The 111961-nt window shown below is 50.1% G+C and carries 131 protein-coding genes, 3 tRNA genes, 1 other RNA gene and 4 pseudogenes; 56 read left to right on the forward strand and 83 right to left on the reverse strand.

Annotated elements, in window-relative coordinates:
* Nucleotides 1-126 precede the first annotated feature (126 nt).
* Entirely contained in the window at nt 127-501 is a 375-nt protein-coding gene (locus WMO66_RS10525) for a metal-dependent transcriptional regulator (protein WP_349136443.1), read from the reverse strand.
* Between the two features lie 350 nt (nt 502-851).
* Here WMO66_RS10525 and WMO66_RS10530 point away from each other — a divergent pair.
* Nucleotides 852-939: transfer RNA gene (locus tag WMO66_RS10530), tRNA-Ser, on the forward strand.
* Nucleotides 940-1030: 91 nt separating this feature from the next.
* Here the strand turns inward: WMO66_RS10530 and WMO66_RS10535 are convergent.
* The 14 genes from WMO66_RS10535 to WMO66_RS10600 all read right to left on the reverse strand — a co-directional run bounded on the left by WMO66_RS10535 (nt 1031) and on the right by WMO66_RS10600 (nt 17083).
* Nucleotides 1031-2221, reverse strand: a complete 1191-nt coding sequence (locus WMO66_RS10535; protein ID WP_349136444.1) for a site-specific integrase — start codon at nt 2219-2221, stop codon at nt 1031-1033.
* Nucleotides 2222-2365: 144 nt separating this feature from the next.
* Nucleotides 2366-3277 (reverse strand): ParB/RepB/Spo0J family partition protein, encoded by a 912-nt coding sequence (locus WMO66_RS10540; protein WP_349136446.1) that lies wholly within the window; start codon nt 3275-3277, stop codon nt 2366-2368.
* A 201-nt stretch (nt 3278-3478) separates the two neighbouring features.
* Nucleotides 3479-3739: a plasmid mobilization protein gene (locus WMO66_RS10545; protein ID WP_349136448.1), complete on the reverse strand. Its 261-nt coding sequence runs from the start codon at nt 3737-3739 to the stop codon at nt 3479-3481.
* A gap of 57 nt (nt 3740-3796) precedes the next feature.
* A complete protein-coding gene (locus WMO66_RS10550; protein WP_349136450.1) occupies nt 3797-4813 on the reverse strand; it encodes an AAA family ATPase in 1017 nt (338 codons plus the stop codon).
* Between the two features lie 116 nt (nt 4814-4929).
* Nucleotides 4930-5289 carry a cysteine-rich VLP domain-containing protein gene (locus WMO66_RS10555; RefSeq protein ID WP_349136451.1) on the reverse strand — a complete coding sequence of 120 codons (360 nt, stop codon included), beginning with the start codon at nt 5287-5289 and terminating at the stop codon, nt 4930-4932.
* Nucleotides 5282-5509: a helix-turn-helix domain-containing protein gene (locus tag WMO66_RS10560; RefSeq protein ID WP_249318462.1), complete on the reverse strand. Its 228-nt coding sequence runs from the start codon at nt 5507-5509 to the stop codon at nt 5282-5284. Before WMO66_RS10560 ends, WMO66_RS10555 begins: the two co-directional genes overlap by 8 nt.
* A 923-nt stretch (nt 5510-6432) precedes the next feature.
* Nucleotides 6433-6915 (reverse strand): DUF4411 family protein, encoded by a 483-nt coding sequence (locus WMO66_RS10565; RefSeq protein WP_349136536.1) that lies wholly within the window; start codon nt 6913-6915, stop codon nt 6433-6435.
* Nucleotides 6912-8111, reverse strand: a complete 1200-nt coding sequence (locus WMO66_RS10570; RefSeq protein WP_349136452.1) for an ImmA/IrrE family metallo-endopeptidase — start codon at nt 8109-8111, stop codon at nt 6912-6914. The genes WMO66_RS10565 and WMO66_RS10570 overlap by 4 nt, the downstream gene beginning before the upstream one ends.
* A 30-nt stretch (nt 8112-8141) precedes the next feature.
* Nucleotides 8142-11108, reverse strand: coding sequence for a type I restriction endonuclease subunit R (locus tag WMO66_RS10575; RefSeq protein ID WP_349136453.1), 2967 nt, complete (start codon nt 11106-11108; stop codon nt 8142-8144).
* A 10-nt stretch (nt 11109-11118) separates the two neighbouring features.
* A complete protein-coding gene (locus tag WMO66_RS10580) occupies nt 11119-11634 on the reverse strand; it encodes a hypothetical protein (protein WP_349136454.1) in 516 nt (171 codons plus the stop codon).
* Nucleotides 11618-12928 carry a restriction endonuclease subunit S gene (locus WMO66_RS10585; protein ID WP_349136455.1) on the reverse strand — a complete coding sequence of 437 codons (1311 nt, stop codon included), beginning with the start codon at nt 12926-12928 and terminating at the stop codon, nt 11618-11620. Before WMO66_RS10585 ends, WMO66_RS10580 begins: the two co-directional genes overlap by 17 nt.
* Before the next feature lie 6 nt (nt 12929-12934).
* Nucleotides 12935-14692 (reverse strand): type I restriction-modification system subunit M, encoded by a 1758-nt coding sequence (locus WMO66_RS10590; RefSeq protein WP_349136456.1) that lies wholly within the window; start codon nt 14690-14692, stop codon nt 12935-12937.
* A 12-nt stretch (nt 14693-14704) separates the two neighbouring features.
* Nucleotides 14705-16564 (reverse strand): AAA family ATPase, encoded by a 1860-nt coding sequence (locus tag WMO66_RS10595; RefSeq protein WP_349136457.1) that lies wholly within the window; start codon nt 16562-16564, stop codon nt 14705-14707.
* Between the two features lie 147 nt (nt 16565-16711).
* Nucleotides 16712-17083, reverse strand: a complete 372-nt coding sequence (locus WMO66_RS10600; RefSeq protein ID WP_349136458.1) for a TnpV protein — start codon at nt 17081-17083, stop codon at nt 16712-16714.
* Between the two features lie 516 nt (nt 17084-17599).
* Between WMO66_RS10600 and WMO66_RS10605 the strand changes: the two genes are divergently transcribed.
* Both WMO66_RS10605 and WMO66_RS10610 read left to right on the forward strand, forming a co-directional pair.
* Nucleotides 17600-17941: a hypothetical protein gene (locus WMO66_RS10605; protein ID WP_349136459.1), complete on the forward strand. Its 342-nt coding sequence runs from the start codon at nt 17600-17602 to the stop codon at nt 17939-17941.
* Nucleotides 17942-17953: 12 nt separating this feature from the next.
* On the forward strand, nt 17954-18133 hold the full coding sequence (locus WMO66_RS10610) for a hypothetical protein (RefSeq protein WP_349136460.1): 180 nt from the start codon (nt 17954-17956) through the stop codon (nt 18131-18133).
* Nucleotides 18134-18176: 43 nt separating this feature from the next.
* Here the strand turns inward: WMO66_RS10610 and WMO66_RS10615 are convergent, their stop codons facing one another.
* Nucleotides 18177-18749, reverse strand: coding sequence for a helix-turn-helix domain-containing protein (locus WMO66_RS10615; protein WP_349136461.1), 573 nt, complete (start codon nt 18747-18749; stop codon nt 18177-18179).
* 388 nt (nt 18750-19137) lie between these two features.
* Nucleotides 19138-20595 carry a DUF4368 domain-containing protein gene (locus WMO66_RS10620; RefSeq protein WP_349136462.1) on the reverse strand — a complete coding sequence of 486 codons (1458 nt, stop codon included), beginning with the start codon at nt 20593-20595 and terminating at the stop codon, nt 19138-19140.
* A gap of 194 nt (nt 20596-20789) precedes the next feature.
* Between WMO66_RS10620 and WMO66_RS10625 the strand changes: the two genes are divergently transcribed.
* From WMO66_RS10625 to WMO66_RS10660, 8 genes and pseudogenes are all read left to right on the forward strand, one after another.
* A complete protein-coding gene (locus WMO66_RS10625) occupies nt 20790-21008 on the forward strand; it encodes a hypothetical protein (RefSeq protein ID WP_008979746.1) in 219 nt (72 codons plus the stop codon).
* A gap of 128 nt (nt 21009-21136) precedes the next feature.
* Nucleotides 21137-22081, forward strand: coding sequence for a DUF6017 domain-containing protein (locus WMO66_RS10630; RefSeq protein ID WP_349136463.1), 945 nt, complete (start codon nt 21137-21139; stop codon nt 22079-22081).
* 36 nt (nt 22082-22117) lie between these two features.
* Nucleotides 22118-22591, forward strand: coding sequence for a PcfB family protein (locus WMO66_RS10635; protein ID WP_003505435.1), 474 nt, complete (start codon nt 22118-22120; stop codon nt 22589-22591).
* Entirely contained in the window at nt 22588-24369 is a 1782-nt protein-coding gene (locus tag WMO66_RS10640; protein WP_349136464.1) for a VirD4-like conjugal transfer protein, CD1115 family, read from the forward strand. Before WMO66_RS10635 ends, WMO66_RS10640 begins: the two co-directional genes overlap by 4 nt.
* 65 nt (nt 24370-24434) lie before the next feature.
* Nucleotides 24435-24587: pseudogene (locus tag WMO66_RS10645) on the forward strand (Maff2 family mobile element protein); the annotation flags it as partial.
* 73 nt (nt 24588-24660) lie between these two features.
* Nucleotides 24661-24930: pseudogene (locus tag WMO66_RS10650) on the forward strand (helix-turn-helix domain-containing protein); the annotation flags it as partial.
* 230 nt (nt 24931-25160) lie between these two features.
* On the forward strand, nt 25161-25688 hold the full coding sequence (locus WMO66_RS10655) for a hypothetical protein (RefSeq protein ID WP_007884079.1): 528 nt from the start codon (nt 25161-25163) through the stop codon (nt 25686-25688).
* A gap of 43 nt (nt 25689-25731) precedes the next feature.
* Nucleotides 25732-26157 carry a hypothetical protein gene (locus WMO66_RS10660; RefSeq protein WP_022261510.1) on the forward strand — a complete coding sequence of 142 codons (426 nt, stop codon included), beginning with the start codon at nt 25732-25734 and terminating at the stop codon, nt 26155-26157.
* A gap of 44 nt (nt 26158-26201) precedes the next feature.
* Here WMO66_RS10660 and WMO66_RS10665 read toward each other — a convergent pair whose 3' ends face one another.
* The 63 genes from WMO66_RS10665 to WMO66_RS10970 form a co-directional block, all read right to left on the reverse strand.
* On the reverse strand, nt 26202-27023 hold the full coding sequence (locus WMO66_RS10665; RefSeq protein WP_006859270.1) for a helix-turn-helix domain-containing protein: 822 nt from the start codon (nt 27021-27023) through the stop codon (nt 26202-26204).
* Between the two features lie 203 nt (nt 27024-27226).
* Nucleotides 27227-28030, reverse strand: a complete 804-nt coding sequence (locus tag WMO66_RS10670) for an N-acetylmuramoyl-L-alanine amidase (RefSeq protein WP_349136465.1) — start codon at nt 28028-28030, stop codon at nt 27227-27229.
* Nucleotides 28023-28406, reverse strand: coding sequence for a hypothetical protein (locus WMO66_RS10675; protein ID WP_349136466.1), 384 nt, complete (start codon nt 28404-28406; stop codon nt 28023-28025). Before WMO66_RS10675 ends, WMO66_RS10670 begins: the two co-directional genes overlap by 8 nt.
* Nucleotides 28407-28409: 3 nt before the next feature.
* Nucleotides 28410-28682 carry a hypothetical protein gene (locus tag WMO66_RS10680; RefSeq protein WP_097791540.1) on the reverse strand — a complete coding sequence of 91 codons (273 nt, stop codon included), beginning with the start codon at nt 28680-28682 and terminating at the stop codon, nt 28410-28412.
* On the reverse strand, nt 28679-28975 hold the full coding sequence (locus tag WMO66_RS10685; RefSeq protein WP_097791539.1) for a hypothetical protein: 297 nt from the start codon (nt 28973-28975) through the stop codon (nt 28679-28681). Before WMO66_RS10685 ends, WMO66_RS10680 begins: the two co-directional genes overlap by 4 nt.
* A gap of 12 nt (nt 28976-28987) precedes the next feature.
* Complete coding sequence (locus tag WMO66_RS10690) at nt 28988-29386, reverse strand: isoaspartyl peptidase (RefSeq protein ID WP_349136467.1); 399 nt, start codon at nt 29384-29386, stop codon at nt 28988-28990.
* Complete coding sequence (locus tag WMO66_RS10695) at nt 29376-29993, reverse strand: carbohydrate-binding protein (RefSeq protein WP_349136468.1); 618 nt, start codon at nt 29991-29993, stop codon at nt 29376-29378. The genes WMO66_RS10690 and WMO66_RS10695 overlap by 11 nt, the downstream gene beginning before the upstream one ends.
* Nucleotides 29954-31126: a reverse transcriptase domain-containing protein gene (locus WMO66_RS10700; RefSeq protein ID WP_349136469.1), complete on the reverse strand. Its 1173-nt coding sequence runs from the start codon at nt 31124-31126 to the stop codon at nt 29954-29956. The genes WMO66_RS10695 and WMO66_RS10700 overlap by 40 nt, the downstream gene beginning before the upstream one ends.
* 186 nt (nt 31127-31312) lie before the next feature.
* The gene (locus tag WMO66_RS14495; protein WP_353963853.1) at nt 31313-31501 is read right to left on the reverse strand and encodes a DUF6273 domain-containing protein; all 189 of its coding nucleotides are present in this window, start codon (nt 31499-31501) and stop codon (nt 31313-31315) included.
* Between the two features lie 25 nt (nt 31502-31526).
* Nucleotides 31527-31988 carry a hypothetical protein gene (locus tag WMO66_RS10705; RefSeq protein ID WP_097791535.1) on the reverse strand — a complete coding sequence of 154 codons (462 nt, stop codon included), beginning with the start codon at nt 31986-31988 and terminating at the stop codon, nt 31527-31529.
* A gap of 6 nt (nt 31989-31994) precedes the next feature.
* Nucleotides 31995-32183, reverse strand: a complete 189-nt coding sequence (locus WMO66_RS10710) for a hypothetical protein (RefSeq protein WP_349136470.1) — start codon at nt 32181-32183, stop codon at nt 31995-31997.
* A gap of 219 nt (nt 32184-32402) precedes the next feature.
* Nucleotides 32403-34253, reverse strand: coding sequence for a DUF6273 domain-containing protein (locus tag WMO66_RS10715; RefSeq protein WP_349136471.1), 1851 nt, complete (start codon nt 34251-34253; stop codon nt 32403-32405).
* Entirely contained in the window at nt 34243-34794 is a 552-nt protein-coding gene (locus WMO66_RS10720) for a putative phage tail protein (protein WP_187031862.1), read from the reverse strand. The genes WMO66_RS10715 and WMO66_RS10720 overlap by 11 nt, the downstream gene beginning before the upstream one ends.
* 13 nt (nt 34795-34807) lie before the next feature.
* Entirely contained in the window at nt 34808-36040 is a 1233-nt protein-coding gene (locus WMO66_RS10725; RefSeq protein WP_349136472.1) for a baseplate J/gp47 family protein, read from the reverse strand.
* Nucleotides 36040-36444 (reverse strand): DUF2634 domain-containing protein, encoded by a 405-nt coding sequence (locus WMO66_RS10730; RefSeq protein ID WP_349136473.1) that lies wholly within the window; start codon nt 36442-36444, stop codon nt 36040-36042. The genes WMO66_RS10725 and WMO66_RS10730 overlap by 1 nt, the downstream gene beginning before the upstream one ends.
* Entirely contained in the window at nt 36444-36824 is a 381-nt protein-coding gene (locus tag WMO66_RS10735; RefSeq protein WP_349136474.1) for a DUF2577 domain-containing protein, read from the reverse strand. Before WMO66_RS10735 ends, WMO66_RS10730 begins: the two co-directional genes overlap by 1 nt.
* The gene (locus tag WMO66_RS10740) at nt 36817-37776 is read right to left on the reverse strand and encodes an XkdQ/YqbQ family protein (RefSeq protein ID WP_349136475.1); all 960 of its coding nucleotides are present in this window, start codon (nt 37774-37776) and stop codon (nt 36817-36819) included. Before WMO66_RS10740 ends, WMO66_RS10735 begins: the two co-directional genes overlap by 8 nt.
* 15 nt (nt 37777-37791) lie before the next feature.
* The gene (locus WMO66_RS10745) at nt 37792-38463 is read right to left on the reverse strand and encodes a LysM peptidoglycan-binding domain-containing protein (RefSeq protein ID WP_349136476.1); all 672 of its coding nucleotides are present in this window, start codon (nt 38461-38463) and stop codon (nt 37792-37794) included.
* Nucleotides 38463-40595, reverse strand: a complete 2133-nt coding sequence (locus WMO66_RS10750; protein ID WP_349136477.1) for a tape measure protein — start codon at nt 40593-40595, stop codon at nt 38463-38465. The genes WMO66_RS10745 and WMO66_RS10750 overlap by 1 nt, the downstream gene beginning before the upstream one ends.
* Nucleotides 40596-40825: 230 nt before the next feature.
* Nucleotides 40826-41251, reverse strand: a complete 426-nt coding sequence (locus WMO66_RS10755; protein ID WP_097791524.1) for a phage tail assembly chaperone — start codon at nt 41249-41251, stop codon at nt 40826-40828.
* A gap of 72 nt (nt 41252-41323) precedes the next feature.
* On the reverse strand, nt 41324-41800 hold the full coding sequence (locus WMO66_RS10760) for a phage tail tube protein (protein ID WP_187031852.1): 477 nt from the start codon (nt 41798-41800) through the stop codon (nt 41324-41326).
* Nucleotides 41801-41815: 15 nt separating this feature from the next.
* Nucleotides 41816-43132 (reverse strand): phage tail sheath C-terminal domain-containing protein, encoded by a 1317-nt coding sequence (locus WMO66_RS10765; protein WP_349136478.1) that lies wholly within the window; start codon nt 43130-43132, stop codon nt 41816-41818.
* An 11-nt stretch (nt 43133-43143) separates the two neighbouring features.
* Nucleotides 43144-43338 (reverse strand): hypothetical protein, encoded by a 195-nt coding sequence (locus WMO66_RS10770; RefSeq protein ID WP_349136479.1) that lies wholly within the window; start codon nt 43336-43338, stop codon nt 43144-43146.
* A gap of 4 nt (nt 43339-43342) precedes the next feature.
* Nucleotides 43343-43771: a phage tail terminator family protein gene (locus WMO66_RS10775; RefSeq protein WP_349136480.1), complete on the reverse strand. Its 429-nt coding sequence runs from the start codon at nt 43769-43771 to the stop codon at nt 43343-43345.
* Complete coding sequence (locus WMO66_RS10780; protein ID WP_349136481.1) at nt 43768-44262, reverse strand: HK97 gp10 family phage protein; 495 nt, start codon at nt 44260-44262, stop codon at nt 43768-43770. The genes WMO66_RS10775 and WMO66_RS10780 overlap by 4 nt, the downstream gene beginning before the upstream one ends.
* Nucleotides 44262-44633 carry a hypothetical protein gene (locus WMO66_RS10785; protein ID WP_349136482.1) on the reverse strand — a complete coding sequence of 124 codons (372 nt, stop codon included), beginning with the start codon at nt 44631-44633 and terminating at the stop codon, nt 44262-44264. The genes WMO66_RS10780 and WMO66_RS10785 overlap by 1 nt, the downstream gene beginning before the upstream one ends.
* A complete protein-coding gene (locus WMO66_RS10790) occupies nt 44627-45007 on the reverse strand; it encodes a head-tail connector protein (RefSeq protein ID WP_349136483.1) in 381 nt (126 codons plus the stop codon). The genes WMO66_RS10785 and WMO66_RS10790 overlap by 7 nt, the downstream gene beginning before the upstream one ends.
* Before the next feature lie 18 nt (nt 45008-45025).
* Nucleotides 45026-45946, reverse strand: coding sequence for a hypothetical protein (locus tag WMO66_RS10795; RefSeq protein ID WP_349136484.1), 921 nt, complete (start codon nt 45944-45946; stop codon nt 45026-45028).
* Nucleotides 45946-46572: a phage scaffolding protein gene (locus WMO66_RS10800; protein ID WP_349136485.1), complete on the reverse strand. Its 627-nt coding sequence runs from the start codon at nt 46570-46572 to the stop codon at nt 45946-45948. Before WMO66_RS10800 ends, WMO66_RS10795 begins: the two co-directional genes overlap by 1 nt.
* A gap of 138 nt (nt 46573-46710) precedes the next feature.
* Nucleotides 46711-46875: a hypothetical protein gene (locus WMO66_RS10805; RefSeq protein ID WP_349136486.1), complete on the reverse strand. Its 165-nt coding sequence runs from the start codon at nt 46873-46875 to the stop codon at nt 46711-46713.
* Nucleotides 46876-46889: 14 nt separating this feature from the next.
* On the reverse strand, nt 46890-48779 hold the full coding sequence (locus tag WMO66_RS10810) for a minor capsid protein (protein ID WP_349136487.1): 1890 nt from the start codon (nt 48777-48779) through the stop codon (nt 46890-46892).
* A gap of 25 nt (nt 48780-48804) precedes the next feature.
* Nucleotides 48805-48890, reverse strand: a tRNA-Leu gene (locus WMO66_RS10815).
* 67 nt (nt 48891-48957) lie between these two features.
* Nucleotides 48958-49032: transfer RNA gene (locus tag WMO66_RS10820), tRNA-Glu, on the reverse strand.
* Between the two features lie 102 nt (nt 49033-49134).
* Entirely contained in the window at nt 49135-50619 is a 1485-nt protein-coding gene (locus tag WMO66_RS10825) for a phage portal protein (RefSeq protein WP_349136488.1), read from the reverse strand.
* An 87-nt stretch (nt 50620-50706) separates the two neighbouring features.
* Complete coding sequence (locus WMO66_RS10830) at nt 50707-52038, reverse strand: PBSX family phage terminase large subunit (protein ID WP_178849064.1); 1332 nt, start codon at nt 52036-52038, stop codon at nt 50707-50709.
* Nucleotides 52019-52441: a terminase small subunit gene (locus WMO66_RS10835; RefSeq protein ID WP_097791510.1), complete on the reverse strand. Its 423-nt coding sequence runs from the start codon at nt 52439-52441 to the stop codon at nt 52019-52021. Before WMO66_RS10835 ends, WMO66_RS10830 begins: the two co-directional genes overlap by 20 nt.
* Nucleotides 52442-52510: 69 nt before the next feature.
* On the reverse strand, nt 52511-53008 hold the full coding sequence (locus WMO66_RS10840; RefSeq protein ID WP_179859467.1) for a DUF1492 domain-containing protein: 498 nt from the start codon (nt 53006-53008) through the stop codon (nt 52511-52513).
* Between the two features lie 290 nt (nt 53009-53298).
* Nucleotides 53299-53487, reverse strand: coding sequence for a hypothetical protein (locus tag WMO66_RS10845; protein ID WP_097791508.1), 189 nt, complete (start codon nt 53485-53487; stop codon nt 53299-53301).
* A complete protein-coding gene (locus WMO66_RS10850) occupies nt 53484-53690 on the reverse strand; it encodes a hypothetical protein (RefSeq protein WP_216572464.1) in 207 nt (68 codons plus the stop codon). Before WMO66_RS10850 ends, WMO66_RS10845 begins: the two co-directional genes overlap by 4 nt.
* Nucleotides 53683-54030: a hypothetical protein gene (locus WMO66_RS10855; protein ID WP_349136489.1), complete on the reverse strand. Its 348-nt coding sequence runs from the start codon at nt 54028-54030 to the stop codon at nt 53683-53685. The genes WMO66_RS10850 and WMO66_RS10855 overlap by 8 nt, the downstream gene beginning before the upstream one ends.
* Entirely contained in the window at nt 54017-54658 is a 642-nt protein-coding gene (thyX, locus tag WMO66_RS10860; RefSeq protein WP_349136490.1) for an FAD-dependent thymidylate synthase, read from the reverse strand. The genes WMO66_RS10855 and thyX overlap by 14 nt, the downstream gene beginning before the upstream one ends.
* Before the next feature lie 5 nt (nt 54659-54663).
* Nucleotides 54664-54996: a nucleoside triphosphate pyrophosphohydrolase family protein gene (locus tag WMO66_RS10865; protein ID WP_349136491.1), complete on the reverse strand. Its 333-nt coding sequence runs from the start codon at nt 54994-54996 to the stop codon at nt 54664-54666.
* On the reverse strand, nt 54986-55291 hold the full coding sequence (locus WMO66_RS10870) for a DUF1599 domain-containing protein (protein ID WP_349136492.1): 306 nt from the start codon (nt 55289-55291) through the stop codon (nt 54986-54988). The genes WMO66_RS10865 and WMO66_RS10870 overlap by 11 nt, the downstream gene beginning before the upstream one ends.
* Nucleotides 55281-56063, reverse strand: coding sequence for a DNA-methyltransferase (locus WMO66_RS10875; RefSeq protein WP_349136493.1), 783 nt, complete (start codon nt 56061-56063; stop codon nt 55281-55283). Before WMO66_RS10875 ends, WMO66_RS10870 begins: the two co-directional genes overlap by 11 nt.
* A 3-nt stretch (nt 56064-56066) precedes the next feature.
* Nucleotides 56067-57956, reverse strand: a complete 1890-nt coding sequence (locus WMO66_RS10880; RefSeq protein ID WP_349136494.1) for a phage/plasmid primase, P4 family — start codon at nt 57954-57956, stop codon at nt 56067-56069.
* A 37-nt stretch (nt 57957-57993) separates the two neighbouring features.
* Nucleotides 57994-59796 (reverse strand): hypothetical protein, encoded by a 1803-nt coding sequence (locus tag WMO66_RS10885; RefSeq protein WP_349136495.1) that lies wholly within the window; start codon nt 59794-59796, stop codon nt 57994-57996.
* 172 nt (nt 59797-59968) lie between these two features.
* Nucleotides 59969-60439 (reverse strand): DUF669 domain-containing protein, encoded by a 471-nt coding sequence (locus WMO66_RS10890; RefSeq protein WP_349136496.1) that lies wholly within the window; start codon nt 60437-60439, stop codon nt 59969-59971.
* Nucleotides 60440-60467: 28 nt separating this feature from the next.
* Nucleotides 60468-60854, reverse strand: a complete 387-nt coding sequence (locus tag WMO66_RS10895) for a hypothetical protein (RefSeq protein WP_187031824.1) — start codon at nt 60852-60854, stop codon at nt 60468-60470.
* 13 nt (nt 60855-60867) lie between these two features.
* A complete protein-coding gene (locus WMO66_RS10900; protein WP_187031822.1) occupies nt 60868-61203 on the reverse strand; it encodes a hypothetical protein in 336 nt (111 codons plus the stop codon).
* Entirely contained in the window at nt 61203-63188 is a 1986-nt protein-coding gene (locus tag WMO66_RS10905) for an AAA family ATPase (protein WP_349136497.1), read from the reverse strand. The genes WMO66_RS10900 and WMO66_RS10905 overlap by 1 nt, the downstream gene beginning before the upstream one ends.
* Nucleotides 63110-63526 carry a VRR-NUC domain-containing protein gene (locus WMO66_RS10910; protein ID WP_349136498.1) on the reverse strand — a complete coding sequence of 139 codons (417 nt, stop codon included), beginning with the start codon at nt 63524-63526 and terminating at the stop codon, nt 63110-63112. The genes WMO66_RS10905 and WMO66_RS10910 overlap by 79 nt, the downstream gene beginning before the upstream one ends.
* A gap of 4 nt (nt 63527-63530) precedes the next feature.
* Nucleotides 63531-63806: a hypothetical protein gene (locus WMO66_RS10915; RefSeq protein WP_349136499.1), complete on the reverse strand. Its 276-nt coding sequence runs from the start codon at nt 63804-63806 to the stop codon at nt 63531-63533.
* Nucleotides 63793-64200 (reverse strand): hypothetical protein, encoded by a 408-nt coding sequence (locus WMO66_RS10920; RefSeq protein ID WP_349136500.1) that lies wholly within the window; start codon nt 64198-64200, stop codon nt 63793-63795. The genes WMO66_RS10915 and WMO66_RS10920 overlap by 14 nt, the downstream gene beginning before the upstream one ends.
* A complete protein-coding gene (locus WMO66_RS10925) occupies nt 64197-64643 on the reverse strand; it encodes a siphovirus Gp157 family protein (protein ID WP_349136501.1) in 447 nt (148 codons plus the stop codon). The genes WMO66_RS10920 and WMO66_RS10925 overlap by 4 nt, the downstream gene beginning before the upstream one ends.
* Nucleotides 64640-65221, reverse strand: a complete 582-nt coding sequence (locus WMO66_RS10930) for a 3D domain-containing protein (RefSeq protein WP_349136502.1) — start codon at nt 65219-65221, stop codon at nt 64640-64642. Before WMO66_RS10930 ends, WMO66_RS10925 begins: the two co-directional genes overlap by 4 nt.
* Nucleotides 65169-66527: an SNF2-related protein gene (locus tag WMO66_RS10935; RefSeq protein WP_349136503.1), complete on the reverse strand. Its 1359-nt coding sequence runs from the start codon at nt 66525-66527 to the stop codon at nt 65169-65171. Before WMO66_RS10935 ends, WMO66_RS10930 begins: the two co-directional genes overlap by 53 nt.
* Nucleotides 66524-66892: a hypothetical protein gene (locus WMO66_RS10940; protein ID WP_349136504.1), complete on the reverse strand. Its 369-nt coding sequence runs from the start codon at nt 66890-66892 to the stop codon at nt 66524-66526. The genes WMO66_RS10935 and WMO66_RS10940 overlap by 4 nt, the downstream gene beginning before the upstream one ends.
* A gap of 23 nt (nt 66893-66915) precedes the next feature.
* A complete protein-coding gene (locus tag WMO66_RS10945) occupies nt 66916-67344 on the reverse strand; it encodes a helix-turn-helix domain-containing protein (protein WP_187031804.1) in 429 nt (142 codons plus the stop codon).
* A gap of 14 nt (nt 67345-67358) precedes the next feature.
* Nucleotides 67359-68204, reverse strand: coding sequence for a phosphoadenosine phosphosulfate reductase domain-containing protein (locus tag WMO66_RS10950; protein WP_349136505.1), 846 nt, complete (start codon nt 68202-68204; stop codon nt 67359-67361).
* Nucleotides 68205-68210: 6 nt separating this feature from the next.
* On the reverse strand, nt 68211-68831 hold the full coding sequence (locus WMO66_RS10955) for a SprT-like domain-containing protein (RefSeq protein ID WP_349136506.1): 621 nt from the start codon (nt 68829-68831) through the stop codon (nt 68211-68213).
* A gap of 24 nt (nt 68832-68855) precedes the next feature.
* Complete coding sequence (locus WMO66_RS10960) at nt 68856-69062, reverse strand: helix-turn-helix domain-containing protein (RefSeq protein ID WP_097791491.1); 207 nt, start codon at nt 69060-69062, stop codon at nt 68856-68858.
* 132 nt (nt 69063-69194) lie between these two features.
* Nucleotides 69195-69261, reverse strand: an RNA gene (locus tag WMO66_RS10965) — hammerhead ribozyme type II.
* Nucleotides 69262-69501, reverse strand: coding sequence for a hypothetical protein (locus WMO66_RS10970; protein ID WP_349136507.1), 240 nt, complete (start codon nt 69499-69501; stop codon nt 69262-69264).
* Nucleotides 69502-69697: 196 nt separating this feature from the next.
* Between WMO66_RS10970 and WMO66_RS10975 the strand changes: the two genes are divergently transcribed.
* From WMO66_RS10975 to WMO66_RS11100, 26 genes and pseudogenes are all read left to right on the forward strand, one after another.
* Nucleotides 69698-70327, forward strand: coding sequence for a LexA family protein (locus WMO66_RS10975; protein WP_349136508.1), 630 nt, complete (start codon nt 69698-69700; stop codon nt 70325-70327).
* A 14-nt stretch (nt 70328-70341) separates the two neighbouring features.
* On the forward strand, nt 70342-70914 hold the full coding sequence (locus WMO66_RS10980) for a hypothetical protein (protein ID WP_349136509.1): 573 nt from the start codon (nt 70342-70344) through the stop codon (nt 70912-70914).
* A gap of 318 nt (nt 70915-71232) precedes the next feature.
* Nucleotides 71233-72246 carry a tyrosine-type recombinase/integrase gene (locus WMO66_RS10985; protein WP_349136510.1) on the forward strand — a complete coding sequence of 338 codons (1014 nt, stop codon included), beginning with the start codon at nt 71233-71235 and terminating at the stop codon, nt 72244-72246.
* Nucleotides 72247-72847: 601 nt separating this feature from the next.
* Nucleotides 72848-73033, forward strand: coding sequence for a hypothetical protein (locus WMO66_RS10990; RefSeq protein WP_033118356.1), 186 nt, complete (start codon nt 72848-72850; stop codon nt 73031-73033).
* Complete coding sequence (locus WMO66_RS10995) at nt 73034-73366, forward strand: replication initiator protein A (RefSeq protein ID WP_006859272.1); 333 nt, start codon at nt 73034-73036, stop codon at nt 73364-73366.
* Nucleotides 73363-73665, forward strand: a complete 303-nt coding sequence (locus WMO66_RS11000) for a DUF3847 domain-containing protein (RefSeq protein WP_006859273.1) — start codon at nt 73363-73365, stop codon at nt 73663-73665. The genes WMO66_RS10995 and WMO66_RS11000 overlap by 4 nt, the downstream gene beginning before the upstream one ends.
* A 287-nt stretch (nt 73666-73952) precedes the next feature.
* Complete coding sequence (locus WMO66_RS11005) at nt 73953-74312, forward strand: SdpI family protein (protein ID WP_006859274.1); 360 nt, start codon at nt 73953-73955, stop codon at nt 74310-74312.
* A 152-nt stretch (nt 74313-74464) separates the two neighbouring features.
* The gene (gene mobQ, locus WMO66_RS11010; protein ID WP_006859284.1) at nt 74465-76054 is read left to right on the forward strand and encodes a MobQ family relaxase; all 1590 of its coding nucleotides are present in this window, start codon (nt 74465-74467) and stop codon (nt 76052-76054) included.
* Between the two features lie 64 nt (nt 76055-76118).
* Entirely contained in the window at nt 76119-76760 is a 642-nt protein-coding gene (locus WMO66_RS11015) for a CHC2 zinc finger domain-containing protein (protein WP_014081132.1), read from the forward strand.
* 13 nt (nt 76761-76773) lie between these two features.
* On the forward strand, nt 76774-78066 hold the full coding sequence (locus WMO66_RS11020; protein ID WP_007884071.1) for a virulence-associated E family protein: 1293 nt from the start codon (nt 76774-76776) through the stop codon (nt 78064-78066).
* A gap of 242 nt (nt 78067-78308) precedes the next feature.
* Nucleotides 78309-78506 carry a hypothetical protein gene (locus WMO66_RS11025; protein WP_006858666.1) on the forward strand — a complete coding sequence of 66 codons (198 nt, stop codon included), beginning with the start codon at nt 78309-78311 and terminating at the stop codon, nt 78504-78506.
* Between the two features lie 6 nt (nt 78507-78512).
* Nucleotides 78513-80177 (forward strand): recombinase family protein, encoded by a 1665-nt coding sequence (locus tag WMO66_RS11030; RefSeq protein ID WP_349136511.1) that lies wholly within the window; start codon nt 78513-78515, stop codon nt 80175-80177.
* Between the two features lie 89 nt (nt 80178-80266).
* A pseudogene (locus WMO66_RS11035) lies at nt 80267-80350 on the forward strand (Maff2 family mobile element protein); the annotation flags it as partial.
* 70 nt (nt 80351-80420) lie between these two features.
* Nucleotides 80421-81284, forward strand: coding sequence for a VirB6/TrbL-like conjugal transfer protein, CD1112 family (locus WMO66_RS11040; protein ID WP_349136512.1), 864 nt, complete (start codon nt 80421-80423; stop codon nt 81282-81284).
* A 10-nt stretch (nt 81285-81294) separates the two neighbouring features.
* Complete coding sequence (locus WMO66_RS11045) at nt 81295-81843, forward strand: MT-A70 family methyltransferase (RefSeq protein ID WP_349136513.1); 549 nt, start codon at nt 81295-81297, stop codon at nt 81841-81843.
* A 1-nt stretch (nt 81844) separates the two neighbouring features.
* Nucleotides 81845-82237, forward strand: coding sequence for a PrgI family protein (locus WMO66_RS11050; protein ID WP_257332829.1), 393 nt, complete (start codon nt 81845-81847; stop codon nt 82235-82237).
* Nucleotides 82197-84593, forward strand: a complete 2397-nt coding sequence (locus WMO66_RS11055) for a VirB4-like conjugal transfer ATPase, CD1110 family (RefSeq protein ID WP_349136514.1) — start codon at nt 82197-82199, stop codon at nt 84591-84593. Before WMO66_RS11050 ends, WMO66_RS11055 begins: the two co-directional genes overlap by 41 nt.
* Nucleotides 84590-85546, forward strand: coding sequence for a DNA-methyltransferase (locus tag WMO66_RS11060; protein WP_349136515.1), 957 nt, complete (start codon nt 84590-84592; stop codon nt 85544-85546). The genes WMO66_RS11055 and WMO66_RS11060 overlap by 4 nt, the downstream gene beginning before the upstream one ends.
* A gap of 38 nt (nt 85547-85584) precedes the next feature.
* Nucleotides 85585-87513 carry a C40 family peptidase gene (locus WMO66_RS11065; protein WP_425516017.1) on the forward strand — a complete coding sequence of 643 codons (1929 nt, stop codon included), beginning with the start codon at nt 85585-85587 and terminating at the stop codon, nt 87511-87513.
* Nucleotides 87514-87526: 13 nt separating this feature from the next.
* The gene (locus WMO66_RS11070) at nt 87527-88249 is read left to right on the forward strand and encodes a phosphoadenosine phosphosulfate reductase domain-containing protein (RefSeq protein WP_002604475.1); all 723 of its coding nucleotides are present in this window, start codon (nt 87527-87529) and stop codon (nt 88247-88249) included.
* A 6-nt stretch (nt 88250-88255) separates the two neighbouring features.
* Nucleotides 88256-88522, forward strand: a complete 267-nt coding sequence (locus WMO66_RS11075; RefSeq protein WP_002584965.1) for a DUF4315 family protein — start codon at nt 88256-88258, stop codon at nt 88520-88522.
* Entirely contained in the window at nt 88512-89261 is a 750-nt protein-coding gene (locus WMO66_RS11080; RefSeq protein ID WP_002584964.1) for a DUF4366 domain-containing protein, read from the forward strand. The genes WMO66_RS11075 and WMO66_RS11080 overlap by 11 nt, the downstream gene beginning before the upstream one ends.
* Complete coding sequence (locus WMO66_RS11085; RefSeq protein ID WP_002584963.1) at nt 89258-91333, forward strand: type IA DNA topoisomerase; 2076 nt, start codon at nt 89258-89260, stop codon at nt 91331-91333. The genes WMO66_RS11080 and WMO66_RS11085 overlap by 4 nt, the downstream gene beginning before the upstream one ends.
* Nucleotides 91330-91698 (forward strand): cysteine-rich VLP domain-containing protein, encoded by a 369-nt coding sequence (locus tag WMO66_RS11090; RefSeq protein WP_002584962.1) that lies wholly within the window; start codon nt 91330-91332, stop codon nt 91696-91698. The genes WMO66_RS11085 and WMO66_RS11090 overlap by 4 nt, the downstream gene beginning before the upstream one ends.
* 125 nt (nt 91699-91823) lie before the next feature.
* Nucleotides 91824-95171 (forward strand): YodL domain-containing protein, encoded by a 3348-nt coding sequence (locus WMO66_RS11095; RefSeq protein ID WP_349136516.1) that lies wholly within the window; start codon nt 91824-91826, stop codon nt 95169-95171.
* A 4-nt stretch (nt 95172-95175) separates the two neighbouring features.
* Entirely contained in the window at nt 95176-95385 is a 210-nt protein-coding gene (locus WMO66_RS11100; RefSeq protein ID WP_002584960.1) for a transposon-transfer assisting family protein, read from the forward strand.
* Nucleotides 95386-95586: 201 nt separating this feature from the next.
* Here the strand turns inward: WMO66_RS11100 and WMO66_RS11105 are convergent, their stop codons facing one another.
* From WMO66_RS11105 to WMO66_RS11115, 3 genes are all read right to left on the reverse strand, one after another.
* The gene (locus WMO66_RS11105; protein WP_002584959.1) at nt 95587-96921 is read right to left on the reverse strand and encodes a relaxase/mobilization nuclease domain-containing protein; all 1335 of its coding nucleotides are present in this window, start codon (nt 96919-96921) and stop codon (nt 95587-95589) included.
* On the reverse strand, nt 96882-97211 hold the full coding sequence (locus WMO66_RS11110; protein WP_002584958.1) for a plasmid mobilization protein: 330 nt from the start codon (nt 97209-97211) through the stop codon (nt 96882-96884). Before WMO66_RS11110 ends, WMO66_RS11105 begins: the two co-directional genes overlap by 40 nt.
* A 201-nt stretch (nt 97212-97412) precedes the next feature.
* Complete coding sequence (locus tag WMO66_RS11115; protein WP_002584957.1) at nt 97413-97769, reverse strand: helix-turn-helix transcriptional regulator; 357 nt, start codon at nt 97767-97769, stop codon at nt 97413-97415.
* 398 nt (nt 97770-98167) lie between these two features.
* On the opposite strand from WMO66_RS11115, the gene WMO66_RS11120 reads away from it, so the two are divergent.
* The 19 genes and pseudogenes from WMO66_RS11120 to WMO66_RS11210 all read left to right on the forward strand — a co-directional run bounded on the left by WMO66_RS11120 (nt 98168) and on the right by WMO66_RS11210 (nt 111871).
* Nucleotides 98168-98353, forward strand: a complete 186-nt coding sequence (locus tag WMO66_RS11120) for a cysteine-rich KTR domain-containing protein (protein ID WP_003431289.1) — start codon at nt 98168-98170, stop codon at nt 98351-98353.
* 16 nt (nt 98354-98369) lie between these two features.
* Entirely contained in the window at nt 98370-99353 is a 984-nt protein-coding gene (gene rlmN, locus WMO66_RS11125) for a 23S rRNA (adenine(2503)-C(2))-methyltransferase RlmN (protein ID WP_002584956.1), read from the forward strand.
* 473 nt (nt 99354-99826) lie between these two features.
* Nucleotides 99827-100264, forward strand: coding sequence for a sigma-70 family RNA polymerase sigma factor (locus WMO66_RS11130; RefSeq protein ID WP_002604474.1), 438 nt, complete (start codon nt 99827-99829; stop codon nt 100262-100264).
* Nucleotides 100248-100490, forward strand: coding sequence for a helix-turn-helix domain-containing protein (locus WMO66_RS11135; RefSeq protein ID WP_002604473.1), 243 nt, complete (start codon nt 100248-100250; stop codon nt 100488-100490). Before WMO66_RS11130 ends, WMO66_RS11135 begins: the two co-directional genes overlap by 17 nt.
* A gap of 458 nt (nt 100491-100948) precedes the next feature.
* Complete coding sequence (locus tag WMO66_RS11140; protein ID WP_002604472.1) at nt 100949-101122, forward strand: transposon-encoded TnpW family protein; 174 nt, start codon at nt 100949-100951, stop codon at nt 101120-101122.
* Between the two features lie 77 nt (nt 101123-101199).
* A pseudogene (locus tag WMO66_RS11145) lies at nt 101200-101448 on the forward strand (recombinase family protein); the annotation flags it as partial.
* A 153-nt stretch (nt 101449-101601) separates the two neighbouring features.
* Nucleotides 101602-101910: a DUF6050 family protein gene (locus WMO66_RS11150; protein WP_005934801.1), complete on the forward strand. Its 309-nt coding sequence runs from the start codon at nt 101602-101604 to the stop codon at nt 101908-101910.
* 126 nt (nt 101911-102036) lie between these two features.
* On the forward strand, nt 102037-102285 hold the full coding sequence (locus WMO66_RS11155) for a hypothetical protein (protein ID WP_071699538.1): 249 nt from the start codon (nt 102037-102039) through the stop codon (nt 102283-102285).
* On the forward strand, nt 102278-103039 hold the full coding sequence (locus WMO66_RS11160; protein WP_071699539.1) for a phage antirepressor KilAC domain-containing protein: 762 nt from the start codon (nt 102278-102280) through the stop codon (nt 103037-103039). Before WMO66_RS11155 ends, WMO66_RS11160 begins: the two co-directional genes overlap by 8 nt.
* Before the next feature lie 46 nt (nt 103040-103085).
* The gene (locus WMO66_RS11165) at nt 103086-103940 is read left to right on the forward strand and encodes a DUF6017 domain-containing protein (protein ID WP_071699624.1); all 855 of its coding nucleotides are present in this window, start codon (nt 103086-103088) and stop codon (nt 103938-103940) included.
* Between the two features lie 128 nt (nt 103941-104068).
* On the forward strand, nt 104069-104560 hold the full coding sequence (locus WMO66_RS11170; RefSeq protein ID WP_110442450.1) for a PcfB family protein: 492 nt from the start codon (nt 104069-104071) through the stop codon (nt 104558-104560).
* A complete protein-coding gene (locus WMO66_RS11175) occupies nt 104557-106326 on the forward strand; it encodes a VirD4-like conjugal transfer protein, CD1115 family (RefSeq protein ID WP_349136517.1) in 1770 nt (589 codons plus the stop codon). The genes WMO66_RS11170 and WMO66_RS11175 overlap by 4 nt, the downstream gene beginning before the upstream one ends.
* 145 nt (nt 106327-106471) lie before the next feature.
* A complete protein-coding gene (locus tag WMO66_RS11180; protein WP_005934794.1) occupies nt 106472-106687 on the forward strand; it encodes a Maff2 family mobile element protein in 216 nt (71 codons plus the stop codon).
* Between the two features lie 94 nt (nt 106688-106781).
* The gene (locus WMO66_RS11185) at nt 106782-106997 is read left to right on the forward strand and encodes a Maff2 family mobile element protein (protein ID WP_005934794.1); all 216 of its coding nucleotides are present in this window, start codon (nt 106782-106784) and stop codon (nt 106995-106997) included.
* Nucleotides 106998-107036: 39 nt separating this feature from the next.
* Nucleotides 107037-107906, forward strand: a complete 870-nt coding sequence (locus WMO66_RS11190) for a VirB6/TrbL-like conjugal transfer protein, CD1112 family (protein ID WP_349136518.1) — start codon at nt 107037-107039, stop codon at nt 107904-107906.
* Nucleotides 107896-108510 (forward strand): MT-A70 family methyltransferase, encoded by a 615-nt coding sequence (locus tag WMO66_RS11195; RefSeq protein ID WP_435387798.1) that lies wholly within the window; start codon nt 107896-107898, stop codon nt 108508-108510. The genes WMO66_RS11190 and WMO66_RS11195 overlap by 11 nt, the downstream gene beginning before the upstream one ends.
* Nucleotides 108479-108859, forward strand: coding sequence for a PrgI family protein (locus WMO66_RS11200; protein WP_005934790.1), 381 nt, complete (start codon nt 108479-108481; stop codon nt 108857-108859). Before WMO66_RS11195 ends, WMO66_RS11200 begins: the two co-directional genes overlap by 32 nt.
* Before the next feature lies 1 nt (nt 108860).
* The gene (locus WMO66_RS11205) at nt 108861-111260 is read left to right on the forward strand and encodes a VirB4-like conjugal transfer ATPase, CD1110 family (protein ID WP_349136537.1); all 2400 of its coding nucleotides are present in this window, start codon (nt 108861-108863) and stop codon (nt 111258-111260) included.
* Between the two features lie 17 nt (nt 111261-111277).
* The gene (locus WMO66_RS11210; RefSeq protein ID WP_349136520.1) at nt 111278-111871 is read left to right on the forward strand and encodes a nitrogen fixation protein; all 594 of its coding nucleotides are present in this window, start codon (nt 111278-111280) and stop codon (nt 111869-111871) included.
* The last annotated feature ends 90 nt before the right edge of the window (nt 111872-111961 follow it).

A 111961-nucleotide genomic window follows, 5' to 3' on the forward strand; every position in this document is an offset into this window, starting at 1 on the left:
CGCCGCCTGCGGGCGGCGAACTCTGCGGGGCTCTTTGAAATCATACCCACCGGCCGGACCGGTGGGGCGTTCTGCAAAAACAGGGACCGGAGAAAGCCTCCGATCCCTGCTTTTAGTATTTCCGAATTATTCTGCGTCGTGTTTCTGGACATGCGCCTTGATGGCGGCAAAGCTCTCCGCGCTGATCACATGCTCGATGCGGCAGGCGTCCTCCGAGGCGATCGCGGGATCGACCCCGAGGCCGGTCAGCCACTTCGTCAGCAGGCGGTGGCGCTCGTAAATGCGCTCGGCGATCTCCTGTCCGGCCGGGAGTAGCGTGATAAAGCCGCCCGCGTCCATGGAGACATAGCCGTTTTCGCGCAGGTTGCGCATGGCGATGCTGACGCTCGGCTTGGAGAACTCCAGCTCATTTGCAATGTCGATGGAACGCACAAGGCCCTTACGCTCCTTGAGCACCAGAATGGTCTCCAGATAATTCTCGGCGGATTCCTGAATCTTCATAGGTCCTGAACATTCCTTTCGTATGAATAGAATTATTATAACACGAAAAACGGAGTTAGGCAAGCCAGAGATTTGTGCAGGAGAAAAATCCGGGCTTGATTTTTGCCCTGCCTGCTGTTATAATATCTGCGAAGCTTTGCTGCGTCTGCAATACGGAGCGGTATCGAAGTGGTCATAACGGGACTGACTCGAAATTTCGGCAGAAGCTGGGAATTTCGTCCCCCCGCATCTCCTTGATGTTCCTCAACACAGAAAATCTCAAAATCGAATATTTTTTGCTTTCTCTCCTGTTTTCTCCCCAACGAATTTTCGAGCAATTTTTTGGAAGAAAACCGGACGAAAATAGACACGGAGAGTTGTCCGAGTGGTCGAAGGTGCAGCACTCGAAATGCTGTAGACCGAAAGGTCTCTAGGGTTCGAATCCCTAACTCTCCGCCACAAAAAGCCTGTAAACAAGCCCGTTTACAGGCTTTTTAATTTTTGCCTAAAGGGCAAAGCCCGCACGATTTTCAGTTTTCAAGGGAGAAAATCAGCTGTTCTCCCCGGCACTGATCGAACTCCAGCGGCTGCTGAAGTCGCCGCCCTCCGGCAGAGCAAGCCCTGTCTCCATCGCCTGCGCCGAAGTGATCTTGGACTTGTAATCCAAGTGGGCGTAGATGTTCGCCGTGGTGGTAAAGTCGCTGTGCCCCAACCACTCCTGAATGTGTTTGAGGGGGACGCCGTTGGCCAGCAGCAAGCTGGCACAGCTGTGACGCAGATCGTGAAAGCGCATCCGGCGCAAACCGTGACTCTCCAGAAATTTCGGAAATGCGTTGGTCAGGTATTCCACCCGCATCCGCTCGCCCAACTCATCCACGAATACAAAGCCATCGTATTCATAGTTGTAGCAGTTGCCGCAGACCTGCTTGTTCAGCTCCTGCGCCTCTTTCACCTGCATAAAGTATTCCCGGAAGCTGCCGATGAGCGGCAGGGTGCGCAGACTGGACTTGGTCTTGGCGGATTGCTGCTCGAACTCCTGATACTTGCCGTCGATGATCGTTGAGGTCACGGTGCGCTTTACGGAAATGGTGCCCTGCTCAAAGTCGATGGCATCCCATTTCAAGCCCACCACCTCGCCACGGCGAAGTCCGTAAAAGGCAGCCACCAGCACCGGAAGCTCCAGCTTGGTTCCCCGAAGGGCTTCAAACATCTTCTGCATCTCGTCCGCCGAGAGAAAGACCGGCTGAAAGCTGTTCTTTCTGGGCCGGTCCACCTTGTCCGCCACATTCTGGATCAGCATATCGGTCTTGACTGCATATTTCAGTGCCGAGTGAATGACGGCGTGATAATGGATAACGGTATTGGGCGTGACCCGCCTGAGCATTTCGGAATAAAACATCTGCAAATGCCGGGCTTCCAGTTCCCGCAGTGTCAATTTCTTCTTGCGAAAATAAGGGACGATGGTGCTTTTCAGCAGTCCTTGATAGGCACCGTAGGTTGCGTGGGCCAGCCTTCCCTTGGCGATCTCCAGCCATTCCAGCAGATAGTCGGCGAACAGCATATCACTGCTCAGGTCGCCCACTTCTTTGGGCGGCTCAAATTCCGCTCGGAGCCTTGCCAGTTCTGACTCGGCTTTGCGCTTATTTCCCTTTTCGGAAAGCCCCAGCGAGATCCATTTCGTTTTTCGCTGCCCTCCGGCGTTTTTATAGTTCAACACGGCATAATACTTGCCGTTTTTCAATGTCAGATGTCCTGCTACCAATTTCATTTCCTCCTGTCCTTTGTATTTGCAGAACAGAACTTCAAACCGACAGCATCAGTATACCATCGGTTTGGAGTTCTCTCTATTCTGCGATTTGTTTGATTACAGCCGCATCAATACGAATCAGCGGGCATCCCGGTTCCGTTCTCTCTGCCGCTTCAGCAGTTCCAACCCCTTGATGATGTCCCGGCGCATCTGCTCCTCGGTGTAGCCGGAGGGGAAGTATTTCCGCAGCTCCTCCCGCTTGAATTTCAGCTGCTCCTGCTGGTTGGGCTTCGTCTCCGCCAGCACGGCGTAGATTATCTGGTCATCCAGTAAGCCCTCCTGCGCCAGCTTTTTAAGCCGTATGCTTTGGGCGTGGGACGGCGTGCAGTCGTTCAGCGCCATCGCGTCCAGTACCGCCCGCTGCTGATACGAGTCTAAGTAGGAAAGCTCCACCGCCGGGTTGAAGGCGATCTTGCCGTCGTCCACCATTGAAAGCAGTTCGGGGATCAGGTAGGTCAGGCGGATATATCTTCGCACTTGGTCTTTACTCTCACCTGCATCGTCTGCCACTTTTTCTACGCTAAGCAACTTCTCTGCAACTTGCACAGAAGCGATGCCTTGATGCTTGATGGCATCCAGCTTCATTTTGTAGGCAAACGCCTTTTCGCTGGGCAGGATGGTCTCTCGCTGCAAGTTGGCATCCACCATTGCGATCACCGCTTCATCGTCAGACAGCTCCCGGACGATGACAGGCATCGTCTCGACGCCCAGCACCTGACACGCCGCCAGTCGCCGGTGACCGGAGATCAGCTCGTAACCGCCGTCCGGCAGCGGCCTTGCCAGCGCTGGGGTAATAGCGCCCACCTTGCGGATGCTCTCGATCATCCGCTGCATCTCCTCGTTGTTCTGCACCTTGAAGGGGTGACCTTTGAACGGGTGCAGCTCGGCCAGTGGAATATTCCGCACCCGCTCCAGTTTGGCATCGTCCCGCTCCGCCTGCGTGGAAAACAGATCGTCCAGCGTGGGTAAAGTAAAATCCGATTTTCTCATTGTGTTGTCCTCACTTTCATAGTTTTTTCTTTCAGGGGTTTTAGGGCACGCCCTAACGAGTGTTTTTGCGCTCCGGCTCTGCCGGGAGTAAAAACGCACTGCTCGCTCAGATGACGCAGGCATCGCAAGCGGATACACTGTTTGGCTCCGACAGGAGTAAAAACAGTCTGCTCGCTTAGACTGCGCAGGCGTGATACCTGCTTACTTTAATTCATTCAAAATTGCTTCTAGCCTGCTCAGAATTTCCTCTTTCTGAAGCTGTGAGAGCTCCGCTTTCAGGCCGTTCAGCATCCGAAACAGGCGGTAATCCCGCTCTGTGATGGCCGCTTTGACCTCTTTTCCAAGCCCCAGCCGCCGCAGATATTCCGACAGCGACAGAGAACAGAACCGAGCATTTTCCAGTAGTTTCTGCTTCTCCTGCTCGGTCACACGGACATTGATCCCGTAGTTTTTGCTGCGCATTTGTTCACCCCCTTTCTTCGGTTTGTGACGGCAATGACGGTTGTGACGGGGATTTCCTTATATAGCGATCCCGGCGTCATTTGCGTCATCGCCGTCACGGCGCAGAAATTTGATGAGCCGGCTTTTTCCCGTTCGCTTGGTGCGATACTCGATACCCAGCGGCTCCAGCACCTCATAGGTGAACTGACCGAGATACTTTGTGACCATATTGGGCGTGACCTCCTGCTCCTTCATTTCGGTCAGCAGCTCCGTGGCCGTGCCTACCCATTCGGTGCGGCACTCCATAAAGTCCACCACCCGAAACAGAAATTTCGGCAGTTCCGCCTTATGAATGTCCTCGCTGTTCTTGCGCTCCACCAGCTCCCAGACCAAGTCGTTAAACTGCAAGGTCAGTTCCTGATATTCCACATCCCGCCCGCTGACCAGCAGCGTAGCGGCGTTTCCGCTACGCTTACGGCGCAGGATGAAGTTGGTGTCCGCAGCGCCGATGATGCCAGTGGAGCCACTGACATCGTTAAAGGGATCGTCGCTGTCTTGCAGCTTTCGCAGGTGATGCACCAGCAAAATGGCGATGTTGAAGCCGTCGGCAATGCGCTTGATGGAGGAAATGTCGTCGTAGTCGTTGCCGTACATTCCCGCTTTTCCGGCGCTGCCCTTGGAGTCCCGCACCTTTTGCAGCGTGTCAATGATGACCAGCTTGGTAGCGGAATGCTCGGTCAGAAAGTCCGTGATCTGCTCCTCCAGCCCGCCGCCGATCAGCCCGGAGGTCACGGCAAAATACAGGTTGTCCGGGGCGCTGTCGGTGAGGTTGTAGAGTCGGTCTTTGATGCGGCGCTGGGTGTCCTCAAGGCTCAGATAGAGCACATCGCATTGCAGTGTAGGCAGCCCCCAAATAGAGTTTCCCTGCGCCACTTGCAGCCCCAGCCACAGCATCAGCCAGCTTTTGCCGATCTTGCTGGCACCGCTGATGACATTGACACCCTGCGAAATAAGGCCGTCTACGATGAACATTGTCTTGCTCATCGGCGTGGACAGCAGGGTCTCTGCGTCCACGGTTTTCAGTTTGTTGTTCATAGATTTTTCTCCTTTGTAGAATGTTAGAAATGGATTTTGACAGGTGCAGATGGAAACGGCCACCCGCCCCCGCTTTGCTATCCCAAAAGCCTTGGAATTCAAGGCTTTCCCGGTGCTTAATGTTCTACGCTGCGCCGCCGTCTGGCGGAGTCTGCCTTCTGCTTGCGCCGGATGGAGCGGCCGCATTCCGGGCAGTACTTCTGCCGGTTGCTGCCGGGTGCAAAGGGCTTTCCGCATCGGTCGCAGAGCCGTGTGCGCTGCCGGTAAATATCGGCGCAGAGTACCTTGTCGGCGGGTAGAACCGCCCGCCGGAAGTACTTGCACAGCAGCGAATAGGAAATCGTCTGCACGCACACACAGCCCTCGCCGTCGTCCAGCGGCATGCAATTGCCGCCATCATAGTTGGCGCACAGCCTCCGGATCAGCCGGTTGCAGCGTGCCCTTTGGGCGGGCGTCAGGCGCTTGATCTCATCCAACTTTCTTCACCTCCTTCTCCATCACATAGTTGATGACGCTGATTTTCGGGATCTTCAGCGTCGTGCCGATCTTCACGGCGTGGATGTACCCATAGTCGATCAGCTTGTAGGCCAGCTTGCGGCTGATGCCCAGCATCTCCCGAAGCTCTTTGACGGTCACAATGTCCGGGTATTCCGGAAACATCATCTGATAAAGCTCTCTGAGCTCTCCTTTCTTCATAGGTTTGAACCTCCTTTGCTTGTTCTGAAACCGCATTTCTGCGGTAATTTTTGCTTGCTGCCGCTCATCCGCATCGTTCCTACCCCGGAATCTCACCACGGCGTATCGCTTCTTTGGTGCGCTCTCGTCGCAGCAAGTTCCATATCATTCGCTTCCGCACTCGTGCGAACGCTCATTCGTTTCACTGCTGCTCCTCTTCCCACAAAATCTTCGATTTTGCGGGAGCCCTGAATTATCGGGAAGTCGTGGCGTCACTTGCCGGAAGCATATCCTTTGGAGGCGGCGATTCAATTTTCAAGGTACACAGAGAGAATCCCCTCAACAGGTAGGCAGCGAGAAGGCCTGTTTTTTAACCCCCTCACTAATCAACTGGGAAAATTTTTTTGATTTGTACGAAGGAACTTTGAAAATTTCTTTGAAATCCTCTCTACTAACCAACTGGGAAATTTTTTCGGATTTGAACGAGAAAACTTTTGAGAATTTTTCTGCGAACCCCTCTACTACTTAATTGGGAATTTTTCCGGCAACAATAAAAAGAATTTTGAAGAAAATTTATAAGCGCCCCTCCCACTAATCAACTGGGAACTTTTCTGGCAAATAACAAATAGAATTTTGAAGGAAATTTTTCAGGGCCTTCCTACTAACCAATTGGGAACTTTTTCGAGATTTTGGCAAAGTAATTTGAAAAGTCCCCTCAATTTTTCAAAAGGACCCTTCTACTTACTCTGAATAAGGGGTGCCGTTTGGCAGGGTGTTTCGAGAAATTTCTCAATCTTTCTATCAAGACGCAAAAAAGCCGCCCTCCCGATGATGGGAGGACGGCTGATAATCACTATTGACTTATAGATGGCTCATATAGAAATAGGGCACCGGCTAAGCGGTCGGTGCCCTATTTCTACATACATTACTGAATAATATGCTGTTTAGAATTTCCATTGTTCCATTTCACACAAAGAAGTAATGTTTACGGATGTAATCCCATACTTCTTACTAATCTGTGGAATCTTCATTTGTTTGTCTTTGTTTTCTTCGGTGATAATTATTAATCCGTATTTCATAGCCGTTGCAATTAGAAATGCGTCGCCAGAAGATGTACCGCTTTTTCCTGTAAATTCAATCATCTTCGGATTTTCAGTGACGATTTTTCTAACATTGTTTTGGATGTCGTCGTCAATTTCAAGGACAGTACATTGTTGGGAAAAAATCCACTCTTTAATTTCTTTATCCTTTATTTCTTCGAATATCTCAGAGCAAGTTACTATCGAATGGGAACGCATATATTCTTCGATTCGTTCCCACTGACTTTTATAAACAAGCCGTGTATGAGTTTCCCCTGGTTTCTGAGACAGTATAGACGATGTGTCCATTATGTACTTATAAGGTCTTTCGCTATCGAATAGTGTCATCTGTTCCACTTGGATACCTCCCGCAAAAACTTGTCTATATGGTTTTGGCCTACATTCAAATGGCGGGCAATATCAAGTTTGCTATACACATCGTTCACATATCCCTGATATAAAATCTTGCTTACAGAAGGACTTGTACGGTCGATTGCTTCTCTACTCATATTCCGCGGAATAGAGGATTTTATTCCATTTTCCCTCTGAATTTTTCTCTTTTCCCGATCTTCTTCAATTTCTCTCCTAAACAAATCTGCATAAGTTTCATATTCGCTTTGGTCAATCTTACGAAGTTCAAGTAATCTGCGCACTATTACTTCTCGACTTACAGAAAAGCGATCCGCAACTCGCTTAATATCATCAATTGAATATGGCGCAAAATAGTGACCGTGTTCAAGTACAATTCTAAGAGCTCTCTTGGGAACAAGTAATTCGCCCGCTACAGCATTGCAAAACACTTCTTCTGACAAAGTCGATGCGGAACTGCTCATATCATTGCACAAGGAGGATTCCCTTTTGAATAGGTGAACTAGTTCGTGAATAATTGTAAATGTCTTTGCCGGCGGACGATCTTCATCATTAATGCCGATAATAGGCAATAGCGTATTATAAATTGAAAAGCCTCGAGCTGTATCAATCGTTACATCCGTGAAGCAATGCACAAAAACGCCTTTTGTCTCGATTTTATCACGAACATATAGGTAAAATTGGCGTGTAGAACTACACTTATACTGTTCACCAAGATCGATAGCGAATTGTTTACGGATCGCATTTGCCCATTCATCAACAGAATCGCTGTCAGGAATAAGCGGCTCAAAATCTGGTGGAGTCATTCCAAATTCATCGTCGGCACTTAACAGAAAATCGCGTTCAAGAAGAACATCTATCATAGCGATATTTAATGAGCTGTCATCAATACTAACTGCCCCAGACATCGTTCGCATATTCCGAATATTTGGAATACGCTTCAATGGTATATCGCAAGGATTCATATAGAGACCTGCAAAGGGTATATGCAAACAGGCTGCAATTTTCTTCGCTTGGTTGATAGTTGGCAAGTTTATATCAGTAGGAGTAAGCCACTGATTTAGCCTAGACATATTTAATTTTGTCTTACTGGCGAGGAATTCACTAGATACGCCCTTTTCTTTGCAGATATGAGCCAAAGTATCTTTATTAATAGTCGCATATACATAGCCCACTATATTTCACCTCCACATAAGCAATCAATTTTAGCCCATCCTCATCTCCCGATACACCACATCGGCCAATGCGCTCATTATGGCATTGTACTTGTGCTGATCCTCAAAGAGCGAGGTATAGGTATCCTGCGATTCCAGATAGCTGTCCTGAGCCGCTGCTCCGAAGGCCTTGGGGAAAATGCTCTCCACAAAAATCTGCGGATCTGAGGTCTGCGCCATCTTGGTCAGCTTCTTGTCGGCCATCAGACGGCTGCGCAGAGCCGTCAGCAGCACTTTGTCTCCCTCGGTGAATTCACCCTTGTACTTTTCGTTGATCTTGGCGATGATCTCATCCAGCGGCGACTTTGTGTCCAGTCCCATTGCACCCTTTTGCTTGGCCGGTTCGTACACGCCCTTCACCTGTTCCAGCTCAATGCTTCCGGCAAAGGTCTTTTGCAGCTTGTAGTATTCCAGCTTCAACTTACCCTCAAGGTCCACCATATCCGTGGTTTCCGCAGGCAGCAAATTGATCAGATAACAACAGAACGCATATTCCTTATGCAGCTCCTTATCGAACATCCGCAGGATCTGCGAAATATAGCCGTACCACTTAATGAGATTGCGCACCTGACGGCGGAACTGATACCGCTCGTTGGGCGTTTTTTGATTATAACGGTCTGCCACAGGCTTCAATACGCTGGTCATTCGCCCCATCGCCCGGGCATCCTGCCGGCCTGTGCTGAAATACTCCTTGGCAAAAGCCTCAATATCTGCATCGTTATAGACCGCAAATCCCCGCAGCTCCTTCTGCGTCTGATAGATCAGGTCAGCGTTGACCTCCTGTGAAAGTGAGGTTTCTTGATAGAACGGCTGAAACGCCTCCAGAATGTCCTCTTTCTTGTTGGCAAAATCGAGAACGAAAGTGTCCACCTTGCCGGTGCAGGTGCGATTCAATCTGGACAGCGTCTGCACCGCTTTGACGCCCTTCAGCTTTTTGTCCACGATCATCGTGTGCAGCAGCGGCTCGTCAAACCCGGTCTGGTACTTCTCGGCAACGATCAGCACATTGAAATGGTCGTGGAATTCCGCCTTAGTCTGCGTTTCGGCGATGTGCGTCCCATCCGCACGAACATTCAGTTTCGGCTCGGTATACTCCTCATCACCGTCCTGCACAGCACCCGAAAAGGCCACCAGCACCTGCACATCGTTGTACTTCTGCTCCTCTATGTAGCGCTTGACCTCGTGGTAGTAGCGCACTGCTGCAAGGCGGGAGGAGGTAATGACCATCATTTTACCCCTGCCGCCGATCTTGTTTCGGGTGGTTTCCCGGAAGGTCTCCACGATGATCTGTGCCTTCTGCGAGATGTTATACGGATGCAGCTCCTGATATTTGCGGATCACCTTAGCTGCACGGCTGGCGGGCACATCCGGGTTATCTTCCGAGGTTTTGACGATTTTGAAGCAGGTGTCATAGGTCATATAGTTCTGGAGCACATCCAGAATAAAGCCTTCCTCAATGGCCTGCCGCATACTGTAAATGTGGAACGGATGAAAGCTGCCGTCCTCATATTCCGTGCCGAACAATTCCAGCGTCTTGTCCTTGGGCGTTGCGGTAAAGGCAAAGAAGGACAGATTCTTATGCCGCCCCTGAACGGTCATTTCCCGCATCAGGCGGTCGTCCGGGTCCAGCTCTTCTTCGGCCTTGCCCTCGATCTCGGCGTATTCCCGCAGAGCGTCCTCGGTATCCGCAAGGGCGGCTTTCAGTTTCAGAGCCGAGCTGCCGGTCTGGGAGGAATGGGCCTCGTCCACGATAATCGCAAAGTTCCGTCCCGCCACCTTGTCCACTTCCTGATAGATGACCGGGAACTTCTGCAAGGTGGTGACGATAATGCGCACGCCGCCGTTGATGGCGTCCCGCAGGTCCTTGGAGGTCTTATCTTCCCCGATGGTCTCAATAGCGCCGAGGGTATGGTCAAAGCCGGAAATGGTCTCTTGCAGCTGCGCATCCAGCACGGTGCGGTCAGTAACGACGACCACGCTGGAGAACACCGGCTTGTTCTCCTCATTGAACAGCGAGGCCAGCCGGTAAGCCGTCCACGCAATGGAGTTGGACTTGCCGCTTCCGGCGCTGTGCTGGATCAGGTAATTATGCCCCGCTCCGTTCTGCCTGACATCGGCCAGCAGCTTGCGCACCACATCCAGTTGATGATAGCGCGGAAAAATCAGCGTTTTGCCGTCCTTCAGGTTCATAAACTTCTGGACAATGTCCATCATACTGTCCTTCTGAAAGACATTCTCCCACAGATACGCCGTCGGGTAGCCGTTTGGGTTTGCCGGATTGCCCTTGCCGCCGTCGTTTCCGGCTCCGTTGGAGCCCTGGTTAAAGGGCAGGAAATAGGTGTTCTTTCCGGCGAGCTTTGTGGTCATCCACACCTCGGTGTGATCTACGCAGAAATAGGCCAGAATGCGCTTGTTGAACTGGAAGCAAAGCTCCCGCGGGTCACGGTCATACATCCACTGCCGCTTGGCGTCGTCCACCGTTTGTCCGGTGTACTGGTTTTTTAATTCAAAAGCGAATACCGGAATGCCGTTGAGCACCAGCACCATATCCACGCTCTTTTTTGTATCGGCGGAGAAGTACCACTGGCGATAGCACTCGATGGTGTTTGCCGCCCACTGGGCAGCCGCCGCCTGATTCAGGGCTGACTCCGGCTTAAAATAGCACACCCGAAAACGCAGTCCACGGTGCTTGAAGCCGTGGCGCAGGACAGAGAGCAGCCCCTCCGTCTCGCAGGCGGTGTTGAACGCCGTGCAGAACTTCCGCACCGGGTCCACCTGATTGGCGTTTTCAAAACGCGCCCATTCCTTAGGCTGGGTGCGCTGGACAAAGTCAATCAGGGTATTCACATAGAGCCCCTGTTTGGCGTCATAGGTGTCTGCGCCCTTGGTATATCCGCCCGCCGGGGAGAGAAAGAAGGATTCTATATCCGCTTCAAAGCGCTTTTCGGTGGTAATCATTTGGATTTCCTCACTTTACCTTTTGTGACATCTCGGGTTCTATGCATGCGCCAATATTCAACATTTTCCCATCTAATATCATCAGATAGCAATACTCATTCCCATAAATGTCCTCAACGAACAATTTCCAGCCGTGCATAGTTTCATTTTTGCTTGACAAGAAGATGCTCAAACCTGTGACGCAGTTTTTATCGACAATATTGCCCCATATTGGGATGTATGTATGATTGTCTGTAGTCACTTTCTTGACAACAGCGATGCCGTTGTCGCTGTTTTTAACATAACACTGTAGCGAATAATCACATCTGTCGCCTTCTGCCGATTTTAATGCCACATGCGGAATGCTGTCCCACACAGGTGCCTGCATAGGATGCTCCATAAATAAATAGGGCTTTGCCTCTTGAATTCGGATGCGGTCACTTTCAATTCTCTGAGCTTTCAATGTCCGTTGCACGCCCAACATTGTTAGACCGCCGCCAATGAGTGCGCATATAATCGGGATTATCACATCAGTCAGCCAGCACACTTATTTTGACCTCCTTTTTGCCCGTCACATACTCGTAAATCAGAGATTTCTTGTAGTTTTCGATTTCGGTGAGGTATTGCTGCTTTTTGGCAATCAAAGCATCAATGCCCGCGCATTTCGTATTCAATGCTTCAACAATCTCTGCTTGTTCCTCAACAGATGGAAGCGGAATTGTAAATGCTAACACCTTGCTTGAACTGGTACAAGCCAAGTTTGTTGTTTTGATTGCTGTCACATCAAAATACGAGCGCCCGACATCAGACACGGTTAAATATTCCAAGAACTCTGGAAGTAATGTATCCTTGCTTGTCTGAACCGCAAAAATATGATTTTGGTGTAGGCAAGGCTCAATCTCACCATGCCAAACACAGCCACGGCCCAATTTATCCCGATCTCCGCCTTCAGTCATAAGCACATCGCCAGCATGCAACCTGTATTTTAAATCTTCATCTTGCGTTACCTTGATCGTTGTTAACACAGACAAGTCAACATATCCATCTTGTACATTCGCAACTCTTAAATAAGGCCGTTCAACAAGGCTGTCAGTTTTTTCGTACTTTTTCCCGAGCGTTATTCCAGACTTAATCGCTGCACAATGGCGCAGCTGCGTTTTCCGCCACTCCGCTGGAATGTCCCCAATCCATTCAATGCCGCTGTCCTTCATCGGCCTGTCCCCACGGATGCCCTTGGTGACTGCCTGCGTAATGACCGCCTGTTTCAGCTTTTTGTATTCTTCAATGGACGCACGGGTCTTTTCCAATACAGCGTCAATTTTGGCGCACTCTGCATCCAAAAAGGCCGCAATGCGCTCTTGCTCGGCGATAGGAGGAACTGGAATTTGAGAATTTGCGAAATCAATATACTGGATATTTTTCCCTTCTCGAATACCCACTGTTAGATTATTCATCTTGCTAATAAAGCTCTGTGATTTAAACAGGTAACGATAATATGTGTCACAAATGGGTGATGTCGGATAAAAGACTTGATATGCAGGAGAACATACTCCCTCATACAAAGAATACTCGAATCCCCCCTGAAAGCTTCTTAGACTGATAACAAAATCGCCTTTATGTATTGTTTTGAACATTTGTAGATCTGTATCTTCCTTAACTTGGACAACGCCCTCAAGTTGGCTTTGCGGAACAACTCCGTATTTTTGTGTTGGAGAAAGCAAAACTTCAATTTTATTTCCTTTACTATTGCTTTGTGTAAATAGTGTCTTTGCTCTGCGCAATTCCCATCCCTTTGGTATTTGTCCAACCCACTCAATCCCGCTATCTCTCATTTCACGCATCTGCCGTCAGACCTCCTTATGGAACAGCGTGTTCAGGCTGTCGGCAATTTCACGCTCCAGCTTTTGAATCCGCTCCACAATGTCGTCCACCGGCTCCGGCGGCTGATATTCGTAGAAATAGCGGGTCATCGGAATTTCATAGCCCACCTTGGTCTTGCTCTTGTCGATCCACGCATCCGGGGCGTAGGGAAGAACTTCCCGGGCAAAATAGGCGTCAAGGTCCTGCACCAGCGGCACATTTTCGGTGTCCCGCAGGGCGGTGTCCGCCACCGGCTTGCCCCGCTTCATCACGATCTCGCCGTTTTCGTCCCGCTGCGGACGCTCCACTACAATTTTGTTGTAGCCGAACTCCTCACTGCCAAAAATCTTGCTCTCGCAGTACACGCCGGACTTGTCCCCATACAAGGCGTTGTTCCGGTATTCGCCGTAGGCCTGCACGATCAGCTCCCGGCAATGATCGCTGATGTCGTTGCGCTTGGTGCCGATGGCTTTGCGGCGCTGTTCATAGCAGTGGGACGCGTCAATGAGCTGCACCTTGCCGCAGCGGTAGGCGGGCTTGTCCTTGCACAGCACCCAGATATAGGTGGAAATGCCGGTGTTCATAAACTGGTCGGTGGAAAGCTGAACAATGGCGTCCAGCCAATCGTTTTCCAGGATATACTGGCGGATATTGCTGGGGCCGCTCCCGGCATCACCGGCAAACAGCGGCGAGCCGTTCTGAATGATCGCCATTTTGCCGCCCGGCGCCAGCTTGGACAGGCCGTTGAGCACAAAAAGCTGCTGGCCGTCGCTGATTTTCGGCAGACCGGGTGCAAAGCGCCCCAGCTCGCCCTTGGCGGCTTCGGCCTCCACCGCCTTTTGTTCCCGCTTCCAGTCGATGCCGAAGGGCGGATTGGAAATGCAGTACCGGAAGGTGAAGCCCGGGAACTGATCGTCGGAGAGCGTATCACCGAACCGCATATTATTGGGATCGCCGCCCCGGATCATCATATCCGCCTTTGCAATGGCGAAGGTGGAGGGGTTAAACTCCTGCCCGAAGCAGGTCACCTCCACATCGCTGTTCAGCTCGTGGATGCGCTCCTCCATACAGGAAAGCATCTGCGAGGTACCCATTGTCATGTCGTACACGGTCACATTGCCGTCATCCAGTTTGGCGTCGCACAGCAGCAGGTCGGTCATCAGATAGATGATGTCCCGGCTGGTGAAGTGCGCTCCGGCCTCCTCGCCGAAGGACTCGGAAAAGCGCTTGACGAGATCCTCAAAGATATAGCCGCAGTCCACGGCGCTGATTTTATCCGGGCCGAGGTAGCCTTTGGGGGAGTTGAACTCCTTGATGACCAGATACAGGCTGTTGCACTCCACCATACGGCGAATGATGTTGTCAAAATCGAACTTGGCCAGCACATCCTGCACATTGCCGGAGAACCCGGCCAGATAGTCCCGGAAATTTGCTTCAATGTTGTCCGGGTCGGCCAGCAGGCTCTCAAAAGTAAACCGGCTGGTGTTATAGAACTGATAGCCGGAAGCACGGGTCAGAAAGCCGTCGATAACCGCCAGCTTCTTAACCTTTTCATATTGCTCGATCACCGCATCGTGGGTAGGCAGCAGGCAGTCGTGAAACCGCTTGACCACCGTCATCGGCAGGATCACAAGGCCATATTCGTGGGGCTTGAACGGCCCACGAAGCACATCCGCCACATTCCAGATCATCGTGGCCTTTTCCTGTATATTTACGCCCACGGCGCTGCTTTTTTCGTTAACCATTGCTTTCTCTCCTCATCCAACTGCCACTTCGACTTTTTTGCCGCTGAAGGCCACGCCGTATTTATAAATCGTCCTGACCCCGGCTGTCGTCAGCTCGGTTTCGTATTTCTTGTCGTTGATCTGCTGCAAGGCCGTCTCGGACAGCTTTTTCAGCTTTTCGTCGCTGCAATTTTTCTCCGCTTTCAGCTCGATCAGGATGCCCGGAAGACCCTTTTGCGTGGGCTTCAGCTGAATGTCATAGCGCCCGTCGCCGGATTCCCGGTTGGAGGTCACGAAAGCGCCGCCCAGCAGGGCGCACAGGCCCAGCATAAAGCCGTGGTAGAAGTTCTCCCCGGCAGTATCGAAGGAGCTGACCGACTGGGTCAGCAGCGTCTGTATCTGCGCTTTCAGCCGTGCGTTATCGCCGGAGAAGATGGCCTCCTGAACGGAAATCGCCGTGGACGGCGGGATCAGATCCTCTAACCTCTGCAAAATCTCCTTGTTATACACCAGAGAGATCTCCCGGTTGGGCAGGGAGACCTCGCACATAAAATCGCCGCTGAAGGAGGGCGTGGTTTTCAGTGCCTTCAGATAGCCGGTCACCAGCAGGAAGCTGTAAATGGTGGAGGGATTGCTTTTGATCTGCGGATAGATCACGCCGGTGTCGATGAAGGTAGTAAAGGTCTCGCCGTTGACCAGGGAGGTCAGACGGTTATAAATCCCCTCGTCCGCCTGGGCAAGCACTTCCCCGATAATATCGTTGCTGCCGGTGGAGACCCAGAAGGGCCTCGGCTCACACTCGTTGCTGAAGTAGTTGACCACCGACCACGGGTTGAAAATCTCTGTCTTGCCGAAGCGGTAGCCGTCGTACCACTGGCAAATCTCGTCGTACTTATCGACAGTGCCGTAGTATTCCGCCATCTCCATCACCTCGTCGGCGGTGAAGCCGAAGTAGGCGCTGTATTTGTTGTCCAGCACGGAGTTGATGGACAGGTTGTTCATCCCGCTGAAGATGCTCTCCTTTGCCACCCGCAGAATGCCGGTAAGGAAGCCGAAGGACAGGTGCTGATTATCCTTGAAACCGCCGGAAAACAGGTTCCGCATAAACCGGATGACCTTGTCGTAATAGTCCTTCTGATAGCCCTGCTGGATGGGGGTGTCGTACTCGTCGATGATGATAATAGGCGCAACGGCATAGTGCTTGTGCAGCATAGCGGAGAGATCCAGCAGCGCCGACGCCAGCTCAACCTCGCTGACTTTGCCGTCTGCCAGCTTTTCATAGGTCTTTTTGCTGTACTCGTCGCACTTATCGCTGTTCAGCAGCTCTTTGTGCCGCCGGGTCTCCTTTGCGAAAATATCCCGGATGGCTGCAAAGGTCTCCTCCCAAGTATCAAACTTCACATCCTTGAAGGTCAGGAAGATTACGGGGTACTTGCCCTGATAATCCCGGTACTTCTGGCCGCAGGCCCAGATCTTCTTATCCCGGAAATAACCAGAGGTATCCTTGTCGCTCTTTTCAAAGTAAGTGCGCAGCATATCCATATTCAGCGTCTTGCCGAAGCGGCGGGGACGAGTGAACAGCGTCACCATCGGACGCTCGTCGATAAAGTCCTTGATCATCATCGTCTTGTCGATATAATAGTATTCCGACGAGGCAAGGCAGTAGTTGGACACGCCGATGGGCAGGGGCAGCTTCGGTGCGCGCTCCGTCTTGCGGAAAGCGCCCGTCTTGAGCCGCTGATCCGCCGGCTTCTGCGTATCAGCGGGGATCAGCCAACGATTGCCCTGCTTCTTCGCACCGGCGATTCTCCCGTTCTTGCAGAGCGTCGCAACTCTCCGCTCCGTTATATTCCAGCGCACTGCTGCCTCTCTTACCGAGATCATTTCAGCCATAGGGGATACCTCCACGCATAAAATCACAAGTACATTATACCCGAATAAAAGAACAATGTCAACAAAGTCCAGAACAATGTCGCTTCAAAACAGCATTGTTCTTTTTGCGCACAAAACAAGCGGAGACCATAGGCCCCCGCTTGCTCGTTACCCGTATACAATTTCCTGCATCACGATTTCGTTCGCTCGGTTTCGGATGCCGTTCATCTTCCGCACCCACGCCATCGGGTCATCGGCTTTCAAGGCCTCCGTCACACCCTCGGCATCTGCGTATTGTTCTACCAGCCGAAGAAAGAGTTCCTGCGCTTGCTCCTCGATGTCTGCGAGGTGCCCATCCAGCACCCCGGCGGTCAGCAGGTTATAATACAACACACGGTGGTGCTCCCTCAGAAAGGTGCGCCGCCGCTGGCCGTAAATGCCGATAGGCCGTTCTTCTTCGGGCGGTAAGCAAACATCCGGCAAGCAGTAGTCGCCCTGCCTTGTGTAAGTGCCGCCCAGCTGCTCAAATAGCGATTTCATATGTGATCCTCCCATTCAAAATTTCCACCGCAGGTCTGCAATGCAAAATGCACCTGCCTTTCGGTTACAGTCTACCAAAACCGAAAGGCAGGTGCGAGTGTGCGAATTTTTAAATCGCAGATTTTCTAATTGACATTATTTACTTTCCAAGATATAATTTATAGTGTAGGTTATGTTAAATTTGAGTAACTTATATGACGGAGCGACGAGAAATCCGAAAAGAACAACGGACTCAAAACTTCTACAAGCTTAAAATATGTAATTCCTAGATACTATCAATGTCGATTAAAATTCTCGTTACGCCATTGAGAACCCACAAGATAGGCTCCGGGAGATTCTCCTCTCCTTTGAGGTGGGCCCAGTTGCTGTATCAAAGCTTTACACCATACTTCTTAGACAGTCATTTAGGTGACCGTCTTGGTTGTTGTGCGTGTAAAGTTCCAATTCGGATAGATTGAGACCATACACGCATAATGTGTATGGTTTTACTTTTTGTCCGGATTGGAGGTGAAAGTAATGAAAATCAATAAATACAACGCTCTGCGATTTTGGGAAGAGTGCTACGGCAGCAAACAGTATGCAGAGGATTTTCACGGGAATTTAATGTGTAAAGACGGCTATGGTAACAATAACTTCTCTGTAAACTATTATGGGCAAGAAATATATTGTGGGTGGAACATTCATCATATATTGCCGTTAGCTTGCGGAGGAACAAACGCAAAAAGCAATTTGCTCTGTACTAATATTGCAACGAATGAAGAAGCTGGAGACAGAATCACATTTTGGATTGGTGAATCCCTGTATCAAGTTAAACGGATATACGGAACAAGAGATCACGAAATCATTAGAATTGGGTAAGGAGTTTTATTTATGGGAAAACACTTTTTTGACTACGATGACGGAAATTTTGCTCATACAATCTCAGACAATATGGCAATTGACTCTGACGGCGATTTGCTGATGCGTATGGGAGATAATATGGCAATGGATATGGATTCAGGTGAATTACATATCATATCCGGTTGGCCGGATGACGAAGATGATGACTAATTGATAAGCAGCCGCCTCTACGGAAATGCAGAGGCGGTTACTTTTACTTCTTCCGCCTCATCTTCCTGCTGAATTCATTCAGCGTCTGGATATGCCAGAGGCTTTTGCGGGTGATGGAGCGGAAGGTCAGGGAGCAGAAGAAATCTACAAGAAAGATTTTCGGGATACAAAACTTCAGTCCCTTTTGAAAGGCTTTCAGCGACCCGCGGCTGCACCAATTGTGGACGGTGGTCAGGGTGTAGCCGGTCAGAGTTACCACATCTTTTACCGTGACCACATCCGGGTATTTGCGCAGCAGCTTTTCATAGTAGCCGTGCATCTGCCGCAGAGTGTCCTCCGGCAGCTCCTTGGAGAGCCTCGCCACATAGTGGGTACCGTACCATCCCTTCGGCGCAGAATAGAGTTCGGGAAAAATCGCCCGCTCCTCCAAGTATGCTTTCACATCCTCTTTTCGGATTTTATAGCACCGGGTTTTCTTGCCCGACCACTCGCAGGGCACCTTGCCGCTTTTGAGCAGGTGCAGTGCCGTGGACTTGCTGATGTGGCAGATTCGGAAAAATTGCTCCTTGTTCATCACCTCGGGAACGCTGTCCCAGTTAACGGGGAATATATCCATTTGTAACACCTCAAAAATAGATTTTCGTCGGTTGGAAGCTCTATTCTGCGGTGTATGGCCGTCTCCTATTTTTTCTCTCCTATCTTCCCGCATTTCTCTCCAAAATCGGGGAAAATGCCGATTTGAACCCACTTTCAAAAAAGCCTGTCCCGCAAGGCTTTCCGGGCGAAAAAGCCTGATTTCAAGCGGCTTTCGGCGGGTACGGGGCTTACAGAAACGACCCCAAAACGGGCACCCCCGTCACAGTTGCATAAAAGACTCGAAATCAGTTTGCGAGCAATCGCACATGGGTTCGAATCCCATCCTCTCCGCCAAAAAAGTCCAGTAAACTCAAGGCTTAATAGTGACAAGTAACTATTTTGTCGCAGAGAACGGTGTGACCCGAAGGTCACGCCGTTTTTCTGTGTTCATAGGTTGTTTGCGTGATGATAGGCTCGGAAATAACGGGAATATCTACATCGTCCACGAAGTTGAAGAAAATCTTCACTTTCTGCTTGCGCTTGCCGCTGGATTTGTCCGGGGCATAGACGATGATTTTCTTGATATACTCGTTCACGATGGTCTGTGTCAGCTCCTCCACATCCACATATTTCTGTGTCAGGGCGATAAAGGCATCCAGACCGTCGTTCATTTCTTCCCGCTGTTCCACCCATTCTTCGATAACTTCAATTTCGAGCTTTAACCGTTCCTGCTCCGCTTCATAGTCCGCAGACATCTTTCTGTATCTGTCCTGATTGAGATTTCCAAGAACATAGTCCTCGTACAGCCGGGCGATGATGACATCCAGATCGGCAAGGCGTTTCTTTGCCTGTTCCAGCTTCTTTTTGTCATCCCGGATGCTGCGCTCCTGGTCAGTCCTGCGGCATTGCAGCCATTCCTCCTGAAAACCGTCCACATCGCTTCGGATATACTCATTGACTGCCCGGATGCGTTCCAGAACGATTTCACGAAGCACATCTTCCCGGATATAGTGGGCAGTACAAGTACCACGGTTGCTCTTGTAGTTGTTGCAGACGTAGTGATCCTGCTTGCCCTCAAAGTTTTTGCTTGTGGCAAAGTGGAGCTTGCCGCCGCAATCGGCACAAAACAGAAGCCCGGAGAACAATCCCTGCCGTTCCGCTTTTGCAGGGCGGCGTTTGTTTTTCCTCAGTTCCTGCACCCTGTCAAACTGTGCCTGAGATACAATCGCTTCCTGTGTGTCCGGCAGATAAAACATATTCTCCGGCTCATTGGGAATCCGCTTTTTCAGCTTGTAGGACTTGGAATAAGTCTTGAAGTTGCAGGTACAGCCTGTGTACTCCTGCCGTTCCAAAATCCCTACAATGGACTGGTTGCCCCAGTGGTACGGTCTTTCCGGCATCGGCTTTTTCTTTCGCTTGGCATAGAGTGCCTTTGCAGTCAGAATCTGCTTTTCTTCCAGAATCCTTGCAATCTGCTCCGGGCCTTTGCCGTCAATGCAAAGGTCGAAGATGAGCTTGACTACCGGAGCCGCTTCTTCATCCAGAATCCAGTGATCCTTGTCCTCCGGGTCACAGCGGTATCCGTAGGGCGGTTTGCCCATGTGCTTCCCACTGGTTCCTCTCTGCCGCAAACTGACACGGACTTTCTTGCTGGTATCACGGGGATACCACTCGTTGAACAGATTACGGATTGCGGCGAAGCCCTCGCTGTCTCCCCGGTTGCTGTCTACGCCATCATTTATAGCGATAAAGCGGACATCATAACTCGGAAAGATAATATCCGTATATTGTCCAACAGTCAGATAGTCACGACCAAAGCGGCTGAGGTCTTTGACCAGCCAGCAGCCCACAAGCCCCTGCTTGACAAGCTCAAAGCCTTCCTGCACACCGGGACGATTGAATAATGAGGTGTGATAGCGATAGCGGCAAAAAGCTAATAAAATCAATGGTTTTGCGGACAGCGGATAGACAGGGAATGTGTTAAAAACTGAATACGCACACAAACGGCGTTACCTTAACCCCTTTGGGGGAGAAAGTAACGCCGTTTTTTTATGCCCGCAGGAAAGGAGGTGCAGCCGGAATGTATTTCACAAAGGGCAAGCAGCGGGCGTTTGAATTGCTCATGCAGCAGAAGCCGGGATTTGACCGCTATCAATCCGGTTGTGCCGGAGATGATGAAGATTGCGGCACTTGCCGTTTCTACCGCCCCGGGTGGAAATATGAGTTTTGCGTTTTCAAAGAGTGTCCCTATTGCCCCGGCAAGAGGACGCGGAAAACGCCCGCCAGCATGGACAAATAGACGGGTAAAAACCCTTGTGTTATGCGGCTTTGCAGACGCGAAAACGGCAGAGGGCATATTGCAATACCAAAATCGCCGAAAGCGGCTTTCTAATTGTCCACGCAGACCAAGAGAGGAAGTGATGAAACATGGCAGTTTTCCGAGTTGAGAGAAATACGGGATATACCGTTATGAGCAACCACCACTTGCGAAACAAGGAACTCACCATAAAGGCAAAGGGCTTGCTTTCGCAAATGCTGTCCTTGCCGGAGGATTGGGATTATACCCTTGCGGGATTATCCCATATCAACCGGGAAAAGATCGACGCAATCCGCGAAGCGGTAAAGGAACTTGAAAAGGCCGGGTACATCGTCCGCAGCCGGGAGCGCGACGAGAAAGGACGCTTGCGGGGTGCGGATTATGTCATATACGAGCAGCCACAGCCGCGAGAGCCGGAAGCAGCTACCAGCGGCGAACAGCCGCCTATATTGGATTACCCTACGTTGGAAAATCCAACATTGGATAATCCAACGTTGGAAAAACCTATGCAGGAAAAACCTACGTTGGAAAATCCAACGCAATTAAATAAAGATATATCAAGTAAAGAACAATCAATTACTGATTTATCAAGTACCCATTCCATTCCTTTCCATTCCCCAAACCCCTTGCCCTTTGCACAGGGCAAAGCGGCTACGCCGCCGGAAAGGAAAAGAACGGAAGCGAAAAGCAATAGCGCAGTAGAGATTTACAGGGAGATTATCAAGGACAATATCGAATACGACCATCTCATTCAAAACTGCAAAATCGACAAAGACCGTTTGGACGAGATTGTTGACCTCATGCTGGAAACCGTCTGCACAGCCCGAAAGACAATCCGTATCGCCGGGGACGACTACCCCGCCGAACTTGTCAAATCAAAGTTTTTGAAGCTGAACAGCAGCCATATTGAGTTTGTTTTGGACTGTATGAGGGAAAACACAACCAAAGTGCGCAATATCAAGCAGTATCTAAAAGCGGTGCTGTTCAACGCGCCGAGTACCATTGACAGCTACTATACCGCCCTTGTCAATCACGATTTTTACGGCGGCGAATGAGCATAGCCGCACTTTACCGGGAAAGGAGTTGATACCTTGCAGGAGGAAGTAACCCAAAAAACGATTGCCCTATACGTCAAAGTGGGAAAAGGCGCGGCGCGGCTTACCGAACAGGCGTTACAGAAAGCAATCCGAAAGTTTTTGGAGCAGAAAAGCAAGCCCGCGCATGGGAAACAGACCATGCGCCAGCTTATGAAGCAGAACGCGGGCGTTTCCAACATCGAGATCACCGACGCGAATATCAAAGCCTTTGAGAGTACGGCGAAGAAATACAACATAGATTTTTCGCTGAAAAAGGTTAAGGGCGAGCAGACCCGTTACCTTGTGTTTTTCAAAGGCCGGGACGCGGACGTTATGACCGCAGCGTTTCAAGAGTTTTCCGCAAAGAAGCTGAACCGGGAGAAAAAGCCCTCTATCCGCAAAGCCCTTGCCGCTGCAAAGGATAAGGCGAAGCAGCTTAACGCCGCCCGCGACAAGGTAAAGAAAATAGACAGGGGGCGCGAGATATGAAGCAGATAAACTACAAAAAGCTGATACTTCCGAATATCCCCTATGTGTTCTTTGTCTATCTCTTTGATAAAGTCGGACAGGCGGTGCGCCTTGCCCCCGGCGCGGATATTTCCGAAAAGATACTGAATATCACAAAAGGATTTTCCGAAGCGTTTTCAAACGCCTTGCCGAGCGTGTACCCGCTGGATTTGCTTGTTGGCATTGTCGGCGCGGTGGTTATCCGCTTGATTGTCTATGTCAAAGGGAAAAACGCAAAGAAATACCGCAAGGGCGCGGAGTACGGCAGCGCACGTTGGGGCAACGCCGAAGATATTAAGCCCTACATAGACCCGGAGTTTCAAAACAACATCATTTTGACACAGACGGAACGGCTTACCATGAACAGCCGCCCGAAGCAGCCGAAGTACGCGAGAAATAAGAACGTCGTCGTAATCGGCGGCAGCGGCAGCGGAAAAACAAGGTTTTTCGTCAAGCCTAATTTAATGCAGCTTCATTCCTCTTACGTCTTGACAGACCCGAAAGGCACCGTCCTAATCGAGTGCGGGAAGCTGCTGCAACGGGCGGGCTACCGCATTAAGGTACTGAATACGATTAACTTCAAAAAATCCATGCACTATAACCCTTTTACCTATATCCGCAGCGAAAAGGACATTTTGAAGCTGGTAAACACGCTGATAGCGAATACCAAAGGCGAGGGCGAAAAAAGCGCGGAGGATTTTTGGGTAAAGGCAGAACGGCTTTTGTATTGCGCATTGGTGGGCTACATCTGGTACGAAGCCCCCGCAGAGGAAATGAACTTTATTACCCTGTTGGAACTTATCAACGCCAGCGAAGCACGCGAGGACGACGAGGAATATCAAAGCCCCGTCGATTTGCTCTTTGCCGACTTGGAGGAACGCGACCCCGACCATTTCGCGGTGAAGCAGTACCGAAAATATAAATTGGCGGCGGGCAAGACAGCAAAATCAATCCTCATTTCTTGCGGTGCGCGGCTTGCCCCCTTTGACATTAAGGAACTCCGCGATCTCATGTCCTACGACGAATTAGAACTTGATACGTTAGGCGACAGAAAAACAGCTTTGTTCCTCATAATGAGCGATACGGACAGCACGTTTAATTTTGTTATCGCTATGCTGCAATCGCAGCTTTTCAATTTGCTTTGCGACAAGGCCGATGATGAATACGGCGGCAAGCTGCCCGTCCATGTGCGGTGTCTGTTAGACGAGTTCGCCAACATCGGTCAAATCCCACAGTTTGAAAAGCTGATTGCCACAATCCGCAGCCGGGAAATCTCGGCTTCTATCATTCTGCAATCGCAGAGCCAGCTAAAAGCCATTTACAAGGACGCGGCAGAAATCATACTGGACAATGCCGACAGCACCTTGTTTTTGGGAGGGCGCGGGAAAAACGCAAAGGATATTTCGGAAAACTTGGGACGGGAAACAATCGACAGTTTCAACACTTCCGAAAATCGCGGTACGCAGGTTTCTCATGGCCTCAATTATCAAAAATTGGGAAAGGAGTTGATGACACAGGACGAAATCGCAGTTATGGATGGAGGAAAATGTATTTTGCAGTTGCGCGGTGTGCGCCCCTTTTTCAGCGACAAATACGATATAACGCAGCACCCGAACTACAAATATCTTTCCGACTTCGACAAGAAAAACGCTTTTGACGTTGAACGGTATATGTCTACCCGTCCGGCAATCGTAAAGCCGGACGAACCCTTTGACATATACGAAATAGATTTGTCCGACGAGGACGCAGCCGCCGAATGACAGGCGGCATTTTTATTTACAACAACATTTTTTGAGCCGTTTTAGCGGCAGAAAGCGAGGTTTCTATGGAGTTTTTCAACAGCGCAGTTGACGTATTGCAGACTTTGGTAATCGCCCTTGGCGCAGGACTTGGCATTTGGGGCGGCATTAACCTCATGGAGGGGTACGGCAACGATAACCCCGGCGCGAAGTCGCAGGGCATGAAACAGCTCATGGCTAATTAGATGTAATAAAAGCGGAGAAAGGAAAAGCACAATCCAGACGGAACCGGCGGTGTAGTCAAGAAATATTGTGGAAACGCAAGATTTCTGCTATAATGGGTATAAAACACTTGACGATGGAAAGAAAGGCGGGAAGCCTATGCACATTAGTTATCAGCCACTATGGAACACACTGAAAGAGCGTGGCATGAGGAAAGAGGATTTGCGGCTTGCCGCCGGTCTTACCACAAATATGATTGCCAACATGGGCAAGGGAAAGAATATCAGCATGGAAACGCTGGTTCGCATTTGTGAAGCCTTGAATTGTGGTATTATGAATGTGATTAAATTAGAACAGGACAATATCTAAAGCGATATAATTTTATATTTGATTCGATTTGCACAAAAAATTAAATTTTAATTGTGTATATTTTCTATTGTACCCAATGTAAATAAGTGCTATCATAAAATAAAACAAGTACATTTGAAACATTTTATGATTTGAGAGTGTGCTTGCAGGTTAGTAGCATATTGCCAATAACTGAATACAAAAAATGTAGATTCTGGTCATTTTAGAAAGGAGCATTGTTTATGAAAAAATTTAGTAAAAGATTGTTTACCTCGTTGGTAGCGTTTTGTATGCTTTTTTCTGTGAGTGCGGTTCCTGCTTTTGCAGCGGAAACAACAACGGAAATAACGGATACTCAACAGCCGGTAGTCATTGGAGAATATGACGGATACTTAACCGATGTTATGATTTCCGATGGTGTCACCAAAAGAGCAGTCGCTAATGTTCGTATTAACTCTTATGCAACTTATGATGAGGATGATGGGATTCAAGTTCATGTGAAGTTGTATGTACCGTGGTATGAATCTCCAAAACCGGAGTTCACTGGTATGACTGGTACAGTTAATGTGCTTATGAACAAAAAATCCACCAATACGGCATTTGCAGAATTAGCCGACGGTGAAGAAACAATCGAAACTGATGTGGATACTGGAAGAACAGGTAATAGCGGAGATAAGGGAACGGTTTCTGTTTCTGGTGTTGCTACCGCTAATAATGCCTTGGCAGGCGGTGGAGCTTTCGCTATTTCTTACCCTGTGACACTTCCCTAATTAAATGCAAAACAGTTGTGAATTAAGGTTGGTAATAGGTAAAATGAAACGGTTATTGGCAATATGCGTATGTTTTTTTATGTGTGTAGGCTTATGTTCGTGTGATTCTTCCCAAACTCGGTCGGTATCATCATATAACTGGTCTTTAGAATTTATTACTGATTTAGATGGTAATATGTTATTCTCAGGTTCAGTGCATGATGACATACCAGTATTGGATTTGACATTGAGTTTTGAAGAAAAAAGTTTTATCTTAACAGATAACACTCATAAACAAGAATGGACAGGTACATATTCGCTTGAAAAGATTGACAATTCTTCTTCGAAACTCGGATTAACTTTTGAAAATTTAGAGGAGCCTGTTACAGGCGTATATGGAACAAGAGTTTATTCTGATGATTCAGAAAGCGCAACAATTACATTACAAACTGATGAAAATATCCTGTCTTTTGTTGGAGAAGATTCATAAATAAAAACAGCCGCTGTAGGAACAAAATCCTACAACGGCTGTTTTTATTTCCACGGCCTGCGCCGGAAGTTCATACCAGACTGTTTTATCAGCGGGGATTTCTTGAACAGCTTTTTCAAAAGGCTTCGTTCCTCTTGTGAGAGCCGCTTGTATTTGAGCCGGAACGCCTTGCAGAATATCTCCGTGAATTGCTGAACCCTGTCCCCCGGAGATTGCATGGCCTTTTGTACTTCCCGTATAAGTTCATCGGCAGGCGTGGTATCCGGCGCACTTTCGCTGTCATTTTCGTGCGCCTTGCGTATATCATGGAGAATGACGTCCCATGTTTTGTGCGTCACATGGCAGAAAAAATCTTCTTCCTCTATCTGACAGGCTTCCAACACTTTGATTGCCCGGTCTGCCGCAGCTTCGGGGTGTTCTTCCAGTACCATAGCCCGTAAAGCAGCCAGTGAGCTGTTTGTGTCATGGAAGTGCATGGTTGCTATCCCGTCCACATAGATTTCTGCGTCTGCCAGCAATTCCTTAAATTTTTCATGGGAGATAATCTCACACAGCAGCCGGTTATTGAAGCGTTCACTTTTCAGCAGTTCCACGACTTCATCACTCAAATGTAATTCTTCTATCGGGGTGTTTTCATATCTCCGATTATTGGTAAGGCCGAGCAGATAGTCAACCGACACCTGATAGAAGTCTGCCAGCTTCAACAGGCTGCCGTGGTTAATTTCCTTGTATTCGTCGTTGTCGTTTTCATAACTGCCGAGGGCTGATTTTGAAATGCCGGTTTCCTGTGCCAGTTCTTCCAGATTCAAGCCCCGTTCCACCCGTAAATCTTTCAGGCGTTCCTGTACGGAAATGCGGGTTTTCATAAACACATCGCTCCTTCCTGCGGCTGGCTGCCGCTGTTATTCCTTATTTTACCATAAATATTTCTACTCTGCAACGCTCTGAAGCACCCAAATACTGAACATTTCAGCCCTTTGAAGTTCGGTGAAATCGGGGTTATTAGTAACATAGTAGAAACACGCAAAAAAGGCCCTTCCAGCTTGAACCGGAAGGGCCTTTGTCATGGTTAGGTTTTGGCGGCGTAGTCAAGGGAAATCCAGCCAGCACCGCTTTTCAGTTTGCCCCACTTGGCCGCACCTTTGCCGGTGCTTTCAGCCACGATGGTATAAATACCGGGCTGGATGTAGCCGGTTGCACCGTAGTTTGTGCCGGGGCCTTTACGGATATTCAGGTTGGTGATCTTCACCCGCACAAGATAAGGGGTCACGGTGGCCCCTGTGGTGCCGCCTGTGGGCTTTTCTGCGGTTGGGGGTGTAACTACTACCCCACCACCATTGGAAGCGCCCTGAAGCCTTCTGTTGACTTCTGCGGCAATCTCCCCGTGTCTGGAATAAAGATATTCCCCCGGACAGGCTTTGTTGGCGAAGTCACGATGAACGGTCATGTTGCATCCGTTCCGATGGTTCACACGGTCATTCTTGTTCGTACTCCATACCAACTTCTTGATCCCGTTCCGCTTGCAAATATCCGTTACCAAATCCAACAGGGCCGCATAAGCCTTGGCGGTGACGGCGTAAGGGTGGGTGGTGTCGGAAGCAACTTCAATGGTGATTGCCCGGTTGTCATTGGTGCCGTTGCTGGAACACCAAGAACGATCCTTTTCATCCACGGAAAGGCCAATGGAACCATCCTTACCAACAACATAGTTGGCGGAACATTGCCGGTCTGTGGTGGCGAAATAATCACACCCCTGTTTTGCTGTCCATTGCCCAACGATACAATGAATCGTGATGGTGTCAATGGCGTGGTTCCGGGGGCTGGTTTTGTTTTTCGTGATCCGGGTATAGGTTGCAAGGCTGGAATTACTCATTTTCGGTATCTCCTTTCACTTGAAGAATGGCTTTGAACTTGGTGAAGGCTTCACCAATGTATTTGCAAGAAACCATCAGGACAGCGCCCACAATAACCAAGTCTGCAAAAATTTCTGTGTATTCCTCCGGGATTGCCCACCCAAGCTGATCAGCATAAATGGGAAGGGTGGTGATTGCCACACACAGCAAGGTCAGGCCCACAACGAAGGTGGCAACCTTCAGCCCGGAATTGATCATCTTCTGTTTGTCGAAAGGCTGAAGCAAAACCTTGATGTTGTAGTAAAGGGAAAAGGCCACATTGGACAGGTACGCACACAGGAAGATCAGCATGGCCCACCCAATATTGATCAGGTTGTTCAAAACAGCGTTCAGCATGGTTCAAATCTCCTTTGCATCGTTATAAATTTCAGGGCCGTACAGTTTCCGAAGTTTAATCCGGTTTTCGGCCTTGGCTTTGGAATAGTAAAACCCGGTTGCGGTTGCCAATTCAGCAAATATGGCGGGGATCAAATAGGCCAGCGGTTCAAGGTTTTCAGTTTTCCAAACCATGATAAGGGTGAAGGCCGTAACCCCAACGGTTACGGCCCCCACCACATACAGGATCAGCTTGGAAAACTCAATCTTTTGCTTTCGGGATGTTCGGCGGCTCACGCATCAACACCACCTGCAAGCCCATCAAGGCGGTGGTGGGCGGATTTGGCGGACTGTTCCACGGCCACAAGGCGTTCCCGCAATTCCTGAACTTCACCCTTGACATTCTTCATGTCAGATTTGATTTCGGACACTCCATCCCCGATGTTTTCCAGCTTCACAATCACGGTGGTAAGCTGGGCGGTTTCCTCGGCGGTGTCTTTCTTATCGTTGCGCTTCAGGTTGGAAATACCGGAATACAAGGCAAAGGAAACCGAAAGAACAGAAATTACAATAGACAATTCAAGCGTCATGTTTACCTCCTATCAGGCCCCGATCAGGGCGGCAATATAGCGCAAATCCTCAACAGGGCCGTTGTAGAAGTCATGATTCCAAATCCAATGATCTTCCTGTTCCGGGCGCTTGTACTTCTGACAAAGGGCATCTTCCCAAATCTTCCCCCACCGGGCCTGATACCCGGCATCACGCTTTTCCAGCTTGGGAATGATCCGGTTCAACAGTTCGCCCCGTTCCTGCCCCATGCCATCATCATTCTGTGTGAAGAAGTCATAGGCGTTTTGGCTGGTGGCCGAACACACCGGAAGATCATTCAGGATCAAAAAACCACCCTGACCATTCAGGGTGGTTCCATACGGAATGTTCACTTGTCCGCAAATCGCCTTGAACCTTGCCCGTTTACGGCAAACATAGGTTTTATACTCCATCCGTGCTTTCCTCCCACCCGTACACACCGGGTTCCCACACATTGGAATCCACCGTGGAAATCCAATGCTTTTCCTTATGGCTCACCTTTGCCCCCTTGGAATAAGCGTCATGCGCTCCCACCGGTTGGCTCCATTCGGGCCATTCTTCAGCGGGATCACTCGTTTTGCTCCACAGGCTGGAAGCCGTGTCCGGTGTCCAATCCGCTTGGGAAGTATGGGCCTGAACGCACTTGTAAAGGGTTCCGTTATACCGGCGAATCTGCCCCACCGTGTAGCCAACAGGGAAAGCCCATTCAGCGAACAAATCAGCGTGTTCCGCCGCCGTTTCAGCGTCAATGCTCCCGGCTTCCGCCAAGGTTACAAAGACGATTCCACCGGCTTCCGTGGCCTTGGTGATCTCGCTTCCTGCGTCCGTCTGTTCCAAACTCACCGTTTCCAGTTCATCCATAGCGGCACGGCCCAACAAATGGTAAGCTACACCCTCAAAAACAATGCCCGAAGCGTCAGGCTCCGGGCAAAGGACATAGCAACCATTTTCGGCTTTTTTGATGTAGTTCAGGTTCTCGGTCAGGCCGATACCGGCCCCGGCTTTGATGATTCTAAACATTGTCCACCTCCGAAAAAGATTGCATGGTAAAGCCGCCGCAACCTTAACAACCGTCCATGATCGTTGAAGTTCCGGTAATAGGCGCTTTGGCACTCCATGTATTGTTCTATGTCAAAGAAGGATCGTTTTCCCTCTTTGAACTCTTTGTGAAACAGCTTCAGCTTTCGCCTTGCCCGTTTCACTCCATCCCGGCTTCCATTCACCTTGATCTTGCCGGTTTCGGTAAGGGTGAACCGTGCTTTACAGAACCGGAATGGCTTTGTAAGCGGGATCACCTTACACTTACGCTTGTTCACTCGGATTCCAGCGGCTTCAAATCGCCTTACAATTTCATGGCCCATCAGCTTTGCTTCATCCACCGTGGGAAAGAAAGCATAGTAATCATCCATGTAATGACCGGCGCAATGAACACGGGCCTGACACTTGATCCATTGGTCAATTTTACTTGGTAACGCCACCATTTCCTGTTGGGAAGGCTCCACGCCCAAAGGCATCCCCCGGCCCGGTGTCGGGCATGGGGAATACTGGATTACAGTATCAGCCAAGTTTTGAAGTTCAGGATTCAAAATCAATTCCCGGTGCCGCTGATATAATAGGGCGTGGGAAGCGTTTGGAAAGAACCCTTTCAAATCCAACAGCAACACAGCACCTTCCCGGCCATAGCGCCGGTAATGCCATCCAAGCTGTTGTTTGATCCGTTTGAACTGCCAATGAAGGCCCTTTCCTTTTTGGCTTGCTCCGTTGTCATAGATCATGGAAGGTGAATATAGCGGGATCAGAACTTCATTGCAAAGGGTTTTGTGGATTTGTCGATCCGTAATATGTGGGGCATCTATCGGGCGGATTTTGCCCCGTTCCCGAAGGATGAAATGGGAACAGGCTTTGGGTTTCCATTGCTGTTCCAATACCGTTCGCCGCCGTGTTGCCGTACCAGAAAACAGGTGGCCTTCAAAGTTTTGAACACTTTGCTTCCACCGCACCCCGTTACAGCACTTTTTCCCATAGAAGAACATCTTCCGGTAGGAAAAGACTTTATTCATCGGCCCAAGGCTATTACACCGGGCCTGTTTCCGTTCCAACCGCTTTGCTTTGCGGCGCTGGAACCTTGCTTCATGCCGTTCTTGGCTTGTCATAATAAAAGTATTCGCCCCTCGTACAAATATCTTGTAGGGTGCCGTCTAAATTGCTTTGCCCTCACACATGAAATGGGATAAGGCACATTCACCCACCATGCAAGAAGCGTCCGTGTAAGGGCATCAAAGGGCAGTTTTAGGGATTGAAACCCAAGGAAGTACAACTCCTTTTACATCGGTCGTCTTTCACCTGAAAAGCCGTTTGCCTTCTGTTACTACATTTGACCGTGTATATTTGCAAAATCCGGGCCGCACACCAGCACAGTAATTGGCATTGTTATTGTTGTTGTTGCCATCCGTGTTGACATTCTGGAAATTATTGTTGTTGTTGTAATTAGGGGAACGAAGCCACCACCACACCGCCAACAGGCTCATTATCAGTTGCACACCTAATGGGAAATTATTTCTGTTTTGCTGTTACATTTTTGATCGCCCCTTTCAGAAGTTCGTTTTCTTTGTCGATCAGTTCACCCAAGTTTTGGGCCATCTTATCCAGTTTTTCCATTGCATCCTGTGACTTCACCGGGTTCCCCTTGGAAGTGGTAAAGGCCCCTTCCGGGTTCTGGTTCAGAATCAGGTAAACATGGGTCAAGCGAACATCCAGCGCCATCAGGGAAGCCCGTGCTTCAAGAAGATGGGCCTTCCTCATTTCAATGCGCTGGTTGTCCGAAGGAAAGATACTATTGGCCTTCTCCGCATGGTCGATGATCTCACCGGCCAGCTTTGCCACCGGCTCCGCAATCAACCGGGAATACCGGGCTGAAAGACGGGTCAGGAAGTTCAGGGTTTCAACATAAATCTGATTGGCCGTGTTGATGAACTCGGCCTTGCTTGTGGTTCTCTTTTGCTTCAGGACAGACATTTTCAGTTATACCCCTTTGGGTGAATTATCGACACTGATCGTTCCTTCCGCCTTTTCCACTTCTTCCAAGTGTTTCAGAAGAACAAATTCAATGTAATTGGTAATGGATCGGTGTTCACGGGTTGCAAGCGCCCCGATCTTGTCAAAGACTTCATCAGATAGGCGCAAGGTGAAAACACGCTTGTTTGTTGCCATACAATACCCCCTTCAAACAGGCTTATGGATATTGTATGGCTGATTTTGTCCGGTGTATGCACTCAAAAGACAGTCAAATGATAGCACTTTGCCGGAAAACCCCCATTTTCAAAAAATCGTCGGGCGGCTTACGCCGCCATTATTATTTTTATTTGGGGTTCCCTCCCGGAACCGCCGCCTTGCGGCGGCGGGATGAGGGCGGGATCATCCTGCGGGGGATTAGGCGGCAAAGCCGGGCCGCACACCAGCACAGTAATTGGCATAGTCACTGTTGCCGGTGCCATCCGCGACGACATACTGGAAATTACCGCTGCTGTTGTAATTAGGGGATCGAAGCCACCACCACACCGCCGTGGACACGGCGGAATGATTATAGGCTACTCTACTATTACCGGCTTTGTAGTAATCGTATTGTGCCTGATAATTCTGTTCATAGCTATTTGCATAGCTTCTTGTTCCGAACACTTCAAATTCAGCAAGCAAGAACAAGTAATCGGTGGTGGCCGTTACATAAGTCTGAACATTGCCGCCACCGTTGGCGGTATTATCGGTGTACTTGGTCACGGGTTGCATAACCGCCCTCAAATCGGCGGGAAGCGCCGCCATCAAGCTATTCGCCAACGGGCTTGTGGGGGTGTTACTGTTGCCCAATACAGTTTTTCTCATGTGTGAAGCGTTCCAACCGCCGCTGTTCGTCTGACTGGTATTCATGCGGAAACCATCACCGGTGTTGTTATAATTGCTATCACACAAAGCAACTGCCGTGGAACCGATCTTCCCGATCTGGAAGTGAATCTTGTTCGCACCTTCCTTGGCGGAATTGTGGTTGAAGCCCAAAATAAAGGCGTTCACGGTCAAGTTGCTGAAAGTGTAATTCCTCACGGTGCCATTCAGAACGATGGATTTCACATCACCAACGGCCCAATAGTTGGCCCCCAAACCTGCGGAACTGACTTCCCGGATGGTTGCCCAACTGTTATCGTTCAGAACCTTGGTGGGCAATGTCACTTCAACGGAACAGGTCTTATTGGCCGGGGCCGTGTGGTTGGTGCCAGCGGCCACGCTGACGGTGATTGTGGCGCTTCCTTTGGCCTTTGCGGTAACAGTTACCACCGAACCGGAAACACTCACAGAAGCCACCGTGGGGGCGCTGGAAGTGGCCGTAATCTTACCATCACCCGCCCTTGTCACGGTGATGGTGTCCGTGGTCTTTGCGGCGGTCAGTTTGATGGAAGTCTTATTCAAAGACAAACTACCAGCGGCCTTGGCAATGCTCCAAGCAACCGTTTTGGCCCCGGTGCTTCCATCAGCCCACTTGTAGTTCGTTTTCGGCGTGAAGGTGGCATTGTAGGAACCAGCGTTCGTGCCGCTGGTAGTTCCTCCAAGCGTCATTTTCCCGCTGTCATAGTTGTTCCAAGCGGGGCTTTGGGCCGAACCGGTATAAGTAAGGCTGTTGCTCTGCGTGGGGATCGTCATGGTGGCGGCGTTGATCGTCCAAGTCACTTCCTTGGCGGTCTGCGTACCGTCTGCCCACTTATACTTCCCTTTAGGGGTGAAAGTGGCCGTGTAGGTTCCAGCATTGGTGCCGGTAGTCACGCCGCCCAAGGTCAGCGCATCGGGGTTATAAGCGTTCCAAGAAGGGCTTTGGGCCTGTCCGTTATAGGTCAGGGTGCCATTCTGCGAAGGAAGAACATTGATGGTATAGACGATACCGGACACAGCATCCAAGGCCGCATTTGCGGCATCCTGTGCGTTCTGTGCGGCTTCCACACAGGTTCCGATCTGGTTCAACAGATACGGGTGGGCGGTCTGATCAAGGTTGTGTTCGCTCACCTTGTTTTGGGCCGTACCTTTGGGATCATAGTTCATGCTGGGAAGCTGTTCGGCGGGAACCTTACCATCCACCAGATCAGCCTTCCCGGATTGACCTTTCTGAAGGGCTTCAACGGCATCCGCATTGGCCTTCATTTGGGTATCAATCTTATCCATGTTTTCATTCTGAACCCCTACATCATAAAATTCAGATTCAAGGGGTTTAGTCAGCTTGTAGTTGGTTGTTTTATTCGCCATTCTTCAAAACCTCGTTTCTCAACTGATTATGGGTATAGGCGGCAAGCTGGGCATGGGTGAACCGCCCAAGTTCCGCATGGGTGTTATAAAGCTGAAGCAAGGTCACAACCATGTTTTGGGGAACAACCCGGTTCAGCAAAGATTCAACATCATTGAAGTTGTTCTTTGCGGCCAACCCGATTTTCACAAGAAGCTGATAGGTGCCTTCTTCCACATCAGCGGAATAGTTACCCTTCCCGCACAGCGTTTCAAGGATGTTCCGAAGCTGGGGCAAGGTGTACGGAAGTTCTTCATTGATCCGGGTCAGAATACGGAACCGGCGATCTTCAAGGCTGTCTGTTCCTTTGGGCGTAATTCCCAAAATCTTTTCCCATCGGGAAAGGCCCATGTTTCCAGCGGTGGGAATGAACTGGTTATCAAGAAGATCATCCGTGGTGTTCCACGCCTTTTCAATTTCCGGCTGTTCGCTCCCCATGATCCCCTGAAACTCCGCATAATCACGAATGACATAGGGAAGATAATCAATCAGTTTGCGTTCCATGCTCCCGCCCCCCTTATCCGTTGATCACGATGGTTCCCGGCTCAATGGTTCCCAAAACCGGGATGTGGTCAAGGGTCAGGGTACAGTTCGCCGCTTCACCGTTGATCTTGGTGTTGGCAATATCCAGAATACCGGTGATTCCCAACAGGCGGCTTTCCACCTGACTGATACGAACCACAAGGGCTTCATTCTGGTCTGCCCAACTTTGGGCCAGTTCCAAGAAGTAACCGTTGATTGCTTCCGTGACATAGGCGGAAACATCATCCCAACTCCATTCCCGCTGATAGTACAAATCGAAGGAAAGGTTGATGGTATCTTCACCCACGCCTTCAACCCTCACCACATGGCCGATGGGGGCAATGCCCACACCTTCACCGGCGTTCTGAAGTGGGTCAACTGCGGTCTGCACCTGATCCACAAGGGCTTCCGAAGGCTTCTTGAAGGAACTGTTGATGATCACCAGCTTCACGGTTCCGCCCACGGTTAGCTTGCTATTGGCTCCCGCCGCATACACGGCATTCAACCACGCCTTGATTTCCTCGGACACACCAGAAAGGCCGCTGATCCAAGTGTCGGTTCCCGTGGGCGGGATCAGCTTGGCCGGGTTCAAATCGCTGTTCCAAACCCGATATACCTTCACACCGCCCACGCCGGGAATGGCGTTCACCTTTTCCAGATAATCCGCACGGTTGCCGCCGAAGGCTTGGGCGTTCAGGCTATCCATGTAACGCTGTCTGAAAATCTCGGTATCTTCTTCATCCTCACCGGGGATCACCACGGCGGAAATGGAACAGGTTTCAAGCCCGTCCACATACTCAATGGGAATCACCGTTCCGGTGTAGTCATTACCGGCTTCACCAGCGGTTTCACAGGTGATTTCATACTTACCACTTCCACGGTCAGCCGAAACATAATAGTTCAGTTCTCCAATGGAAAAGCGGGTGTTCATGGGAAGGTGCAAGGTGGTTGGTGTAATGCTCAACTGCAACACGGCGGAGCTTGCCGGTTGCGGTTTCAGCCCCCTTTCTGCCGCCCTCAAAATGAGATAAGGGCGGGTTGCGGTGTCTGCAAAGGTTTCATTCAGCACCGTATCAAGGGCAATATAAAGATTCTGCAATTCCACGGCGGCGGGGGCATCACCGCACCAAACCAACGAACCTTCACGGGTGTCCAAATTGCCATTGATAGAAAGCGTCTTCTGAAGCATCCGGGAAAGGATTGCTTCATAGGTCTGTGCTTCATACATCAGATTTCAACCCCCAATTCTGCATTGATTTCGCCAAAAATGCTGACCACCGTGAAGGTAGTCAGCACTTTCTTTTTGTTCACCGTAAATTCAAAGTTCTGAACCGCCGTGATCCTATCATCCTGAAGCAAGGCTTCACGAACCCGGCGTTCAATTTCGGGAATACAGTATTCCACATCTTTCCCGATCAGATTATGAAGTTCAACCCCATAATCCCAAGAATGGATCAACCATTCATAGCGTTCTGTGTTCAGGATCAGAAAAACCGCCTGTTCCACAGCTTGGATTTCATCAATGGTGCCGATGATGGTCAGGTTGTTGTGGTTCATCCTGAAAGTACGGCTTGGAAGGGTTTCAATGGTGAAATCCTGTTTAATATCATCCTGCACTTGCGGAATCATCATCAAGCCCCCTTTACTCGGTCAATAACCACGAATTTCTTTCCTTGCTGAACCCGGATCAGAAGCACCTTTTCACCGACCTTCAAAGCGTTGTGAACCTTGAAGGTTTTCTTGCCAACATAGGCGTGTTTGTGGGCTTCATAAGCCGCCGCACCGGAACCACCGCCTTTGTCCTCGGTGCTGTGGTTCACCGTCATATCAACTTCAAAATCAGTCACATTCCGGGTCAGGATCAGCATTTTGGAAGTGTAGATGGATTTCTGATCCACCTGAATTTTCAAGGGTGAAGCGGAAAGGACAGTTCCAAACAGGATGTTCACCGGTTTCCCGGCTTCCACAGCTTCCACCGCCGCCCGTTTTACCACTTCAACAGGATTAGGCAATAAATTCACCCCCGATCAGGTCAAGTTCCATCATGTGTTCATCACCCCTGAAGGTATGGGTGACTTTGTTCACCACCATGTAATTGTTGGTGACAATATCGCCAAGGTTCAGGGCCACCACCACGGCGCTTCCAGCACGAACCCGCACATCACCGAAAGCGTTCTGAATGGTCAGCTTGCGGGTTTTCTGATCGTACAGCTTCAACAGGGCATCCGCCTTGGCGGAAGCGCCCGTTTTGGTCTGAACTTCTTCAAAATACTGAAGAACACCCCATTGGTTCATTTTCGCCCCGTCCTGTGCAATGAACAATTCCCGCTTACCGGTTTTTTCATCGTTATAGGCCAGCTTGATCTTGTTATAGGTCTGTTCATCAATGCTGGATTCATAGCTGAAGTTTTCCCCGGTTTCTTCATCAATCAGAAGGTTCAGCTTCATGGTATTGATGTTCTTCAGGGTCAGCTTCCCGGCATCGTCATACAGAACATAAAGCTGTTTGGTATTCATCAGGGTTTCATCAAGGGCGCTCTGGATCATATCAAACAGGGTTTGGTTTTCTTCCACGATGGTTTCAAGGGTATAACCGGTATCTTCCACCGTGCCAAGGTTCAACCGGAAATCTGTTGCAATGCGCTTCAGAAGGTCGGAAGCCTTCAGCCCTTCTTCCGTGATGGTGTCCTTGTTCTTCAGATAGCGCAACTGATCATAGGCCACAACATCAATGGTGCCGCCCTTGTCACGCTTTTTCTTGAACACAAACCCATAGAACATGGCGGTTCCGTTCACAGTCAGCTTCACCGGATCACCTTCAGCAAAGTTCAGCCCCGGCCCCTTGACAACGGTGAACTCTAACTTGCCGGGGGTTCCCTTGCGTTCCAAGGTCAACTTTGCGCCTTCCTCGACAACGGGGAATTGAATGGTGCTGTTATGCTGGATGAACAATTCAACTGCCAAACGGAATCACCCCTTTCAGGAAGGCAAAGTAAGAACCTGACCGGGATAGATCAGGTTCGGGTTCTTGATTTTGTCCTTGTTCAGATTATAGATTTTCGTGTAATCGGCCCCGTTGCCCAACTGCTTCTTGGCAATGTTCCAAAGGCAATCACCAGATTTCACCGTATAGGTGGCGGCTTTCGGGGCCGTTGTGGTGGGCCGGGGTGCCGCCTTAACCGTTGCGGTGGCGGTTCCCCCGGAAGTTTTGGCCGGTTGCACGGCCACGGTCTTGGTGCCATAGGCTCTGTACTGTTTCAGGTTGATCTTCACCTTCACATCAAAGCCTTCACCGGCATCATCGGTGATTTCATAGGTTTCAAGGCCAACGGTCAAATTGGTGTAATGGAACATCCCGCCACCGGGCTTCTGCCGGTTCAGGATGAATTGGAACGGGGTCTTGCTCACCTTCAGCCGTTCAAACAAGGATAGGTAATAGGCGGCGCTTTGCGCCCCACCGTTGCTGAAGGGATAGGACACTTGGGGAAGAACCAATTCAAAGGACACATCCGAAAGGCCAGCGGCCTTCAGAATGTTGATTTCTTCCCCGTTGATCAGGGTCATGGTCTTGTTCTGGTTATTGATCTTCACCGTCACCTTGGAAGGGGTGATGGGCATAAGCGTTCCCGCCATATACAGTTTATACGCCATTACTCATGCACCCCTTCTTCAGAAACTTCCAGCTTTTCAGCAAAGTCATTGGCCCAAGCATCCATGATCCCATCCAAATCAGCATCTTTGGAAATGTGGTTTTCATTGTGCTGTTCAACCTTGATTTCAGCGGTAGTGAACCGGTTGATTGCTTCACGCTCCGCAATGTCACGAAGATAGGCCAAATCTTCTTCAGCAATATCCAAGGCATCAGCGGTGGCCGCTGTGTTGTTTGCAATATCGCCGGTGTTCCCGTAAATGCTATCAAGATCATTGCCAAGGTTGAAGGCATCCAAAGAATCAGCCCCCATAGAATCCAAGGCGGAAAAATCAAACATACCGGAAACCTTATCGGCCACACCATCACCCCAAGCGGCACCGGAAGCAAAAGCATCAGCGGCCCAACCATCTTGGAAGGTGTCAAAGGTAGACATTCCTTCATTGAAGGCATCGGCAACGCTTTTATATTCCTCAACATTCCCATAGGCTTCAGCGGACTTGGCCGCATATTCGCTTGCTTTGCTGGTGATCCCGGAATAGTCGAACTCAACGAAGGGCAACTTGTTCAGGGCTTCACAAATACCGGCCACAACTGTAAGGGCCGTAGAAAGAAGGTTATAAAACCATCCCTGAACATTGGAAATGACATTATGGAAGGCGGTTCCGATATTGGAAGCACAAGCCCCCAAAGCGTTCCAGATACCCAAGGCAATATTCGCCACGGACAGGCCAAGGTTTTTGAAGAAGGAAATCACAACCATGATTCCCCCGCAAATCACACCGAAGCCGCTATTTGCAATTCCGGTGAACTTGGCAACTGCCGCACACGCCGCATAGATAGCCGCAATGACGGCGATAATCAGAAGGATGATCCATGTAAGGGGGCAAGCCAAAAGCGCCGCATTTAGACCCTGCTGGGCTACCGTAGCGGTGAAAGTGGCTCCCGCTTCCATAGCAGTTGCCGCCGCATGAACGGCCTTGGCCGTTGCCTGAATACCCATAATGGCATTTGTCACCAGCGCCACACCGTTATAAATCAGCATAGCGGCCACAATACCCATGATGATAGGCTGAATCCAACTCCAATTATCAACAATCACCGAAGCAACGGAAATCAGAATATCCAATAGCGAAGAAGCCACATTTGCAACCCCCGCAAGCCCATTGATCAGGGCCGTGGTAACTTGCTGGAACTTGGTGCTATTGGCAATCTGGTTGATCTTGGTCAGGATCGGGGCGAACATGGAAAGGGCTTTATTTTTCATCCCGGCCCAAATCTGCGCCCAAGTCTTGGGCATGGAATCGAACTTTGCGTTGGTTTCATCCGCCATAGCAAACATGGCGTTCTTCACCACTTCAGCCGTTACCTTGCCTTCCTGTGCAACCGTCTTGATGGAACCTTCTGCAATCCCCATATACTTTTCAATAGCTCTTGCGATACCCGGCGCACCGTCCAGAATGGAGTTCAGTTCTTCACCACGAAGCGCACCCGCCGCCATTGCCTGTGTAAGCTGGATCATGGCGTTGCTTTGCTCTTGGGCCGTAGCGCCGCCAATAACAAACTGCTTGTTCACCTGCTCCATGAAGGCAATGACCTGATCCATATTACCACCGAAGGCGTTACCAGCGTTCAGGCCAAGTTTCGCAACGGCGGAAGCGGTATCAAAGTAAACGGATCGGGAACGCTGGGCGGAAGCCATGATCTTCTGTTCCAACACATCCACGGAACCGCCATCATCCACCAGCAGATTCAACCGGGCCTTGGTGCTTGCCAATTTATCCGAAATGTTCTGCACCTTATTGATCCCGACGATACCACCAGCGGCAACGGCAATTTTCTTGATGGTGGACAGAAGTCCATTGGCGGAATTGTTACCCCCACGAATGGAATTATTGAACTTTTGCTGTTCATTATTGGCGTTCCTGATATTTTCTTCAATGGCATCAAAGGCGGTTCCCGCTTTCGCCCATTCTTCACGGGCTTCCCGGATTGCCGCCGTGTCAACGGCTCTACCGGAAGCCTGTTGCATGGATTCAAAGGTGTTCAGCACAACACCCATAGCCTTGTGCATACTCTGAAGGGGGCTGGTAACACCATCATAAAGGGCAATAGCGGTTCGGATAGTTCCCACAGGGATCACCACCTTTCTTGGAGAATGGCCGGGGCCTTAATGGTGTCGGCCCCGGCGCTGTTTGCGTTCAATTTCCTTCTGCTTCTTCTTTTCAGCTTCCACCCGAACATCAATGGCCGCAATGATGAAGGCCCGTTCACGGCGGGGCAAAGCATAAAAGGCGGAAGGTGTCAAATGAAGTTCGTGAAGGCAATAGTAAGCAATGTTCGCTTCACCATCACCTTCACAGATTAGTTTTTTGCTTCATCAACCTCATCCTGCATGGTGGTATCAAAACCACACACTTCCTGAATCTTGGTCAGGTATTCGGCATATTCGCCGGGGGTCAGCATGGTTTTCAGAAGGGCATCAGCGCCCATGACCTTGTAGCTGTCCTGAAGTTCCTTATCATTCAGATTGGGGAACACGGTACAAGCCACGGCCAGCTTGCCAAGGTAAAGATCATAGTCGGTTTCCTTCTGATACTGGTTCTTCTTGCCGGGAACCGGAACACGCTTGGCACAGGACTTCCGAAGGGCTTCATCCTCAGTGCCGGTGATGGTCTTGATCTCCCAAGGAATGGGGTTGCCATCCTCACCCAAGAAGCGTTTGGAAGCAACAAACTTGATGTTCTCAACGGGAACGGCGTTTTCAGCCAAAAAAGCGGACAGGCTCATTGTTTTTTCCTCCTATATTTTGATACGAAAAAAGGCCCCGGCCCCTACCGAAGTAAGGCCGGGGCGCTCTGCTTACTGCATACCGGCCAAAAGGCTGAAGGTTTCGGGCATCTCGAAATCTTCAAAGGTGAAGTCCATATCTTCATCCAAGTATTCCGCATCAGCATCAAACTTGGCAAGCAAGCCGCCATCCATATTGCAATCCTTCAGGATCACGGTCTGACGGCCCACGGAAGAAGTGGGATCTTCATTTGTCACCTGAATGTCAAAATAGACATCCTCGCCGGTGTCCTTATAACGCTTCATCAGCTCACGGAAGATGGAAGTGTTATAGTGGAAGGTGGCGGAACCCGTACCCTTCCAGCCGGTGGCCTTATTGCCCTTGCCGGTCTTGCCCAAAATGGGAACTTCCGTTTTGTTCTTCTCAAAGTTGGCTTCAAGGTTGATAGCCTGCATGAAGTTGTAACGGTTATCCCCGATGGTCACGAAACATTCAGCCAAGGAAGCGGAAACAGCATCCTTGGCGTTCATGATGGTTCTATCTGCCATGATGGTTGTACCTCCTTACTGAACATAGACGGTCATATAAAGCTGTTCCATAGCGTTCACGGGGGTCACATAATCAGTAACCACCACGGATTTCTTGGTATCGCCCTTTTCAACCGTCACATTTTCGCCGCTGAAGTTCTCAATGGCCCGAATATCCTGAAGTTCCGTGTGGTGCTTCACAATATCGTTCCAAAGGGAAATCCGGCCAGCGGCATCATTGGGAACCTTGCCAAGATACTTCTTGCCGAACAGAACGGCAATATCATTGGCGATCTGATCCAAAACTCGGATCGTCTGGTTGCTGGAAAAATCGCTGGACTTTTCATCCGTGATGGAAATGAAGCTGTTAATGTCAGTCAGGACACACACCGCTTCATCCACACGATGGAACATGAAGGAACCTTCCTTGATCCCGTTTTCAAGCTGGGTCTGCGTGAAATCGGTGTCCACATCGTATTCACCATCATAGGTCATGTTGGTGGCGCTCTTATTGACCGCCGTGCCGCCGATCACACCCGTAACCCAAGGGATCAGGGCGGTGGAAGTCTTGTCGGAAGTCAGGCCGTTCTTGACGCTCACAACGCCTTCATAGTCGGCCAGCTTGCGGAAAAGAACCACCTGAAACTTCTTGCCCACATCATCACGCATACGCTTTGCGAAAGCCGCAAACAGGGCGGTGATGGTGGCCTTGCTCTCGGTGCAACCCATAGCGTTGAAGGTGTACGCTTCCGCCTGATCAAGATAGGTCTGATAGTCGGAATCGGCCACGGTGCCATTGGTGCCGCCCGTCAGGGGCAAGGAAGCGGTCAAGGAAAGGGTTCCGCTGGACTTCCAATCCAGATAGTCATTGGCCTTCAGGCCGGTGATAGCGGCCACACCTTCCTGAAGATCAACCTGAACGGTTCCCAAGAAGGTTTCCACATCGAACAGGGGCTTCTGTTCGGTGCTGTTTTCATTGGCCGTGATCACAACCCGAAGATCATTGCCACGGGTGCCGGGGTATTTGGCCGTTGCGTAGGTGTTGGACGCTTTCACGCCGCTGGAACCAAGGCGGAAGAAATGAACGGTCTTGGCGTGAAGGAAGATTTCACGCATGGGCTTCAGTTCATCCGCCGTGTACGCATAGCCGAAAATCTTCTGACTGTTCTTGATGAAGTCAGCCTGTTCCACCGTGAAAATCTTGCCTTCAGGCCCCCAATTCATGGCAAGGGGGATGGTGACAATGCCACGGTCAGAAAGGGTGGCGCTTGCCTGCGCCACAGAAATGAAGTTGATATATGCACCGGGCAGAACCTTGTTCTGCACCAAGAAGGTGCCGCCGCCAAGGGCCATATTAGTTCACCTTACCTTTCATAAAAATCTTTGATCAGCCCATCAATCTGATCATGGGTGTATTCCTTCCCATCTTCCAAAAGGATAGACAGCAGATCACGCCGGTTGGCGTAACGCCTGAAGGTCAACACTTTTTCTTTGGGGAATACCACCGGGGCCGTGATGGGCGGTTCCTGTGCGGTGGTGGCTTTCTTTCTGGTAGCCATTCAATCACCCTTTCTTTGGCTCCACATCCACATCCAAGGTTTCCATTGGGGTTTCCTCGGACGGGCGGGATAGTGTCAGATTGAAGTTGACGAAGAAGTGAAGAACCCCATCTTCAACTTCATAACTCATGGAAGTTCCGTGAAGCACATCCCCATTGGGAAGGGTGATGAACTCCAAACATTCCATCAAATTCCCGGCCATAGTGAACAATTCAGCGTTGTTTCTCCCGCTGGTGGGAAAATAGTGAACATCCAGCGGATTCCGGTTCATGAACCGGTTCTTTTGCAACGGGGAAATGTCAGGCTTCAGAACGGCAATGAAAAAACAGGGTTCTTTGAAGCCCTGTTCCACATCATTCTGATAGATTTTGTACCCGGCCCCAAAGGTGGCGTTCAGCTTCATGGAAACACCTTTGATGATTTCATTGATCAACTGAACACCCCCTTCAAGGCTTCATACAACATATCATTCAGGATGGACGGGGCCAAGGTTTTCACTTCCTGTTCGGAAATCGTCAGCATGAACCGCCCCTTCACCCAACTTGCCTTCAGGGTCTTACCCAAGGCGGGAACATAGCGCCCCGGCGTTTGCCGGTGGCCGTATTCCACATAGGACGCATATTCCAAGTTGTTGATGATGGTCACGGTGTACTGATCCCCATGTTTTTCAATGGGAAGGATCGTCCACGCATCACGCAAGGAACCCCCGCTGTAACCGGCCCAATATTCCTGCTTGGCTTCATCCGTGGCATAGGACGGAACCACGCCAACCGGGGTTCTTTTCTTCACCTTGTTCAGAAGAATTTGGGCAACCTTCTTGGCGGCATCCCGGCAAAGCCGATCCATGTCAACTTCCGAAAGCTGTTGAAGGCGTTCATCCAGCTTCTTCAGTTCCCGGTAATCACACCGGCCCCATCTTGCCATCAAGCCCACCCCCTGAAGGGTTCAAGCATGATTTCTTGATGGTTGGAGAAAACGCCCGGTTCACCGGAACGGGAATAGGTGAAGGTTCGTTCCACATCATTTGGCCGGGTGACAATGATCTTGCATCCTGCGGGAACCTTCACATCCGGGGAAAGGAACAGCTTCACCACCTGTTGGGCGGTTGCCACTTCATCCCCATTGGTTGAAGTTAATGTTTCAAAAGACAACTTGCACGGCTGATCCTGAAGAAGCGGCTTTTCTTCAGAATCCGTCAGGTGGGTGACAGGATCGGTGACTTCCTCACGAATGAAGATAGAACACCGATCCTTCCACAACCGTTCCAAGGCGGTTCGCACGGCCTTATTCACCATACCAACCGCCTATAACGGTAGATTTCACCAATGCGCCCGTTGATCAGATAATCAATCAGGCTGTTCAACCTCTGTTCAGGGGTTGAACTACCTTCACCAAGGGCAAAGGTAATGTTGGTGTCACCTTCCTGAATGGATTTCACCGCCGCATCCAAATCAAACCCTTCAAGCTGTCCAGAACACTTCTTCATGTTCAGGTATTCGCCCACGGCCATAGAAACGGCCAGACTTTCCAACCCCTCCGGGATTTCGGAAAGGTTGGAAAGATTTTTGATCCGCCATTGAACATTGGTCAAAACCATATCCAACAACGGATCATCAGCGGCCCCCGCCACGCCAAGGGCCGTTAGCATTGCAACCGCTTTATCACGCAACGGGGTTCACCGCCTTTCTTACGCCGCCGTGATTTCGTACCAACCCTTGGTCTTGGGGTTGTCACCGGAACCGGGCGTGACCTTCACATAGCCGATACCGGAAGCGGCGTAATAGGTCTTGTCGCTGGAAACCGTGGTGTCAGCGGTGACAGCGGCGGAACCGGTGATGATCTTCACCGCCTTGGCTTCATTGGTCATAGCCGCAAGGTAATACTTGCGGGAATAAACCGTGTTGCGGCGGATGTTGCCTTCACGCTCCTGTTCCACTTCCGTACCCTTCTTATTGAACAGGGTAACAGCTTCCTTGGTGGCAATGACCACCTTGCCGGTTTCGGCGTTCTTCTTGGTGTAGATGTTGATACCGCCCACGGTGCCAACATAGCCCTGCTTGGCGTATGCTTCCACATACTTCAGATCGTCCTTCAGGGCCTTACGAAGTTTCGCCATATCAGCGGGGTTGACGAAGCCGAAGATGGTCACACCTTCAAGGTTTTCCAGATTCAGCATGGCCGCACCATCCACAAAGGCATCAAAGCCAAGGGCGGTGGTCACGATGGTCATGGTGGCCTCGTTGAAAGCGCCGAAAATGTCAGCGTTCACGGTGTTGAACATATCCGTACCAGCGTGACGGGTGCCGGTGGTGATCACCATGGGATCGGTCATGGCTTCCTCGTCATAATACTGGAAGCGGTTCTGTGCCATCTGAATCCGGTATTCCTTTTCGGTGTAACCGGCTTCAATGGTCTTGGTGTTGCCAACACCCATAGCCAGCTTTTCGGTGCCATCGGTGGCCTTGTACTTGTGAATCTTGCGAACCATACCAGCAACGCCGGTCAGGTTGTTGTCCACGGTGCAAAACTGCTGAAGATCAAGGTGGCTCTGGTACTGATCTTCAATTTCGTTGGACAGGAAAAAGTTATCGTAGCAAGTGTTTGCCATTACTCATTACCTCCATAAAGTTCTTTGTATTCGTCAGGATGGTTGACGGAATAATTGTAGCGGTCAATAGGGGTCATGGCCTTCAGCTTTTCAAGGGTCATGCCGCCTTCAGCGCCATCACCCTTTTCAGCGGATTTGGCCCCCTTGAACTTGGTGCCGGTGGACTTCTCAAAAAGAAAAGCCGTGTCCTTGCCTTCCACCAGCTTCTTGACTTCATCATCAAGGCCCTTGACGGTTCCATCCTCCGCCAATTCAGCCTTACCGATGAAATCAACCAACAGCGCCTTAACAGCGGTGTTGTTCTTGGCCTTGGCTCCGGTCAATGCCATATCAACGGCGTTGCCAATCTTCAATGCCTTCATTTCGGCTTCATGGGCCTTCTTCTGGTTGGCGTTATCGGTCTGAAGCTGGGTAATCTGATCCTGAAGCGCCTTGGTGTCGCCTGTGGACTTCTTCAGCGTTTCAAGCTGGGTGTCACGCTCTTTGATCGTGTTCTTTGCGTTGGTCAGTTCGGTGTTGACCTCATTGAAGCGGCTTTTGGTGACGAAGGAACCGTTTAGGCCCTCCATGACCTTGTTGGCCTGTTCCTCGGTCAAGCCCCATTCCAGCAGTTTTTCCTTTGTCATAGTGATAACCTCCAAATCCTTTTTTACCGTGGGTTAGGAACCACGATTTCATTTAGATTTCTGTTTACCGCCCACAAATCCAAAACGGCGATGGTATGAAAAAACCACCACCGGCCAAAGGCCGGGGTGGTCAGATCATCAATATAGGGATTTTTCATCCAGTTCAGGTGGTCGGTAAGGGGTTCCCTTATCCAAACAATCTTGAATAATGGCTTCCACTTCCGCTTCCTCGACACCCATCAGGGCGAACAGGGGGAAGTTCTCATGAAATCGTTCAAGATATTGTTCAATCAGTTCAGCCATTTTCAACACCCCTTTCACGGCTGATTTGCAATCACCTTCAACATATCTTCATACATGGCATAGGACTTGGGAAGATATTTCTTGATTGTTGCCAAACTTTCCGGGGAAGTCATGGTTGCGGAAGTCATTTCCGCAAAGGCTTCAGTTCCAAGGCCCCAATCAATCCCGTTGTAAGTTCGGGTTGTCCAGTAGGAACCACCACCATGACCAATGCCACAGCGGATTTTTCCACGGGTGGCCCCTTCCAATATATCAGAAAGATCACCGTACTGCAATGGGGTCAATGCCTTCACTTCCGCTTGAACGGCGGCATAGGCATAAGATTTTTTTGCCTTGAACCCACCATACTTGATGTAATAATCAGCGGTAGTTTGCGACATCCAGCCTTTTTGTACCCAATACGGGAAATCATCTTTATGGGCCTTCATGTCAGCAAGAACCCGATCCACCCAATCATTCACTTCATCCTTGATGGTTTGGGGAAAAGCCCCGCCCTTGTAAGTAGAAGAAAAATGCCATTGACCATTCGGGGTTCCAAGCTGTGCCGCAAGCCCATCAATAGCATGGCCGCTTTCATGGAAGGTGGTTGCGTAAGGGGCGCTCCAAGAACGGCCTTTAGAATCGGCATCAATATTCACATAAATATTTTTGCCTTGGCAATATGCGCCGCCTTGATGGTCAGCCTTTGCAACCTTGATTTGGTTTTCATACTTATCCCAAGCGGCCTGAAGGTCAGAACTTTGGCAAGCGTCCACACGATCACGAATCTGATCATAATGGTCTTTGCCGAACTTCTTTCCAAACTCGGTGTTGTAGTCACGAAGCGTTTTGGCAACACCGGCCCCGGTTGCAACGGTCAAGCCAGCCTTGGAACCGCCGTTCACGAAGGTCTGAACCCAATCAGCATATTTCATGTTGGCGGGAACATAGTACACATCCCCATCAGCGTTCCGGGCGGCTCTTTCTCCGGCATACTTGGGATCAATGGCCGGGGCCGTAGTTCCTCGACAGTTGGGATGGAACGGCGGCACGGTCACACCGGGTTCATATTGGGAAATGGGGATCACCTTACCATCAAGCCCACCACAAATGGAACAGGTATGGGAATCCAGCGTTTCAATGATTTCCACCATTTCAACATCCAAATCCTTGTAACATTCCTTGGTGGCAACGGCGTTGAAATAGGTGGTTTCAGTATTAACCAACCGCCCCGCCTTATACCGATGAACCCCGAACTGCTTCTGAATGGCTGTGGTGATCTTGGATGGGGAATCACCCCGAAGAAGCCCTTGCGTCAGGCTCTTACTGACCGAACCCACCAGATCATTCTTGTTCAGCCAACAGCGATCCCGGAAGGTTCGCCCGTCCGTTGTCCAAGGCTTTGAAAGCAAGGTTTCAAGTTTCTTCTGATCCAGCCCGGTAATATCCCAACCAAGGCCCACACCCTTCTGAACCTCAAAAGCCGTGTGGGTATAGCCATTGCCCACAACCTTCTTCAATAGGGCATCCAGACTATCAACCTGATTGCCGTACAGCAATTCAAGCTGTTGCTGAATACCTGTCTGAACAGCTTCAAGGCGGGAAATGTGGAACCGGGCAGACGCATTTTCCAGCTTCTTCAGCCATGCCGCATCCAACCCGGCCTGTTCACCGATCTTGATATACTGTTCAACGCTCCAATGAAATTCTTCAAGCTGTCCAGCGGTCAGCCATTTCCGGGCATCGGTCAGGCTGATTTGGTTGTTCACCGCAAAACGGGCATACCAGCTTTCAATTTCCTTCTGAACGGAACGCTGTGCATCCAAATACAATTCTTCCATGCCCTGAATAGTCTTTTGGGCTTCTCTGTGGGCGCTGTCCTCCAAGATGGAAAACCGCCCACGCCAATAATCCGCATTTCTCATGGGCCGTTCCTCCAATCCTGAAAAATGGTGCTGAAGGTGGGATTTGAACCCACACGCCTTGCGGCAACGGATTTTGAATCCGCCGTGTCTGCCTATTCCATCCACTTCAGCAAATAAGACTTCCCCATCAGGGCTGAAGGCCCCGCAAGCATTTTCAGCCAAGTCCAACAGGGAAGCATGGTAGCCCGTGCCGGGATCGAACCGGCGTTACCGCCGTGAAAGGGCGGTGTCTTAACCGCTTGACTAACGGGCCATGATGGGCCGGGGAAGGGAATTTCACCCTTTGGCGGGTAGGAGTAATAGCACCCCGCCACACTCAAGGTCTGCCCCGGCATATATTGTGAAACGGCGGGGGTTATTCACCCTCGCCATTGTCACCTTTGTTCTGGTTGTCGGTCTGGAAGGCCCCGGCGTATTCCTGTGCCTGTTCCATTGCTTCATCCTTTTCCTTACGCAACCGGGCCAGCTCCACTTCAACATCCGTAACCCACGGGTGCTGTTCCACAATGGTTTCCGTGGACAGAATACCAACGGACTTGGAACAGTTTTCAATGGATTCCGTTTCATTGATTAGAATGTCACGGTTGAACACGATCTGAAGTTCAGCGCCTTCATAATCGCCCAAGCCCCTGTTGCTGAAATCCTGATTGATGAACCACAACAGTTCTTCAAAGGCCGCTTGGAACTCGGTTTCCATGCCGTTTGCGTCAAGGTCAATGTCAGAATACATGGATTGAATGTTCATTTGATTGGGGTTGCCACTCAAACGATCATCCTTGGCATCGTAACCACGGGCATTTTCAATCAAGGACTTCTTCAGAAGTTCCAAAATGCCCTTGTAGTTCTCTGCATTGATTTCAACCTGAAGGGTTTCAACCCCGCCATCCTCACGAACCTTCACGGCTCCATAGGTGGAAAGGTTGTGGCGGAACTCACCAAGATTTTCACCATCATAGTTCTTCAGAACCAGAATGGTGTTCCGTGCGTCCTCTTGCATATTGTTTTCAAAGTCGGAAATCATGGTGTTGATTCCGTCCTGAAGGGTTTTCACACGGCGGATCAGGGGGATTTCCTGTTTGTTATACTTGAAGGGAACCAGCGGAATCCTTGTCCAGTTGAACCCCTTGGGTTCTTGGCCTTCTTCCTCAACCATGAAATAGTTTTCGTGTTCACCGGCTTCCACATCGGCAATCAGCATATCATTTTGATAGATATACCGGTAAATGCCATCGGCTTTGAAGATTTCCACCTTCTCCACCTTTTCCTTCTGGTAGCCGTTCCACACTTCTTGGGTGTAGTAACGAATCGCACAATCAAGGATGGTGTGATCATCGTCAGCCCAAAAAGGAAGAATGTCATAGGCCGGGAAATGCTTGAAGGACAATTCACCAGCTTCATTGTAGTAAGGATAAAGCCAACCAAGGCCACCGTTCAGGGCATCTTCACAAACATATTTCAGAAGCCGGTAAAACCGTTTGTTGAAAACCTTGCCCAAAGCATCCGTGTAACCCTTATCCTGACAGTTCAGGGTGAAGGGCTTGCCCACAAGGTAGTTGGTTTTCTGATCCACCATCAGGGCATATTGGTTATCAATCAGGCGGTTGTTCGGAAGGTTCGTCACCACCTGAAGTTGACCGTTTTCACCAATGATTGTGCGCTGACGCTGAAGAATGTCATGCTGTCCTTCATAGTACAGATCACCTATAACCTGATCCTTGCGGCGCTGACTATTCTTCCATTCCTTGATTTCAGCGGCGAAGAACTGATTTTCAGTCATGCCGGTTCGCCCACCCTGAAGGATCAGGCGGTTGATACGCTCCATAGCGTTATCCAGAAACATATTCACTTACCGCCTTTCTTCATTGCTTAATAAACGCAAACACACGGAAACCGTGCGTTTTTCGTGTGTTTTGTTACTATCATGTTATTAGTCGAAGCTGAAGGCGGGGCCAACCAACATATCTTCCAGCCCGTAACGCATAGCGTCCATAAGGTGGTTGAAATCATCAATGGGAACATTGATCTTGGCCCCGAACTTATCTTCTGCCCATGTGTAGTTTGAAATCTCTGTGATGAAGTTCACGCATCGGGGATGAACAATGATGGTGTAACCCTGAATGTACTGGATTCCGTTGTTCACGCTGTCCTTGCCCTTCCGGGCGGCTCTGATACGATGAAGGCCAGCATCCCGCAATTCATCAATGCTCTTGGGTTCGGCACAATCGGCCTTGATCCGTTCCTTGCCGTAGCCCATGCCGGTGATCCGGTCACAGATTGCCCGGTTTGTCAGAGCCTTTTCATACAGTTCATCAAAAACCCAAATGGTTCTTTCCTTCTCACTCACCAGCCCACAGAACAGGGCCGTGGGATCGTTGGTATAACCGAAGTCAAGGCCGAAGGCGCTTTTCACATCAGGCTTCTTGGAAATAGCCAGATAATCAAAGGCTTCTTCCCGCCAATTATCGAAAATCAGGCCATCCACAATGCCCCAACCCCCAAGGCCAGCCACCTTGTAACGGCGGGGGTTGTTTTCCTTCATGGTGTTGAACACCTTCAAATCCGCCGTGTCCAGCCATTCATTACACAGGTAATTGGTGGTTGTGGCGTAAATCTGCCCATCCGGGCTGATCCAGCTATCATGAAACTTGTATGTGGGGTTCCCTTGGGCATCCTTGCCGGTGATCTCCCCGAAGAAGCGTTTCCTGATCCAATGCTTTTCGTTCCACGGGTTGAATGTCAGCGTGATTTGCTTGAACAGGCCGGTTTCTTCCGGGATAGCACCACGAATGGATTCATCCAGCATATCAAAATCAGCTTCATTCATGATTTCGTATGCTTCTTCAATCCAGCACCAGCACAAAAACCCTATTTCAACCGTAATTGAAGTAACCTTCAGGGGATCATCAAGGCCCCGAAAGTAAATCTTCTGACCGGTGGGAAGGTAGGTCATTTCAAGGGGGCTTTCTTTGATTTCCCAATAGGCTGAAACCCCAAGGCGGTTGATTGCCCATTTCAGTTCGGTGAAACAGGAATCTTTCAAGGTTCTGAACACCTTGCGAACCACAAGGGTATTGGCTTCCGGGTATTGCATCATCCGTTTGATGATGTTCAGGGCCGTTGTCTTGGATTTCTTGGAAGCACGGCTTCCCTTACACACCCGGTAACGGCCTTTGAAGTTCCAGAAGGTTCCGTAACCCTTACCAACCACTTCAGGAAGGTGAACCCGCTTGGCCTGTGGGCTAATCTTCAAGTTGATCATCCCCCGTGATAATCACCGGAACGGCCCTTTCCACACCTACCTTGTCCGTGAACATACCATAACGCTTGCCAATCAGTTCAGCGGCCTTCAGCCTTTCCTTGGCTCCAACCTCTTTCTGTGTCAACTCTTGGCAACCGTCACCGCAAAGAATCGGGATTTCTTCAGTATGTTCACCCCGCATCACCGAAGTCAGGTATTTCATGACTTCTTCAGCGTCAGCGATCTTGGCCGAATGAAGTTTTTCAAGTTCAGTTTCGATGTACGCTTTCAAGTCAGGTTTTGCAAGGTTTTCAGAACCCGTTTGCTTTGCGGTCTTGGGCGAATACCCCGCCTTGATTGCCGCATCCGTAGCATTGCCGCTGATCAGGTATTCATCACAGAACTTCCGCTGTCTTGGTGTCACAGGTATTCACCCCTTTCATCAGGCATAGAAAAAGCGCCCCGGTTTCCCGTAGGCGCAATTTCTTATTTACTATTCTACCGATTCTTTACTCTGTTTGGAACCGGTGGCACTCTGGTTTTCTCGGTTGTTTAGAAAGTCGCTGTTTGCCTTGGCAAAAGCAAGTAAACCCTTTCCGTGAAGTTCAAAAACCCATTGCATAGAATAATTCAGTTCTTCAGAAATATCTTCCCATTTTTTCAACTGAATATAGCGCCCGATCAGAATATTTTGCTGATCAAGGTCAGGAATCCGGTTGATCATGGTGAACGCTTCCTGTTTCATGCTCACAAGTTCATCAATCCGGGCATTGATCTTGGCTTCAAGATCAATAATCTTGGTGATGGTTTCTTCAAGGGTATTCTTGGGGCCTGAAGTCTGAACCTTGTCCTGTTTCAGTTGGCTTCCGGTAGAAGTCAAGCTGGAACGCAAGGTTGCAATGGTACTATCAAGCCGATGGATCAAACGATCCGTTTTCCTGATTTGGGCAAAGTATTCTTTGGCCTGTTGGGAAAGGTCTTTGTCATTCACTATGTAACACATCCTTTCTGGAATAAATGTTGAAGGGCATCAAACGCCGGTATTTCAAGGGCTTTCGGAAAATCCTTCAACATTCAAGATCAGAAATGCCTTCTTCACTATTATTACATTCTTCATATACTATATATTTTTTCTTCTAAATAATTGAAGTAATCTGTTGAATGTTGAATGTTGAAGGATTTCACAGAAAATCAAGGTATTGCAAGGGTTTCAGGGCCTTCAACATCATTCCACATATTATTGAAGGCCGCTATTCCAACCCCTACTGAAGAAGCACCTGTTCAGGCGTTCCGGTTGTTCCACTTCTCCAACTGCTCACCCCTCAACGCCAACGCTTCCAAGAAGCAACCGTTCTTAGGGTGAACATAGAAAGTTCTGAACGGAATATCCGCATATTTCTTTGCAAGCGGGTTCAGCCGGTTTTCCTGAACCAAATCAGCCCCGCAAAAAGGACACGGCTTATTTTTCATCGGTATTCCCTCCCGGTCTTACGGTCTTTGATTTCAATGCGGTTCAGAAGTTCAAACCCCGCCAAACGGGTGATGTACTTCAGGACGAAGATCAGGGTGTTCACCCGCTTCTGCTGTTCATCCTCGTCACGGATGATATTCTTTGTGCCGTGGTAGGCTGTCGGATCGTGATACCCTTCAGCATTTTCCCAAGGTTTAGGCATCGGTTTTCCCTCCTTCTTCTCTGTACCATTCTTCAATGTCACACCCAATGTCCTTCAGCTTTTTACGGGCCAACCACCCATCATCGGCTTGTTCCATCAGGTAATGTTCCCGTAGCTTCAAGGTTTCGGCATAGAACAGCTTCCACGCCAGCTTCAGGCGCTTTGGGCCAAAGCCAAATTGGGTGTGAAGCATCCACAGGATGGATGATTCTTTGTCCATGTCAAAGGCCCGATCATTTTCCACAATCTGTTTCTTGATTTCCTGATCCAAGGCCCGTTCTTCAGCTTTGTTGAACTGAACGGCGAAGATTTTACCACCGGACTTCTTAAACATCGGCATGGTATTCACTCCAAATATCATCGAAGCAAACCGGAATCAGGGCGTGAACCTTGTCCAACAGGATCAGGGCCACTTCCCGCATCTGCGGGTGTGCGGCGGGTGAACAGCGCAACTTCAGGAAATGCCGCCATTCACGAATGTTGGCCGTCATGACCACTTCCGTTTTCAGGCTGTTGGGCAGAACGGAACGGGCTTCTTGCGGGGTGGCTCCTGATTTCAACAAAGAAAAATAGCATTGTTCAGAGATCAGACAAGCGTTTTTCCATGCCCAATACAAATCAGAACCTTCAGGCCAGAAGCAAGGTTCAATCACCGTGATTTCCTCACCGAACTTGCCCTTGCCGTAGTTGCAATAGCGGGTGGATTCCTGACAGTAAGAAGCCATCCGGTGGCGGACGATCTCATGAGAAACCCCACGATCACAAATGAACTTCACCGTGAAGGAACAATGTTCCAAAACCGCTTCATGCCCACGCTTGATGATCCCGGCAACGAACTTTTCAGCGGAACCTTCCGTGATTTTGTCCTCGGACTTGTAGCAGACACGGCCACATTGTTCCAGCCGCTTCAGAATAGTGGCCCCATCAATCGGGGTGATGAACTGCACATCAGGCTTGATAATTTTCATTTTCTTCAACCTCCCAATTCATTCCGGTGCTGTGACCGGTAAGGATCGAACCCTTCAGGGTAACGCTGTTCCAGCTTTTTCAAGTTTTCTTCCATGACCGTATCAAGGTCAGAACCAATAGCATCACACAGAACGGCCAAATACCAAGCCACATCACCAAGTTCTTCAATCATGTGGCGCTTATCCAGTTCATGGCCGTGGAAGAAATGCTTCTTCACCTGTTCGGCCACTTCACCGGCTTCACCGCAAAGGCCCAAGGCACATTCCAGCTTCAGCCGATCCATGTTGGAACGGTCAGCGGTTCGCAAGGAATCCCGCATATAACGGTTAGCGTTCATCGGCGTGTTCCTCCGCTTTCTGATCGTCCAATTCAAGAACGGTCATAATGGCGTAATTGGCAAGGTCAATCAGGGTATCACGGATAGATTCATCCTTTACTTCCTGAACCCCGGATTTGGTCAGGCTCTTAAACCGGGCCAGCTTATCCCCAAGTCTGATCCGGGGCATTGCCATTCCTTCTTCCGTGAAGGTCTGGTGAAAGCTATCGCCATAGTCATGATTTTTCATGGCATACAAGGCATTGATTTCCTTGCAAATATCGGCATGGCGTTCCGTTTTGGTTTTAGGTAACATTGAAATCATCCTTTCTGTTCGGAATCATTTTTTCCTTGGCGGCTATGTAGAAGTTTTTATCCACTTCAAACCCATAGGCGTTTCGGCCTAATTCATAAGCGGCACGAAGGGTTGTTCCGCTTCCGGCAACAGGATCAATAACCACATCCCCCGGATCGGTAAACACTTCAATCAACCGCTTCAGCACACCAACCGGCTTTTGGGTGGGGTGGATTTTGGGATACTCCTTCCGGTTGTCCCGTTCCCAAGTGAACCAGTTGAAAACCATGTGCTTGTTTCCGTCAGGGCCAATGTTTCGGAACTTGGGAAGTTTATCCCGATACAGCACCACCGCAAATTCTGTGGCACCAACAATCTTCATGTTGGCCTTCAGAACTTGGGCGGAATAGTTCTTTGTAAAGAACAGCGGGTAAGACTTTTCAAACCCATATTTCTTCCCGTAGTCAATGACGGTTTGCATCTGCTCAAAGGCACAGAACACAATCATAGCCGGGGCCTGTCCTTTCTCCTTTGGTTCCTTCCGAAGAAGGCGGTTGCAGAAGTGCATATATTCCGCAATCTTGAAGGTGCCATCCGTATGAAAGAAGCTGGATTTTGCCAACTTACTTTCCCCGTTCTTGTTGTCGCCGCCCTGATACCACATAGGATTACTTGCGTAAGCATCAACCCCGATATTATAGGGAATATCAGCAATGACAAGTTGGGCTTTGGGAATATTGTACCTTTTGAAATTTTGAAAATTATCATGGTACAGTTCAATTTTAGTATCCATTGGTTATTCCTCACTTTCTTCTACAAACACCCGGCATTTCCCAAGGCGGCTGATCCACTTATCCACAATCACCAACCCACAACGCTTGGTGATCTGTCTGGAAAACTCGATGTTGGAAAGGGCTTGGAAGTTGTTTGCAATGCAATATTCCTTATACTTCCGGTAAACCGTCTTGGTAGGCTCATTCACAATGCAATCCAGCCCAATTTCTTTGATGAACCCAATAATGGGATTGTTGTTTTCCTCGTATTCGTCCAACTGCCCCTGAACTCTGCTGGATGTGGTGAACTGTGCGTTCCCAAGAACCCGCTTCAACCCCTGAAGGCCAAGCAAGGCCAGATATTCCATTGAACCCTGTTCACACAGTTCATCCTTGATGAACGGGCGGAAGTCAGCATCGTTGGGGGTAAACTTGGCATCGAAGGGAACAATCACCAAACGCCGCTGAACGGCTCCGGTTTTGTCCTTGATACGGGGAATATTGTTGGCGCTGAACAGGAACTTGGAATAATTGTTGAACTCAAAGGGGTCTTGGCCCTTGCGCTCCACATTCACCCGATCACCTGTGACCAGTTTTTTGAACACAGAAGCATTGGCAATAAATTCATCACCAATATCATCACCGATGTTCGCCAGCTTGCCGAACAGTTCAGCGGTTTTGAACCTATCACCCAATTCCTTCAGGTCAAGGGAAGCAATGTTCTGATCTCCAAGAAGGTTCTTCACCACATGAAGGAAGGTGGATTTGCCGTTGCTCTTATCGCCAATCAGGATGAAGGCTTTGCCAAGTTCGTTGCGGCGGTACATACAATAGCCCACCATTTCTTCCAGCAAGGCCCGAACTTCAGGATCATCACAGGCCAGCCGGTTCAGGGTATGATCCAACAGATCATCATGGGCGGCGGGGTTGTACGGCCACGGGATTTTGTTTGTAATGACCACATCCGGGGTGAACTCTTTGAAGGAACCATCCCGGATATTGTAAAGGCCGTTGCTGAAAGCAATGATATTCGGGTTGGTGGCCTTGGTGTTTTCCTCAATCATGATTTCCAGATAGGACAGGACTTCCGAACGCCATGCCCGTTTCAGGTTGCTGATCAACTTGATCATGGCCCCTTCAATCTCACCGGCACCGGAAACATAGATACCATCCTTGTAAATGTGAAGCTGGTTATTGATCTTCACAATATGGTTGTTGTTCTTCAGGTAGGTGGCGAACTTATCAAACAGGAAGGTTTTATCCCGGAAGAAGGATGTTTTCTTGAAAGCATCATCCCGAAGGATCACATCAAGTTCCTTGTCGGAAAGGGGCTTCTTCAGCACATAACGGTTAATCAGCCTGATACATTCACGGGCTTCTTCCTTGGTGAAATCGTCACTCTGAAGGGTCAGAATGTAGTTGAACAGGGTTTGGTTCCGCCCATCACCTTCCCCAAGGTTCGGGAAATCATAGTTGCTTTTCACTGGGGTCAGCCACTTGGGAAGTTCCTGAATCTCCCCTTCAGGGAAGTCATACAGAATGGGCCGTTCCACGCCACCGGACTTCAAGATTTCATAGCTGTTATTGGCTCCAACCTTTCCATCCGTGGTGATACCCACGGCCAAGGTGCATTTCGTCCAGCTTTTTTTAACACCACAGTTCTTGAACAAGAAGTGTTTTCCCCGTGTGGTGGCGTACACTCTGCACTTCAGTTCTAAATCCTGAACAATTCTGAACAAAAGTTCAGATGTTTCCGCATCGTCCACATCAATCAGGATGGTTTCTTCCCCAAGAATACCGGCGTATTCATCAAGGTTTTGGACTTCAGAACGGGTTTTCAGTTTTTCAACGCCTTTGAACTTTTCAAGGCATTGTTTGTTTCTGGTAGGCACATAGCCCCTAAACAGTTCCATGCTTCAACGCTCCCCCCCCCCTGAAAGGTTTTATTGTTCATCGCTCCACCCCGAAATCTTTCAACCGATCCCAAGCAACATCAATGTAATATTGCTTGTCCAGTTCATCCGGGATAGGAAGGTTGGTCACATCATCATTGATGAAGAAACAATGATCCGGGGTGTTGCCGAACTTTTCAGGGTTCTTTTCCCGGCCCTTGACGATTTTCCCGGAAACCTTGAAGATTCCGCCCTTGCTCTGATCTTTGGAAGCGAACACCCGGAAGGTTTTATCCGTCTGAACCTCACCGCCGCTGAAGCGGGTAATTTTCTTGGAACGGCCTTTTTCATCCCTGATCTTGGCTTCCGTAATCACCGGGGAATAAAGGGCATATTTGTACTTGCTGGACACCTTCACAACCTTCTGAAAATCTCGAAGATCGGAACATTCCATGATGGTTGTTTCCGGGCTGATCCCCTGAAGGAAATAGTTCACAATGGCCCGGTTGACAATGGGAAGGTCATAATCCAGATCAGACAGCTTTTTGACATAGGCACCCTTGCACTTCCAGCGGGGTTTCCCTTTTTCGTCACGAAGCGGCCCGGAAGGAACAATGATGTAATTGTTCACATCCTTCTGATACACCTTTTGAAATTCATCAAATTCAAGGCGCATCCCGGTTCTTTGCTCCCACTCCCAACACAGATCGTCCAGCATTTCAAAATCTTCATACCGGCGAAGTTTGACCAAAATACCATCCGTGTTGCTCTGGATGATTTCACAATGATCTTCCAGCCGTTCAATCAAATCCAGAAGAAGAAGCTGACCGCCCACACAAACATTGTTGGCTTGCCGGGGGTCATACATGGCATTGTGCTTATCCTTCATAGCTCCATAGGTGCTGTTCAGAACAATCTTGTAAGGCTGTTGCATGGGGTTCTTTTCCGCCTTCAGCTTCAGGCGGGTGTGGTAGATTTCCGCATACTTGGAAGGATCGTGAACATTGCGGGAAAGCCACTTATAAACCAGCATCAAAGACGGGTAATAGGAAGCCACATCCACATTGACAAACCAACCTTCCCCGTGATATTTGGGAATGGCCCCGTGAAGGCCACCCCAAGCGAACACATGGGGAACCCCGGCCACATCCAGTTCAAGGGTTTTGGAATAATCACGGTTCAAGGGGTTCTTGTACCAATTCAAAACTTCCGTGTATTTTTCGATCCGCAAGCTGGGCGGGAACTCAATTTCAAATTCATCATTGTGTTCCCGTTGAACGGCCCCAAGGATTTTGGCGGAAAGCTGTGCTTTGGTGCGGCCAATGTCAGAAATGGGAAGGTGGAACGCCTTCACAAGTGACATTTGGGCATCAAATTCATCTTCCTTCCGCCGTAACCACACTTCCACCGTCTGTTCCACATCATGGCGGCAATATTTGACCGTTTCGGCCAACTCTGCTTCAGTCAAAGGCCGGTCAATGTCGAAGGGAACAGAAGTTTCTTTAATGGAATGGCCCATGAACGCTTCCAGCGCCTTTAGGCTGATTGGCGGGTTCGGCATCACATCATAATTGATCAGCGGGTATTCCCTGAACAGGCTTGAATATCTGTAACCGGGTTTATCCTCTGCAATGATCCAATCATTCACAGGCTTTGGATCAAACCCACACAGAATGGCCTTCAGGATGTACTGATCATAGTTCCGGGAATTGTAACCGGCCCAAATCACACCCTTGTGTTCCTCATAGAAGCGTTTCAGCTTGTCGGGATCGTTGATAATCACGGTTTCTTTTCGGGCGTTCAGGTCGATCAGGACAACCAGCCAGTCATACCGGAAAACCTCAAAATCATAGAAGATCATCAACTCACATCCTTTCAGCTTTTGTGAAATCGGTCAGCGTTTCCGCCTTATCAGCCCCGCCACGGGAAGGCTTTCACTTGGGGCCACTCCGGGGCTTTCGCCCCGGCTTGAAAGTGAACTTTCAAAAATGGTTGGTGTCCTAAAAGACACTTCCATTGTAAAAAATTTTGGGTCAGTTTTCAACCTCGAAAACTTCTTCAACGGTGATGGAATTGAAGCGGGAATCATCGTAGTCCACCGCATATTCCAAGTTTCCATCAATGGCTTCCGCCACATCAAGAACAAGCTGGGAAAACTGCTTGTAGCTGGTGAAGCTGACAGGAACACCGGAATCCAGCTTTTCAAGGAAGCCCATAGCGGAAGCGATCATGTTTTTGTCATTCTTGGTGCCGTAAAGGACACGGTTCATGAAAAGGCGCTGGTTCTTGAACTCACCGGACAGGATTTTGAAGGACACGGCCAGCATGGGACGGTTGGGATCGGCCTTGGTGCCTTTGATCTCCATGCTTTCCAGCTTCACTTCATACTTGCCAGCGGGGATGGTGGGGAAATCACCGCCGCCATTCTTCTTGGCATCCTCCACATCAGCCTGAAGGCCCTTCAGATCAACAGAACGATCAATCTTGTCAAAATCAATAGCCATAGTTTTTTACCTCCAAAAAATGTATTTATTAAATGGTTTTCAGAAGATCAGCCAACCCACCAAACAGGGTATCAAGCACCTTGGCCGCTTTGTCAGCCGTTTCCTTGGCCCTGTTCATGTTGTCAACTTCTTCTTTCGTAGGGGAAAAACCACCATCAGGAATGAACAGATCATCAGGAAGAACGGTGTTCAGCAGATGATCAAGGGCCGCATCCGCCATCACATCACAAAAATCTTCATGATGTTCAGCGTAATTCCGAATGGCGATCTTGGCGGCGGAACGATGAAGTTCGATCAGGGCTTCACCATCAGCACCGGGCGGGGGGGGGATCAGGTTGGCGCACACCTGAATCTTGCGGAACAGGCCACGCTTGTTCATTTCCTCTTTGAAATGGTTCAGGGCATCGTTTTTCATTTTGGGTTCCTCCTTATATTTGGTTGGAAATTATCTTTCCAATTTCCCTGACTGCATGGGCGATCTTCTCACGGTTTATCCGTTTTTCTTGAAGAACACCCGTGATAACTGCGGCTTCCGTCTGAATGTCCTGAAAGGCTCTGTGATTGCTTTCAAGGTCAGCTTCATAGGAAGCAAGGTCTGTGTTCTCACCGGCCTTGGCCGATCTGACTTCTTCATCAGCCTTTTCAGCGTATTCCCGGAAATACTTGGCCGCTTCATAACCCATGTATTTTTCAACCAGATATTCAAAATCACGGGCCTTGAAGATGGTTTCAGGCTTCCCGGCAATCATCAGCACATCAGCCATTATTCTTCACGCTTCTTCCGGGTACGGCGGGGCGGGTTAGCATCCGTCTTGGGTGCGGGTTCCTCTGCCTGTGCCTTGGGGCGATCCCACAGGGGGCAACCATCGGGGCCGCCTTCCTTGTGGCAACGGTGGCCAGCGTCAATGGACGGACAAAGGGGGATTTCCGGGTTCTGATCGTGCTGTCTGAAAATGCGTTCACCGTCCGGGCATTTGGGAAGATCGTTCCAAGGCGGGGTGTCACCGGTGGCCGGTTCATCAACAGGAACAGAATCATCCTTTTCACCGCCGCCCGGTGTCCAAGTTCCATCAGGATCACCACAAGCCGCCTTTGCCGCATCTTCAGCCGGATCATAGTTACCAGCCGGAGGCGGGGTTACAGTCTTGACCTTTCTGCCCCTTCTGCTGGGCGCTGTGGTGGGCGTGTCGGTGATTTCAGGTGCGGGGGTAGCCGGGGTATTGCCGCCACGCTTCACGGCTCCTGCGGCCTTCTGGTTGGCTTCCTCGTAGACTTCACAGAAAGCGTCATAGGTCAGCGGGATTTCCTTATCACGGACAGTCAAACGGCCACCGCCGAAGATCACTTCAGAAGTCTTGAAAGACAGCACCCGTTCATCATCGTCCGCCACGATACGGGCCACCAGATCAACCATACCGGCCACCTTGTTTGCCACCTTATCCTGAAGGTTCGGCTTGATGGAACTGATCTTATCGCCGCCCTTGCGGGTCAGGTCACGGCTTCTGTCCTCATGGCTGATCAGGATGATGTTTTCATAGTCCAGATTCACAAGCCGCTTCAGGGTGTTCAGGAACTCACTTCTGACCATATCCCACGCACGGAAGGAATCATCAGATTCATGCTTCCAGCCCTGACGGTCACAGATGTAAACCCGGCACGATTCATAAACATCTTCCAGAAGGTCAACCACGATGGTTCGGAAATCGTTCTGTTTCTTTTCCAGTTCGGCCACGGCATCCATGAACACTTCATAGGCCAACTTGCGCTTGGTGATACGGCCTTCCACCGTAACGGTGTCACGAATGGCGATATAGGGGGCATCCACAAACTTGATGTTGCCATCCGTGTTCAACATCAGGGGATCGGGGAACTGATTGGCAAAGAAGGTTTTGCCGCTGAAGGGTGCGCCGTAAAGCCACACAACCTTCTTCTTGGTGGCGTTCAGATCACGGCGTTCATTCTTGGGAAGTAACATATAATCCCATCCTTTCTGACAATATTCTTCATACTCACACCATCCACAAAAATGGTTTGGGTTCTTGGGAAAGTCTGTGGCTTCAACCATGTGCTTCACATCGGTCAGGAAGTCCACAATCTTCATGGGGTTGTACTGAACCGGCATCAGCGTTGGTTCAGCATCTTTCAAGGCCGCTTGCAAGCGGTCACGGAATTGGGAAAGGGTTTCGGTGCTTTTCTGCCTGATCTTGGGCTTTGGAACAATCAGGAAATACATATTTCTGATCCGGTGGCCGGGATGGGTCAGTTCATACCAATACTTGTATTCGTGAAGCTGACCGGAAACGGCGTAGTTCTTGGCGTTGTTAGAATACTTGAAATCGTACAAATCAAACGCTTCAAATTCATCCAAATCTTCACCGGTGATCAGCCCATCCAGCTTCAGGCCCTTCCCCACGGGAACCAGATAATCCATGAAGCCGATGAAATCAGCGTTCCCAATAGGCAATTCAAAGGTTCCGCCCGGTGGCAACATGGCCTTTGCCTTGGGGATCATTGCTTCCAGCTTCATCATTTCATGAATGTGATCATCCGTCAGAACCGGGAAGCTGTTCTTGTAGAAGTCAAGGGCTTGTTCAACCCCTTCTTCAATGCCGGTGTGAAGGGCGGTGCCAAGGATCAGGGCGTTGTCTGCATCCGTGTTCGGGATCGTGTCTATCCCTTCCACATATCGCAAGCGGTATTTGTATGGGCATCTATCAAAGACTTCAACCCGGCTGTGGGAAACTCGCATTGTTTCACCCCTTTCACAATAGTCTTGAAGGCTTCAAAGCCTTCCGGGTAAAGGATGAACCCGAACCCCTGTGAACCGTTGATTTGGGCCAAATTACGCTTCTGAAGCACAGATGGGGTTCCATCGGTGGCCTTCAGCTCCACTTCAAGGGCAATGCCCTTCACGGTGATCCGCATATCGGGAAGGCCGCTTTTCACATACCGGCTTCCACCCCAACGCTTTTCATAGAAGCCACAGGGCGGGGCGCTCATGCGGTCAACAGGTTCACCCAAGGGATATATCCCTTCAGCTTCCAGCCATTTCTTCAGGCGATTTTCAAAGTTTTTTTCACCGGCCATCGGCTCACCCCTCCAACATCTGAATCAGGCTGTGAATACCTCTGACTTGGGTGAAGCCCTGAATTTTACCCGTTCCAGCGTAGAATTGGAACAGTTTATCATCAGACTTCCGCCAACAATGGAAATGTCCGGTTTGCTCATTCTTCAGTTGATATTCAATGCCGTGGGCTTCAAACTGCTGAATGGCATAGGCGATCCGGTCGGGGTTCTTTGCAACCCGTTCTGAATGAACCTGTTTGGCATGATTTTTTAGGGCATCCCACACTTCATCCCTTGCCATCGGCCCCACCACCTTCCGCCAAATAGTCACACCATGCAAGGAAGGCACGGCGCAACGGGTTAGTGTTGCCATCATCGGCCCATCCTGCAAAGCCAATCCACCCATCCCGGTTGAAGCTGATACATTCACGCCGGGTGAAATAGTGGGCGTTCATGTAGATGTAACACTCGGTAATGTGGCCGTTGGTGGCCTTCTTCATGTCAACCCGTTTGCTCAAAGTCATGGTGACGGAAGTTTCACCGGCCTTATTGGATTTCTTCAATTCCTTCTGAAGCATCATACAAAGGATCAAAATATCACCTTCATCAATGCCGTCATAGGTCAGGCCCTTGGCGCTGAAATACTCCCGAAGTTCATTATTGGTGCAAACAGGTTCAAAGCCCCGGCAACTCATGACTTATCCCCTTTCAGGGTGATCTTCACATAACCGGCCTTGGCGGTGGTCTTGGAACACTCGGAAGCAATGTCCGGGTATTTCTTCTTCAGCTTGGCGGAATCAATGCTGGTGGCATTGGTGGGCTTCACAAGGGTAAGGTTCAGAACATCGGATTCAAACTTATCCACGCCGAACTTCACCATTGCTTCATACAGCTTGGCCTTCATTTCCTTTTCCTGATCCTCAATGGCCTTCTTGTGGGCGGTCAAGGAAGCAATGGCGTTCAGGGTGGCAAGCTGGGTGTTCTTGAACTCCTGAAGGGCCGTTTCTTCATCGAAGGTGGCCGAACCACAGGCGTTCGGGTTTTCCTGACAGGAATCAGGGCAAGTGTGGAACTCCGGGCATTTGTGGCAACACCCATCAAATTTTCCACGGGGGCAAGCATTTTCACATTTGATCATTTTTCGGGTTCTCCTTTCAGATAAACATTCAACTGCTTCAGGCCGAAAGCGGAAGCGGCTTCATGGTTGTCAAAATAAATGTCGATCTGGTTTTCACCGTATTTGTCAATCACCCATTGGGCGGGGCGATCCTGAACGATGTATTCACCCAAGCCTTCCACTTCCACCACGGTTCCCAAAGGAAGCGGGGAAGCACAGGAAACACCAGCCTTCAGTTCCACACCAGCGGCACCATACACAATGCCGTTGGGCCGGTTCTTGGCCCATTCGCCGCAACACTTTTCACAGGAACAATAGGCGGTAATTCTGAAACTGCCCAACAGCACCGGTTCAGGTTCGGCGGGTTCTTCCACCAGCGGGGTTTCCACCGGCTCCAAGGTCACATCCGGGATCACGGCGGTAAGCTGATCCGGTTCAATGGGGGCATCCGGGGCCTTGCTGTTGACAGCAGAACAGCGCCCAAATACAAACCCCATTGCAAGGCCCATCAGAAGGGCCACAAGGAACATCCGCCTGAACCGCTGGTTAAGGGCTTTGCGGCGCTGTTGCCGCTTGCTCATACTTTCTGAATAGTTCATCGGTATAGTCCTTTCTCATTTCCAAAGTAGAAAGAATATCTTCTTCAACCGTTCCCGGACAGATCATCAGGTAATAGAAGCAGGGCCGTTCTTGCCCAAGGCGGTGAATACGCTTTTGGGATTGCTCCCACAGTTCCGAACCTTGGGGAAGGCTGAAATAAATGATTTTGTTGGCAAGCTGGAAGTTGCCGCCCATTGCACCGGCCTGATACTGAATGAAGGTAATGCTGTTGTGCTGGTAGCGGTAAGCATCCAAGTTCTTTTCTTCACCGGAAAGAACAGACACAGGCCGGTTCAGGCCCTTGGCAATCCCCTTCAGGCGTTCCATTTCTTCCGTGAAGTTATAGAACACAATCAAGCGATCTTCCGTGCTGTTCACCAAATCCCGGAAGGCTTCATAACGGGCCGGGTTATATAGGCCGCAAAGCTGACGGGCGTAAAGGCGGCGGGTCAAACTGGTATCACCGATCAATTCCCGTTCACAATGGGCATTGGAACCGTAGAAATCCGCATCCAGTTCAAATTCACCAAGGTTGGCGCTGTCAATCGCAATATAGCGATCATTCCAGAACTTCCAATAAAGGGGTGAAGGGCGGGTTTTGACCTTGATCCAGTTCCGTTTTGGAAGGCTGATCCCGGCCTGTTCGGTAGTCATGAAAACGGCCCCATGTTCGGCCAGCTTCATCTTCAGCCGGTCAACATTCTTATAGCCGGTAATCTGTTGCCGCCAAAATCCATCGGTTTCAACCCATTCCGTTTGAATGTACTGCTTCCAGAACAGTTCCTTTGAAATCTTCCACCCCAACAGTTGGCATTGGCTCCACAGGTTTTCATACTTGCCGCCCGTGGGGGTGCCTGACAGAAGGATCACATTATCCGGTTTCAGCCCAAGAATGAACTTTGACCGTTTGGCGTTCTCGTTCTGGATCAGGGAACTTTCATCCAACATCAGCGTGAAGCCGGTCAGGGTTTTCAGCACATTCCGCCTGAAAGTCAGTTCGTAGTTGATCACGCCAATCATCAGGGTTGGAACTTCATGCTGAACCTGTTCAAAGAACCATTTGAAGGTTTTGGGGTTGGTCAGATCGAATACACAATTCCGGGTGTAGTAATCTTGAAAATGTTCAATCCAGTCTTGAACCTTTGAACATTGACACACCACCAGATTGATCCGCTTGTTCAGCTTCATCATTTTTTCGGAACCAACAAAGGTTTTCCCAAGGCCCATATCAAGGTAATAGGCCACCCGGTTCTTCCCCTCGGTTTCGTCAAGGGCCTGTTGTTGGTGCTGGAACAGCGTGATCATAGGGTTTCAGGGCCTTCAATCATGGAAAGGTAATTTTCCACATTCACACCACGGGAAAGAAGTTCGGCCTTCATAGCCATTCCCAAGGGGCTGTTCAGGGCGTAATCACTCACCTGCTCCGGGGAAAGGGAAGTGATGTTAAACAAGGACTGTTTCACCAACTCGGAATGACCGCCACCGAAGGGGTCAAAAGGGCAACAGTCAGGGGTGGCTTCAATGTCACGAACCACCATAGCCACCACCACGCCGGGGCGGTTCTTCAGCATCTTCACCGTGTTCAACAGGTGATCGGTTCCCATTTCTGCGGGGCGGAAAGCCTGTCCACCGGCTCCAATCCACAAGGTTCCATCAAATCTGGTTTTCATTGCTTTTACTCCTTTTCTAAAAATCAGGCCGTAAGGCCGAAGAAAGAATTGAACTGATCAGCACCCACATAATCACGGAACTTGGTGGGGTTGATGTAGTAATTCCAGCAAGCGCCGGTTCCGGGAACAGCGTTCCCGAAGGGAAGAAGGCCACGCTGAAGGCCGATTCTGACAAACTGATCAGATTTGCCCATGCACCGGGCGGCTTCCTTCACGCTGATCTTCTTGATGGGCGGTTCCGCAACCGGGGCGGCTCCATAACCCATCAGGTAATCAAAGGAAACGCCGGTTGCATCGGCAAGGGCCTTGATACGGTCAGGGCCGGGGGTGTTCTTCCCGGAAAGGTATTGGCTGATAGCGGCCTTGGAAGCCCCGGCCTGTTCAGACAGGGCGGATTGGCTCATATTGGCCTGTTCCATGGCGTTCTTCAAACGCTCTGCAAAGGTGGTCATTGTGCGTACTCCTTTCATTTTTGTGGTTCGGCTTCTGCAAGCCGCTTCCGAAGTTCGGTCATAAATTCACGGGTTCGGTTGATCGGAAGGCCAGCGGCAAGGCGTTCATCTTCAAAAGCAAAACGGATTTCCAGTTGATCAACTGAATAATCAGCCCGGAAGGTTCGCCAAGTCCGGTGTTCCATGTCCAACAGCTTTGCCCACAGATCGGGAAAATGTTTTCGCAAGTTCCGTAATTCTTCAAGGCTCTGCAACGGACAGCACCAACAGGAAACCCGGTGGAAAATCTCATACAAGCCACCCCAATCAAAACCGTGGGAATAGCAGTATTTCAAACAATCGGCTTCCGTCCAACCCCATTCCGCCAATGGGTGACGGTGTTCGGGGTTCTGATTGTGTTCCCGTTCCAACCGGTATTCTTCATCAGCCGCAAGGCCAATCAACTGAATAACGGTGTATTCTTCACGAAGATGGGCGAGATACCTATTGATGATTCTGGTTTTCAATTCAGCAGTACACCAACGGGCTTGCGGCCCCGGCCAGCTTTGACCTTTTTTATCTTGCAATTCAGGGTTGTGGCGCTTGGGTTGGTATTCAAACATAAACCAATCAAAAGATTTTGGATTTTGAACCCGTGTGAACTTGATTCCCGCATCCATGAAGATTTTTTCAAGCTGGTTGATATGCTCCATCATGGCCGGGAACTCCATCCATGTGTCACAGTACACCACTTCATGAAGGGGATATGTGACAGGATCGGTCTTGTGTCGGGCCAGCCATTCAAGGCCAAGGGCGGTGGAATCCTTACCACCCGAAAGGGATAGAACCCAATATTCGGGTTTCGGGTTTATTTCATTCATTGGTTATCACTCCTGTTCTTCAAAGGCCACTTCACATTCTCCACAGAGAACATGAACTTCCTTGGTGGCCCGGATGATGGTTCCGCAACAGGGGCAAACATACTTACGGGAACTTGATCCCCCCCCCTTTCGGGAACCCTTCAGCGGATTGGTACGGGGCCGAACCAGACAGAACCCGGACTTACCAAGGGATTTCACAAAGGCTTCAGCTTGCGGGTTTAGGGTGGTTTTGTGCCATCCATACTTTTCGCCTTTCTCCACGGTCAGCCCGTGGGCTTCAGCAGTTTCCTTGAACTTCCGGTTGTGGTAAGAACCAGAACGGGAAGTGTCTTGAACTTTGTCCTGAAGGTTCTGAAGGTGAACCATTTCGTGAAGCAAGGTTCCACAGGTTTCTTCAAAGGGGCGGTTCAGGTATTCGGCACACAGGTTGATTTCGTAATAGCCGCCTTCCTTGGTGCCGTCTTGCCACGCCTTCCAACCGGTACACCACCCATAGGTCCCACGGGTATGATCCGGGGAAACGGTGATCACAGGCTTTTCCAGTTTCCCTTCAAAGAAGGCTTTGTTGAACTTTGAAAACAAGGTTTCAAGTTCATCAATGACCGGTTTCAAACTGACTTCATTCATGATTCTTACTCCTTGCGGTGTCCTTTAGGACACTTTCGCATCAAAAAAAATTCCCACCGGGGTTTCAAGGTTCAGAAAATCCACGATCTTCTGAATCTCGCCTTGGGTGAACTCCGAACCCCCATTACACTTTCGGTAAAAGGCGGATCGGGAAATCCCAAGGACTTCACACAGCTTGGCACGGGTGACACCCCGAACAGACATTTCATATTCCAAGCGGGCCTTGTTCATTCGCTCACATCCTTTCTTCAAAAATAGAACAGCCAAAGCCCCAACAAGCAATTTCCGGGCGGTCATATCTTTTACATGGGGATTGATACCCAATACCCGAACCCATAAACCGGGGGCGCTCATGTTGTCGCTGTTGCCCTGCCATCATCAGCACCGGTGGGGCGGTTCCGGTGGACGGGCCATCAGGCCCGTTTCGGCTTTAAGAATTGAAACATCCTTCTCCGATCACTGCGAAGTAATGCCAACGAAATTCTTCATCAGCTTTAAGAAGGCGAACCTTGATCCCAAATTGGTGCATACCGCTGAAGCGCCTATCGCAAGCCCATTTATGAATTGCAATTTCTTTGGCTTCTTTGGCGGTTTTCGCTTCAACATGGATGATCCAACTTTGTTCCCCGCCTTTCTTTGTATAAAAACGAACTTCATAATACTTACTCATATCTCATATACCCCTTTCGGTGTCTTATTCGCTTTTACCGTGTCCTTTAGGACACCATCATAGTATCACACCCCTTGTCGCTTGTCAACCCCATTTGTGGATTAAAAGAAACTTTTTTTGTTTTTTCGCTTTAGGGGTTGCAAAAAAGACACATTGCGGTTATACTGTTGTTACTAACCGTGAAAGGGGTGTTGATGTGGCTGATTTGACTATGGGCCAAAAAATCAAGACTTTGCGTGAAGAAAATAATCTTACTCTTGAACAGGTGGGCAATGCTGTTGGCGTAGGTAAAAGCACCGTTCGGAAATGGGAAAATGGGATTATTGCCAATATGCGCCGTGATAAAATAGCAGACTTGGCGAAAGTTCTTCACACCACACCGGCCTATTTAATGGGCTGGAAAGAAGAAGTTGAATTGGATAACCTATTTAGAATTGAAAAGCGAAAGTTCCCATTACTTGGGAACATTGCTTGTGGAACCCCTATCTTTGCCAACGAAGAAAAGGAACTGTATGTGGAAGCTGGTGCAAACATTCATGCTGATTTCTGCTTGAAGGCCAAGGGTGATTCCATGATCGGGGCCAGAATCTATGACGGGGATATTGTGTTCATCAGAAAACAGGAAATGGTGGATGATGGTGAAATTGCCGCTGTCCTGATTGGTGATGAAGCCACATTGAAGCGTGTTCAATATAATCCTGAAGAAAACGAACTGTTGTTGTTCGCTGAAAATCCAAAGTATAAAACCATGCGTTACACAGGCGAAGAACTGAATCATATCAGGATTCTTGGAAAAGCCGTAGCCTTCCAAAGTGATATTCGTTGAAAGGGGGAAACCTCATGTTTGGAAAAAAAGAACGCTGTGCGATATGCGGTGAAAAACTTTCCTTTACGGCAATTCAAATCAATGGTGGTTCCATTTGTCCTGCTTGCAACCGTCTTTCCACTGGCTCCCCCTTGGCATCTGTGGAACAGGTGAAAAAGGCATGGGAAGAAAACCACAATCGTTTCCGTAACTTCAAACCCGGAATGGTCATTTCAGATTTCGCAAGCGGCTTTTTGTTCATTGATCCTGAACAGAAAATGTTTTACCTGTCCAACAGTAAAAAAACAAAGCTGGAACCTGTTGTTTTCAGGTTCTCTGAAATCAATGCCTTCAAGATTGAACAGGTTGGACAGAAAACCATTACTAAGACAAAAGGCGGGATTGGTAGGGCCGTTGTTGGCGGGGCCTTATTCGGAACAGCCGGGGCCATCGTTGGTGCCGCAACTGCCAAACAGGAAACGAAGGAAGTTGGTGGCGTTCCAATTTTATATGTTGATTTGTCCATCAACGGGATGAACACTACCGTTTCCATCTCCAACCCACCCCTGAAAGCCGCTGATTATCTTGAAAACGCTATGAACGAATAATCCTTCAACATTCAAGATCAAATCCCTTCTGGTTATATTTTTCATACTTCTTATATACTCTTTTTTTTCTTTCATGTTTGAAGTATCTGCACTATCTTGAATGTTGAAGGATTATCCCAAACCGCTTGCCTTACCGGGCTTTTAGTTCATTCAACATCCATTCAAAATGCAAAAAAAAATGACCGCCCCCGGTCTTGCACACCGGAAGCGGTCAGGCGAAACAAACCCTTTTGAAGTTAATGTTTCAAACGCCTTTGAACATTATATCACATGGGGTTTAGCTTTGCCATACCCAATTTTGAAAGTTCAGGTGATATAATGCGAAATCCAAACGGGTATGGAACGGTTGCAAAGCTATCAGGCCAACGCCGCCGCCCATACATTGTGAAGAAAACCATAGGTTGGAATGACAAAGGCCATCCCATCTATGACATTATTGGCTATGCTGAAACCCGTGAGGCCGGGAACATCATGCTTGCTGAATACAACCGTGATCCTTGGGATGTTGACCGGGCCAAGATCACCCTTCAACAGCTTTTTGACCTCTGGAAAGAAAAGAAGGCCCCGAAGCTGGGTGAATCCAATCGTTCTTCCCTCTGTTCAGCGTTCAAGCATTGTTCAGCGTATGTGAACAAACCTTACAAGCAACTGCGATCCTACCAAATGCAAGAAACCATTGATGGTTGTGGGAAAGGGTATAGCACCCAAGCGGCCATTAAGAACCTGTGGGGCCACCTTGACCGGTTCGCCCTTGAAATGGATATAATAAACCGGTGCTTCTCCGAACTTCTGACTTCTGATCCAATACCGCCCACCAGCCGCCTTCCGTTCACCAACGATGAAATCAAAACGGTATGGGAACATCAGTCTGATCCTTGGGTTGATACTGTTTTGATCTTGCTATATTCCGGGTGGCGTATCTCTGAATTTTTGAACCTGAAACCTGAAGATATAGACTTGAAGGAAGGCACGATGAAGGGCGGCACCAAAACGAAAGCCGGTAAGAACCGCATTGTTCCCATCCATCCAAAGATCAGGCCCTTGATTGAACGGCGGCTTGCCGAAGGTGGCCCCCGGCTGATCAGCTACAATGGGAAGATTTGCAATCAAACCCAATACCGGATATTTTGGGCGGATATTATGAAGGCCCTGAAGCTGAACCATACCCCGCACGAATGCCGCCACACCTTTGAAACCAAATTGGATAGCGCCGGGGCCAACCGGAAATGTATTGATTTGCTCATGGGTCATGTGTCCAAGGACACGGGAAACCGGGTCTATAATCACAAGACTTTGGACGAACTGAAGGCCACCGTGGAACTGATTCCATAGGGTTCAAACCGGTGAACATTTTAGGCCGCTGAACGCTGAACTATGCACACATTAGTAACAAGAAAACCCCGAACCCCTGAAAAATCAAGGGTTCTGGGTTCGTCTGTTTTTATTTTACCATATACCGTTCCGAAATCGTGGAATTTTTCGATTTTGGGGCGGTTTTCCTATTTTATGGACATACGGGAAAGGGTTCAAAAATGAGCTATGATTAAGTCAGTTCATCGATGGATTATTTCCAATCGAATGACCGGCCTGATGGGATATGCTCCCCGGCGATGTAGCGCAACGACCTGCGGCAAGGAAATGGAGGAACCTTGACCGCAGCGAGCGTACCAACGGGAACGAAACGCCGCTGTGAGATTCAGGGGCAGGAACGACAGCAGGACAACCCGGCAGAACTGATACCAAAACGCTACCCAAACACGACAAATCGGCGGGGTGTAGTCTGCCCCGTCCGTAATACTATGGGGCATTTCAAAGCGGCTCTATGGCCGTATTTTCCTTGAAAATCGCCCCGAAACATGACACCAAAAACCTTTATCCGCCTGTTCCCGTTGTTACGGCTGAAATGGGCGGATTTTCTATGATAGGAGGCACTATGCCGAGAATGAGCAAGAAACGGAAGTTGGAGCTTTCCTTCTTCCTCAATGACCGGGGGCGTGTGGCCTACAACGACCTGTGCCGGAAGTGCCAGCATAAGTGCAAGCAGAGTTTCCGGGCTGTCGTGATAGACTGCCCCCATTACCTGTCAAAACGAGCCAAGCGAAAGGAGAAAATCAGTTAAATGGAATTTGAATTTATGAGCGCAGACACGGTTCTGCCGCCTTGTATGCCGCTACCCGCCGCAATGCTTCGGCTGCCGATCAGCAGCACAGCAAAAGTCATGTATGCCCGTCTGCTGAACACCACCCTTACGGCAGGGATAGAGGATAGCAACGGCATTTTGTTTGTCCGTTTTCCTATCATGGAATTAGCGGCAGCCCTCTCCCGCAGCCCCGTCACTGTGAAGCGTTCCCTGAAAGAATTGGAGGACATCGGGCTTATCCTGCGGGTGCGCCGGGGTGTGGGAGAACCAAACCGCATTTACACGCTGCTTCCCAAAGGAGGGCTGCCATGATAAATGAGAAGCTGGAAAAGCTGAATCAGGAGATTGCCAAAGGCGAAGCCAGACTGCGGCGGGCGCAGCATGAAGAAAAAATACTGGAACACCAGGTGAAGCAGCTTACCCGGAAGGAACGGACGCACCGGCTCTGTACCAGAGGAGCTATGCTGGAAAGTTTCCTTTTAAGGCCGGAAGTGCTGACAGACGAGGATGTGATGGACATTCTGAAACAGGCATTTTCTCAAAGTGGCATGAAGGAAATAGTTGCAGAAAGCGTGAAAGGGCGGGTAGCCGGGGAATCCCTTACGGAGTAAGGGCGCAACTATACACCGGTCAAGCCGGTGCGTTGCGCCCTGCCGGGGGCTTCCTGCGGAAAGCGGATGATTTTCAGCACCGTTGCGGCTGCTTCCAATCATCACAGGGGACGCTACACTTCCCCTGCGCTGGCTGCGCCAGCTACCCCTTTGTGGACTTGCCGCCCGGGAACACCTTGCGCTGCAAGCTGTTCCCGTCCAGCAAGTTTACAATTTATCTATTCCAAAACAGGACTGCCCGTAGTATAATAAAGCTAATGACGAACACTATCTAAGGAGATGGTTTTATGTATGGATTGATTGCTTTGAATTTCATCATACCCTTTGTTATGGTTTTTGTAGGATATATCTTAAAGAAGCACCCGGTAAAAGATATGACATCCGGTAACGGATACAATACGCCTACATCTCGGAAGTCACAAGAGCATTGGGATTATGCACAAAGCATAGCACCTAATATTTTTATTGGTATTGGCAAAACATTAGGTTTGGTAGAAATCGTTTTGTGTATATCCTTACTTCTTCTTAATATTTCTACACAGACTACCGTATTTGCAGGAGTAGTTGTTGGAATTATTTTTCTGATTTTTGGATTTTATAAAACAGAAACTGGAATTACAAGTAAATTTGCGAACAAAAACTTTTAAGCTATTAGACAGCTTTCCATCATCGAGCCAACCTGACCCGAATCTTCAAAACTGAATACTAATCGCCTACCAGCGACACCACTAAGCAGGAAATCAGAAACGGTTTCCTGCTTTTCTTTTGCCCAAAATCAACCACAGGAAGGAGGAACGCTATGCCCTGTCCACACCATGATATAAAAATAATCCAGCGCAGCAACCACCAGTCAGCCGTTGCGTCTGCCGCCTACCAGAGTGGGGAACGGCTGTTTTCCGAGTACGACCAGAAGCAGAAATACTATTCCCATAAAAGCGAGATTGTCCATACAGAAATCATGCTGCCGCCCCACGCCCCACCAGCGTATGCAGACCGCAATACTTTGTGGAACGCCGCCGAAGCTATCGAGAAGCAATGGAACTCCCAGCTTGCCCGGAGAATCGTGCTTGCCATACCGAGGGAAATCCCCCCGGAACAGCACGCCGACCTTATCCGGGACTACTGCCGGGAGTTTTTTGTTTCTAAAGGCATGATTGCCGATTTTGCCATCCACGACAAAGGGAATGGGAATCCCCACGCCCACATCCTGCTGACCATGCGGGCAATGGACGAAAACGGGAAATGGCTTCCCAAGAGCCGGAAGGTTTATGACCTTGACGAGAACGGCGAGCGTATCCGGCTCCCGTCCGGGAGCTGGAAAAGCCACAAGGAGGATACCGTGGACTGGAACGACCAGAAGTACGGAGAGATCTGGCGGCAGGGCTGGGCGGCTACCGCTAACCGCTATCTGGAAGCCAACGGACGCCCGGAGCGCCTTGACCTTCGTTCCTATGAACGGCAGGGGCTTGATAAAATCCCCACCGTCCATATGGGGCCAGCAGTCAGCCAGATGGAGAAACGAGGGATACAGACCAACATCGGCAACTTGAACCGGGACATCAAAGCCGCCAATTCCCTTATGCAATCTATCCGGCAGATGGTACGCCACCTGAAAGGCTGGATTGCAGACCTGAAGGAGAAAAAAGCCGCCCTGCTGGAAGCCTTGCAGGAATCGAAGGAACCCACCCTGCCGGAGCTGCTGGGGAAATATCTGGATTTGCGCCGGGAGGAACGTACAGGCTGGACAAGCAAAGGCCAGCTTACAGGCAGCGTTGCCGATTTCAACAAGGTTATGGAAGCTATCCGCTATCTGCGGGAAAAGGAGCTGTCCACTGTGCAGAGTTTGGACGCTTATCTGGATACCGTCAGCGGGCAGGCCGTTTCCATCCGGGCAGAGATGAAGCCGAAAGAACAGCGTATGAAAGAAATCAACACCCTGCTTTCCCATATCGCCAACTTTGAAGCCCATAAGCCGGTTCATGTGGAGTATGCTGCCATCCGGTTTAAGAAGCCACGGGAACAGTTTGCCGCCGCCCATCGGGACGAGCTGGACGCCTATAATGCCGCTATCCGTTATTTCAAGGTGCATTTGAAGGAGAAGAAGTACAGCATTAAAAAGCTGAATGAGGAACAGACACAGCTTGCCGGAGAAGTTGCCGGATATAAGGAACGGTTGTCCGCATTACAGGAGGATGTGAAGATTCTCCGGGATGTGCGTCACTGGCTCAATCAGGTTCTTCCGTCTGAACAGTACCGCCAGACCGCCGAGCCGGGAAAGAAACCGTCCATCCAGCAGGCAGTCAAAGGCCGGACGCAGCGTATCCGGGAAGAACAGGCCGAGAAACGGAAGCAGCCCCGCACAGAGAAAAAACAGGATATGGAACTTTAATAGGCGCTTGCTATTTTCTTTTTCGAGAATGACAGGCGCTTTTCTTATTTTCAGGAGGATTTATTTGAATGTATTTAAAGCTGTCAAGCAGTCTGTTACCACCCGGCAGGCTGCGGAGCATTTTGGAATCCGGGTGGGACGAAACGGGATGTGTGTCTGCCCCTTCCATGCTGATAAAAACCCCAGCATGAAGGTTGACCGGCGCTTTCACTGTTTCGGCTGTCAGGCAGACGGGGATGTGATTGACTTTGTTTCCCGTCTGGAAGCTGTCAGTCCGAAGGAAGCCGCCCTCATGCTGGCGCAGGAGTTCTCCATCCCCTATGAGGACAGGGAACCACCCGGCAGGAGAAAACCCAAACCCCGGCAGGAAACCCCGGAACAGCGGTTTTGCCGCATGGAGCGTTACTGCTTCCGGGTGCTGTCCGATTATTACCATCTTCTGCGCCGCTGGAAACGGGACTATGCCCCTAAGATGCCGGAAGAAGCATGGCACCCGCTTTTTGTGGAAGCCTTGCAGAAGCAATCCCATGTGGAATATCTGCTGGATGTGCTGCTCTCCCCGGATATGGAGGAACGGGCAGTCCTTATCGTTGACTATGGAAAGGAAGTGAGCAATCTTGAAAGACGAATGGCAGAGCTTGCCGCCCAAGATACGGCAGGCCGCAGAACAGACCATACAAGAAGCAGCCCCGCCCCGGAGCATTGAGGAAGTAAAGGCCATGCTGGAAAGCACCGAGAAAGGCAGCGTCCGCAACAGTATCCGCAACTGCCTGACCGTCTTTCAGAATGACCCGCTGCTTTCCGGGGCAATCGCAAAAAATCTGCTGACCGAGCGAGTGGACATTGTAAAGCCCATCGGCTACCACCGCATCGGCACCGCCATCACGGACACGGATATGAACTATCTGCTCCTGTATCTGGAAGAAACCTATGGGCTTACCAGTGAGAAAAAGATTACCGCCGCCATCGGGATTGTTGCCAATGAAAACGGCTACCACCCCGTCCGGGACTACCTGAACGGCCTTTCATGGGATGGGCAGGAGCGTATCCGCTATTGCCTGCGCCACTTTCTGGGAGCCGACACCGACCAGTACACCTATGAAGCCCTGCGGCTGTTCCTGCTGGGAGCCATCCACCGGGCATTTTGCCCCGGCTGTAAATTTGAAGTCATGCTCTGTCTGGTGGGCGGTCAGGGAGCCGGGAAATCCACCTTTTTCCGGCTGCTGGCAGTAAAAGACGAGTGGTTTTCCGATGATTTGCGGAAGCTGGATGATGATAACGTGTACCGCAAGCTGCAAGGCCACTGGATTATCGAGATGTCGGAGATGATTGCCACCGCCAATGCCAAGAGCATTGAGGAAATCAAGTCATTTTTAAGCCGACAGAAGGAGGTCTATAAAATCCCATACGAAACCCACCCGGAGGACAGGCTGCGGCAATGTGTGTTCGGCGGCACTTCCAATGCCCTTGACTTCCTGCCCCTTGACCGTTCCGGCAACCGGCGCTTCCTGCCGGTCATGGTGTACCCGGAACAGGCCGAGGTTCACATTTTGGAGGACGAAGCCGCTTCCAGAGCCTATCTTGCACAGGTCTGGGCAGAAGCCATGACGGTTTACCGCAGCGGGGATTTTAAGCTGTCTTTCAGCCCGGAAATGGTGCGCTATCTCAAAGAACACCAGCGGGATTTCATGCCGGAGGACACCAAGGCCGGGATGATACAGGCATACCTTGACCGCTATACCGGCGGCATGGTGTGTTCCAAGCAGCTTTTCAAGGAAGCCCTGAACCACCCCTTTGACGAGCCGAAGCAATGGGAAATCCGGGAAGTCAACGACATCATGAACCATTGCGTGACGGGCTGGAATTACTTTTCCAACCCCCGTGTGTTCCCGGAATACGGCAGGCAAAAGGGCTGGGAGCGTGAAACGAAAGCAACGGACATCAGCAACGGAGCTGAAAAAATCCCGGAAGGATTTGAGGAAGTCACGGAACAGATGGAGCTTCCCTTCTGAAAAATGCAGCCGGTTGCCGACCCTGTTGCACTCCCGTTGCCGAGCCGGTTGCCGGGAAACCCCCCGTAACTGCGGGCTTTTCCCCTTATCAGCAACCAAAACAACAGAAAAATAAAAGAAAATAAAAATAAGAGCCAAACTGCCAGACAGAGATAGTTTTCAGGTTTTTTGAAGCCCGTTGCCGGACTTCGTTGCCGACCTTCTCCTTGTCTGGCTTATTCTATTATGGAGGATAACTGCCTATGGCAAAAACGAAAACAGAGATTCATGTTACCACAGTTTTTGACGGCGAACTGGACGCCACAGACGTCTTTGTGAGCCTGATTGCCCAAAAATATGGGCAGAATACCAGCAAAGAAAATCTTGCGAAAACACAAGATTTAGAGTATAATAAGGATGAGGTTCAGAAGAACCGTGTTCCGTCTGGATTGTGCGGGTAAACGGTTATGATGAACGGATATGAATATACAGACATGGACGCAATACTGGCAGGCAGCTTCCGGGCAGCCATCTATTGCAGGCTTTCCAAAGACGATGACCTTGACGGGGAGAGCGCCAGTATTGCCAACCAGCGGGATATGCTGGAAAAATACTGCGAAAAGCAGGGATGGGAGGTTGTGGCAGTCTATCAGGACGATGGCTACACGGGGCTGAACATGGAGCGCCCCGACCTGAAACGGATGCTCAAAGCCATCGAGCGCAGGCAGATAAACCTTGTCATAACGAAAGATTTATCGAGGTTGGGCAGAAATTATTTGCAGACCGGCACACTCATTGAGGACTTCTTTCCCCGCCACGGCGTCCGCTATATCGCCATGAATGACGGTATCGACACCATGCGGGAGAATAACGACATTGCGCCGTTCAAGAACATCCTCAACGAGATGTACAGCAAGGATATTTCCAAGAAGGTACATTCCTCTTACCTTCTGAAAGCCCAGCAAGGCCAGTTTACCGGCTGTATCGCCCCTTTCGGGTATCAGAAAGACCCGGAGGACAAAAACCATCTGCTGGTGGACGAGGAAACCGCCCCCATTGTCCGGCAAATCTTCCGCTGGGCGCTGGAAGGACACGGCCCGAACTTTATCCGGCGCAGGCTGGAAGAACAGAAGGTGCCTTGCCCTACATGGTGGAACCGGGAACGGGGCTTCCGCAATGTCCGCACTAAATGGGAAAAGAAAGACCCGGTAAACGGGCGGTATATGTGGGATTTTTCGGTAATCAAGGACATCCTGATGAATCCCGTCTATACCGGGGCTATCGCTTCCCAGAAGAAGGACTACCGCTTCAAAATCGGCACCATCGGGGAAAAAAAGCCGCAGGACTGGATTGTGGTGGAGGAACGGCATGAGCCGATTGTTGACCGCAAGAGCTTTGACATCGTGCAGGACAAGCTGAAATCCCGGCAGCGTTCCCGCCAGACCGGGGAAATCAGCCTGTTTGCGGGGCTTCTCAAATGTGGCGAGTGTGGGAAATCACTGACTATCCGCTACACCAACGACAAGCACCCGAAGCAGATTTATTCCTGTAAGACCTATAATGCCTATGGGAAACAGCACTGTACCCAGCACCGTGTGGAGTACGAAACCCTTTACCGCCTTGTGCTGAACAAAATCCGGGAATGTGCGAAGGCCGCCCTGATGGACGGGGAAGCTGTTGCCGGACGGCTTACCAACACCTGTGAAGCCGAGCAGAAAGGCCAGCGGGAAGCGTTGGAGCGTTCCCTGACGAAGCACGAGGAACGGATTGAGGTACTGGAAAAAATGGTGCTGCGGCTCTATGAGGACATGGTTGCCGGACGTATCAGCGAAGCAAACTTCAATCTCATTCTGGATAAGACGCAGAAGGAACAGGCTGAACTAAAGGAACGGGTTGAACAGGGGCGCAGGAAGCTGGCTGATGAAATCCGCCTTGCCGTGGACGCCAAGCAATGGGTGGACGCCATTCAGGAATACGCCGACATCACGGAGCTGGACGCTGCCACCCTCAACCGTCTGATTAAAGAAATCGTTGTCCATGAACACATCGACAGCGATAAGACACGACACATTTCTATTGAAATTCATTTTAATCTCAAACCCATCCCGGAGGTGGAACAGGTCACGGCCTGACCTGTTCCCGCCGGGGCGGTTCTAAAAAAATTCCATAAATTTCTTGACACGCCGCCGCCCGCCATCGAGCAGAGTTTTACACCTATTTTGGTATGAAACAGCTCATGGCGGGCGGCGGCGTCGCTTTGATCGGCGGCACCCTTGTTCCCCTGCTTTCTCAACTTTTTGGATAATGCCTAAAACAAATACCACCCGCCGCGCCCTCTCGGAAACGGGAGGGCGCGGGAAAGGAGGGATTAACTTTTGATATGGCAGATGATTGAAGATTGGTTTCGCGGCATTTTGACAGACGGGATTTTATCGAACCTTTCCGGCTTGTTTGACAGCGTAAATACAGAGGTTGGAGAAATCGCAACACAAGTCGGCACGACCCCCGCCGGGTGGAACGCGGGCATATTCAACATGATACGCAGCCTTTCGGAAAACGTCATTGTACCGATTGCGGGCGTTATCATTACCTTTGTCATGTGCTACGAACTAATCCAGCTTGTAATTGAAAAAAACAATCTGCACGATCTCGACACTTGGATATTTTTCAAGTGGATTTTCAAAACCTTTGTCGCGGTGCTGCTGGTAACAAATACTTGGAACATCGTCATGGGTGTTTTCGATATTACGCAGAGCGTCGTCAACGACAGCGCGGGCGTTATCATATCCGACACCAGCATAGATATTGCAACCGTTATCACCGACATAGAAGCAAAGCTGGACGCTATGAGCGTCGGCGGGCTTTTGGGGCTATGGTTTCAATCCCTCTTTGTAGGGCTTACCATGAAAGCCCTCTCTATCTGCATTATGCTTGTGGTGTACGGGCGCATGATTGAAATATACCTTGTAACGAGTATCGCCCCTATCCCCGTTGCGACAATGGTAAATCACGAATGGGGCGGCATGGGACAGAACTATTTGAAATCCTTGCTTGCCCTCGGTTTCCAAGCGTTTTTAATCCTTGTGTGCGTCGGCATTTACGCGGTTTTGATACAGACAATCGCAGCAACCGACGATATATCCGGCGCGATCTGGTCTTGCATGGGCTATACCGTCCTCTTGTGCTTTACGCTTTTCAAGACGGGAAGCCTTGCAAAGAGCGTCTTTTCGGCGCATTAAGGGGGCGGGAATGAAAAAATATAAAATCATTTACGCAGATCCCCCGTGGCGGTATGAACGAAGCAAGGTACAGGGAGCAGCGGAAAAGCACTATCCCACTATGAGCATTGAGGAACTATGCGCTTTACCTATCAAGGAAATTGCGGACAAGGACTGTATTTTATTCCTATGGGCGACGTTCCCGCAGCTTAAAGAAGCGTTGCAGTTAATCAAGGCTTGGGGCTTTATCTATAAATCCGTTGCCTTTGTATGGTTAAAGCAAAATCGGAAATCGCCCACTTGGTTTTATGGCTTGGGCTTTTGGACGCGAGGAAATGCGGAAATCTGCTTGCTTGCTACCAAAGGACACCCGAAGCGGCAATCAAACAAGGTACATCAATTTATTATTTCCCCCGTCGAGCAGCACAGCAAAAAGCCGGATATAACGCGGGAAAAGATACTTGCCCTTATGGGCGACCTACCGCGTATTGAACTGTTCGCAAGGCAGCATACCCCCGGTTGGGACGTATGGGGAAATGAAATCGCAAGCGACATACGGTTTGCCGGAAAGGAGGTTTGAAATGGCGTATGTAACCGTCCCAAAGGATTTAACCAAAATCAAGAGCAAGGTAATGTTTAACCTTACCAAACGGCAGTTAATTTGTTTCGGCGCGGCGGTGGCTATCGGCTTACCGCTTTTCTTTTTGACAAAGGACAGCGCGGGAACGACAACGGCGGCTTTGTGCATGGTGCTTGCCATGCTGCCTATGTTTCTACTCGCCATGTATGAGAAGAACGGGCAACCGCTGGAAGTGATTATACGGCAATTTGTGGAAGTGAAGTTTCTTCGCCCCAAAGAGCGACCTTATCAGACCAACAATTTTTATGCCGCCCTTGCGCGGCAGGAGCGATTAGATAAGGAGGTACGGGCGATTGTCAAAGGAAAAGGGAAAGACCCAAAACGAAAAGCGTAAACTTACGCGACAGGAAAAGAAACAGATCGACGCGCTTATCCGGCAGGCAAAGGGCGACGGGAAGCCCCATACGGCGCAGGACAGCATACCGTTTGAGCGAATGTATAAGGACGGGATTTGCCGCCTTGCAAACGGGCGGTATTCCAAGTGCATAGAGTTTGAGGACATCAACTATCAGCTTGCGCAGCCGGACGACAAGACCGCCATTTTTGAAGCCCTTTGCGATATGTATAATTCCTTTGACGCTTCTATTGGCGTGCAGCTTTCCCTAATCAGCCGCCATGCGAACAAGGACGATTTTAAAAGCAGTATCACGATTGCCCCGCAGAATGACGACTTTGACAGTATCAGAGCCGAATACACCGAAATGCTTAGGACGCAGCTTGAACGGGGCAACAACGGGCTTATCAAGACAAAGTTCCTCACCTTTACCATTGAAGCAAAGGATATTAAATCGGCGCGGGCGCGGCTTGCCCGTATCGAAACGGACACCCTCAACCATTTTAAGGTAATGGGCGCGGCGGCGCGGGTGCTGGACGGGAAGCAGCGTCTTGAAGTGCTGCATGGGCTGTTCCACCCGGACGGGGAACGCTTTAATTTTGCGTGGGAATGGCTACCCGCAAGCGGCCTTTCCGTCAAAGACTTTATTGCCCCGTCCTCTTTCCGCTTTGGCGACGGGCGAATGTTCCAAATGGGCGAGAAGTACGGCGCAGTTTCCTTTTTGCAGATTGCCGCGCCGGAACTTTCCGACCGTATGCTTGCCGACTTTATGGAAGCGGAAAACGGGATTGTCGTCAATCTGCACATTCAGAGTATCGACCACAACGAAGCGATCAAGACCATTAAGCGCAAGATAACCGACCTTGACCGCATGAAAATCGAGGAACAGAAAAAAGCAATCCGCAGCGGCTACGATATGGATATAATCCCGTCCGACCTTGCCACATACGGCGGCGAAGCGAAAAACCTTTTGCGGGATTTGCAGAGCCGGAACGAGCGAATGTTTTTACTTACCTTGCTTGTGCTGAATATCGCGGACACCAAGCAGAAATTGGATAACGACGTATTTCAGGCTGCAAGTATCGCGCAGAAATACAACTGTATGCTCACCCGCCTTGACTACCGGCAGGAACAGGGGCTTATGTCCTCTATCCCGTTGGGGGAAAACCTAATCCATATCCAGCGGGGCTTGACGACTTCCAGCACCGCTATTTTCGTCCCCTTTACGGTACAAGAGCTGTTCCAAAGCGGCGAAGCGTTGTATTACGGCTTAAACGCCCTTTCCAACAACATGATTTTGTGCGACCGGAAGCGGCTGAAAAACCCTAACGGCCTTATTCTCGGCACACCGGGAAGCGGCAAGAGTTTTTCGGCTAAACGCGAGATCACCAATGCTTTCCTTATTACCGCAGACGATATTATCATTTGCGACCCCGAAGCCGAATATTACCCCCTTGTGGAACGGCTGAAAGGACAGGTTATCAAGGTTTCGCAGAACAGCACGCAGTACATCAACCCGATGGATATTAACCTCAATTACAGCGAGGGCGACACGCCCATAGCGTTAAAGAGTGATTTTATCCTTTCCTTTTGTGAGTTGATTATGGGCGGCAAAAACGGGCTGGAAGCGGTTGAAAAGACCTTGATTGACCGCGCCGTTATCAGCGTGTACCGCAGCTACCTTGCAGACCCGAAGCCGGAAAATATGCCGATATTGGGCGACCTCTACAACGAGATTAGGAAGCAGCCGGAAAAGGAAGCGCAGCGTATCGCGTCGGCATTGGAACTGTATGTAAACGGCAGCTTGAACCTGTTTAACCACCGCACAAACGTTGACATTCACAACCGCCTTGTCTGCTTTGACATTAAGGAACTCGGCACCCAGCTTAAAAAAGTCGGTATGCTCATTATCCAAGACCAAGTGTGGAACCGCGTAACGCTCAACCGCAGCGAGGGCAAGGCGACGCGGTACTACATCGACGAGTTTCATTTGCTCTTGAAAGAGGAACAGACCGCCGCCTATTCCGTTGAAATATGGAAAAGATTTAGAAAATGGGGCGGTATTCCGACAGGTATCACGCAGAACGTCAAAGACCTTTTGACGAGCAGAGAAGTTTCAAACGTTTTTGAAAACAGCGATTTTGTCTATATGCTCAACCAAGCGCAGGGCGACCGGGAAATCCTTGCAAAGCAGCTTAACATTTCGCAGCAGCAAATGACCTATGTAACCCATTCCGACGCGGGCGAGGGGCTTATTTTCTATGGCAACGTCATTTTGCCGTTTATTGACCGTTTCCCGCAGGACACAGAACTCTACCGCGTGATGACGACCAAACCCGGCGAGGTGTCGGCATGAGGATAGAAACGGATAAAATCTATTGCGGCGACAGCTTGCAGGTGCTTCAAGCCTTGCCGGAAAACTGTATTGACTGTTGCGTAACGTCCCCGCCCTACTACGGCTTGCGGGACTACGGCGCAGACGGGCAGATAGGGCGGGAAGCAACGCCGGAGGAATACGTTTCCCGCATTACGGCGGTTTTCCATGAGGTAAAGCGGGTGCTTACGCCGGAGGGCACTTGTTGGCTGAATATCGCGGACACTTATTGCGGCACAGGCAGCAAAGCCGGACACCAAGACCCGAAATATCCCAAAGGCAGGAACGGGCAGCAAGTGGCGGTAAACCACCGCGCCCCCGGCTGCAAGCCGAAAGATTTAATCGGTATTCCGTGGCTTGTAGCCCTTGCCTTGCGGGGCGACGGTTGGTATTTGCGCAGTTCTATCATTTGGCACAAAACAAACCCCATGCCGGAAAGCACGCGGGACAGGCCGACCCGCTGCTATGAATATGTGTTTCTGCTTACCAAGTCAAAGAAGTATTATTACGATTGGCAAGCAGTAGCCGAGCCGATAGCCCCCACAACGGCGGGGCGGCTGAAAAGCGGAGTTAGCAAAGGAAATAAGTATAACGTTACTGTTCCGGGGCAAAACCAACCGCAGAAAATCAACCGCCCCCGCGAAAAGGGCGCATACGCCGACGAGTTGATTTCTCCCGTCCGCAGCCGCCGCAACGTTTGGCAGATTAACAATGTCGGCTATCATGGCGGGCATTTCGCAGCGTTCCCGCCGAAACTTGCGGAAACGTGCATTTTGGCGGGCTGTCCCATCGGCGGGATTGTCCTTGACCCCTTTTTCGGCAGCGGCACGACGGGCATGGTAGCAAAACGGCTTAACCGCCGCTATATCGGCATTGAGTTAAACCCCGACTATTGCGAACTTGCAAAACAGCGGATTGGAGGTGATGAAGATTGAGCAAGGAACTGAAAGCCCCCGACAAGGTAACGCAAAAAATGACCCGCGACGGTGCGGTTGCGGAAAACCTCACGACGGGCGAAACGTCCAGTATCAGCGAAAGGCCGCAGGAAGAAAACTATTCAGCCCCCGCAGGGGTGGCAGCGGAAAAGGTTGTGCAGCATATCGGCGCAGAGATTGAGCGACACGCAGCAAAAGGCGCGGAGAAAAAAGCCCTTGACGCGACGCAGCCTAAAACCCATTCTTCCCGCTTGCAGTTTTCCGAAGCGGAACGGGCAACGCCGGAACTTCAAAAAGCGATCAAGAAATCGGATAAGGCGGCAGACTGTTTAGACGCAGCGCGGGCGGCTATCCCCAAGCAGACCAAAATCAAGAAAGAGCGCGTTTTTGACGAAGCGAAAGGCAAGGCAAAGACGCGCCTTTCCTTTGAAAAGACGGATAAGCCCCCAAACGGCAAGTTGCGGCATAACCCCTTATCCCGTCCGGCACAGGAGTTAAACAGTACCGTACATGGGAAAATCTACGAGGTAGAGAAAGAAAACGTCGGTGTGGAAAGCGGGCACCGGGTAGAACTTGCCGGAGAGAAAGCGGGCGGCATGGCGGCGCGGGCAGTTAAGGGCGGCATACGCCGCCATAAGCTGAAACCCTACCGGGCAGCGGCGGCAGCGGAAAAACAAGCGGTAAAGGCAAACGCAGATTTTCTCTATCAAAAGGCGTTGCACGATAACCCCGCGCTTGCGCACTCCAACCCCATTTCCCGTTTTTGGCAGAAGCAGCGCATTAAAAAGCAGTATGCAAAAACGCTGAAAGCGGGCGGCAAAGCGAAAAAAACCGCTGAAGCCACCGCAAAGGCGGCGAAGAAAACCGCGCAGGAAACCAAACGGGCGACGTTCTTTGTTGTCCGGCATTGGAAAGGCTGCTTGATTGTGGGCGGGATTGCCTTTATCGTGCTGCTGCTTTTCGGCGGGCTGTCCTCTTGCTCCCTCTTTGGCGGCAACAGCGGCAGCGGCTTGATTGCGTCGTCCTATCTCTCCGAGGACGCGGATATAACGGGCGCGGAAAGCGCGTATGCCGCTATGGAAGCCGAGTTACAAGATATGCTGGACAATATCGAAAGCGAATACCCCGGCTATGACGAATACCGGGTAAACGCGGACGAGATCGAGCATGACCCCTATGTGCTAATTTCTATCCTTTCCGCGTGGCATGAGGGCGTGTTTACACTCGATGAAGTGCAAAGCACCCTTGAAATGCTCTTTGAGAAACAGTATATCTTGACGGTCGAGGAAGAAGTACAGGTACGCTACCGCACCGAAACAAGGACGGACAGCGAGGGCAACCCCTATACGGTTGAAGTCCCCTATAACTATTACATTCTTCATGTGGATTTGGAAAACTTCAACCTCTCCCATGTCCCCGTTTACATCATGGGCGAAGAACAGCTATCCATGTACGCTATGTATATGTCGTCGCTGGGAAACAGACCCGACCTTTTCCCGCAATCCGGCTATGTGTCTAAATACTATGAAAACCCGCCCGCCGATTATGAAGTACCCGCCGCGCTGCTGGGTTCCGATGAAAAGTTTGCGCGGCTCATGGAGGAAGCAGATAAATACGTCGGTTTTCCCTATGTGTGGGGCGGCAGCACCCCGGAAACCTCTTTTGATTGCAGCGGCTTTGTGAGTTATGTGTTGACGAACAGCGGCCTATACAATACGGGCAGACTTGGGGCGCAAGGGCTTTACAACATCTCAACCCCTGTTTCTAACCCGCAGCCGGGGGATTTGGTGTTCTTTACGGGTACATACGACACCCCCGGCGTTTCCCATGTGGGGATTTATGTGGGCGAGGACGGGGACGGAAGCCCCGTCATGCTGCATTGTGGCGACCCTATCCAGTATTCAAAGCTGGACACCAGCTATTGGCAATCCCACTTTTACGCCTACGGGCGGTTAAATTACAATTAAAAGGAGTTGAAAAATGAATATTGTATCTTTTGGCGGCGGCACGAATAGTGCCGCCTTACTTATTGGCCTATACAAGCACAAAATCCCGATTGACCTTATCACCTTTGCCGATACGGGCGCGGAACACCCGCATACCTATCAATTTATCGAGATAATCAATCAATGGCTTGCGGAACACGGTATGCCGCAGATTACCGTTGTGCAGTATGTTGACCGCTACGGCAACCGCCTATCTCTTGAAACCGAGTGCTTGCGCTCTCATACGCTCCCGTCGATTGCCTACGGGCATAAGCGTTGTTCGCAGAAACACAAAATCGCACCGCAGGAAAAGTTTTGCAACCACTATGCGCCTTGCCGCGAAGTATGGCAGCGCGGCGAGAAAGTCAACCGCTATATCGGCTATGACGCGGGAGAAGTGAAACGGTATGAACATTCCCGCAAGTACAACGAAGCCGACAAAAAATATCATAACCGCTACCCCCTCATTGAAGAATGGGGCTGGAACAGGGACGATTGTATCCGGGAAATCAAAGCGGCAGGATTGCCGCAGCCGGGTAAATCGTCCTGTTTCTTTTGTCCGAGCATGAAGAAACAAGAGATTTTATATCTCAAAGAACACTATCCCGATCTATTTAACCGGGCGGCGACTTTGGAAGAAAACGCTATGCCCTATCTTAAAACCGTTAAGGGATTGGGGCGCAGCTATTCATGGAAAGAACAGTTTGGAAAGGAGTAAATGACTATGGCGAACACGAAACTTGACCGTATCGAAAGGGATATTGAGAAAACGAGGGCAAAAATCCTTGAACAGCAAAAGAAGCTGAAAGACCTTGAAGCGCAGAAAGTCGAGGAAGAAAACGCGCAGATCGTGCAAATGGTAAAGGCGGTACACCTTGACGGGACGCAGCTTGCCGCGTTCCTCTCCGCTTACGCCAGCGGCGAAATCACCTTGCCGCAGCCGGAAGCCACTTACCCCGCCGAACAGGAGGACAACGACAATGAAGAATAAAAAGATAATCCGAAAGTTTACCGTATTGCTTGCCGCACTGGTTATCATGTGCGGCTTTTCTGTTACCGCTTATGCGGGCGGTGGCGATGAAAGCGACGACACGCCTACCCCCGTAACCGAGGAAACCCCCGCGCCGGAAACCGAGCCGGAAGAAACGACGGGCGGCTATGAGCCGCAGCCCCTTACCCCGGACGGGAATATGTCCCTTGTGGACGATATAACGGGTGAAGCGTCCGGCGACAAGCAGTTTATCACCGTCGTTACCAAAAGTGGCAACTATTTTTACATCATCATTGACCGCGCCGAGGACGGGGAAAATACCGTCCATTTCCTTAACCAAGTGGACGAAGCGGATTTAACCGCCCTTATGGAGGACGGGCAGACCGAAGCCCCCGTTTGTAGCTGCACCGATAAATGCGTTGCCGGAAGCGTCAACACCGCTTGCCCGGTTTGCAGCGTCAACATGAGCGAGTGCGCGGGTGTGGAAGCCGAGCCGGAGCCGGAAGAAACCGAGCAGCCGCCGGAAGAAGAAAAAGGCGGCGGCATGGGTATTCTGCTTGTCGTGCTGCTTGTTGCCGCAGCGGGCGGCGGCGCGTTCTACTACTTTAAGATTTTGAAGCCCAAAAAGGACGCGGCGAAAGGCAGCAGCAGCCTTGACGACCTTGATTTTGACGAGGACGACGAGGAAACGGAAGTAGTCGAAACCGAACAGACCGAGCAGGAGGACGATAATCTATGAAACTTGTAATTGCAGAAAAACCGAGCGTCGGGGCGGCGATTGCCGCCGTTATGGGCGCGAATGAAAAGCGCAGCGGATATTTTGAGGGCGGCGGCTACCTTGTGTCGTGGTGTATCGGGCATTTGATTAGCCTTGCAGACGCGGCGACCTACAATGAACAATTCCGTAAATGGAAGTACGACGATCTTCCCATTGTCCCGCAGGAGTGGCAGTTTATTGTTGCCAGCGGCAAGGAGCAGCAGTTTTCCATTCTCAAAGACCTTATGCACCGCAGCGACGTTACCGAGATTATCAATGCTTGCGACAGCGGGCGCGAGGGGGAACTCATTTTCCGCTTTGTCTATGAACAGGCGAATTGCAAAAAGCCCTTTTCCCGCCTTTGGATTAGCAGCATGGAAGCAAGTGCAATCCGCGAGGGCTTTTCAAATCTCAAAGACGGGCGCGGCTATGACAACCTCTATCAATCCGCGCTTTGCAGAGCAAAGGCCGATTGGCTCATTGGCATTAACGCGACCCGCCTTTTCTCTATCCTCTACCATAAAACATTGAATGTCGGCAGAGTGCAAACGCCCACCCTTGCTATGCTGGTAAACCGCGACTATGCAATCAGCAGCTTTAAGAAAGAGAAATATCATGTCGTCCGGCTGGACGTTGGCGGCGTTGCCGCCCTTTCCGAAAGGCAGGACGACGAAGCGGCGGCGCGGCAGATGAAAGCGGCTTGCGAGAAATCGCAGGCCGTTTGTACTTCCCTTAAAAAAGAGAAAAAGACCGCAGCCCCGCCGAAACTGTTTGACCTCACCGCCTTGCAGCGGGAAGCAAACCGTTTGTATGGGTTTACGGCGAAACAGACCCTTGACTATGCGCAAGCCCTTTATGAAAAACGGCTTTTGACCTATCCCCGCACCGACAGCAAATATATCACTTCCGATATGGAGGGCAGCACAAAGGAACTTATCACCGGCCTTTGCGCTGCTCTCCCCTTTATGCAGGGCGTGAAGCTGCAAGCCGACCTTGCGAGGATTTGCGACAACAGCAAAGTAACCGACCATCACGCCATTTTGCCGACAGCGGAGTTTGTGAAAACGGGCTTTTCTTCCCTTGCCGAAAGTGAGAAAAAGCTAATGACCCTTGTGTGCGCAAAACTGCTTTGCGCCGTTGCCGCGCCCTATGAGTATGAAGCGGTTACGGCGGTTTTCACTTGCGGCGGCTATACCTTTACCGCAAAGGGCAGGACGACGCTTTGCGAGGGTTGGCGCGAGATTGAAAGACTATCCCGCGCCGCGTCCGGGGAACAGGACGAGGACGCAGAGCCGGAAGCGGTTTTACCCCCGCTTGCCGAGGGGCAGACCTTTGACAATCCGGCAGCGGAGATCTCCGAACGTTACACGCAGCCCCCAAAGGCATTTACCGAAGATACGTTACTTTCGGCTATGGAGAGTGCGGGAAAGGAGGACACGCCGGAGGACGCGGAGCGCAAAGGGTTAGGCACCACCGCGACGCGGGCGGGTATCATTGAAAAACTCATTAGCGCGGGCTTTGCCGAGCGCAAGGGCAAAAAGCTAATCCCCACAAAGGACGGGTATAACCTTGTCGCTATTCTGCCCGACAGCCTTACGTCCCCGCAGCTTACGGCAGAATGGGAAACGCGCCTTACCGGGATTGCAAAGGGCAGCGACAGCCCCGCCGACTTCATGCGCGGGATTGAGGAAATGACAGCGGGGCTTGTCAAGACCTATTCCGCGATTTCCGAGGATAAAGCGAAGCTGTTTACCCCGCAGCGGGAAGCAATCGGCACTTGCCCCCGTTGCGGCGCGGCGGTTTACGAGGGCAAGAAAAACTTTTACTGCTCCGACAGGGCTTGCAGCTTTGTGATGTGGAAGAATGACCGCTTTTTTGAGCAGCGCAAAAAGGCTTTCACAAAGGCGATTGCCGCCGCCCTTTTGAAAGACGGAAAGGTAAAAATCAAAGGTATGTACTCGACCAAGACGGGAAAGACCTTTGACGGAGTTGTGCTGCTTGCCGACACAGGCGGCAAGTATGTAAACTTCCGCGTCGAGCAGAACCGAAAATGATAAGGCTTGATGAAAAGCAATACCGCGCCGTAAAGAAAATGACCCGCGCCGCTTGTGCAAACAACGATTGCGGGAATTGTCTGCTGCTGGACGACGGGGAAACTTGCGTTTGTGTGCAGAGTATCAGCTATTCGCTGCTATGCCGCTATTTCCGCGAAGCGGTATTACCCGCCGACAGGCAGCTTTGCGAACAGATCACCCGCAGCGGGGAAACCGATTTGAAGCGTTGCGCGGTATGCGGCAGCACGTTTGCGGCGGGCAGCAACCGGGCGAAATACTGCCCCGATTGCGCGGCAAAGATACGCCGCAGACAGAAAGCCCAAAGCGAGAGAAACAGGCGTTTACGGATAAAAACAACTACATAGCAAGCACAGCAAACGAGTACCCGTTTGCGAGAAATGCCCGCGCTTCCCATAGAGAGCGCGGGCATTTTGCTTGTTGGGATAGTCCCAAACCCTTATATGACCGAGAAAGGACGTGATGAAAGAATATGCCGTATTCCTCATACGACCATGACAAATTAGAAGCCGCCGAAACCATGCGGATAGAACGCCGGATATATTTTGAAGCAAAGGACAGGGAGATTGCCCCTTATGCTTCCTTGCCGATTGCGCAGCTACTTTCCATGCGCAGCGAAAGCGCGGCGGCAGAACAGGCGATTTTTGACGACCTTAAAGAACGCGCCGCCGCATGGGAAGAACAGGCGGGAAGAACGCTTTTGCTGGATAAAACACTTGAATATGTGAGAACGCCGCACGTCCAGCACACCGCTAACGAGTGGCAGACCACCGAGCATAACCGCCATATTCGCAGCAATCGGGTATATCAGATGAATTACTACATTTACGAGAATACCCGCTACGACAAAGAAGCGCAGAAATCTATCCCGTATTCATGGACGCTTACATGGAGCGTGCGCACCAACAGCCCAAGCAGAACCCAAGCGAAGATTGCCGGACAAGATAGAAAGGTTTTCACCGACAAGGCAGCTATGGAAAAGTATCTGAATGGGCGTATCAAAGCGTATGACCGCTTGTTTACGGAAATCTCCCCGCCTATCCCGCAGGAGTACGCCGACTATTTCAAAGTAAACGGTATGCTCATGCCGGACTACACCATAGAGGGCGAAGAACCCCCGCAGCAGCAACAGGCGGCAGCTATCCCCGAAAATACCGGGCAGGAAAAGGAGCGTGAACACATGAGCGAACAGTTTTCTATTATGATAGGCAACCGCAGCCGCTTTGACGCGGGCGACCCCGGCGGCTATTGGTTGGATATGCCCGCCACAAAGGAGCAGTTGCACGAAGCTATGCGGAACGTCGGCATTACCGCCGACAACCCGCAGGATTTTTCCATTCGCGGCTATTCCGACGACCCGGAGAAACATATTGCCTTGCCTTATGAAATGGTATGCGCCGCCGACGTGGACGAACTCAATTTTCTTGCGGCGCGGCTCGAACAGCTTGACCCCGCCGAGGTTGGCAAGCTGAACGCAGCTTTGCAGCAGAAAAACGGGCTTGCAAATATTGGACAGGTAATTGACTTCACCTACAACGTGGATTTTTACGTCCATATCCCCGAAGTACATAACTACCACGATTTGGGCGACTATTACTTAAATCAATCCGGCATGGTACAAATGCCCGAAGAATGGAAAGGCGGCATTGACCTTTCTACTTTTGGCAGGAACGCTGCCGCGCAGGAAAAAGGCGCGTTTACCGAGTACGGCTATATCGTGGAAAGCGGCGACGAGTGGGAACGGCAGTTTGAGGGGCGCGAAGTGCCGGAAGAATACCGCATTATGAGTTACCCGCAGCCGGAGCGCGGCGAACAGGACAAAGCCTATATGGACGCAGCCGAAACGCAGCAAGCAGACGCACAGGCCGCAGAGCCGCAGCAGCCCCGCCCCGTCGTCCCCATTATCCTTACTTCCGAAAAGCCCGCCGAAAAGGTAAAGGAGATCACCGCGCGTTTGGAACAGGTCGTACAGGCGATTTTTGACAGCGACCGCTACAAAGAGTTTCTAACCGCTATGTCAAAGTTCCATGATTATAGTTTGAATAACACTATCCTAATTGCTATGCAGGGCGGCAATTTGGTAATGGGCTTCCGTCAATGGGAAAAGGAGTTTGACCGCCATGTAAAGAAAGGCGAGAAAGGCATTAAAATCTTTGCCCCCGCGCCCTACAAGGTGAAAAAGCTGGTTGATAAAATCGACCCCGAAACGAGAAAGCCCATGCTTGACCGCGAGGGAAAAGTGGTAAAGGAAGAAAAGGAAATCACCGTCCCCGCCTTTAAGGTTATAACCGTCTTTGATATTTCGCAGACCGAGGGCAAGGAGTTTCCCGACCTTTCCGTTAAACCGCTGCTTGCCGATGTGGAGCAGTACGAGGATTTTTTCGCCGCCCTTGAAAAAGCGTCCCCCGTCCCGATTGCATTTGAGCAGATCACAAACGGCGCAAATGGGTATTTCAGTTTGACCGACAAGCGTATTGCAATCAAAGAGGGCGTGAGTGAATTACAGGCGGTAAAGACCGCCATTCACGAAATCGCCCATGCGAAGCTGCACGACGTAGACTTAAACGCCCCGCCGGAGCAGCAAAACCGCGTTGACCGCCATACCTGCGAGGTAGAAGCGGAAAGCGTCGCTTATACGGTTTGCCAGCATTTCGGCCTTGATACTTCCGATTACTCTTTCGGCTATGTGGCTGGTTGGAGCAGCGGCAAGGAAATGACCGAGTTAAAAGCGTCCCTTGAAACAATACAGACCACCGCAAAGGAACTCATTACCGAGATTGAGGGGCATTTTACCGAGTTGCAGCAGCAGCGGCAAGCCGAGCAGGAGCAGGGCGATACCTTTTCCATTTATCAGTTAAAGCGCGGGGACGAAACAAGGGACTTGCGCTTTGAGCCTTATGACCGTCTGCAAGCGGCTGGACTTACCATTGACCGGGTAAATTATGAACTCGTCTATACTGCACCGCTTACAAAGGATATGACGCTGGGCGACATTTGGGAAAGGTTTAATATCGACCACCCCGCCGACTTTAAGGGGCATAGCCTTTCCGTTTCCGACATTGTTGTGCTTCATCAGAACGACGAGGACACCGCCCACTATGTAGACAGTATCGGTTTTCAGCAAGTGCCGGAGTTTTTGCAGGAGCAGCAGACCCCCGTATTTGACAAGCTGCCGCCCGAACAGCAGCAAGCCTTGTCCGACACCGTACAAGACACTTTGCAAATGCTGGTTGACGCAGACAAGCGGATTTATGGCGACGTTACGGGCAAGACCCTTGAAGCAATCGCGGCGCAAGGATATTCCTACAAGGACGGGCAGCTTGAAAAGCAGCAGCCGGAAGCGACCCCCGACAGCCTTTTGACGGGTGAAACCGTTAGAACGCCGAGGGGCAATTTTCATATTACCGATATGAGCCGTGAACAGATCGAAGCGGCGGGATTTGGTTTTCACCATGCGTCGGAGGACGGGAAGTATCTCATTATGGGGAATGGCACACAGGCTTATGCCATAGCCGCCGAGCAGCCGCAGCGGGATAATCCCTTAAAGCACGTCGAGGACACCATAGAGCAGAACGACAACAATTTTGACGGGCTTATCAACAATACGCCGCAAACGCCCACCGTTGCAGATTTTGAGCAGCGGGCAAAGGCGGGGGAAGCGATTTCCGTTACCGACCTTGCAAAAGCGGTAAAAGCCGAGAAACGGGAACAGCCGCAGAAAAAACCGTCCATTTTGAAGAAGCTGGACGAATACAAGAAACAGGCGGCGCAGCAGCCGAAAGATAAACAGAAAGAGCATAAAAAGGATTTGGAGGTTTGATAGCATGAATACCCGCTTTACCATTGAGGAAGAAAACATTGTTGCGATCTACGCCGAGGACAGCCGGGAAACAACGCTTGAAAATATCCTTGCCGCCATGCCCTACATGGACGAGGATATGCGCCAGCTTGCCGCCGCAGCGGTGAACAAGCTGCAAGCCATGACGGACAGCGAGTTTTCCGAAAGGGAGTTTATCTTGACCGACGAGGAATAGCCCATAGAGAACAGGGGCGCGGTTGCCGATTTCCGGCACCGCGCCCCTGTTCTTTTTTTGTCCTTGCGTGGACAATTAGAAAGCCGTTTTTGCGGGTTTGAATATACTTTATCGTCTATGTCGTTTTCATGCGCTGGAAGCCGCAGAAACACAGGCGTTTTCAGCCCTTAACATTCCACTTGCCACCCCATGTTTTGCGCCTTATCGCTCCTGCTCCCGCGCCCTGCTTTGGGACGGGTAAAGAATACTATCGACGTTCTTTTTGACAACGCCGTATTCCTGCATTTGCTTCTTGGCTTGCCGATAATCTTCATACAATTTGGTTTTCCTGTCGTTTAAGCTTCTATACTCCTTGCGCAGCGCGGCGAGATCGGGCAGCTTCTTTATCTGCATTTCCTTTAATGCCCTTGCCGCAGCTTCAAACAGGATAATTTCGCTTTCATGCCCCCGCAGATACTTTTCCTTGTCCGGCGATTTTCGGTATTCATCGTAAATCGGTTTTAACTGTCGGTATGTGGTGGTGTGCTTGATAAGCAGCGACAAATCAGACATACGCTGTTCCACTTCCTTAACCGCCTTTGCCGCCGCGTCATGAGCGGTCATAATATCGGCTATCTTGCTTTCAAGTTCGCTATAATACTCAATCTTGTTTTCGGTTAGGAAGTTCATGCTTTTAGCAGCCTGTTTCAGATTATGGATTTTTGCCCACCGTTCATAGCCCGCCGACTGTTGGGCTTTGATACTGTTTTCAAGATCGACGACAAGCCGGATTTTCTTATCTTCCCGCAGCGTTTTTGTTTTGGCAACATACACGCCCTTGATACGCTCCTTTATCGCTTCTTCCGTATAGGCCGCGCCGAGCGTCTTTGTGCGGGTAAACCGTTCCTGTCCGGCAGCGCGAAAGGAAATGTATTTGCCCTGTTTGATTTCATACCCCATTTCCTGCAAGCGGCGCAGCAGTTCGTCAAAATCTTTCACTTGGGGAATGAGAGTATCTATCGCCGTTTTCAGCTTTGCTTTGTAGCTTGTCCCTTGCTTTTCGGCGGTGTATTCTGCATAGCTTTTTCCCTTGTCCTGTCCCGGTACGACGACGGATAGCCCATGCTCTTTACATATCCTGTCGCTGGTGCGCCGGATAAAGTGATAGCTTTGCTTGTTGGAATGGTACTTTTTGTAGTCAACGAAGCTAACCGCGTTGAAAATCAAGTGATTATGCAGATGGTCTTTATCGACGTGAGTTGTCAAAACAAACTCATACTTGCCGCCTAATACCGCCCCGGCAAGTTCCATGCCGATTTTGTGCGCTTCTTCCGGTGTGGTTTCTCCCACCGCAAAGGATTGTATCAAGTGCCGCCCTAAATGTGTGCCGCGATCTCCGGCAGCTTCCCGCGTCCATGCAAACTCAATATCGGCGGTTTCCAGCCCGCAGCCGAAAGAGGACGCAAGCAGCTTCCCGTCTGTCTTTTCGGGATTTAAGATATAGTCTATCGCAGCCTTTAAGGTTGATTTAATAGGGTGCGTCTTTGTAACCGCCATATCTCGTCCACCGCCTTTTTAATGTCCTCTATATCCTGCCTGTAAACCGTCCCCGTCGCATTGGCGCGTTTTGCAATTTGGTTGATGTTCCGGCTCACCGCTTGCAGTTCCCGGATATATGCTTTTGTGTCGCTTCGGTCAACGACAAGAATATACCCGTCTATCGCCATTTTACGGAAGTATGCCCCATACTGCTTTATGGGAAGCTGCTTCATCTTCTCGTCGATCAGCCGCTTTTCTTCTTCCGTAACGTAAAACTTCATCTGTATATTTCTCTTTCGGTTTTCCATTTCCGCACCGCCTTTCGGTATAAGGGTTTGGGATTATCCCAACAAGCATTTTCCGCAAACGGGTACTCGTTTGCTGTGCTTGCTATCTACTCCATACCCCCACCGAAAGGCGGTATTTGTTGCGCGTTCCTTTGATTTTGGACGCAAAAAAAGATTGCAGCCGCCATGCGCTGCAATCTCCCGATTTCTCATATTGTGAGGTTAATCCTCTGCTTTTTCGACTTCCGTTATCTCCCTTGCTGTTGCGGTTACAATCCGTATGCCTTTATCGCTCATACCGTCCAGCAGCGCGTCAAGCTGCCGCCGCCCGGTGGATTTCTCCGCATTGCTGTTCGGGAAGAAAAATTGATCTACCGAAATATGATACCGGGTTACAAGGTCATAGAATACCTGTAAACTCGGCTGTTGTCCCTTGTTCTCGATATTCGCAAGGTAGCGCGGGGAAATATATAACTCGTCGCTTACCTTTTTGCGGCTCTCGCCGTATTCATTTCTCGCGGCTTTTATAGCTGCCCCGAAAGCCTTAAAGTCGTACAATGGTACGGGTCTTTTTGCCATTTTCATTCACCCTGTTACATTTTACAGTTCACCTTTCTTTTTGGATATGTCCACACAATTCATATCATTAGGTTAAATACTTCCTGTTGTGTATTGACAGTAGACTGATTTTCTGATAAAATAAAATTTATGTAAAAGGAGGCGGCGTTTATGTTGCATAGCATGCGTATTAGATAAGCATTGAAAAAAAGGATTTTCCCATTTTCAACATGGGCTTTTTTGTCATGCTTATTTTGCGGATGCTATACAAAAAACTAACGACGTATAGATATAGTATAGACATAGTGCAAGCTATGCCTTAGTTTTGTTGTACTGCTCTGTGCATTATAAATGCAGGTCAATGCTCATGTTGAGGATTGACCTGCATTTTTTTGTGTAAAAAGGACGAGTGAAATATAATGCTTAAAAAATATTGGATAAAATGTCCGATTTGTAACGGAAAGACGAGAGTTCAAGTATTTCATAATACTGTATTAAAAGATTTTCCTCTTTTCTGCCCTAAATGCAAATTGACGCATATCATTGATGTAGAAAAATTAGAGATTGTAATCAAAAATACAGAAAAACAAACTTTTATTATTTAGAAGAAAGGATATAAAAATGAAACGTTTACCTAAATATACGCCTGCGGAAGTACGGAATGATCCATACGGATTTACTTACAAAGAAATGTCGGAAGTTATTGGCGAGAATGAAGCAAAAGCCTTATATGAAGAATTATATAAGCAATTACCACGCAAAAAAAATCTATCAATGTTGGTAAAAAATATTTGCAAAAGCAGTGATACTGAAAAGTATGTTTACGAACTGAAAGACAACAAATACATTGAAACGGTTTTTATCAAGCGGCGAGATGGTGGAACTGTTTGCGTGAGCACACAAGTCGGTTGTCCTGTTGGTTGTATTTTTTGTGAGTCCGGGCGAAATGGCTTTGTTCGTAATCTAACATCGTCAGAAATCGTACAACAGATTATATTGTTGCGTCGAAAAGTAAACCGTATCGTTTTTATGGGTATGGGAGAGCCTTTATTCAATTATGACAACTTGATAAAAGCAATCCATATTCTCCGAGATAGATATGGGCTCAACTTTCCAACCGACGGCATTACCATATCAACAGTTGGTCCGGTCGATCAATTAAAAAAATTGCGCGAGGAACATCTTAAAATTCAGTTGACAATATCTTTACACGCAGCAACACAATCTGCAAGAAATCGTATTATTCCTCACATGCGCATATATGCTATTGAAGATGTTGTTAAGCAAGCCTTATCCTATTCTGAAAGGCATAATCGCAAAATTGTCTTTGCGTATTTGCTTTTACCGGGTATAAATGACCGGCCCTCAGATGTAAGACAACTTGCAAAATGGTTTCGGGGCAAAAAAGTTATGATTAACGTGTTACAATACAACCCAACAAGCAATTCAAGAATTAAAGCACCACAGAAACGGGAAATAGTTGCATTCAAACATCAATTAGAGCAAGCAGGACTTGAAGTTACTATGAGAGTTTCTCATGGCAGAGAGATTAACGCGGCTTGTGGACAGTTAGCTAACACATATAATAAATTCAAAAAAAAATGATTAAAAGTGCCAGACGCATAGACGCAGAGCCGATAACGCATTAGGTCAAAAAACCTATGTGTTATCGGCTTTTTTATTTAATATTGCGCAAAAGCCGCTGTTCCCTATTATAGAATGGATTGCGGGTAGTGTATTAAAGTCGCCCTTTTTTAAGGATACGGCGGTATCGGGGAGGTATCGCCGTGTCCATTTTTATTTACTGTAACCCGCCTAATGCTTTGCGGTCAAAAAAAGCTATGCTCCGCAAGCGGGATATTCCGGCTATGAATGTGAACTGTCAATACATTTAGCTACTGCTTACATTTCCTTTGCGCCCGTCCGCGTCTTGCGGACGGGCGCATTTTGCTTTTTTCAACTTTTTTCTGAAAAGCGCACTCAAGAGCCATCTCCCGAACGGGTACGGAGCGAAAGGGGCAGAGAGGACAAGCCCTTAACTCCCGTCCTCTACTCCACGCGGGAAGGAGGTGAACTCTATGGAGCTATCTTCTTCCGACAAGGAAAGAATACAACATCAGTACGACGCATTAGCAAAGAAAACTTTGGTCGGCGAAGCGAAAAGCCACCGCCGCACTCTTGCGAAACGCGCAGCACGCGAAGTTACTTTTTCGGATTTGAGCGAAAGCGAACTCGCGCAGCTTTTCACAACGGACGAATACGAAAGCGATTATTTCCGTTTTCAAGTGTCCGGCTTTGATGTACTCGTCAAAAATGAACTGCTTGCCGAAGCCCTTAACGCTTTGCCCGAAAGGAAACGCGACATTATCCTTTTGTCCTACTTCTTGGATATGAGCGACGCGGAAATTGGCGAACTGCTGAATGTTGTACGCACGACGGTTTTCCGGCACAGGAAATCCGCGCTTGCGAAAATCAAACAGTATTTGGAGGGAAAAGCAGATGATGAATACCGTTAGGAAGTCTGAAAATCTGTTGCCGTTCCCTGTCATTTCCGCAGCGGCAAACGGCGACACAACCGCCATGTGCGCGATCTTGAAGCACTACGAGGGTTACATAGCGAAACTTTGTACCCGCACGCTGAAAGACGACGCGGGCAATACCTATTCCTATGTGGACGAGGAAATGCGTAACAGGCTGCAAGTGCGCCTTATTACCCGCACCCTTGCTTTTCATGTAGGATAATCTTTTAGCCCATGCGGGGAGCGTGTCCCCTTTCCACGCTTCCCGTTATGGGCTATTTGTCGTTCCGCAAAAGCATATCCGCTGTTGATGTGCTTTTGCAGGCCGACAAAGCCTATTGTTCTTTGACAAAGAAAGCGGCCTTTGGTGCGCAGCATAACAGGCAAACGGGTACATTCCGTCTGTACCGAGCCAGTCGGCGGGTACGCCATGACAGCTTTTCCCCATAGGGGAAAAGCCGAGCGAGAACTACCGCGCCGTAAAACAGGTTTAGCAGCTTGTGGGCGACGACATACAAGGCGGCACAATGATACTCCCGCGTTGAACACCCTCAAAGTATTGCGCGGCGCACCCATAAGCATGGGCCGGGGTGAAACTCCCGTGAGGTTGCAGCTAACAACCGCCCGTTTTTGCCTTTTGACGAATATAGTTTATCCATACAGGAAAAGGAGGTTTTTCTAATGGATAAAAAACAGACAATTACAACCGAACGCAAAATAGGGAAAATCACCTATCTTGTTCAAGCGTTGCCGAGTGAAAAGGCAACCGATACAATCCATAAAAAGATTGAGAAACTCATTGTAAAGGATTTGCAGAAAAAGCCCGGAAATCCGGGATTTTTAGCGTCCGAGTAGTGCATTAGGCGGCGGGATATGGTATAATGATAGCAACACATTATACCTGTTTATTCGGCTGTCGGAAAGGAGGACTAATGTTACAGTCGAATAAAATCACCGCCCTTTACTGCCGTTTAAGTCAAGAGGATATGCAAGCCGGAGAAAGCGGAAGCATACAGCACCAAAAAATGATACTTCAACGCTATGCGGACGAACACCATTTTTTGAACACAAAGTTTTTTGTGGACGACGGATTTTCCGGCGTGAGTTTTGAGCGCGAGGGGCTGCAAGCGATGTTGCAGGAAGTGGAAGCCGGACGAGTGGCGACGGTCATTACCAAAGATTATTGTGCGATAATAGGACTAAATCAGAAAGACCTTGAAAACCAAGGCATTCTGGCTTAGTCCCTTCTTTTTTTGACCGAAAACAAAGGACTTTCACAATAATCAAGCAAGCCGGAGTGTGCCGCTGCACACTTCCGGCAGAAGGAGGATATAGTGGGTGCTATCAAAGTCTTCTTGAAGGAGGTTCTGCTTCCAATCGCGCTTGCGTTCTGCCTCGCGTCATTTCTCAAGCCGATCTATATGCCTGACGGCGTATGTGACTACTTCCTTATGTGGATCTGCGTCGGCTTGCCATTCGGCATCCGGAGGATGTGCCTCTGGCTCGTTCCCAGCGGCTACGGTATCTCCGGCTCAGTCGGCATCTTCGCATTGAACTTAATCATAGGCGGTCTTATCGGAGGACTTGCCTTCTTCATCGGGCTGCTGCTCGGTGTCATTCATACCATCCGAGAAATCATCTGAACTACATCGTAAACGAAGAGGGTTTGTTTCTTCTCCAATTTGGAGTAAGAAGCAAACCCTCTTTTTTTGTTGCCCAAAAGCCGGAATATTTGCTGGCGATGCGGCGAAGGAAAGGAGTTTTTAAGCATGAAACGCATGACAGCCGGTGATCTGCAAGCACTGGAATTGCTGATGCAGACCACACCCGGCTTTGAGCATTTTGACAGTGGCGCGGATGGCATTCTCCCTGAGTGCCGAAGCTGCCGCTTTCACCGTCCTCACTGGAAATATCAGTCCTGCGTGTTTGCGGAGTGTCCCTACTGCTGCAATCCCGTTTCTACACTCAAAAATCAAAGTGGCACATCTGATGCCGGAAAGGAAACCTGTCATGGATAACAAAATCGAAGTCTTCAAGAATGAACAGTTCGGTGAGGTGAGGACGATCCTCGACGGAGAAACACTTCTGTTCTGCGGCTCAGATGTTGCAAGAGCATTGGGGTATGCCAGACCCGGCAAGGCAATTATTGACCATTGCAAGGGTGTCCTAAAACGGGACACCCTTACGAGCGGCGGTACGCAGTCCCTTTCCTACATTACGGAGGGTGATGTTTACAGGCTAATTGTCCATAGCAAACTCCCCTCGGCGGAAAGATTTGAACACTGGCTGTTCGATGAGGTTGTTCCCATGATCCGCAAGACCGGCTGCTACATGACGGAATCCCTGCTGGACCGCATTCAGAAGGAACCGGCGGTCATCATAGAGCTTGCGCAGACCTTGCTCAAGGAAACGAATCGCGCCAATGCCCTTGAAGCGGAGCTGGGCATCGCAAGACCGAAAGCCGATTACTTTGACGCCTTCGTCAATCCAGATGATTGCACCAACATTCGCACCACGGCGAAGGAACTGAAAATCCCGGAGCGCAAGTTCGTCAAATTCCTGCTTAACGAAGGGTATCTGTTCCGCTCTCCCTCCGGTCAGCTTCTTCCCTACAACAAGAAGAGCAACGAAGGACTCTTCATCGTCCGGGATTTCGTGACCTTCCGCTATACCGGCTCTCAGACCTACTTCACCCCGAAGGGCAAGAACGTCATCCGCATCCGCTACTTTGGAATCTGCGGCGTTGAAGTATCTACGGAAATGGCAGGGTGATCATGTGTCAGTCTATCGCGTCAATAAAACCCGTGACTTCACGGTCATGGGCAATACCCACCTGAGAGATAAGAACCTCTCCCTCAAAGCAGTCGGTCTTCTCTCAAAGATGCTGTCCTTCAACGACGGCTGGCAGTTCTCCACCCGTGGTCTTGCGGCACTCTGCAAGGAAGGTCCCGACGCCATACTTTCGGCACTCAAGGAGCTTGAGGAAAACGGCTACCTTGTCCGTCACCGTGGCAGAGATGATAAGGGCAGAATGGTCAGCACGGAGTTCGACATCTATGAGATGCCGCAAGCCGGTTTGCCACACAGGGATAATCCACACAGGGAAAATCCCGATGTGGAGAATCCCGACGTGGAGAATCCCCATAGGGAAAATCCCGCACAAAGAAATACTATCCAAGTAATTACTCAAGAAAGAAATACTCTCTCAAAGAACTATCAATCCATCAATCTTGATGGAATGGACAGGATGGATGAGCGAAGCGAGTATGAAGAGATTATCAAAGAGAATCTTGACTACAACATTCTCTGTCAGGATCCGAAGTTCGATAAAGACCGCTTCCGGGAGATCATGGACATCATGCTGGATGCCGTCTGCTCTACCGCTCCGACCATCCGTATCAATGGCGAGGATATGCCGCAGCAAGTGGTTAAGTCCCGCTTTCTCAAGCTGAATAGCAGCCACATAGAGTACGTTCTGGAAGCAATGAACAAGAACCCGTCAGACATCCGTAATATCCGGGCGTACCTGTTGACCGCTCTGTATAACGCCTCTCTGACGATAGACAATTACTACTCCGCGCTCGTCAATCATGATTTCTACGGGCAGGACAGATCGGCAGGGTCAAAGAAGCCGAAGACCTACGATTATAGCCTTTGTGAAGACACTCTTTAATGAATACTATCGTGAGCAATGCTCGGAAAGGAGGACAGTGTAAATGAAAATCATCTATCGCCGGATTGTGCCGCCTTAGCTGAGGCAGCATTCCCTCAATCATTTCAAGGAAAGGAGGTATCACTGCAATGCAGGATGAAGTCAACACCAAAGTTGTTGCAATCATGATCAAGGGCGGCAAAATCTCAGCCGAGGTGCTGAAAAAGGCACTGGACAAGTTCGTGCAGGAGATTGAGAAGGCGCAGAAACAGATGCAGCAGCCAAAAACCTATCGCGGTAAGCAGTCCATCAAGCATCTGATGAGTCAGAACGCCGCCATCTCCAACATCGAGGTGACGGATGGCAACATCAAGTCCTTTGAGCGGACTGCCAGCAAATACGGTCTGGACTTTGCGCTCAAGAAGGACGTTTCCGTAGAACCGCCCAGCTACCTTGTCTTCTTCAAAGGGCGGGACGTTGATGTGATGACCGCCGCTTTCAAGGAGTTCTCCGCCAAGACTGTCAAGCAGAAGGAACAGCCGTCCATCCGGCACAAGCTGGATCAGGAGAAAGCCCAGAGCAAGGCGCAGCACAAGGAGAAGGTCAAGGCCAAGACCAAGGATCGGGGTGTGGAGCTGTGAACAAGCCCGATGTGAAGAAGCTCATTCTTCTGAACCTTCCGTATGTCTTCGCCTTCTACTTCGCGGATAAGATCGCCGCCGTGTTTCGTCTCGCCCCCGGCGCAGCGTTCATCGACAAGCTGACAAACGGCTTTGCCGTGTTCGGCTCTGCCTTTGCAAATCCGCTGCCCAGCTTTCATCCCGTCGATCTTCTCATCGGTCTGTCGGCTGGCGTACTGCTCAAGCTGGCGGTCTATGTCAAGGGCAAGAACCGCAAGAAGTTTCGGCAGGGCGAAGAATACGGATCTGCACGATGGGGTAAGCCGGAGGACATCAAGCCGTACATGGACCCGGAGTTCTCGAACAACGTCATTCTGACGCAGACGGAGTTCCTGACCATGAACAGCCGTCCAAAGCAGCCGAAATACGCCCGCAACAAGAACATCCTTGTCATCGGCGGTTCCGGCTCAGGCAAGACGCGCTTTTTTGTAAAACCAAATCTGATGCAGATGCACAGTTCATACGTTGTCACCGACCCGAAGGGTACGGTGCTGGTAGAGTGCGGCAAGATGCTCGAAAAGGGCGGCTATGTCATCAAGTCGCTGAACACCATCAATTTCCGGAAATCCATGCACTACAACCCTTTCAGCTACATCCGCAGCGAGAAGGACATCCTCAAGCTGGTCAATACGATCATCGTCAACACGAAGGGAGATGGCGATAAATCCGGCGAAGATTTTTGGGTGAAGGCGGAAAAGCTGTACTATACAGCCCTCATCGGTTACATCTGGTACGAGGCACCCGACCACGAGAAAAACTTTACTACCCTGCTCGAAATGATCAATGCCTCGGAAGCCAGAGAGGACGATGAGACCTTCAAGAACCCAGTGGATGTCATGTTCGATGAGCTGGAAGCCCGCGACCCTGACCACTTTGCGGTCAAGCAATACCGCAAATACAAGCTGGCGGCGGGCAAAACCGCTAAGTCGATTTTAATTTCCTGCGGTGCAAGGCTTGCGCCCTTCGACATCGCAGAGCTGCGGGAGCTGATGAGCTACGATGAAATGGAGCTGGACACCATCGGAGACCGAAAGACGGCGCTGTTCGTCATCATTTCCGATACCGACGATACCTTCAATTTCGTTGTGGCAATCATGTATTCCCAGCTCTTCAACCTTCTCTGCGACAAAGCAGATGACGTTTACAACGGACGGCTTCCCGTCCATGTTCGCTGTCTGCTGGACGAGTTTGCGAACATCGGTCAAATCCCGAAGTTTGATAAGCTCATCGCAACCATCCGAAGCCGGGAAATCTCGGCGTCAATCATCTTGCAGTCCCAGTCTCAGCTCAAGACCATCTACAAGGATGCGGCGGACACCATCACGGGCAACTGTGACTGCACACTTTTCCTCGGCGGAAAAGAAAAATCGACTCTCAAGGAAATCAGCGAGGTGCTGGGCAAGGAGACAATCGACCTTTACAACACCTCAGAAACCCGTTCCAACAACAACTCCTATGGTTTGAACTATCAGAAAACCGGCAAAGAACTGATGTCTCAGGATGAGATCGCCGTCATGGACGGAGCCAAGTGTATTTTGCAGCTTCGAGGCGTGAGACCTTTTCTCAGTAACAAATACGACATTACGAAGCATCCAAAGTACCGGCAGCTCTCCGACTACGACAAGCGGAACGCCTTTGACATCGAGAAGTACCGGCAGCACAAGCTGGTAGTCAAGCCCGATGACACATTCGACCTCTATGATATGGGCGAGGTCGATGCAGATTAAAGCCCCGTCGCTGCACTGCGCAGTGGGTAAAGCCTGATGGCTCAACCCAAAGCAGAACAGCGACGGGGCTTCTTTTTTTATGCCCATTTTATGCCCATTTTCAAAAATACACAACCAATCTTTTTCAAATCAAGGAGGAAAATCTATGGCTTTCATCAATCAGGCTGTCACGGTTCTTCAGACACTCGTTATTGCCCTCGGTGCAGGTCTCGCAGTGTGGGGTGTTGTCAACCTCATGGAAGGCTACGGCAACGACAACCCCGGCGCCAAGTCTCAGGGCATCAAGCAGCTCATGGCTGGCGGTGGTGTGGTGCTGATCGGCACGACCCTCATCCCTCTGCTCTCCGGTCTGTTCGGTTAATCCGGCAGCCGCGCAGAAGTAACCATCGGGGCGGGTGCTGGAAAAGGCACTCGCCCTTCACAATTCACCAACGATTTAAGGAGGAAATTCAAGTATGGCATTTATCAATCAGGCAGTTACGGTTCTCCAGACGCTTGTTATCGCCCTCGGTGCGGGTCTTGCGGTGTGGGGTGTTGTCAACCTCATGGAAGGCTACGGCAACGACAACCCCGGCGCTAAGTCTCAGGGCATCAAGCAGCTCATGGCTGGCGGCGGTGTGGTGCTGATCGGCACGACCCTCATCCCCCTGCTCTCCGGTTTGTTCGGCTAATCCACGGCAAGCCCAGCTTAACCGAAGGGTGGTGAAATATTGGGCAGCATTTTAGAAAAGATCGAACAAGCTCTCAAGGATATGCTGATCGGATGGATCGAGAGCAACCTGACCAATATGTTCTCCGATGTCAACGAGAAGGTAGGAACGATTGCCGCCGAAGTTGGGCAAACACCGTCCGGCTGGAACGGCGGCGTGTACCAGATGATCCGGGGACTATCCGAAAACGTGATAGTCCCCATCGCTGGTATCATCATCACCTTCGTTTTGTGCTACGAGCTGATTTCCATGATCACCGAGAAAAACAACCTTCACGACATGGACACTTGGATGTTCTTCAAGTGGTTTTTCAAGGCGGCTGTGGCGATCTACCTCGTGACGCATACGTTTGACATCGTGATGGCAGTATTCGACATCGGGCAGAACGTGGTTTCCGGTGCAGCCGGAGTAATCCACGGCAGCACGAGCATTGACATTGACGCGACGATTGCGCAGATGCGTACCGGCATGGAGAACATGGGCGTCGGAGAACTGCTCGGACTGTCGATAGAAACGCTCCTGATCAGCCTGTGCCTTAAAATCATGGCGATCCTCATTACGGTCATTCTCTACGGGCGCATGATTGAGATTTACTGCACCGTGAGCATTGCGCCTATTCCCATCGCAACCATGAGCAACCGCGAATGGGGCAGCATCGGCACGAACTATCTGAAAGGCTTGTTCGCTCTGGCATTTCAGGGCTTTCTCATCATGGTCTGCGTCGGCATCTATGCGGTGCTGATCAACGGCATGATTATTGCAGACAACATTCACTCGGCTCTGTTCTCTGTGGCGGCGTACACGGTCATTCTGTGTTTCTCGCTGTTCAAGACCGGAAGCCTCGCAAAATCCATTTTCCATGCGCACTAAGGAGGTCGGCAGCATGAAGAAGTACAGCATCATCTACGCCGATCCCCCTTGGGCGTATCGGACTTACTCCAAGAAGGGACAGGGACGGTCGGCAGAAAGCCACTACCCGACAATGTGCATTGAGGACATCAAGGCGCTTCCGGTCGGTGAGCTTGCCGCGAAGGACTGCGCCCTGTTCCTTTGGATCACGTTCCCGTGCCTCTGTGAAGCACTCGAAGTGCTGGCGGCATGGGGCTTTTCCTATAAGACCGTGGCTTTTGTATGGGTGAAGCAAAACCGCAAGAACGATGATCTCTTCACCGGCATGGGGTATTGGACAAGGGCGAACGCCGAAATCTGCATCCTTGCTACGAAGGGACATCCGAAGCGTGTTGACGCCGGTGTGCGTCAGGTCATCCTCAGCCATATCGAAGAGCATTCCAAAAAGCCGGATGAAGCGCGGGAGCGCATTGTCCGGCTCATGGGAGACCTTCCCCGTGTAGAGCTTTTTGCCCGTCAGTCTCCCGAAGGCTGGGACGTTTGGGGCAATGAGGTCGAATGCAGCATTACTCTCGGAAAGGAGGAAACAGTCAATGGCATTTGTTCCGGTCCCAAAGGATCTTAACCGCGTCAAAACGAAGGTCATGTTCAACCTGACCAAGCGGCAGCTCATTTGTTTTTCCATCGCTGCGGCGGTCGGCGTCCCGATCTTCTTTCTGGCGAAGGCGCATCTCGACTTGTCTACGGCGGCAATGCTGATGGTGGTTATCATGCTCCCGTTTATCTTCTTCGCGCTTTACGAGAAGGACGGACAGCCCGCCGAAAAGTATCTGTACCACATCGTACAGTCCATGTTCATCCGCGACAAGGTTCGTCCCTATCGCACAAACAATCTCTACGCTGAGATTCAGCAGAAAATCAAAGAACAGGAGGAATTGCAGCTTGAACAACAGCACAGCAAAGGCAAAGCCTAAGATGACGGTCAAGAACGGCGTCGTTTACGGCGATGCCCTTTCCGCTCAGGAAAAGAAGCGGATCGTCATGCAGAAGAAAAAGGACAGGAAGGCAAAGAAAGTCCGCAAGTCCGCCCAGCAGACCATTCCCTATGTGGAGATGTGCCGCGACGGTATCTGCAAGGTAAACAGCCGCCTCTACACGAAGTCCATCGCCTTTGAGGACATCAACTACCAGCTTGCGCAGAACGAGGACAAAACTGCCATCTTTGAGAACTGGTGCGACTTTCTGAACTACTTCGACAGCTCGATCTTCGTCCAGCTCTCCTTCATCAATCAGAAGGCAAGCCTCAATGAGTTTCGCAAGCGCATCAACATTCCGGCACAGGAGGACGATTTCAACGACATCCGCTCCGAGTATTCCGGAATGCTGCAAAGCCAGCTCACCAAGGGCAACAACGGACTGATCAAGAAGAAGTACATCACCTTCGGCATTGAGGCGGACTCCCTCCGCACGGCAAAGCCGAAGCTCGAACGCATTGAAACCGACATCCTCAACAACTTCAAAACTCTCGGCGTGAGAACCGAGCCGCTGTCCGGCTACGAACGGCTGAAAGTGCTTCATGATGTGTTCAATATGGACAGCAATGAGCCGTTCCGCTTTTCCTTCGATATGGTTGCCCGGACAGGACTTTCCAGCAAGGACTTCATCGCTCCCACTTCCTTTGACTTCCGTGAAGGCAAGTGCTTCAAGATGGGCAAAACCATCGGCGCGGTGAGCTTCCTGCAAATCCTCGCGCCGGAACTCAATGACCGTATGCTTGCCGACTTCCTTGAGATGGACAGCAACATCACGGTCAATTTTCATATCCGGACGATTGACCAGGCGAAGGCGATCAAGAGCATCAAGTCGAAGATCACCGACCTCGACAAGATGAAGATTGAAGAGCAGAAAAAGGCAGTCCGCTCCGGCTACGATATGGACATCATTCCGTCCGATCTCGCTACCTTCGGCGGTGAGGCAAAGCGTCTGTTGCTGGATCTCCAGACCCGCAATGAGAGACTGTTTCTTGTGACTATCCTCATCATGAATACGGCAACCAATCGCCAGAAGCTCGAAAACGCGGTATTCCAGACCGCCGCCATTGCCCAAAAGTATAACTGTGCGCTCAAGCGTCTTGACTTCCAGCAGGAAGAGGGGCTGATGTCCTCTCTGCCTATCGGCGTCAATCAGGTGGAAATCGAACGAGGACTGACCACTTCCAGCACAGCGGTTTTCGTGCCGTTCACCACGCAGGAGCTTTTTCAGGGCGGTGAAGCTCTCTACTACGGGCTGAACGCGCTGTCCAACAACATGATCATGGTTGACCGCAAGCAGCTCAAAAACCCCAACGGACTGATCTTGGGTACGCCCGGTTCCGGTAAGTCCTTCTCCGCAAAGCGTGAAATGACGAACGCCTTCCTCATCACGGAGGATGACATCATCGTCTGCGACCCCGAAGCAGAGTATTTTCCCCTCGTGCAGAAGCTCGGCGGTCAGGTTATCCGTATCTCGCCGGTCAGCACGGATTACATCAATCCGTTGGACATCAACACGAACTACTCCGAAGAGGAAAACCCGCTGACGCTGAAATCCGACTTCATTCTCTCCATGTGTGAGCTGATTGTCGGCGGCAAGGACGGCTTGCAGCCGGTTGAGAAGACCATCATTGACCGCAGCGTCCGTATGGTCTATCAGGAGTTTCTTGCAGACCCCAAACCGGAGAAAATGCCGATCCTCGAAGACCTCTACAACATTCTGAGAAATCAGAAGGAACCGGAGGCACAACGCATTGCAACTGCCCTTGAAATCTACGTTCACGGCTCTCTGAATGTCTTCAATCACAGAACGAATGTGGATGTCAACAACCGTTTCGTCTGCTACGACATCCGCGAACTCGGCAAGCAGCTCAAAAAGCTCGGTATGCTCATCGTGCAGGATCAGGTTTGGAACAGGGTCACGATCAACCGCGCCCAGCATAAGGCTACGCGCTATTACATGGACGAGTTCCATTTGCTCTTGAAGGAAGAACAGACCGCCGCGTATTCCGTGGAAATTTGGAAGCGTTTCAGAAAATGGGGCGGCATTCCGACCGGCATCACCCAGAACGTCAAGGACCTGCTTGCGTCCCGTGAGATCGAGAATATCTTTGAGAACTCGGATTTTGTCTACCTTTTGAATCAGGCGTCGGGAGACCGGGAAATTCTCTCGAAGGCTCTGAACATCTCGCCCAGCCAGCAGAACTACATCACCAATTCCAATGCCGGTGAGGGGCTGATCTTCTACGGCTCGACCATCGTTCCCTTCAAGGACGATTTCCCGAAGGACACTCAGCTCTACCGCATCATGACCACCCGCTTAGAAGAAACCGTACAGAACTGATAGGAGGATTTTTGAATATGAACAACAAGATGATTACCATTCCCTATGCGGACGCTATCGAATACGGAGAGAACACCTCTGCGCTGTTTAAGGCTCTGTGGGAGCTGACCGATCTGATCCGACTGGAAAGCGATCTCAAGAAGCATCATCGCGCCTACCTCCATGTGAGGGAGGACATCGACGAGAAGGTCAAGGAGGCGCGTCAGATTATGACCAAGGTAGCTGTGGATATGATCGGTTTCTATTTCAAGGTTGATGTTCCCGAAAGCAGCAACAGCGACGAGAATACCCCTTTCGCAGACGCGGCGGATGATGAAGCCGTAACTATCCCCAAGGACAAGTATGAGCTGATGATCGACGATCTGCTCACGATGTCCGAAATCATTCAGTGCGTCGCAGATATGCGCACGCAGGATATGAGGGCAATCCGCGAGTTTGGTAAGTTCGTCCCTGCTTTCGCTGCCTTTGAGAAGAACCGCCTGAACCTCTATCGTGAGGCGGCAAAGGAAGCCGAGGAAATCTTCGACCGTTGGGCGGACGAGATTGACGATCTCGACGAGGACTTCATGGAAGATGAGGACTACGAGCCGGACGAGTATTACTCCGACTGATATGCGCTCAAATCCGAAGAAAGGAGCTGGTTTTTATAGAGCTTGACATCATTCATACCGGCGATTGCCTTGAAATCCTGAAAACCCTGC

This window comes from Faecousia intestinalis (assembly GCF_040096185.1).
Taxonomy (GTDB): Bacteria; Bacillota; Clostridia; order Oscillospirales; family Oscillospiraceae; genus JAZOXB01.

Excerpts from the sequence above, each read along its gene's own strand:
- WMO66_RS10885 (WP_349136495.1), bottom strand. The coding sequence starts at position 59,796 with ATGATCTTCTATGATTTTGAGGTTTTCCGGTATGACTGGCTGGTTGTC.
- WMO66_RS10795 (WP_349136484.1), bottom strand. The coding sequence starts at position 45,946 with ATGGCAAACACTTGCTACGATAACTTTTTCCTGTCCAACGAAATTGAA.
- mobQ (WP_006859284.1), top strand. The coding sequence starts at position 74,465 with ATGCCCTGTCCACACCATGATATAAAAATAATCCAGCGCAGCAACCAC.
- WMO66_RS10595 (WP_349136457.1), bottom strand. The coding sequence starts at position 16,564 with ATGGCTGAAATGATCTCGGTAAGAGAGGCAGCAGTGCGCTGGAATATA.
- WMO66_RS10850 (WP_216572464.1), bottom strand. The coding sequence starts at position 53,690 with ATGCCTAAACCTTGGGAAAATGCTGAAGGGTATCACGATCCGACAGCC.
- WMO66_RS11115 (WP_002584957.1), bottom strand. The coding sequence starts at position 97,769 with ATGGCAAAAAGACCCGTACCATTGTACGACTTTAAGGCTTTCGGGGCA.
- WMO66_RS10800 (WP_349136485.1), bottom strand. The coding sequence starts at position 46,572 with ATGACAAAGGAAAAACTGCTGGAATGGGGCTTGACCGAGGAACAGGCC.
- WMO66_RS11160 (WP_071699539.1), top strand. The coding sequence starts at position 102,278 with ATGGATAACAAAATCGAAGTCTTCAAGAATGAACAGTTCGGTGAGGTG.
- WMO66_RS10670 (WP_349136465.1), bottom strand. The coding sequence starts at position 28,030 with ATGAGTAATTCCAGCCTTGCAACCTATACCCGGATCACGAAAAACAAA.
- WMO66_RS11130 (WP_002604474.1), top strand. The coding sequence starts at position 99,827 with ATGGAGCTATCTTCTTCCGACAAGGAAAGAATACAACATCAGTACGAC.
- WMO66_RS11080 (WP_002584964.1), top strand. The coding sequence starts at position 88,512 with ATGAAGAATAAAAAGATAATCCGAAAGTTTACCGTATTGCTTGCCGCA.
- WMO66_RS11005 (WP_006859274.1), top strand. The coding sequence starts at position 73,953 with ATGTATGGATTGATTGCTTTGAATTTCATCATACCCTTTGTTATGGTT.
- WMO66_RS10970 (WP_349136507.1), bottom strand. The coding sequence starts at position 69,501 with ATGAGTAAGTATTATGAAGTTCGTTTTTATACAAAGAAAGGCGGGGAA.
- WMO66_RS10525 (WP_349136443.1), bottom strand. The coding sequence starts at position 501 with ATGAAGATTCAGGAATCCGCCGAGAATTATCTGGAGACCATTCTGGTG.
- WMO66_RS11120 (WP_003431289.1), top strand. The coding sequence starts at position 98,168 with ATGCTTAAAAAATATTGGATAAAATGTCCGATTTGTAACGGAAAGACG.
- WMO66_RS10545 (WP_349136448.1), bottom strand. The coding sequence starts at position 3,739 with ATGCGCAGCAAAAACTACGGGATCAATGTCCGTGTGACCGAGCAGGAG.
- WMO66_RS10880 (WP_349136494.1), bottom strand. The coding sequence starts at position 57,956 with ATGGAACTGTTTAGGGGCTATGTGCCTACCAGAAACAAACAATGCCTT.
- WMO66_RS10710 (WP_349136470.1), bottom strand. The coding sequence starts at position 32,183 with ATGGCAACAAACAAGCGTGTTTTCACCTTGCGCCTATCTGATGAAGTC.
- WMO66_RS10615 (WP_349136461.1), bottom strand. The coding sequence starts at position 18,749 with ATGGATATATTCCCCGTTAACTGGGACAGCGTTCCCGAGGTGATGAAC.
- WMO66_RS10870 (WP_349136492.1), bottom strand. The coding sequence starts at position 55,291 with ATGTTACCTAAAACCAAAACGGAACGCCATGCCGATATTTGCAAGGAA.
- WMO66_RS10960 (WP_097791491.1), bottom strand. The coding sequence starts at position 69,062 with ATGAACAAGGCCCGCTTGGAATATGAAATGTCTGTTCGGGGTGTCACC.
- WMO66_RS10955 (WP_349136506.1), bottom strand. The coding sequence starts at position 68,831 with ATGAATGAAGTCAGTTTGAAACCGGTCATTGATGAACTTGAAACCTTG.
- WMO66_RS10930 (WP_349136502.1), bottom strand. The coding sequence starts at position 65,221 with ATGAACTATTCAGAAAGTATGAGCAAGCGGCAACAGCGCCGCAAAGCC.
- WMO66_RS10935 (WP_349136503.1), bottom strand. The coding sequence starts at position 66,527 with ATGATCACGCTGTTCCAGCACCAACAACAGGCCCTTGACGAAACCGAG.
- WMO66_RS10590 (WP_349136456.1), bottom strand. The coding sequence starts at position 14,692 with ATGGTTAACGAAAAAAGCAGCGCCGTGGGCGTAAATATACAGGAAAAG.
- WMO66_RS11060 (WP_349136515.1), top strand. The coding sequence starts at position 84,590 with ATGAGGATAGAAACGGATAAAATCTATTGCGGCGACAGCTTGCAGGTG.
- WMO66_RS11020 (WP_007884071.1), top strand. The coding sequence starts at position 76,774 with ATGCTGGAAAGCACCGAGAAAGGCAGCGTCCGCAACAGTATCCGCAAC.
- WMO66_RS10915 (WP_349136499.1), bottom strand. The coding sequence starts at position 63,806 with ATGGCAAGGGATGAAGTGTGGGATGCCCTAAAAAATCATGCCAAACAG.
- WMO66_RS11095 (WP_349136516.1), top strand. The coding sequence starts at position 91,824 with ATGCCGTATTCCTCATACGACCATGACAAATTAGAAGCCGCCGAAACC.
- WMO66_RS10895 (WP_187031824.1), bottom strand. The coding sequence starts at position 60,854 with ATGAAAAACGATGCCCTGAACCATTTCAAAGAGGAAATGAACAAGCGT.
- WMO66_RS11050 (WP_257332829.1), top strand. The coding sequence starts at position 81,845 with ATGGCGTATGTAACCGTCCCAAAGGATTTAACCAAAATCAAGAGCAAG.
- WMO66_RS10630 (WP_349136463.1), top strand. The coding sequence starts at position 21,137 with ATGGCAGTTTTCCGAGTTGAGAGAAATACGGGATATACCGTTATGAGC.
- WMO66_RS10600 (WP_349136458.1), bottom strand. The coding sequence starts at position 17,083 with ATGAAATCGCTATTTGAGCAGCTGGGCGGCACTTACACAAGGCAGGGC.
- rlmN (WP_002584956.1), top strand. The coding sequence starts at position 98,370 with ATGAAACGTTTACCTAAATATACGCCTGCGGAAGTACGGAATGATCCA.
- WMO66_RS11135 (WP_002604473.1), top strand. The coding sequence starts at position 100,248 with ATGATGAATACCGTTAGGAAGTCTGAAAATCTGTTGCCGTTCCCTGTC.
- WMO66_RS10765 (WP_349136478.1), bottom strand. The coding sequence starts at position 43,132 with ATGGCCCTTGGCGGCGGCACCTTCTTGGTGCAGAACAAGGTTCTGCCC.
- WMO66_RS11030 (WP_349136511.1), top strand. The coding sequence starts at position 78,513 with ATGATGAACGGATATGAATATACAGACATGGACGCAATACTGGCAGGC.
- WMO66_RS14495 (WP_353963853.1), bottom strand. The coding sequence starts at position 31,501 with ATGAGCCTGTTGGCGGTGTGGTGGTGGCTTCGTTCCCCTAATTACAAC.
- WMO66_RS10705 (WP_097791535.1), bottom strand. The coding sequence starts at position 31,988 with ATGTCTGTCCTGAAGCAAAAGAGAACCACAAGCAAGGCCGAGTTCATC.
- WMO66_RS10575 (WP_349136453.1), bottom strand. The coding sequence starts at position 11,108 with ATGATTACCACCGAAAAGCGCTTTGAAGCGGATATAGAATCCTTCTTT.
- WMO66_RS11025 (WP_006858666.1), top strand. The coding sequence starts at position 78,309 with ATGGCAAAAACGAAAACAGAGATTCATGTTACCACAGTTTTTGACGGC.
- WMO66_RS10910 (WP_349136498.1), bottom strand. The coding sequence starts at position 63,526 with ATGGCCGGTGAAAAAAACTTTGAAAATCGCCTGAAGAAATGGCTGGAA.
- WMO66_RS10805 (WP_349136486.1), bottom strand. The coding sequence starts at position 46,875 with ATGGCTGAACTGATTGAACAATATCTTGAACGATTTCATGAGAACTTC.
- WMO66_RS11205 (WP_349136537.1), top strand. The coding sequence starts at position 108,861 with ATGACGGTCAAGAACGGCGTCGTTTACGGCGATGCCCTTTCCGCTCAG.
- WMO66_RS10810 (WP_349136487.1), bottom strand. The coding sequence starts at position 48,779 with ATGAGAAATGCGGATTATTGGCGTGGGCGGTTTTCCATCTTGGAGGAC.
- WMO66_RS11180 (WP_005934794.1), top strand. The coding sequence starts at position 106,472 with ATGGCTTTCATCAATCAGGCTGTCACGGTTCTTCAGACACTCGTTATT.
- WMO66_RS10830 (WP_178849064.1), bottom strand. The coding sequence starts at position 52,038 with ATGATCAACTTGAAGATTAGCCCACAGGCCAAGCGGGTTCACCTTCCT.
- WMO66_RS10760 (WP_187031852.1), bottom strand. The coding sequence starts at position 41,800 with ATGGCAGATAGAACCATCATGAACGCCAAGGATGCTGTTTCCGCTTCC.
- WMO66_RS10690 (WP_349136467.1), bottom strand. The coding sequence starts at position 29,386 with ATGGAGTATAAAACCTATGTTTGCCGTAAACGGGCAAGGTTCAAGGCG.
- WMO66_RS11165 (WP_071699624.1), top strand. The coding sequence starts at position 103,086 with ATGGGCAATACCCACCTGAGAGATAAGAACCTCTCCCTCAAAGCAGTC.
- WMO66_RS10560 (WP_249318462.1), bottom strand. The coding sequence starts at position 5,509 with ATGAAGAAAGGAGAGCTCAGAGAGCTTTATCAGATGATGTTTCCGGAA.
- WMO66_RS10890 (WP_349136496.1), bottom strand. The coding sequence starts at position 60,439 with ATGGCTATTGATTTTGACAAGATTGATCGTTCTGTTGATCTGAAGGGC.
- WMO66_RS10990 (WP_033118356.1), top strand. The coding sequence starts at position 72,848 with ATGCCGAGAATGAGCAAGAAACGGAAGTTGGAGCTTTCCTTCTTCCTC.
- WMO66_RS10730 (WP_349136473.1), bottom strand. The coding sequence starts at position 36,444 with ATGATGATTCCGCAAGTGCAGGATGATATTAAACAGGATTTCACCATT.
- WMO66_RS10700 (WP_349136469.1), bottom strand. The coding sequence starts at position 31,126 with ATGACAAGCCAAGAACGGCATGAAGCAAGGTTCCAGCGCCGCAAAGCA.
- WMO66_RS10640 (WP_349136464.1), top strand. The coding sequence starts at position 22,588 with ATGAAGCAGATAAACTACAAAAAGCTGATACTTCCGAATATCCCCTAT.
- WMO66_RS10950 (WP_349136505.1), bottom strand. The coding sequence starts at position 68,204 with ATGAATGAAATAAACCCGAAACCCGAATATTGGGTTCTATCCCTTTCG.
- WMO66_RS10825 (WP_349136488.1), bottom strand. The coding sequence starts at position 50,619 with ATGTTTCTGGATAACGCTATGGAGCGTATCAACCGCCTGATCCTTCAG.
- WMO66_RS10945 (WP_187031804.1), bottom strand. The coding sequence starts at position 67,344 with ATGACCACCTTTGCAGAGCGTTTGAAGAACGCCATGGAACAGGCCAAT.
- WMO66_RS10920 (WP_349136500.1), bottom strand. The coding sequence starts at position 64,200 with ATGAGTTGCCGGGGCTTTGAACCTGTTTGCACCAATAATGAACTTCGG.
- WMO66_RS11110 (WP_002584958.1), bottom strand. The coding sequence starts at position 97,211 with ATGGAAAACCGAAAGAGAAATATACAGATGAAGTTTTACGTTACGGAA.
- WMO66_RS10925 (WP_349136501.1), bottom strand. The coding sequence starts at position 64,643 with ATGATCAAATGTGAAAATGCTTGCCCCCGTGGAAAATTTGATGGGTGT.
- WMO66_RS10675 (WP_349136466.1), bottom strand. The coding sequence starts at position 28,406 with ATGCTGAACGCTGTTTTGAACAACCTGATCAATATTGGGTGGGCCATG.
- WMO66_RS11090 (WP_002584962.1), top strand. The coding sequence starts at position 91,330 with ATGATAAGGCTTGATGAAAAGCAATACCGCGCCGTAAAGAAAATGACC.
- WMO66_RS10985 (WP_349136510.1), top strand. The coding sequence starts at position 71,233 with ATGCGAAATCCAAACGGGTATGGAACGGTTGCAAAGCTATCAGGCCAA.
- WMO66_RS10725 (WP_349136472.1), bottom strand. The coding sequence starts at position 36,040 with ATGTATGAAGCACAGACCTATGAAGCAATCCTTTCCCGGATGCTTCAG.
- WMO66_RS11045 (WP_349136513.1), top strand. The coding sequence starts at position 81,295 with ATGAAAAAATATAAAATCATTTACGCAGATCCCCCGTGGCGGTATGAA.
- WMO66_RS11170 (WP_110442450.1), top strand. The coding sequence starts at position 104,069 with ATGCAGGATGAAGTCAACACCAAAGTTGTTGCAATCATGATCAAGGGC.
- WMO66_RS11070 (WP_002604475.1), top strand. The coding sequence starts at position 87,527 with ATGAATATTGTATCTTTTGGCGGCGGCACGAATAGTGCCGCCTTACTT.
- WMO66_RS10685 (WP_097791539.1), bottom strand. The coding sequence starts at position 28,975 with ATGACGCTTGAATTGTCTATTGTAATTTCTGTTCTTTCGGTTTCCTTT.
- WMO66_RS10660 (WP_022261510.1), top strand. The coding sequence starts at position 25,732 with ATGAAACGGTTATTGGCAATATGCGTATGTTTTTTTATGTGTGTAGGC.
- WMO66_RS11000 (WP_006859273.1), top strand. The coding sequence starts at position 73,363 with ATGATAAATGAGAAGCTGGAAAAGCTGAATCAGGAGATTGCCAAAGGC.
- WMO66_RS11105 (WP_002584959.1), bottom strand. The coding sequence starts at position 96,921 with ATGGCGGTTACAAAGACGCACCCTATTAAATCAACCTTAAAGGCTGCG.
- WMO66_RS10550 (WP_349136450.1), bottom strand. The coding sequence starts at position 4,813 with ATGAACAACAAACTGAAAACCGTGGACGCAGAGACCCTGCTGTCCACG.
- WMO66_RS10585 (WP_349136455.1), bottom strand. The coding sequence starts at position 12,928 with ATGCGTGAAATGAGAGATAGCGGGATTGAGTGGGTTGGACAAATACCA.
- WMO66_RS10715 (WP_349136471.1), bottom strand. The coding sequence starts at position 34,253 with ATGGCGAATAAAACAACCAACTACAAGCTGACTAAACCCCTTGAATCT.
- WMO66_RS10845 (WP_097791508.1), bottom strand. The coding sequence starts at position 53,487 with ATGAAAAATAAGCCGTGTCCTTTTTGCGGGGCTGATTTGGTTCAGGAA.
- WMO66_RS10695 (WP_349136468.1), bottom strand. The coding sequence starts at position 29,993 with ATGTTTAGAATCATCAAAGCCGGGGCCGGTATCGGCCTGACCGAGAAC.
- WMO66_RS11185 (WP_005934794.1), top strand. The coding sequence starts at position 106,782 with ATGGCATTTATCAATCAGGCAGTTACGGTTCTCCAGACGCTTGTTATC.
- WMO66_RS10780 (WP_349136481.1), bottom strand. The coding sequence starts at position 44,262 with ATGGCAAGATGGGGCCGGTGTGATTACCGGGAACTGAAGAAGCTGGAT.
- WMO66_RS10905 (WP_349136497.1), bottom strand. The coding sequence starts at position 63,188 with ATGCGAGTTTCCCACAGCCGGGTTGAAGTCTTTGATAGATGCCCATAC.
- WMO66_RS10625 (WP_008979746.1), top strand. The coding sequence starts at position 20,790 with ATGTATTTCACAAAGGGCAAGCAGCGGGCGTTTGAATTGCTCATGCAG.
- WMO66_RS10855 (WP_349136489.1), bottom strand. The coding sequence starts at position 54,030 with ATGCCGATGTTTAAGAAGTCCGGTGGTAAAATCTTCGCCGTTCAGTTC.
- WMO66_RS11140 (WP_002604472.1), top strand. The coding sequence starts at position 100,949 with ATGGATAAAAAACAGACAATTACAACCGAACGCAAAATAGGGAAAATC.
- WMO66_RS11200 (WP_005934790.1), top strand. The coding sequence starts at position 108,479 with ATGGCATTTGTTCCGGTCCCAAAGGATCTTAACCGCGTCAAAACGAAG.
- WMO66_RS10865 (WP_349136491.1), bottom strand. The coding sequence starts at position 54,996 with ATGAACGCTAACCGTTATATGCGGGATTCCTTGCGAACCGCTGACCGT.
- WMO66_RS10755 (WP_097791524.1), bottom strand. The coding sequence starts at position 41,251 with ATGAGCCTGTCCGCTTTTTTGGCTGAAAACGCCGTTCCCGTTGAGAAC.
- WMO66_RS10540 (WP_349136446.1), bottom strand. The coding sequence starts at position 3,277 with ATGAGAAAATCGGATTTTACTTTACCCACGCTGGACGATCTGTTTTCC.
- WMO66_RS11085 (WP_002584963.1), top strand. The coding sequence starts at position 89,258 with ATGAAACTTGTAATTGCAGAAAAACCGAGCGTCGGGGCGGCGATTGCC.
- WMO66_RS10610 (WP_349136460.1), top strand. The coding sequence starts at position 17,954 with ATGGGAAAACACTTTTTTGACTACGATGACGGAAATTTTGCTCATACA.
- WMO66_RS11065 (WP_425516017.1), top strand. The coding sequence starts at position 85,585 with ATGACCCGCGACGGTGCGGTTGCGGAAAACCTCACGACGGGCGAAACG.
- WMO66_RS11210 (WP_349136520.1), top strand. The coding sequence starts at position 111,278 with ATGAACAACAAGATGATTACCATTCCCTATGCGGACGCTATCGAATAC.
- WMO66_RS10745 (WP_349136476.1), bottom strand. The coding sequence starts at position 38,463 with ATGGCGTATAAACTGTATATGGCGGGAACGCTTATGCCCATCACCCCT.
- WMO66_RS11100 (WP_002584960.1), top strand. The coding sequence starts at position 95,176 with ATGAATACCCGCTTTACCATTGAGGAAGAAAACATTGTTGCGATCTAC.
- WMO66_RS10605 (WP_349136459.1), top strand. The coding sequence starts at position 17,600 with ATGAAAATCAATAAATACAACGCTCTGCGATTTTGGGAAGAGTGCTAC.
- WMO66_RS10980 (WP_349136509.1), top strand. The coding sequence starts at position 70,342 with ATGTTTGGAAAAAAAGAACGCTGTGCGATATGCGGTGAAAAACTTTCC.
- WMO66_RS10720 (WP_187031862.1), bottom strand. The coding sequence starts at position 34,794 with ATGGAACGCAAACTGATTGATTATCTTCCCTATGTCATTCGTGATTAT.
- WMO66_RS10785 (WP_349136482.1), bottom strand. The coding sequence starts at position 44,633 with ATGGTGAATAAGGCCGTGCGAACCGCCTTGGAACGGTTGTGGAAGGAT.
- WMO66_RS10995 (WP_006859272.1), top strand. The coding sequence starts at position 73,034 with ATGGAATTTGAATTTATGAGCGCAGACACGGTTCTGCCGCCTTGTATG.
- WMO66_RS10665 (WP_006859270.1), bottom strand. The coding sequence starts at position 27,023 with ATGAAAACCCGCATTTCCGTACAGGAACGCCTGAAAGATTTACGGGTG.
- WMO66_RS10565 (WP_349136536.1), bottom strand. The coding sequence starts at position 6,915 with ATGACACTATTCGATAGCGAAAGACCTTATAAGTACATAATGGACACA.
- WMO66_RS11195 (WP_435387798.1), top strand. The coding sequence starts at position 107,896 with ATGCGCACTAAGGAGGTCGGCAGCATGAAGAAGTACAGCATCATCTAC.
- WMO66_RS11075 (WP_002584965.1), top strand. The coding sequence starts at position 88,256 with ATGGCGAACACGAAACTTGACCGTATCGAAAGGGATATTGAGAAAACG.
- thyX (WP_349136490.1), bottom strand. The coding sequence starts at position 54,658 with ATGAAAATTATCAAGCCTGATGTGCAGTTCATCACCCCGATTGATGGG.
- WMO66_RS10940 (WP_349136504.1), bottom strand. The coding sequence starts at position 66,892 with ATGAAAACCAGATTTGATGGAACCTTGTGGATTGGAGCCGGTGGACAG.
- WMO66_RS10655 (WP_007884079.1), top strand. The coding sequence starts at position 25,161 with ATGAAAAAATTTAGTAAAAGATTGTTTACCTCGTTGGTAGCGTTTTGT.
- WMO66_RS10875 (WP_349136493.1), bottom strand. The coding sequence starts at position 56,063 with ATGGATACTAAAATTGAACTGTACCATGATAATTTTCAAAATTTCAAA.
- WMO66_RS11155 (WP_071699538.1), top strand. The coding sequence starts at position 102,037 with ATGAAACGCATGACAGCCGGTGATCTGCAAGCACTGGAATTGCTGATG.
- WMO66_RS10770 (WP_349136479.1), bottom strand. The coding sequence starts at position 43,338 with ATGGCTACCAGAAAGAAAGCCACCACCGCACAGGAACCGCCCATCACG.
- WMO66_RS10900 (WP_187031822.1), bottom strand. The coding sequence starts at position 61,203 with ATGGCTGATGTGCTGATGATTGCCGGGAAGCCTGAAACCATCTTCAAG.